This window comes from Rathayibacter sp. AY1A7 (genome assembly GCF_002930845.1).
GTDB lineage: Bacteria > Actinomycetota > Actinomycetes > Actinomycetales > Microbacteriaceae > Rathayibacter.
Genome location: NZ_PSTL01000013.1, coordinates 1 through 91,175 on the forward strand (window position 1 = coordinate 1; position 91,175 = coordinate 91,175).

The window sequence follows — 91,175 nt, forward strand, 5'->3', positions numbered from 1 at the left end:
GCCGATGGTACTGCAGGGGGGACCCTGTGGGAGAGTAGGACACCGCCGGACACCATTCACGATGGCCACCCAGAAATGGGTGGCCATCGCTGTTTAACCACCACCTCGGATCCTTGCTGCTCACTGGAGCGCGGTGCGGGTTAGGGTGGTGCGACGGTTACGGCCGTCCTCCCCGCCTTCGGGTGGGTCAACTCCACAGAGCATCACCACGACAGGCGAGGAACGCATGGACGACTCAGGATCCGACCGCAACGACCGGGACTCCGGACGTCGTGACGAGCGGCCGCCTCGCGCCGGCGGCCCCGGCCGCTCCTCGAACGATCGCGGCGGCTCGGGCGATTCCCGCCCCCGCCGCGACGGTGATGCTCGTCCTCCCTATCGTGGCGGTGGCGACTCCCGTCCGCAGCGTGATGGTGACTCGCGTCCTCCGTACCGCGGTGGTGGCGATTCCCGTCCGCAGCGCGACGGGGACTCTCGTCCTCCGTACCGTGGTGGTGGGGACTCTCGTCCGCAGCGTGATGGGGACTCCCGTCCTCCTTACCGTGGCGGTGGGGATTCGCGTCCGCAGCGTGATGGTGACTCGCGTCCTCCTTACCGTGGTGGTGGCGATTCCCGTCCGCAGCGCGACGGGGACTCCCGTCCTCCTTACCGTGGCGGTGGGGACTCTCGTCCGCAGCGTGATGGTGACTCGCGTCCTCCTTACCGTGGTGGTGGCGATTCCCGTCCGCAGCGCGATGGGGACTCTCGTCCTCCTTATCGCGGTGGCGACTCTCGTCCGCAGCGAGACGGCGACTCTCGTCCTCCTTACCGTGGTGGTGGGGATTCCCGTCCACAGCGCGATGGTGAGTCTCGTTCTCCCTATCGCGGTGACGGCGACTCGCGTCCGCAGCGTGATGGTGACTCGCGTCCTCCGTACCGCGGTGGCGGCGACTCGCGTCCGCAGCGTGACAGCGGCTCTCGTCCTCCTTACCGCGGGGGTGGGGATTCCCGTCCACAGCGCGATGGGGACTCCCGTCCTCCTTACCGTGGCGGTGGGGATTCCCGTCCGCAGCGGGACGGTGACTCGCGTCCTCCCTATCGCGGTGGCGAGTCGCGTCCCCAGCGTGACGGGGACTCCCGGCCTCCTTACCGTGGAGGTGGAGACTCGCGTCCGCAGCGGGATGGTGACTCCCGCCCTTCCTACCGTGGTGGTGGCGACTCTCGTCCGCAGCGGGATGGGGACTCGCGTCCTCCGTTCCGCGGTGGATCGCGCGACGGGGGAAGCCGGCCGTGGTCGGACGATCGTCGGGGCGGCGGAGACCGCCAGGGCGGCGGACGCGGACGCGAGGGCTTCGGCGGCGGACGCGGCGGCCCCCGCGAGGAGCCGGAGCTCACCGAGGAGGAGCGCGAGCGGCGCTCCCTCCAGTCGGTGCGCCCGCGCCACGACGACCCGGACCTTCCGGACGACGTGCAGGCCAAGGACCTCGACAAGGTCGCCCGCAACGAGCTGCGCACGCTCTCGAAGGACAACGCCGAATGGGTCGCCCGTCACCTGGTGATGGCCGGCCGCCTCCTCGAGGAGGACCCCGAGCTGGCGCACCGCCACGTGCTCTCGGCGGCCCGTCGCGCGGGACGCATCGCCGTGGTCCGCGAGTCGCTGGCCATCTCGGCGTACGCGACGGGCGACTTCGCCCTGGCGCTGCGCGAGCTGCGGACCTTCCGTCGGATCTCCGGCTCGGACGAGCAGGTGCCGCTGATGGTCGACTCCGAGCGCGGCGTCGGCCGACCCGACAAGGCGCTCGAGCTGGGACGGTCGATCGACCGCACCACGCTGAGTCCCGGCGCGCAGGTGTCGCTGGCCATCGCCATGTCCGGCGCCCGCCTCGACCTCGGCCAGGCGGAGCTCGCTCTCATGGAGCTCGAGATCCCGCAGCTGGACCCGGACCGCGCGTTCTCGTACAGCCCGGATCTCTTCGCCGCCTACTCGCTCGTCCTCGAGGAGGTCGGGCGCTCCGAGGAGGCGGCCGAGTGGCAGCGTCGCGCCGACATCGCGGCGCAGGCCGTCTTCGCGGCCGAGGGCGGCGGTGACGACGAGACGATCGAGGTGATCGAGGAGGAGCACGAGTCGGCCGGCGCCGCGTCCGCTCCCGATCGCGCCGAGGAAGGGACCGCGGTCGACGACGCGGACGACTACCTGGACGACGAGGACGAGGACGACCCGACCGCCGTCGACGACGCGGACGAGCACGACGCCCGGCGGACCGGCTCCGAGGAGATCGCCGAGGAAGACGACGCGGACGCGGACGACGCCGATGCGACCGCTGACGCCGAGGCCGACGTCGTCGACACGGACGAGCCGACCTTCGCGGACGAGTCCCTCGAGTCGGACGATCTCGCCGAGACGGACCCGGATGAAGCTCTCGACTCGGCTGACCCGACCGCCGACGAGTCGGACGAATCCGCCGACACCACCGAGGAGGACGGCGATGTTCCGCAGCAGCAGGACTGAGCCCACTCCGCTCGACGGCCGCGACTCCGTCCTGGCCGACCTCGACGGGGTCGTCTACAAGGGCGCCGACGCGATCCCCTTCGCGGTGGAGAGCCTCAACCGCGCGGCCGAGACGCTGCGGGTCGGCTACATCACCAACAACGCCTCCCGCACGGACGCCTCCGTCGCCGGGCACCTCTCCGAGCTGGGGCTGAGCGTCCGGCCCGAGGACGTCGTCACCTCCCCCCAGGCGGCGGTCGTGCTGCTCGCCGACCTGGTGCCGGCCGGCTCGACGATCCTCGTCGTCGGGGCGGAGGGCCTCACCTCCGAGGTCGAGCGCGCCGGGTTCACCGTGACGCGCAGCGCGGAGGACTCGCCGGCGGCGGTCATCCAGGGCTTCGCGCCCACGGTCGGCTGGGAGCAGCTGGCCGAGGCCTCGTTCGCGCTCCACACGGGGATCCCGTGGGTCGCGACGAACACCGACTGGACGATCCCCGTCGCGCGCGGCATCGCCCCGGGCAACGGGACCCTCGTCTCGGCCGTGCACACCGCGGTCGGCCGGCTCCCGGTCGTCGCGGGCAAGCCCGAGCGGGCCATCTTCGACGCGGCGACCGCGCGCTTCGGCTCGACGAACCCGCTGTTCCTCGGCGACCGGCTCGACACCGACATCGCCGGCGCGAACGGCGCCGACATGGAGAGCGCCCACGTGCTCACCGGGATCGACCGGGCCAAGCAGCTCCTCGCCGCGGAGCCCAAGCTCCGGCCGACGTACATCCTCGGCGACCTGCGCGAGCTGCACCTGCCCTACCCGGCGACGACGGTCTCGCGGAACGGCACGCACGCCGTCCGCGGCGCCAAGGTCCGCCTCGACGGCGACTCCGTGGTGATCGTGGACGCCGGCGACGACGCGACCGATCTGCTCCGGGCCGCCTGCTCGGTGATCTGGTCGTCCGGCCGCGCGATCTACGGCCTCGACGTGCCGGAGTCGCTCTACAGCTGAGCCTGCTCGGCGGGCTCCCGGCGTCCCTCGCGGCGCAGGAGCCCGTCGAGCCGGCCGGCCAGACCGACCGCGACGATCGCGATCAGCGCGGCGTACGAGAAGGTCGCGGCGAAGACCCCGGTCCCGGCCCCGATCAGCCCGGTGACCGCCGCCGCGAGAAGGCCCGTCAGCGCGAGGGAGACCGAGGCGCCGGTCGAGTCGGCGATCTGCAGGGCCGAGCTGTTGAAGCCCTCCCGGCCCGGAGCGGAGAGCGCGAGCGTCATCGTCCCCATCCGCGGGAACATCGTGCCCATGCCGCCGCCGGCCAGGAACCAGCCCACGCCCGCGACGATCGGGCTGAGGGCGAGCACCGTGACGAGCAGCACGACTCCGATGCCGGCGAGCACGAGCGACGTGCCGAGCCGCATCGCTCCGCCGTGGCTGAGGCGGGTGCCCGGGCGTCCCTGGATGTTCGAGCCGAGAGCCCAGGAGACGGCGCCCGCGGTGAGCATGGCGCCCGAGAGCCAGGGCGGCAGGCCGTACTGCTCCGAGAGCAGCAGCGGCAGGTAGACCTCGGTGCCGAAGAACGCCGCGGCGACGAGGGCGCGGAGGAGGATCACCGACGGCAGGACGCCCCGGGCGCGCAGCGTGCCGGCGGGCAGGAGCGCGCGAACCGCCACGACCACGACCACCACGGCGGCCGCGGCCAGGAGCCCGGCGAGATCGGGCGCGAGCTCGGCGCTCGTGCTCAGCACGACGACTCCGGCCGAGACGACCACGGCGCGGGCGATGCGGCCCACTGCCCGGCGGTCGAAGGGGAGGCGCTCGCGCGGCTCGAGCGAGCGGAGCGTCGGCGCGATCGCGGCGCTCGCGAGGGCCACCAGGGCGACGACTCCGAAGAAGACCCAGTGCCAGCTCACGAGCTCGGCGACGACTCCGGCCACCAGCGGCCCCACCAGCGACGGCACGACCCAGGCCGCGGCGAAGGCGCCGAAGATCCTCGGATGCAGCTCGCTCGGGTAGACCCGCGCGACGAGCACGTAGAGGGTGACGGTGATCCCTCCGCTGCCCAGCCCCTGCAGCAGGCGGGCCGCCACGAAGACCGGCATCGACTGCGCGGCACCCGCGGCGACGAGACCCAGGGTGAAGAGCAGGATCGCGACCACGAGCGACGGCGTCGGGCCGCGGCGGTCGGCCGAGGAGCCGGCCGCGACCATCCCGACCACGGCGGCCGCGAGCGTCGCCGCGAAGGCCAGGGGGTAGAGGGCGCGGCCGTCGAGGTCGGCGCTGACGATCGGCATGATCGTCGTCACGGCGAGCGACTCGAACGCGCAGAGGAAGACGAGGCTCGTCGTTCCGATGGTCGTCAGGAGGAGGGGAGCCGAGGTGATGCCGCGGCGATCACGAGAACGCACCTGCTCAACAGTACGCCGAGCGCAGAGCCGGTCAGCGGTAGACGGCCCAGTCGTCCTTCGCGAGCACCGTCGGGGTGCCCTCGATCTCGACCAGCCAGCCGCGGTCGTCGCGCTCGAGGTAGCGCCCCTGCACGATCTCGGGGGCCCAGCCGCCGTCGCGGGAGGAGATCCAGCGGACGAAGCGGACGGTGCCTCCGCGCCGGAACAGTGTGCCGTTGTGGTCGCTCATGCGGGGATCTTCTTCACGGAGAGGTCGTCGGGCGACGAGGTTTCGGGGAGGAGATGGAGGCCGAGGCGGCCGTTCGAGGCGTTCGAGAGCTCGCGCAGCCAGTGCGGGTTCAGCTCGATCGCGGCGGTGCCGTCGTACTCGTAGCGGGTGGGGATGCCGGGGTGGAGCCACAGTTCGGACCGGCGGCCCTCGGCGTCCTCGATCGTCAGGAGGAAGCCCTCGCCGCGGCGGAACCGCGAGGTGATCACGGTCTGGAGGTGGGCCAGGGCGCGGTCCTCGAAGGAGTGCGAGCTGGCGGGTGCGCCGTAGAGCAGTCGTCCCATCGCGCGCACCTCCTCACCGTCGGCGGCGCACGGAAGGCGTGCCGCACCGTCGACACTAGGTATTGCTAAGTCGGTTGACTAACAGTCTCGGCGCCGACTGCGCTTTCGGGACACACGCCGTCCGATCGCCGGAGAAGTGGTTCGATGGGGGCAGCGAGTTCCCGTCCGGGGCGCCTGCCGCTCGGAAGGTGCACCTCGATGGACGCTCGGCCAGACCTGTTCGCTCTGCTCGCGCGATTGCGCACGGCGGAGCGCGACTACGACGGCCGCGTGGAGCGCCGCCTGGGCATCGGCGCCACGGATCTCGCGGCCCTGCGGCTGATTGGGGTCGGGGAGCGGCGCGACGAGATCGTCCGCGCCGTCGACCTGTCCGCGGCCCTGTCGATCACGACGGCGGCCGTCTCCCTCCTCGTCGACCGCCTCGCCCGCGCCGGCTACGTGGACCGCACTCCCGACCCGTCCGACGGCCGCGGCCGCATCCTCTGCCTGACGGAGCGCGCGCAGAAGGCCATCGTCGGCACCGACGACCCGACCTACGAGCAGATCCGCGCGATGGTCGCGAAGGTGCCCGAATCGGAGGCCGCGACCGTCGCGGTGCTGCTCGACGGCCTCAGCCGCATCCTCGAGGGGCAGCCGCCGCCCGAGCTCGTCGACTGATCAGCGCTGCAGCGTGGCGCTCGGCGACTCGCCGAATCGCTCCGCGTAGGCCGCGCTGAAGCGGCCCGCGTTCCCGAAGCCCCAGTGCCGGGCGACGGCGGCGACCGTCGTCCCGAGGGGCGGACTCACGGCGAGCTCCTCCCGGGTGCGGTCGAGCCGCACCAGGCGCAGGTAGGCGATCGGGCGCATCCCGAGCACCCGCTGGAACGCGGACTGCAGGCCCCGGACGGTCAGGCCCGACGCCGCCGCCATCTCGGCGGGGCCGATCGGCTCGCTGCAGTGGGCGTGCACGTACTCGACGGCCGTGCGGATCCGTGCGTTCCGGGGGGCGAGGAGCTCGGGCGGGACCGGAGCGGACTCCGGAGGGTAGAGGTCGAGCAGCGCGGAGGCCGTGGCACGGGTGAGCTCGTCCCAGAGCAGCGGCTCGACGCGCTCGCTGCGCAGCGCGCGGGCGGAGTCGGCGACGGCCGTGCGCCAGCGGCGGATCGCCGCGGCGTCGGGGCGGTGCTCGGAGTCGAAGACGAGGGACCCGACGAGGCCCCGCTCGGCGGCGACCCGGTCGACCACTCCCCGGTCGAGGTGCACCAGGCGCTGGTCGAAGTCGACGTAGTCGAAGGCGAACGGCCGGCCGACGGGGAAGAGGACGGGACGGTTCTCCTCCATCGCGATCGAGGCGCGGCCGACGTCGATCCGGCCGGAGCCGCCCACGATCCACTGCACGACGACATCGTCCGAGTCACCCACGCCGCCCGCGAGGCGCCCGGACATCCGCGAGGTGCGGAGGGTCATCCCGCCGTCGCCGATGGCGGCGTAGCGGTAGCTGAAGTCTGCAGCGGTGGTGGCGGCGCGCCACTCGTCGCCGTTGTAGAGCCGCGCGAGGCTGTGCCGCGCCTCGTCCGGATCCTCGCCGCGGGCCTCCAGCCGGACGCGAGGGTGGTGATCGTCCACAGGTCGTTCCGGTGCCTCAGTGCGTGAGGCGCTCGATGAGCTCGCGGTAGCGCGCGGCCGTGCGCTCGACGATCTCGGACGGGAGGGTCGGCGGGAGGCCCTGGCCGTCCCAGTTGTCGGAGAGCCAGTCGCGCACGATCTGCTTGTCGAACGAGCGGCCGCGGATGCCGGCGTCGTAGTCGTCGGCGTCCCAGTAGCGGGAGGAGTCGCTCGTGAGGACCTCGTCGCCGAGGGTGACGACTCCGGTCCCGCGGTCGACCCCGAACTCGAACTTCGTGTCGGCCAGCAGCACGCCGCGGGCCAGGGCGATGGTGGACGCCTCGCGGAAGACGGCGAGCGAGAGGGTGCGCAGCGCCTCCGCGGCCTCCTCCCCGACGATCTCGACCGTGCGCTCGAAGGTGATGTTCTCGTCGTGCTCGCCCTGCGGGGCCTTCCACGCGGGGGTGTAGATCGGCTCGGGGAGAGCGTCGCCGTCCTGGAGGCCCTCGGGGAGCGGGACGCCGCAGACGGAGCCCGTCTCCCGGTACTCCTTCCAGCCGCTGCCGGAGAGGTAGCCGCGCACGACGCACTCGATCGGGAACATGTCGAGCGTCTTCACCAGCATCGACCGGCCGCGGACCGCCTCGGGGATCGCGCCCGGGATCAGATGGTTGGGGACGTCGGAGAGCTGCGCGAACCACCAGAGGGAGAGCGTGGTAAGCAGCTCGCCCTTGCCGGGGATCCCGGGCTCGAGGACCGCGTCGTACGCGCTGACCCGGTCGCTGGCGACGACGAGCATGCGGTCGGCGCCGAGCACGGGGTCGGCGTCGTCGGGGGTGTAGAGGTCGCGCACCTTGCCGGAGTAGGCGTGCTGCCAGCCGGGCAGCGGCGCCGTGGTGTCGAAGGACAGGGAGTCGTCGCGGGTCACCGCACCATTCTCCCCGATCCGGGGGGCTCCGCGGCTCCTGAAGACCTCCTGTGTCCTGGCGGATCGGGGCTGTCAAGCACGCGCGGCCGTCGATCCCGCGCGCCTAGCGTCGAGACATGACCTCGCAGAACGACCAGACTCCGCAGAACGACCAGTACACGTTCCAAGACCCGACCGCGATGTTCGCCGACATCGACACGGAGGCCCAGTACCAGGAGGGCTCCGGCCTCGACTCGAAGATGGACGACCCCGCCGACCGCGGCGAGTCGACCTACCGCGGCTCCGGCCGCCTGACCGGGCGCAAGGCGCTCGTCACCGGAGGCGACTCGGGCATCGGCGCGGCCGTCGCCATCGCCTACGCCCGCGAGGGCGCCGACGTCGCGATCGTCTACCTCCCCGAGGAGGAGTCGGACGCGAAGAAGGTCGTCGCGCTGATCGAGGAGGCCGGACGCACCGCCGTCGCCATCCCCGGTGACATCACCGACCACGACTTCGCGGTGGGCGCCGTCGCGAAGGCCGTCGAGGGCCTGGGCGGACTCGACATCCTCGTCAACAACGCGGGCAAGCAGCAGCACGTCGAGGACTTCCTCGAGCTCTCGGACGAGCAGTTCGACGAGACCTTCAAGACCAACGTCTACGCGATGTTCTGGATGACGAAGGCGGCCGTGCCGCACCTCGCCCCGGGCTCCGCGATCATCAGCACCTCGTCGATCCAGGCCTACCAGCCGTCGCCGATGCTGGTCGACTACGCCAGCACGAAGGCCACGATCAACACGTTCTCGAAGGCGCTCGCGCAGCAGCTCGCGCCCAAGGGGATCCGCGTGAACGTCGTCGCCCCGGGCCCGATCTGGACGCCGCTGCAGACCGCGGGCGGCCAGCCGTCCGACAAGCTGCCCGAGGTCGGCTCGCAGACGCCGCTCGGACGCTGGGGTCAGCCGGCCGAGCTCGCTCCCGCCTACGTGTTCCTCGCCTCCCCGGAGTCGAGCTACGTCGTCGGCGAGACGCTGCACGTCAACGGCGGCATGCCCACGCCGTAACACTCGGCGCTCACGGCGGGCCCGGTCGCGGAGCGGAGGAACCTCTTCCGCGCCGTGGCGGGGCCCGCCGTTTTGGTTGTCGTAACAATCGACTGCTGTGCAGGTTCGTGCGCGAGAGTCGGTGCATGACCGATTCCCTGCCGATCCTCGACCTGTCCCGCCTCGACCGGGGGGAGGCGGAGGCCGCCGCCTTCCGCCGCGACCTCCGGGAGACCACGCACGACGTGGGCTTCTTCTACCTCATCGGCCACGGCGTGCCCCAGGACCTCCTCGACGACGTCGTCGCCGTCTCCCGCCGCTTCTTCGATCTGCCGGAGGAGGAGAAGCTCGCGATCGAGAACACCCTCAGCCCGCAGTTCCGCGGCTACACCCGCTTCGGCGCCGAGCTCACCAACGGCGACGTCGACTACCGCGAGCAGGTCGACATCGGCATCGACCGACCGGCCGTTCCCGCCGGGCCCGGCGTCGCCGACTACGAGCGCCTCGAGGGGCCGAACCTCTGGCCCGAGGCGCTGCCGGAGTTCCGCGAGGTCTTCGAGCGCTGGCACGCGGAGCTCGCCGCGGTCGCGATCCGGCTGCTGCGCACCTGGGCCGTCGCGCTCGACGCTCCGGAGGACGTGTTCGACGAGGCGTTCGCTGAGCGGCCGTTCTCGCTGGTGAAGGTCGTCCGCTACCCGGGCACCTCCGACCCGGAGCCCAAGCAGGGCGTGGGCGCGCACCGCGACGGCGGCGTGCTGACGCTGCTGCTGGTCGAGCCCGGCAAGGGCGGCCTGCAGGTCGAGCACGACGGCTCGTGGATCGAGGCACCCGCGATGGAGGGCGCGTTCGTCGTCAACATCGGCGAGATGCTGGAGCTCGCCACGGGCGGCTACCTCAAGGCCACGCTGCACCGCGTGATCTCGCCGCTGATCGGAACGGACCGGATCTCGATCCCGTTCTTCTTCAATCCCGCGCTCTCGGCCACCATGCCCTCGCTCCCGCTGCCCGAGGAGCTCAAGTCCGGCCTCTCGGTCGACCCGACGAACGCGCCGATCCTCGAGACCTACGGCGAGAACGCGCTGCGCTACCGGCTCCGGGCCCACCCGAACGTGGCGGCCGCCCACCACGCGGACCTGCTCGCTCCCACCGTCTGACCCGGGAACGACGAAGGGCCCCCTTCCGCGCGAGCGCAGGAGGGGGCCCTTCGTCGTCAGTGCGTCAGCAGCGCGCGGCGGCCACGGGGACCGTCGCGGTGAACGCGGGCTGGCCGGTCGCCGATCCGGTCACCGTCACCGTGCCGGCCGGCATCGAGGCCAGGCGGGTGGTGAAGGCGGCGGAGGCGGACGAGCCGGGAGCGACCGCGGTGAACGACTTCGAGCCGTAGGCCGAGGTGATCGTGACGTCCGCGGCAGCGGTATCGGTGTTCTTCACGGTCGCGGTGAGCACGATCTTGCCGGCGACGCAGCGCGTGGCGACCGCGGGGACGAGCTCGAGGGTGTCCAGCGGGACGACGGCCGAGACAGACGTGCGCACCAGCTTGTCCGCGTACCCGGTGTAGGAGGCCGTGACGCCGGTCACGCCCGCCGGGACCGAGACGCTCGCCGAGCCGCCGGAGAGCGGGACGGTCGAGGTCCACGAGCCGCCGGTGAAGGTGACCGAACCGACGACGTCGCCCTTGTCGGCCGCCGCGACCGTCGCCGTGACCGTGCGGCCGTCGGCGGTGAGGGTCGTGGTGGAGTCGACGGCGGTGACGCCGGTCCAGTTCTTCATGGCGGTGAGGACCGTCTGCGGGACGCTCACGAACGCACCGTGCCGCGGGCTGGCCGGGAGGCCGGCGCGGCTCTTGGGCGAGACGTTCCAGTCGGCCGACTGCGAGAGGCGGTTCGTCTGCGAGCTGCCGGCGATGGCCGCTCCGGAGGTGAGGAAGGCCTTGTAGCCGCCGTCGCCGTAGTTGTCGACGAGGAACGCGTAGCCGTCGCCCGTGCCGGTGGTGTCGTTCGGGTCGCCCGCGTTCAGCTTGATGATCTCGGGTCCCTCACCGGCCTGGCCGGTCTCGAGCGAGGTCATCCGGGTGTCGGTGAGCTGCCACGTGGTGTTCGGGTCGGCACTCCAGTTCGAGGAGGTCGTCCCGGCGGTCAGGACCTTCGACTTCTCGAGGAAGATGTCCTTCCCGGCCTCGAGGGTGCCGGCGGCGCCGCCCTCCTCGTTCTTCGTGAAGCGGTAGTAGTAGTCGCCGATCTTCGTGATCGTCGAGTCGATCCGCGCGTAGCCGGTGTCCTGCCAGGTGGCGGGAGGAGCGGTGAAGGTGCGGAAGTCGCGGGTGATCACCGAGAAGACACGGGAGTAGAGCTTGTCGCTGTTGGTCTTCGTCGCGTCGGAGTAGAGGCGCGAGGAGAAGAACACGACGTAGGACTGCAGGGCGTCGTCCCAGTACGCCTCGGGCGCCCAGGTCATTCCCGCGGCCGGCTGGTTCACCGTGATGCCGGTGTCGGCGCCGTTGGTGCGGGTCCACTGCACCAGGTCGGTCGACTCCCAGACCTCGATCTTCAGGCTGCCCTTGGACTGGGCGTCGCCCCAGCCGGTGCCGCAGGAGATGCAGAGGTCGGTGGCGACCATGTAGTACTTGTCGCCGTTGTGCGAGCGGAGGATGAACGGGTCGCGCAGGCCCTTCGTGTCGGTCGTCGAGGTGATGACCGCCTTGCCGCCGTTGACCGGCGAGAAGGTGAAGAAGTCGTTGCCCGAGGTCGCGGCCTGGTAGATCTTCTCGTCGCCGTCCGACTTGAAGTACGCCGAGGCGTAGCCCGCGGCGGGAGCGGTGCGGCCGAGCTCGGCGACCGTCAGCGTGAAGGCGCGCGTCTCGGTGACGCCGTTGAGGGTGGCCGTCGCGGTGAGGGTGACGGTCCTGTCTCCGGAGCCGTAGGCCGGCCGGGTGACGACGCCGCCGCCGCGGTAGGGGTCGGCCGTGCCGACCGCCGGAGCCGCGTAGGAGGTGTTCGTCTGCGTGACGAGGGCCGGGTCCGAGGAGGTCCAGGTGATGTCGGTGCCGTTCCGGGCGCCCTTCACCGCGAGGGGGAGGTTCTCGGTGGTGCGCGTGGCGAGCTTCAGCGCGTCGAGGTCGTCGTTGATGCTCGGGGCGAGCACGACCACCTCGAAGGCGATCGTCGCGCCCTGGGCGGTGGTCGCCGTCAGGGTGACCGGGGTGTTCTGCGCGATCGAGCGCGAGACGACGCCGGTGGCCGAGACGACCGCGCTGTTCGAGGAGGTCCAGGTGAGCGGGACGCCGCTGCTGGAGGCGGGCAGCGTCAGGTTCGAGGAGACCTGGGTCAGCGACGGGTTGCCGGCCAGCAGGACGGGCTGGATGTCCGAGCGCAGCAGGGCGGAGGTCGCGGACACCTTCGCGTCGGCGGTCGGCATGCTCGAGGCGACCTGCTCGGCGGTGAGGGAGGTGTCCCAGAACTTCACGTCGGTGACGTCGGCGGTCACCAGGGCGTCTCCGGTGTAGAGCGAGCGCCCGAGGTAGCCGAGCGTGGATCCGGTCGGGACGATGCTCGCCATCGACTTCGCCGTGTTCGCCGTCGAGATCTGCGTGCCGTCGCGGTAGAGCGTGAGGACGGTGTTCGAGCCGGTGCCGGTGCCGACGAGCGTGAGCGTCGTGAATCCGGGGTTGAGCGTGCCGCCGAACGGCATGCGGGTCTCGCCGTTGCTGGTGGGCTCCTTGACGCGGATGCCCGCGAGGACCTGTCCGCTGGGCGAGCCGTCGGGGTTGCGCGGGTTCACGAAGACGTGGTTGCCGAGCTGCGTGGTGTTCCACGGGCCGACGCCGTCGCCGATGACCCAGCCGAACTGGTTGGCGGTGGTCTGCGTCTTCACCGTGTACTCGACGGCGAAGGCGTTGTCGGCTCCGGTGACCAGGCCCTGGGGGAGGCTCGCGTAGCCGTCGTTCTTGAACCGGGCGACCTGGTCGCCGCCGGCGTTCGCGAAGGACGCGTCGGTGAGGCCGGTCAGGGTGGCGTTGCGTCCGTTGCCCGAGATGTCGAGCAGGGCCGAGCCGGCGTGCGACATGTCGTAGTGCGCGGTGGGCGCCGGGACGTCGACGGCCTGCGCCGAGACGGGGACGAGAGCGCCGGTGAGGGCGACGCTCGTGCAGGCGAGAGCGGAGAGGAAGAGGGATCGCACGCGGCGCCGAGGCGCGGCGGCAGGGGGCTCCGGGGAGCGTCGTCTCATCGTCGAGACCTTTCCTTCGGGGGAGGGATGCGTCGAGCCGAGGGGACCGACGCGTGTGTTCACGTTAACATGTGAGCCGCCTCAGAGCCATGGCGGAATTGCTCCGGCGTCGGGAGCGAACCATGCGACAGGGGCGCGCCTCGGCGCAAGACCTGCACCCGCGAGCGCCCGGGGCGTAGCGTGAGCGCACCGCATCCTGGCCCCCGGTGACGGAACCATGCCCATCCGCCTGCCCTGCGAGGACTTGACCATGACGACGCTCTTCCACACCGGTGGCTCCCTCTCCCTCGACGACGCGACCGCCGACGCCGTCGTCCGCTACTCGCTCGCGCTCGCGCAGCAGCATCGGATGAGCACGGTCAGCGTCGCCGACGACTCGGCCCCCTCCTCCGTCGTGACGCTCACCGTCGGGCTCGGCGTCCCCCTGGTGGTCGCGGGCAGCGGCAGCGCAGCGGCGGAGTCGAGCGACGAGATCCTCGAGCGCCTCGACGCGCTCGACGGCGCCGGCGGTCCGGTGCCCGCCTCGGATGTCGACCCCCGCGCGACGTGGGAGCTCGAGAACGAGTACTGAGCTCCGAGCCGCGGCGCCGCCGGCGCGGATCCGCCTCGCTCCTGCTCCGCTGGCGCGGAGCGTCAGCGCCGGTAGTCGCGGATGATCTCCTGGGCGAGCGTCGTGATCGGGGTCGACGTCGCTCGCGCGCGGACCCGCAGCACCTCGAAGGCCTGCTCGACCGTGGTGCGGTGGGCGTAGGCGAGGATCCCCTTCGCCTGCTCGATCAGCACCCGGCTGTCGAGGGCGTGCTGCAGCTGCTCCTGGGTGACCGTGCTCTGCTGGAGCGCGCGCTGGTGCAGGATCCCGATCGTCGCGACGTCGGCGAACGCCTGCACGACCGCGATGTCGTCAGGATCGAGCCGCCCCGGCCGGGCCTGGAAGAGGTTGAGGGAGCCGATCGTCGTCCCCGCCGACCGCATCGGCACGCAGTGCGCCGAGAGCACGTCGAGCTCGACCGCCAGCGTCCGGAACTCCGCCCACTCCTCGCCCACGGCGCGGGCGTCCTCGACGATCACCGGCCGCCCGGTCTCGAAGCACTGGATGCACGGGCCCGACCCGCTGTCGAGCTGAAGCAGCTCGATCAGCCGGGTGTCCTCGTCCGTGGAGGCGAGCACCTCGAGGGAGCCGGTGGAGTCGGCGAGGACGAGCCCCGCCGAGACGGCGTCGAAGAGGGTCGCGCTGCTCTCCACGAGGGTCTGGGTGAAGTCGACGACGTCGTAGTCGTCGACCAGTGTGTCGGAGAGGGCGACGAACGTCTGGATGACGCTGCGCTCGCGGGAGTTCGTCACCATGTGTCGTCCTGGGCGGTGAGAGGGCGGTCGGGGAACCCGTCGTGCCGGGCCACGATGCCGGAGGCGACATCGACGACGGAGCGCTGCTGGGCGAAGGCGTGGGCGCGCAGCAGCAGCTGCGCCTCCTCGGCCGTGCTGCCGTAGCGCGCGATGATCATGCCGGTCGCCTGGTGCACCACGCGTCGCGAGCGCGGATTCGTGCTCTCCTCGACCTCGTTGTCGCGCAGCACCGCGGCCAGCACCAGCAGCGCCGTCGCGGTGGTCGAGGCGCTGATCCGGCCGAGGAGGGAGTCGCTGAGCGACGTGGGGCGGCGGGAGAAGAGGTCGACCGCGCCGATCGAGAGCCCCGCGATCGAGAGCGGGAAGGCGAAGACCGCGCGCACCGCCGTGGGGCCGATCGCCTCGGTGAAGAGCGGCCAGCGCTCCTCCGCGCCGGTGTCCGGCACCGAGACGGGGCCGGCAGCGCGGATCGCCTCCCAGCACGGGCCCTCGCCGAGGTCGATCTGGATCTCGTCCAGCCGGCTCGCGGTGCTGTCGCTCGCGGCGACGGTCTCGCCGCCGAAGGGGCTGCCGAGCGTGGAGATCGCGACGCCGTCGATCGGATACCCGCGCAGATACGGGTCGCAGAGAGCGTCGGAGTCGGTCACCGCGCCCATTTCAGCCGTCGGCTCCGCTCGGAGCGACGCTCCGCCCGACCGGCGGGGACCACGACGCGGCGACGCGCGGGGGCCCGCCTGGCTGCGCTGCCCGGGCGCACGAGGCGACGGCCCGTGAAGCGGCTCGTCGGGCGCGGACGGTGCATGGTGCGGGGCGACGGGAGCCGGAGGACGGCGGCCTGCACGGCGACGGAGCGGCTCAGGCCGGGGTCGATCGAGCCGGGACGCTCGAGGGCGGCGATGAGGTCGTCGAGGACGGCGAAGGCGGGATCTGTCATCACGGCTCCTGGCCGGGTGTCCGCGGCCGTTGTTCTGCGCGCCGGGGCGCGGGCGGTGTCGATCGGGTGTCGCCGTGCGGGGTCCGCGCACGACGTCGACGAGGTCCTGCCCGACGGTACGGGGCGCGGATCGACCGGACGACGTGGTCGACCTCTCGGAGGTCCGCCGCTACTCGTACTCTGCGTTGAGCTCGTCGAAGTCGTTCGTGATGATCGACAGCGGGGTGTACGGCGTGATGAGGAGGAGCGCCGGGTTCGCGCGACCCTCGCCGTAGTTGACGGTCAGCCACTGCGGGGTCGGGGAGGCCAGGGCGGCCTCGACCTCGGCGCGAAACTCGTCGAGGCTCCTGTTGTTGACGGTGTAGGCGGTGCCGTTGTAGATCAGGTCGATGCGCTTCACAGCTGGTCGCCCTTCGCCGGGGGACGCACCGGTTCGGCGGGTTCCGAGATCACGTACAGCCCGCCCGCGGAGTTCGCGAGGTCGGTGAGCGCGGAGATCCAGGCGGGGTTGATGCGGGGCATCCGGCCGCCGAAGTACTTGTAGCGGAGCGCGTGGGAGGGGTGGATCCAGATCGCGCTGCGGCCGTCGCCCATGCTGTGGTCGTCGCGCCAGCTGAGCAGGAACGACTCGTTGCGGCGCAGCTTCGCGGTGATGACGATCTGCAGGTGCGCGAGCACGCGGTCCTCGAAGTCGATCTCGACGGTCCCGTCGTAGTGCAGCTTCCCCATCGGCGTCTCCAGCCCCTGATCTCCGGCCGGCAGGCGCCCGCCGTTGCCACCACCCTTCCGCAGACCGGAGGGATCCGACAACCCGGCCTGCCATTCTCTGCTCGATCTGTCCAGGTCTTCCGTCAGCGGCGGTCCTCTGTTAAGTTCCTCCCTCCACGCAGCCGGCGCTGCCGAGCATGGACGGCATGAAGCACATCCTCTTCGCCGACAAGACGATCCTCGTGGGGGACGAGGCGGCCGACGCGCTCGTCGAGTACGCCGTCGCCCTCGCCGCGAAAGGCGCGGCCGACACCGTCGAGTACACGGGGATCGGCGCGGACGGCGGGACGGTCGACGCCACCTTCCTCGTGAACGCCGCGGCCGCCCTCATCGTCGAGACCACGCCGAGCGACCTGCCCGAGCCGGACAACGCGGCGGAGGTGGTACGGCTGCGCGAGCGGATCGACGCGCTCACCGGCGAGCATCCCGTGCAGCCCGGCGACGGCGAGCTGACCAGTGGTGCCGACTACGAGGACTCCTACGAGCAGTGAGTGGTTCCCCGTGGTGCGGACCCGGATGCGACCGGCGTCCGCTACCACTGCGAGGCTCCGCAGTGAACCCCCTGATCGGCTGAGGGGAGGCGGACGTACCGTGGCCCTGCGGGTCGCCGACGACACGATCACCGGTCGACCGCTACGGGCACGGCCGCGGGTCGGCCGGGGAGGACGGACACCATGACCGGAGACCATCCCTTCTGGGTGCGCCTCGCGCGCAAGGAGCCGCAGTGCGCCATCGTGCGCGGCCGGGTCTTCGAGATCGGCGCCCCCGACGAGCGGGACGGCGCCTTCCTCCTCACGGTCTGGGAGAAGGGGCGGCCCGTCGGGCACGTCCTGAACGTGGATCCGCCCGCCTACAAGCCGTGCGGACCCGGGCACCCGGTCGAGCCGCAGCGGGTCGACGGGGTCGAGGAGCTGCTCGAGCTCCTGGTGCCCCAGCGCACCCGGCTCGCGGCGCACGGCTGACGCCGCTCCCGTCCGCGGGGGCCGCCCGAGTCCTGTGCACCGGGAGCGGGGCGAGCGCTGAGCACCCGCCGGCGGACGCCCGGGACGGGGGAGTCGTGCGGCCGGGCGGCGGCTGGCATCCTGACCTCGGTGCGACGAGCGCGCCCGCGAGGGGGAGCCCGATGAGCACCACCGAGGACGTCGACGACGGGACCGCCGAGTTCGGGTACCGCCCCTCCCTCACCCGCGGGATCGGCCGCTTCGGCAGCTTCGCCGCGGGCGTGAGCTACATCTCGATCCTGACCGGCACGTTCCAGCTCTTCTCCTTCGGCTTCGCGCTCGGCGGTCCCGCCTACTGGTGGTCCTGGCCGATCGTGTTCACCGGGCAGCTCATGGTCGCGCTGTGCTTCGCCGAGCTCGCCGCCCGCTACCCGGTCGCCGGCTCCGTCTACAACTGGAGCAAGCGCCTCGCCGGGCCGACGGTGAGCTGGATGGCGGGCTGGCTGATGGCCACCGCGTCCGTGGTCACGCTCGCGGCCGTCGTGCTGGCGTACCAGGCGACGCTCCCGCAGATCTGGAGCGGATTCCAGCTCGGCGGCTCCGCGGGGGTGAGCGCGGTGGTCTGGGGAGCGCTGCTGATCGCGTTCACCACCGCGGTCAACGCGCGCGGCGTGCGGCTGATGGCCCGGATCAACAGCGTCGGCGTGCTGATCGAGCTCGTCGCGGCGGTGCTGCTGGTGGCGGTGCTCGCGGTGAACGTGGTGCATCCGCCGACCGTGCTGCTCGACACCAGCGGCTACGGCGGGAGCACGCCGGGCGGGTACGCCGGCGCGTTCCTCATCGCCGCGATCGCGTCGGCGTACGTGATGTACGGGTTCGACACCGCGGGTTCGCTCGGCGAGGAGACGGTCGATCCGCGCCGGACCGCGCCGACGGCGATCCTGCGGGCGGTGACCGCCTCCTTCGTCCTCGGCGGCCTCATCCTGCTGCTGGGGATCCTCTCGGCGCCCGACCTCGCCGACCCGGCGCTCGGGCAGGCGTCGGGCGGGCTGCAGCGGATCGTGCTGCAGGTGCTCGGCGGCCCCCTCGGATCGGTCCTCCTGCTCTGCGTGGTCGTCGCGATCACGGTGTGCGCGCTGGCGGTGCACACGGCGGCCATCCGACTGATCTTCGCGATGGCCCGCGACAACGCCCTGCCCGGCAGCCGCGTGCTCGCCCGCGTCGACCCGCGGCGCGGGACACCGGTGGCGCCGGCGCTGGTCGTCGGGGTGCTCGCGGTGCTGATCCTGGTTGTGAACATCGGGACGCCGGCGATCTTCACGGCCGTGACGAGCGTGGCGGTCATCCTTATCTACCTCGCCTACCTGCTGGTGACGGTGCCGCTGCTGATCGCCCGGCTCCGCGGCCGGTGGCCCGCAGCCGCGCCCGGGCGCTTCTCGCTCGGCCGCGCGGGCCTGCCGGTGAACGTCGTCGCGGTGCTCTGGGGCGCGGCGATGACGATCGACCTCGCGTGGCCGCGCGTCGAGGTCTACGGGGAGGAGCTGCGCTGGAGCGCGGTCGTCGTGATCGCCGCGGTCGTCGGGATCGGCCTGGCCTGGTTCCTCCTCCGCGGCCGGCACCGCCTCGGCACCCTTCCCGCGCACGCGCTCCCCTCGACGCCGCCGCAGGGCTGAGTCGCACGAGAAGGCCCGTTCTCGAGGGGGCAGGACGATCCTTTCCGGGCGACTCGGCGGCGGCACCGGGAGGAGGATGGGGGAGCGGGTGCTCGGCCGAGCGCCGCGGGAAGGAGCGCGCGTGCGGAACCGCCTGGCGACTCCGTCCCTGCTCGCGCACGCCGTGCTCATCCAGGCCGTCGCGTTCCTGCTCCGGCCGACCGCCGTCTACCAGGCGATCCGGCTCGACGTGCCGGCCTGGGCGCTCGGGGCGCTCGGCGCCTCGTTCGCGCTGGTGCCGCTGCTGATCGCGCTGCCGGTGGGCGGGCTGGTCGACCGGGTCGGCGCCCGGGCCGTGATGGCCGTCGGCTCGCTCGTCGCAGTGGGAGCGGCCGCGGTGCTGCTCCTGGCGGGCGGGAGCGTCGCGGGGCTGCTCCTCGGCATCGCCCTGCTCGGCGCGGGGCACCTGGGCTGCGTGGTCGGGCAGCAGACCGTCGTCGCGGGCGGCAGCGGAGGCACGCGGCTCGACAGCCGCTTCGGCTACTACACGTTCGCCGCGTCGCTCGGGCAGGCGATCGGGCCCGCGTTCATCCCGGTGCTCGCGGGCGGCTCGGTGCGGCCCGACCCGGCGCCGCTGTTCCTCGTGGGCGGGATCCTCGCGGTGCTGCTGCTGATCTCGACGGCGGGGATCCGCAGCCCGTCCCCGCGCGGACCCGCGGCGGAGGGGGCGGCGGGTCCGGGCTCGACGCTCGGTCTCCTCCGGGTGCCGGGCCTCGCGCGCGCCCTGCTGACCAGTGCGACCGTCGTCGCCGCCGTCGACCTGACCGTCGTCTACCTCCCCGCCCTCGGCGCCGAGCGCGGGCTCCCGGCCGGCGTCGTCGGAGCCCTGCTCACCGTGCGCGCGCTCGCGTCGATGGCCTCGCGGCTCCTCCTCGGCGCGGCCACCGCCCGGCTCGGGCGCACCCGGGTGATGGTGGGCGGCATCCTGATCTCGGCGCTCTGCCTGGTGCTCGTCGCCCTGCCCGCGCCGACCGTGCTCCTCTTCGTCGCGGTCGCCGCCCTCGGCCTGGGCCTCGGGATCGGCCAGCCCATCACGATGTCGTGGCTGATCGAGCGGACCCCCGCCGACCGCCACGGCCGCGCCCTCGCGCTGCGCCTAGCCGGGAACCGCCTCGGGCTGATCGCCCTGCCCAGCCTCCTCGGCGTCCTCGCGGCGGCGGCCGGAGCGGGCGGTGTCCTCATCGGCACCGGTGCCGCGGTCGGCGCGACCCTCCTCCTGCTGCGCGGGGTGCGCCTGGACTGAGGTGCCCGGGGGCGCAGCGGATCGCCGGCGCGCGCCGCGTTCCCGGGCATCTCCGTGGGAAGACCGGAGGATCAGCTGCCCGGCTCCTCCACGCGGACGTCCTCGGCGGCCTTGTCGGCGCGCCAGCCGCGCCAGACCGGCTGGCGGAGGGTGCCGGAGGCGGTGCGCTCGCGGTAGCGGACCTCGCCGACCAGGACGGGCGACACCCAGTGCACGCCGCGCGACTCGAGCGGAGGGACGGAGACGGCGGGCTCCTCGGTGGCGTGCTCGGCCAGGCGGTCGACCAGTCCGCGGCGCTCGCGGTCACTGAAGCCGGTGCCCACACGGCCCGAGTACGCGAGCCCGTCCTCGCCGGGGATCGCGGTCAGCAGCGCCCCGACCGACCCCTGCAGGCCGCCCTCGCCCTCGCGCCAGCCCACGATCACGACCTCCTGCAGCCGGTGGTGGGTGAGCTTGATCCAGTCGCGCGAGCGGCTGCCCTCCTGGTAGCGCGAGTCGCGGCGCTTGGCGACCACGCCCTCGAGGCCGAGGGTGCGGCTGGTGGCCATCGCCTCCTCCAGGTCGCCGTCGAACACGGACGGGACGTGCACGCGCTCGTTCTCGGCGACGAGCTCGACCAGTGCCGAGCGACGGGTGTCGTAATCGCACCCGGTCAGGTCCTCTCCTGCGCGCTCGAGCAGGTCGAAGACCATCAGGTGCACCGGAGTGGACCGGGCGGCCGCCTCGATCTCGCGCGGCTTCGTCAGCCCGCCGCGGGTCTGCAGGGCGCCGAAGTCGGGGCGCCCGCGAGCGTCGAGGGCGACGATCTCGCCGTCGAGCACGGCGTCGGCGGCGGCCTCGGCGAGCGGGGCGAGCAGGTCGGGGAACGCCGCGGTCAGGTCGTTGCCGTTGCGGCTCGTGAGGGTCGCGGTGCCGCCCTGCACCCGCACGAGAGCGCGGTAGCCGTCCCACTTCATCTCGATCGCGGCCCCGGGGTCCACGTCGCCGCGGCGTCCGGCCGTGGCGAGCATGGGGCGGTGGCGGCGCGGAGCGGAGTCCTCGGCCGGGCGGTCGGCGGAGGGTGCGGGGCGGGGAGCGGGCGACGCGGCGGACGCGGCCGCCCGGCCCCGTCGCTGCGTCCCGTGCCCGTGAGCGGGACCCGGCGCCATCAGGTGCAGGAGCCAGTTCTTCTCGGCGCCCTCCCTCGAGCCCGTGTGCAGCAGGGCGTAGCGACGGGGCTCGCCGCCGAGCCCGCCGTCGGGGCGGCCGGTCAGCACCGCGATCACCTCCTTCCCCTCGCGCCACTTCTCGAGCGCGTAGGTGCCCTCGTCCCAGATGCGCACCTCGCCGCCGCCGTACTCGCCGACCGGGATCGTGCCCTCGAAGGTCGCGTACTCGAGGGGGTGGTCCTCGGTCTGCACCGCGAGCCGGTTCGGGTCACCCTCCAGCGGCGGGCCCTTCGGCACCGCCCAGCTGACCAGGACGCCGTCGTGCTCGAGCCGGAAGTCGTAGTGCAGGCGCCGCGCGTGGTGCTCCTGGATGACGAAGGAGTCGCCCGAGGAGGTGCCCGCGGACGCCGCCTCAGGCACCGGCTCCGGCGTCTTCGACGCGTCGCGCATGCTGCGGTAGGTCGCCAAGCGGTCGGAGGAGGCGTCCGTCGCGGCGAAGCCCGCCATCCGCTCCGGGGTCGGCTCGAGCCCGGCACCCCGGGCGGCGAGCAGCGGGCGGAGGAGGTCGCCGTCGCTCCGCAGCCGCTCCACCACCTCGTCGGGCGACAAATGGCGCAGGTTGTCGGCACCCAGCTCCTCCCACGTGCGGGGCGCGGCAGCGGCCGGCCGGAGGCGCCCCCGGAGGGAGTAGGGGGCGATGGTCGTCTTCGCCGCGCTGTTCTGGCTCCAGTCGACGAGGACCTTGCCCTCGCGCAGGGTCTTCTTCATGTCCGAGACGACGAGGTCGCGGTGGTCCGACTCGAGAGCGCGCGCCAGCTCGTGCGCGACCGCCGAGATCTGGTCGCTGGAGGCGGAGGCGTCCAGCGGGCAGTAGAGGTGGATCCCCTTGCTCCCGCTGGTCACCGGCAGCGGAGCCAGCCCCATCCCCTCCAGCAGGTCGCGGGCGAGGAACGCGACCTCGGCGCACTCGGCGAGGCCCGCCCCCTCGCCCGGGTCGAGGTCGAGCACGAGACGGTCGGGCGGACGGCGCTCGCCGTCGGAGCCCACCCGCCACTGCGGGACGTGCAGCTCGAGCGCCGCCTGCTGCGCCAGCCAGGTGAGCCCGGCGACGTCGTCGACCAGCGGGTACTCGACGTCGCGCGACGAGTGCGCGAGCCGGGTCCGGCTCAGCCAGTAGGGGGCGGAGGAGGGGAGATTCTTCTCGAAGAAGACCTCGCCCGGATGCTCGGCGGTGCCCACTCCGTCGACCCAGCGCTTCCGGGTGACCGGGCGGCGCGCGAGATGGGGCAGCATCGCGGAGGCGACGGAGGCGTAGTAGGAGAGCACGTCGGCCTTGGTGAAGCCCGTCTCCGGGTAGACGACCTTGTCGAGGTTCGTCAGCCGCAGCCTCCGCCCGCCGACCGAGACGATCTGCTGCGAGGCGGCCATCCCCCCATGGTGGAGGCAGGTGCGCGCCGAGGGAACCCCGGACCGTCGCGGGAACCCGCAGCGAGCCGCCTCCACGACTCGGGGTTCCCTCGGCGGCGGGGAGTAGCGTCGACGCACCACGTCCGAAGGAGCCCTCCGTGCCCGACACGATCGCCGACATCCCCCTCACCACGATCGACGGCACCACGTCGACCCTCGCCGACTACCCGCCCGTGCGGCTGATCGTCAACGTCGCCTCCCGCTGCGGCCTCGCCCCGCAGTACGAGAAGCTCGAGGCCCTTCAGAAGAGCTACGGGGAGCGCGGATTCACGGTCCTCGGCTTCCCGAGCAACCAGTTCCTCCAGGAGCTGAGCGACGAGGACAAGATCAAGGCGTACTGCTCGACGACCTGGGGGGGTCACCTTCCCGATGTTCGAGAAGGTCCGGGTCAACGGCCGCTCGGCGCACCCGCTCTACGCGGAGCTCACCAAGGCGGAGGACGAGAACGGCAAGGCCGGCCGGGTGAAGTGGAACTTCGAGAAGTTCCTGATCACGGCCGACGGCACGGTCCACCGGTTCCGCCCGACGGTCGAGCCCGACGACCCGCGGATCGTCGACCTGATCGAGGCGTCGCTCCCCGCCTGATCCCGCTCAGCGGCGGGCGCGGGGCGGAGCACGCCGCCCGTCGCGGCTCAGCGGTCGCGGAGCCCCAGGGCCGAGCGGGCGTCCGCGGGCTCGACGCCCTCGGGGCAGACGATGTCCGAGACGTCGAACGGCGTCGCGCGCGAGAACGGGATCATCTCGATCCCGTCGACGTGGCGCAGCAGCACGAGGCCGCCCTCGCCCTCGCGCAGGCTCCGGCGCACCTGGCGCAGGAAGATGCCGGCCATGTCGAGCTCGACGACGAAGGAGCGGCCGCTCACGTCGATCCGGCAGCCGATGACCGGCTGGGAGCCGACGGAGACGGAGTCCGGCACGCGGCGCGGCTCGATCGGCTGCTCCTTGCGGAGCGTCCGCACCGGGGTGAGGGTGGGCAGGCCGGTCGCTCGCGCGGTGTCCGTCATGGTCGTCTCCGTCCGTCGACGTCCGCCGATGGTTCCGGGGACGTCTTCTCGACGGTACTTCGCGTCCCCCGCAGAGGGGACGGGGTTGACGGCCGTGCGATCAGGGGGCAGCGGGGCCCAGGAGCGGCGGAGCTCAGGAGCCCTGGCGCTGCTCCTCGGGCTCCGGCAGGACCGAGAGCTCGCCGTGCATGCTGGCGACGCTGAGCATCTGCTCGATCCACGCGCGGTTGAGCTTGGGCTGGTGCGCCTCGGTGAAGCGGAAGTGCAGCGGCACCGACGGGTGCAGCCAGACGGAGCTCCGGCCGTGTCCGGTGGAGGCGTCCTCCATCCACGAGAGCGAGAAGGCTTCGTTGCGGCGCAGCTTCGAGAGGACGGCGACCTTCAGGTGCGCGAGGACGCGCTCCTCGAATTCGATCTCGAGGTTCTGCGGTCCGTAGATGAGCGTGGCCACGGGCCCCCTTCGTTCATCGGGCCGGCCCTGGCGGACGGCTCCTCGGGGGACGGTATCCGCTCGGACCCCGGTGCGGGGAATCGGGCAGGAGACACGCCGGACCCCCATTGACAGTCCCGCGGACGGGACGTAGCACTGCCGGGCGTGCTGGGCGCCACGTTAGCCGACGCATGTAGCGAGAGTCGATGCTCCGTCGCGGATCTCCCGTCGGCCGGGGCCGGCCCGGGAGCGAGCGCGGGCACCTCCAGCTGCCGGCCGCGCCGCTCAGGATCCCGTCACGGCCCGGCCGGCGCGTCCCACCCCTCCTGCGGAGTCGCGCAGGTGCCGCGGAAGACGTACTGCGACGGAAGCTTCCGCTGGTGCGAGGACCAGTCGATCGCCGGCCGCCGCTGCTCCGGAGGCAGGTAGCCGAGCCGGTACACCGCCATCAGCTCCAGCTCGTCGGGCACGGCGAGCAGCGACTCGATCCGCGCCCACGCTCCCGGCACCTCCATCGGGAACGACACGAACTGGATCCCCATCCCCAGCTCGACCGTGCTCAGCCAGACGTTCTCCATCGCGGCGCCCATGCTGAACACCGAGTAGAAGGAGGAGAGCTCGCCCGGCCGGTACTCGGAGCGGTCGAGCATCACCCCGAGCAGCAGCGGCGATCCCGCGACGAGCCGGCGGTTCTCCTCACCGAGCGTCTGCGGGACGCGGAGGGAGTTCATCAGGAACTGCCCGCGCTTCGTGAAGACCTGCTTCGTGAAGGGGCGGAGCGGAGCCGGCAGCTTGTCGAACAGCATCCCGTCGCGCCGCTGCTCCATCTCCTCGCTGCTGAAGCGGAAGTAGGGCTTGTAGCGCTCGAAGAACGTGCCGTTCGACATCGCGGTGGTCATGCTCTCGCCGCTGATCGCGGCGATCCGGTCGATCGTCTCGCGCTCCTCGACGAGCACGAACCGCCACGGCTGGCTGTTGAGCTGCGAGGGCGCCCGGCCGGCCACCTCCATCAGGAGCCGCTGGTGCTCCTCGGAGACGGGGTCGGGCAGGAACGCGCCGTTGGTGGTCTTCCGGCGCCGGACGACATCGAGGAACTCCATGCCTCGATCCTGCCCCGATCGATCGCGCAGAGGGGGGAGCGGCGGCGGCCCGGGGCGCGCGCGGTAGCATCGAGGGTCCTGTGCAGGCTCGAGGGAAGCGGTGGAACGGTGAAGACGAGGGTCATCTTCTACCTTCTCGGAGGTGTGTTCGTGCTCGGCGCGGGCATCAACTCGGTCGTGGGCAGCGGCTTCTCGGTGCCGAACCTGCTGACGATGCTCTGCGGCGCGCTGATCCTCGCGATCGCCGGCTGGCAGGCGCTGCGCTCGTACCGCTCCGACCCCGACCGCGACGTCGAGCCCCCGCGCTAGAAGCCGGGGCGCGTCAGCGCAGGGCTGACCCGGCCCTGAGACGCTGGAGCACGCCTCGGCGGCGCGCCGGCCGCCGCGTCCGCCCGAGAGCGGCGAGCACGAACGGAGCCGCCGCCAGCGCGATCGCCGGGTGCCGGCGTCCGTGCGTCCCCGCGAAGGGGATCACCGCCAGCGGGACGGCGGCGGGAGCCAGCGCGGACGCGGCGCGGGTGTCCGACCGTCGCAGCGTCGCCCAGGCCAGAGCGGTGAGCGTCGACGTGCAGATGTAGAGCGCGTGATGGATCCAGTGCCAGCGGCCCGTGCGGAGAGCGCCGGTGGCGACGGCGGTGCCGAGGGCGCAGTTGGCGGAGTAGCTGACAGCGGCGGCGCCCAGCCAGAGCGGACCGGAAGCGCTCGCCCTCCGCCGCGTCCTCACACCTCGCCCCGCGCGAGCAGCAGCCGGTAGGGCGCCGCGCGCTCGACCCGCCACCCCTCGGGCGCCACAGCCCGCAGCTCGGCGGCGGTGAAGCTGCGCCGCACCGACAGCGACCCGTCGTAGTGGAGGAACGAGCCGGCCGCGATCGGTCGTGTGGCCAGCAGGTAGGCCGTGTAGGCCAGCCGCGAGCGCTCGATGTCGTTGTGGAGGGCGCGCGGGGCCAGGCGCTCGCTGTCGGCGAGCAGGTCGGCGAGCGACTCCGGCGACAGGTGGTGCAGCACGTGGTTGGAGGTCACCAGGTCGAAGTGCTCGCCCTCGGCGACCAGGTCGGCGCTGCTCGCGCGGCGGAACTCGACTCCGGGCGGCGCGGGCGTCGACGTGGCGAAGGCGGAGGCGCGCTCGTCCGGATCGACGGCGGTGATCGCCAGGCGGAGGCCGTCCTCGTGGGCCCAGCCGGCGAGGGAGCGGGCGACGTCGCCGCCTCCCGATCCGATGTCGAGCAGGCGGAACGGCTCGTCGGGCCGCAGCAGCGGACGCAGGCGCGAGCGGTAGAGGACGCGCCACCCCGAGACCAGCCGGTTCACGGTGCCGAAGCGGGCGTAGGTGGCGTCGAGCAGGGTCTGGTCGCAGTCCGGGTCGTCCATCAGCTCCTGCTCGGAGACCTCGCGGTGGCGCAGATCCGGCGCGAGAGGGGCGCGCGGAGTCACTCCCCGCCCCGCTTGGTGAGCAGCGCGAGCTCGACGGTGAGGCCGGGCCCGAACGCCATCGCGCCGATCCGCTCGCCGTCGGCCGCCTCGCCGTGCAGCAGGCGCCGCAGGATGAAGAGGACGGTCGCGCTCGACATGTTGCCGTTGGTCCGCAGCACCTCGCGCGACGGGGCCAGCTGCTCGTCGCTGAGGGCGAGCGAGGCCTGCACCTTGTCGAGGATGCTGCGGCCGCCGGGGTGGATCGCCCAGCGCCGCACGTCGCTCCGCTCGACCTCGGCGCCGGCCAGCAGCGGGGCAACGGCCGCCTCGATGTTCGCTCCGATGATCGAGGGCACGTAGGTGCTCAGCCGCATCGAGAAGCCGTGGTCGCCGATCGTCCACGCCATCTCGGTCTCGCCCTCGTCGGTGAGCGTCGTGGCGAGCGCGTCGAGCTCGAGCACCGGGGTGCCGGGCGCGGCCTCGCGGGCGGTGACGACGGCCGCCGCTCCGCCGTCGGCGAAGACGGAGGTCGCGACGATCTGCTCCGGGTCGTTGGAGCTGGTGAGGTGGATGGTGCACAGCTCGACCGCGACGACGAGGACGACCGCCTCCGGGTCGGCCTCGCAGAACTGGCGGGCGGCGCGCAGGCCGGGGAAGGCGCCGTAGCAGCCCATGAAGCCGAGGTGGAAGCGCTGCGTCGAGGGCGCGAGGCCGAGGCGGCGGACCAGCTGGTAGTCGGGCCCCGGAGCGTAGAAGCCGGTGCAGGAGACGGTCACCACGTGGGTGACGTCCTCGGCCGTCATCGACGCGGATGCGAGGGCGCGGCGGGCCGCCTCTGTGAAGAGCTCGGGAGCGCGCTCGGTGTAGACGGCGTTGCGCGCGGCGGTCCCCGGATCGAGCACCAGGCCGCTCCCCGCGTCGTAGAAGACGCTCGCGCCCTCCCGCTCGACCCGGTCGAGCTCGTCGACCACCGTGCTGCGGGTGTCGATGCCGGACGCGTCGAAGGCCGCGCCGATCAGGCGGGACCCGAGCCGGGTCATCGCGGGCTGGGACGCGAAGAGGTCGCGCACCTCGGACTGGCGCAGGACCGTGGTCGGCACCGCCGTCTCGATGCTGCGGATGTGCACACTCACCCGCAGGAACCTATCGCGGAATCCTGCGGGTGAGCGGTGCCCTGGAGCGTGATCAGAGGATCGGCTTCCCGCCGGTGACGGCGATCGTCGACCCGCTGATGTAGCTCGCCTCGTCGGAGGCGAGGAGGACGTAGGCGGGGGCCACCTCGGCCGGCTGCCCGGGGCGGCCCAGCGGGACCTGCTCGCCGAACTCGGCGACGGCCTCCTCCGGCATGGTCGAGGGGATGAGCGGCGTCCAGATCGGGCCGGGCGCGACGGAATTGGCGCGGATGCCCTTCTCGCCGAGCGCCTGCGCGAACGAGGCGGTGAGGCTGAGGATCGCCGACTTCGTGGCGGCGTAGGGGAGCAGCTGGTACGACGGCTGGTCGGACTGCACCGAGCTCGTCGCGATGATCGATGCGCCCTCCTTCAGGTGGGGCAGCGCCGACTTCACGAGGTGGAAGTAGGCGCTGATGTTCGTCGCGATCGTGCGGTCCCACTCCTCGTCCGGGATGTCGGTGACGCTCTCGCGGCTCATCTGGAAGGCGGCGTTGCTGACGAGCACCTCGAGGTGGCCGAAGCGCTCGACGGTCTCGGTGACGACGGCGCGGCAGTGCGCCGGGTCCTGCAGGTCGCCGGGGAGGAGCAGCGCCTCGCGGCCGGCCTCCCGGACCCACTTGGCGGTGTCCTCGGCGTCGTCGTGCTCGTCGAGGTACGAGATCGCCACGTCGGCGCCCTCGCGCGCGAACGCGATCGCGACGGCCTTGCCGATGCCGCTGTCGCCGCCCGTGATGAGGGCGACCTTGCCGCTGAGGCGGCCGGTGCCGCGGTAGGTGGTCTCGCCGTGGTCGGCCTTCGGCGTCAGCTCGGCCTCGGTGCCGGGCGGTGTCTGCTCGGGGGATTCCGGAGTCATGACTCTCCCTCTCGTGTCGTCGGTCGGTCCCTCCATGCAAGCGGGTGGGAGGGAGGGGGCGCAGGGGGTTGACGCCCGGACCGCTCCGTCGTGTCGTCAAGCCCGCGACACCGAGGGCTCCCTGGGTCTTGACTGAGCGTGTCGCCCTTCTTCGGGGCGCTCGGCCAGGAGGTTCGACATGAGCACGACAGACAGGGATCCGGCTGACGGCGGACTGCCGCGACGGGCAGAGGGCTCGGCGGCGGGCGGCACGGCGCGCATCGACTCCGCGGGGGATACGGGAGCGGCTGCGGCGACGGACCGCTCCGCGACTCCGGACCGTTCCGCCTCCTCGGACCGTTCCGCCTCGACGGACCGCTCCGACTCCGCGCATTCGGCTCCCGAGCACCCCGCGCCCGTCGACCCCGACTCCGCCGAGGCGAAGCAGGCCCGTGCGGCCGCGCGCAAGGACATCCACCAGCGCGAGCGCGACCGCTTCGGCGGCTTCAAGATCGGCTGCGCCTTCTTCGGCTGGCTCGCCGCCACCGGACTCGCCGTCCTCCTGACCGCCCTCGTCACCGCGATCGGGGCCGCCGTCATCGGCACCCAGGACGTCACCGGCGACCTCGCGGCCGACCCCGCCGCGTTCGGCTGGGCGGGCGCGATCGCCCTGCTGGTCATCCTCCTCGTCGCCTACTACTGCGGCGGCTACGTGGCAGGCCGCATGGCCCGCTTCAGCGGAGCGAAGCAGGGCGTCGGAGTGTGGGCCTGGGCGGTCGTCGTCGCGATCGTCGTGGGCATCGTCTCGGCGATCACCGGCGGCAGCCAGGCGCTCTCCGCGGTGAGCGGCTTCCCGACGATCCCCCTGGACGCCGGCGACGCCACGGCCGCGGCGGTCGTGACGGCGCTCGCCGCCCTGGTCGTCGCGCTGGTCGGCGCCGTGCTCGGCGGTCTCGCCGGCATGCGCTTCCACCGCCGCGTCGACCGCGAGGGCCTCTCCGGCCTCTCCGTCTGACGCTCCCGTCCCTCCTCCCTCCGCGAGACGCCGCTCCGGTACGCCACGCACGCCGTGCCGCGCACCGGAGTGGCAGCTCGCGGAGGGGAGGTAGGGTCCTTCGCGTGACGGGGGAGCGAGGGACGCGGCTGGCGGGCGAGCTGCGGGAGTGGGACGCGGGCGCGCTCGCGGACCTGCGGGACGAGTACCTGGCGTTCCTCGAGCAGCGCGGCGAGTCGGCGCTCGAGCGCGACGGCGGATCCGAGCACGTCACGGCGAGCTGCTTCGTGCTCTCGCCGAATCTGGCGCAGGTGCTGCTCTGCTTCCACCGCAAGGGCCGGTTCTGGGTGCAGCTCGGCGGTCATGTCGAGCCCGGCGACGACTCCACGGCCGACGCGGCCCTCCGCGAGGCGCGGGAGGAGAGCGGAGCTGCACGGCTGCAGCCGCTCGGCGTCCTGCCCCTCGACCTCGACCGGCACGCGCTCGGCGACGGCTTCGGCCGCTGCTCCCGACACTGGGACGTGGGCTACGGCGCGATCGCCGACCCGGACGCTCCCGTGACGGTCAGCGACGAGAGCGACGACGTGGCCTGGTGGCCGGTCGACGCGCTGCCCGCCGAGGTGCCGCCGGGGTTCGCCGAGCGGCTGGCCGGGGCGCTCGCCGCGGCGCGGCTGCTCCGCGGTGCGGGGTCGCTCGGCGGCTGATCGAGACCCGCCTCCACTCACCTCGCATACCGGCAGCGCGCCTGCGACGAGTCCTCCCCGTGACTCCGGCGCCGTGCGGCACGATGGGGCGATGAGCAGCACCGCTGACCCCGTCGTCGTCCTCGCCGGTGCGAGCGGATTCCTCGGGACGGACCTCACCCGCCGCTTCACGGCAGACGGCTGGACGGTGCGGAGGATCGGCCGCTCCGGGCCGGACGCGCGCTGGGGCGACACCGCCGGCATCACCCGGGTCCTCGACGGTGCGCGCCTCCTGGTGAACCTGGCCGGCAAGAGCGTCGACTGCCGGTACACCGCGGCGAACCGCGCCGAGATCCTCCGCTCGCGCGTGGCGACCACCGCGGAGCTGCACCGCGCGGTCGCGGCGGCCGCGACTCCTCCGCCGGTCTGGATGAACGCGAGCACGGCCACGATCTACCGGCACGAGGAGGAGCGGGCGAACACCGAGGACGAGGGCGTGCTCGGCGAGGGCTTCTCGGTCGACGTGGCGCGGGCGTGGGAGTCGGAGTTCTTCGCCGGGGAGACGCCCGGCGTGCGGCGCGTGGCGCTGCGGATGTCCATCGTGCTCGGAGACGGTCCGGCGACGGCGATCCTGCTGCGGCTGGCGCGGCTCGGCCTCGGCGGTCCGCAGTTCGACGGGCCGTGGCCCTCGACGCGCGCGCGCCGCGAGGCCGGTGTGCACCACGAGCACCGGCGCACCCGCGGCCGTCAGCACTTCAGCTGGATCCACGTGGAGGACGTCCACCGGTCGATCCGCTTCCTCGAGGAGTCGACCCTCGACGGGCCGGTGAACCTCGCGTCGCCGAATCCGAGCGACAACACCGAGCTCTCCCGGCTGCTCCGCGCCGCCGTCGGCCGCCGGATCGGCGTGCCGGCTCCGCGCTTCGTCCTCGAGCCCGCGACGCTCCTGCTCCGCACCGAGTCCGAGCTCCTGCTCAAGTCCCGCTGGGTCGTGCCCGCCCGCCTCGAGGACGCCGGCTTCACCTTCGCGCACCCCCACCTCGCCGAGGCCCTCCGCACCCTGGCCTGACCCGCCCCCCGCGAGGCGACCGACCTCCGCCGCGAGCCCGTGTCGCGGAGGTCCGAGTCCGAGTGCGGATCCACCCCACCCCGGCCACCCTCGAGGCGTCGACCGGAACGCGTGCCGAGCGTTCTGGACGCGCCGACCGCGCCCCGCTCTCCGAGTACCCGGCCGGTCTCTGAGTCGACCGCGCCACGCCGCGCGGGGAGCGGCGTGGCCGACATCACGCTGAGGTCGCTCTACTTCGCGACCTTCGCCGCGATGTCGCTCCGATACAGCCCGCCGTCGAGGTGGATCAGGTCGAGCGCGCGGTACGCCCGCTCCCGCGCCTCGGCGAAGTCGGCACCGCGTGCGACGACGTTGAGCACGCGGCCGCCGGTGGCGACGAAGCTCCCGTCGACCAGCTGGGTCGCCGCGTGGGCGATGGTGACGCCGGGGACGTCCGCCGCCGCGTCGAGTCCGGTGATGGTCCGTCCGGTGACGGCGTTCTCGGGGTAGCCCTCGCTCGCGAGGACGACGGTGACGGCGACCTCGTCCGTGAACGCGGGCCACGGGACGGAGGCGAGCGCGCCGGTGGCCGCCGCGTGCAGCAGCGCGGACAGCGGGGAGGCGAGGCGGGGGAGGACGACCTGGGTCTCGGGGTCTCCGAAGCGGGCGTTGAACTCGATCACGCGCAGGCCCGCGTCGGTCACGATGAGGCCGCAGTAGAGGAGTCCGACGAAGGGGGTGCGCTCGCGCTCGAGCTGGCGGATGGTCGGGATGGCGACCGTGTCGATCACCTCGTCGACGAAGGCGCGCTCGCTCTCCCAGCGGTCGGCGAGCCAGGGGAGCGGGGAGTAGGCGCCCATGCCGCCGGTGTTCGGCCCCTCGTCGCCGTCGCTCAGGCGCTTGAAGTCCTGCGCGGGGGAGAGGGGGACGACGTCGTGGCCGTCGGAGAGGAGGAAGAGGGAGACCTCCTGGCCGGCGAGGAACTCCTCGATGAGGACGTCGCCGGACTGCAGCCAGAACTCGGCGTGCGCGATCGCGGCGCTGCGCGACTCCGTCACCAGGACGCCCTTGCCCGCGGCGAGGCCGTCGGCCTTGACGACCGAGGGGAGTCCGTACTCGTCGATGGCGCGGGTGGCGTCGACAAGGGTGGAGACGCGGGTCGCGCGGCCGGTGGGCACGCGGGCCATGTCCATCACGCGCTTCGCGAAGGTCTTCGAGCCCTCGAGTGCGGCGGCGGCCCGGTCGGGGCCGAAGGTGGGGATGCGGCGCTTGCGGAGCGCGTCGGCGACTCCGGCGACCAGGGGCGCCTCGGGGCCGATGACGACGAGCTCGATGCCCTGCTCCACCGCGAAGTCGCTGACCAGCCGGGGGCTGTTCGTGTCGAAGTGGATGACCTCGACGTCGCGCGCGATGCCGGCGTTGCCGGGCGCCGCGATGATCTCGTGGTGCTCCTCCTCCGCGAGGAGAGCCGTGATGATGGCGTGCTCACGGGCACCCGAACCGAGGACGAGGATCTTCACCCTGACAGGATAGGGCGCCCCGCGCCGGGGCTGGTCCCTGTGACGTCCTCCTCCGCAGGGCGGCGCTGCGGACGCCGACACGCCGGGAGGAGCCCCGCGGAGGCCTCCGGGAGCGAGCGGCGGCGGCAGGATGGGTGGATGGCCAAGGGCAGGATCGACGAGGCGAGCGGGCAGTCCGCGGTGCGGGCGGCGCTCGCCGGAGGAGCGGACCGGAACACGACGGCGACGGCGGTGCGGTTCCTCCTGCAGATCATCGAGACGAACGTCCCCGGGCGCAGCGTCGAGGTGCGCGTTCCGCCGTTCGGCGCGGCCCAGTGCGTCGAGGGCCCGGGCCACACCCGCGGGACTCCGCCGAACGTGATCGAGATGGACGCGGCGACCTGGCTGCCGCTCGCGACCGGCTCGCTGCCGTGGAGCGAGGGTCTCGCGAGCGGGCGGATCCACGCCTCCGGAGTGCGCGCGGACCTCACGCCGTTCCTCCCCATCCTGCGCGTCGGCTGAGCGTCGCCGAGTTAACTTCTCGTAAACGCGGCGGCGAGCCGTCGTCAGAACGTTTGACCTGGGCTCCGCCGTCGGGTTGTCTGGGAATAACCCCCTCACGCGGCACGAATCCTCTCCGGATCCACCGCTCGATGCTTGGAGTCCCCTTCACGATGCGCAGTACTTCCCCGGGCCGACGCGGCCTCACCCGACTCCTCTCCGCGACCGCCGTCGGCGCCGTCGCCGGAGCGGCCCTCCTCGGCGCCACGCCCGCCGCGGCGGCCGAGGGCGATGTCGCCATCGACATCCTCTCGATCAACGACTTCCACGGGCGGCTCGCCGCCGACCGCGCCGTCGCCGGAGCCGCCGTGCTCGCCGGTGCCGTCGACTCCTACCGCGCCGCCAACCCGAACACGCTGTTCGTCTCGGCCGGCGACAACATCGGCGCCTCGACCTTCGTGTCGAAGGTGCAGGGCGACATCCCCACGCTCGACTCGCTCAACGCGATGGGCCTCGACGTCAGCACCCTGGGCAACCACGAGTTCGACCAGGGCCGCGCCGACGTCGACGGCCGCGTCGTGGACGCCTCGGCGTTCCCCTACGTGAACGCGAACCTCTACGACACCGCGACCGGCGAGCGCGCCTACTCCCCGTACGTGATCACCGAGCAGGACGGCGTCTCCGTCGCCTTCATCGGCGCGATCACCGAGGACCTCGGCAAGCTCGTCAGCCCCGCCACGATCTCGACGCTCTCCATCGAGCCGATCGCCGAGAACGTCAACGAGGTCGCCGCGCAGCTCCAGGACGGCGACGCCGCCAACGACGAGGCCGACGTGGTCGTCCTGCTCCTGCACGAGGGAGCCGACGCCGACGCGGCCGAGCTGAACACTCCGGAGGCGGACCCCAAGTTCGGCGCGATCGTCAACGCGGTCGCCCCGAACGTCGACGCGATCGTCTCGGGCCACAGCCACCAGGAGTACGACGCGGGCATCGACGCGGGCCGGGCCTTCCCGACCGTCGTGTCGCAGACCGGCAGCTACGCCGAGAACATCGGCCGCATGTCCCTGACCGTCGACCCGGCGACCAAGCAGCTCACCTCGCTCACCAGCGAGGTCGTGCCGCTGACGAAGGTCGTCGACGACCCGACCTCCGACGACCCGGCCAAGACGATCGTCGTCGGCGCCTTCGAGCCCGACCCCGAGGTCGAGACCATCGTCGCCGACGCCCAGGCCGTCGCCGTCCGCGAGGGCAGCGTGAAGGTCGGCACCATCACCGAGGACATCTCGCGCGCCTACCGCCCGGACGGCACCACGACCAACCGCGGCTCGGAGTCGACCCTCGGCAACCTCGTCTCGGACGCCCAGCTGTGGGCCACCCGTGAGCTCGGCACGCAGATCGCCTTCTCGAACGCGGGCGGCCTGCGCGACGACCTGTCCTACACCGCGACTCCGGACCAGCCCGGCGACGCGGACGGCGTGGTCACCTACGCCGAGGCCTCAGACGCCCAGCCCTTCGCGAACACCCTGGTGACCCTGCAGCTGACCGGCGAGCAGATCTCCGACCTGCTCGAGGAGCAGTGGGTGGGCAGCTCCAGCCACCCGCAGCTGAACCTCTCCACCTCGAAGGACCTCACCTACGTCTTCGACGCCACGGCGCCCGAGGGCTCGCGCATCTCGCAGGTGTTCTTCCAGAACGAGCCGATCGACCCGGCCGCGACCTTCACCGTCGTGACCAGCAGCTTCCTCGCGAGCGGCGGCGACGGCTTCAGCACCTTCACCGAGGGCACCGGCACGGCCGACTCCGGCCGCATCGACCTGGACGCCTTCGTCGGCTACATCCAGGACCTCGGCACCGTCAGCCCCGACCCCGTGCAGCGCACGATCGGCCTGACCGACAACGTCCCGGACTCGGGCGAGTACGCGGTCGGCGACACGATGACCGTCGACCTCTCCTCGCTCCTGTTCAGCACCGGAGCCGCGGCCGACACCACCGTGACCGCGAGCGTCGACGGCACCGTCGTCGGCACCGCGACGATCGACCCGACCCGGGCCGTCACCGACGACTCGACCGGTCGCGCCTCGTTCTCGGTCCCGATCGACGAGAGTCTGGCGGGCGGCGCGCACACCGCGACGTTCGTGCTCGACACCACCGGCACCGAGATCAGCGTCGGCTTCGCCGTCGCGGCCGGCGCCGGAGCGGGCACCCCGACTCCCGGACCGACCACGGAGCCGACGCCCGCGCCGACCACGCCGCCCACCACGGGCCCCGCGCCGACGCCGACCACTGCTCCGGTCGCCGGCTCGCACCACCTCGCCGAGACCGGAGTGGACGCGACCCCCGCGTTCGCCGCCGGGATCGCCGCTCTGCTGCTCGGTCTGGGCATGACGGTCGCGCGCCTGCGCCGCCGCACCGCCGCGAAGTAGCCGCACCGCGCGCACGACGGGCCCTCGACTCCGGTCGGGGGCCCGTCGTCGTGTGCGGGGCGAGCCGATGGTCGACCGCCGGGAGCCGCGGCGGGGAGGCGCTCCCCGAGGAGCGGCAGCAGCCCCCGTAGCTGCGAGAACGCCGCCTCCCGATCGGGAGACGGCGTCGGAACGCGATGAGGTGCTGTCGCGGAGCGGCGGGGCTCAGTGCTGCGCGGGGACCTGACGGTAGCCGTCGCGGCTGGCGACGAGCACCGTCGACACCGTGCCCCATGCGGCGAGGCCACAGAGGACGACGAGGATTGCGATGCTCATGAGTGTTCTGCCTTTCGTTGCGGCGGCTTCTGATCGATCCGCCGGGATGCTGTGTACAACGTCCAGTGTCCGGCCCCGTGTTCCGTAGGACAATCGAACTGTTCTTGCCCTGACGTGTAGTTTCTCTACATGGACGTGCGACGGCTGGAACTGCTCCGCGAGCTCTCGATGCGCCGCTCGATCACGGCCGTGGCGGAGGCGACGCACCGCACGCCCTCCGCGGTCTCGCAGCAGCTCAAGGTGCTCGAGCGCGAGGCCGGCGTGCCGCTGATCGAGCGCTCCGGCCGCGGTGTGGTGCTCACGGCGGCGGGACGCGAGCTCGCCCGGAGCGCCACCGAGATCGCGATCGCGCTCGAGCGGGCCGACGCCGTCTGGCAGACGTTCAAGAACAACCCGATCGGCGAGGTCACCATCGCGACCTTCCCCACCGCGGGCCAGATGCTCCTCCCGAACGCGCTGGTCGCGCTCCGGAGCGTCGAGGGGCTCGTCGTGCAGTGCGAGGACGCGGACCCCGGCACCGACGAGTTCGCCGACCTGACCGCCGACTTCGACATCGTGCTCGCCCACTCGCCCACCGGCAGAAGCGCCTGGGCCGGCCGCGGCCTCGCGATGGCGGAGCTGATGGTCGAGCCCCTCGACATCGGCCTGCCGGTCGGGCACCGCCTGGCGGACCGGGCGACGGTCTCGGCGGCGGACCTGGTCGGCGAGACCTGGATCGGCGTCCCGGACGGGTTCCCGTTCGAGCGCGTGATGCAGGACATCGAGACCGCGTCCGGCGAGGCGGTGCGGGTGGAGCAGCGCTTCGCGTCGACCCGCGTGACCGAGGCGTTCGTCGCGGCGGGCCTGGGCATCGCGGTGCTCCCGCGCTACACGGCGGGCGGCGCGGGAGTGGTGGTGAAGCCGCTCCGCGGGGTGAACTCCGTGCGGCACATCGTCGCGCTGATGCGGCCGGACCGGGCGGAGCGGCTCTCGGTCCGCACCGTCGTCCGCGAGCTGCGCGCGCAGGCGGGCCGGCTCGTGCACGCGCTCTGAGCGATCACGGTGCCGTGCCCTCGCCCGCGCGGGGGAGAATGGAGGCATGAGCGATCCCGCCCGCCCCGAGGTCACCCGCGAAGAGGTCGACGTCCGCCGCTCCCCGCGCGTCTGGCGCATCCTGACCCTCGGCGTCGGGCTCGGAGCGATCGCGGCCTTCGTGCTGACCTTCGCGCTGCCCGAGACTCAGGGCTTCTCCCGCGGGCAGGTCTTCGGCTTCAGCCTGCTGCTCTTCGTGACGCTGTTCGGCGCTCTCGCGGGGCTCGTCGTGGTGCTGCTCGACCGGGTCGTCGGCCGGAAGGTCGTCCGGACCACCGCCGAGCGGATCGTCGAGCGCGAGGACGCGGCCGAGGAGCCCGTGGCCGAGGAGGCCCTGCCCGACGCGCGCACGACGTCCGACGAGGACGACCCGCAGACGGGGTCCGACCGGGTCTAGCCGGCGGAGGCGGGCCGCCCTGCGGCCGCGGCACTCCGCCCTGCGCTGAAGGTCCCGCCCGCGGCTCGCGCTCGCGGACGGGACCGCGGCGTCAGCGTCCCCGGCGCGACGAGGAGCGGCGGCTGCTGCTCGCGCTGGACGTCGGGCGCTTGGCGGCGGCGCGCTTGGCCTTCTGCGACTTCGAGATCTTCTTGGCCACGAAGGTGAGCAGGAACGGCAGGATTCGGTAGATCACGGGGGACTCCTCGGGTGCATGCGCGCGGGGCCGCGCACCCTCCGATCATGGAGCGGCGCACGGATCCGCGGCACCCGTTGCGCCGCGCCCGGCGCTGTGCAGAGCTCAGCTCAGCTGCGTGCGCTCCACCCAGTCGAGGTACTCCGGGGTGACGGTGCCCGTGACGTACTCGCCGGTGAAGCAGCTGGTCTCGAGGTCGGTGACGTCCGAGCCCTCGAGGATCGCCGCCTTCATGTCGGCGACCTCCTGATAGATCAGCTGGTCGGAGCCGATCGCCTCCGAGATCTCGGGGATGCGGCGGTTGTGGGCCACGAGCTCCTGGCGCGAGGGCATGTTGATCCCGTACACGTGCGGGTAGCGCACGGGAGGCGCGGCGGATGCGAAAGTGACCGTGTTCGCACCGGCCGCGCGGGCCATGTCGACGATCTCCTTGGAGGTGGTGCCGCGGACGATCGAGTCGTCGACGATCAGGACGTTCTTGCCCTTGAACTCGCTCGACATCGCGTTGAGCTTCTGCCGCACCGACTTCTTGCGGACCGCCTGCCCGGGCATGATGAACGTCCGGCCGACGTAGCGGTTCTTGTAGAAGCCCTCGCGGTACTCGATCCCGAGCTTCTGCGCGACCTGCATCGCGGCGGGGCGGGAGGAGTCGGGGATCGGCATGACGACGTCGATCGCTCCGCCCGGGGTGTACTGCGCGATGGTGTCGGCGAGGCGGTCGCCCAGGCGCAGGCGCGCCTCGTAGACCGAGATGCCCGACATCACGGAGTCGGGGCGGGCGAGGTAGACGTACTCGAACGAGCACGGGATGAGTCGCGGATCCTTCGCGCACTGGCGGCTGGCCATCCGGCCGTCGGGGGTGATGAAGACCGCCTCGCCGGGAGCGACGTCGCGGACGATCTCGAAGCCCTGCGCCTCGAGCACGAGCGACTCGGAGGCGACGACCCAGTCGTCCGGCGCCCCGGTGTTGCTGCGGCGGCCGACGATGAGCGGGCGGATCCCGAAGGGGTCGCGGAACGCCAGCAGCCCGACGCCGGCGATCAGCGCGATGGTGGCGTAGGAGCCCTCGACGCGCTCGTGCACGCGGGCGACGGCGTCGAACACCTCGTCGGCGTCGAGGTCGCGGCCCGACATCGAGGCCTGCAGCTCGTTCGCCAGCACGTTGACCAGCAGCTCCGTGTCGGAGGTGGTGTTGAGGTGGCGGCGGTCGATGCGGAAGAGCTCCTCGGTGAGCTCGCGCGTGTTCGTGAGGTTGCCGTTGTGGACGAGGATGATGCCGTACGGCGCGTTCACGTAGAACGGCTGGGCCTCCTCCTCGCGCTCGGCGTTGCCCTTCGTCGCGTAGCGCACGTGGCCGAGGCCCATGGATCCGAGCAGCGAGCGCATGTCGCGGGTGCGGAACGCCTCGCGGACCTGTCCCGCGGCCTTCTTGATGTGCAGGGTGCTGCCGTCGGCGGTCGCGATGCCGGTCGAGTCCTGGCCGCGGTGCTGCAGGAGGGAGAGGCTGTCGTAGATGGACTGGTTGACCGGTCCGGAGGACACGATCCCAACGATTCCGCACATGCCGGAGGGGCTCCCAAGGGGATAGCAGGGGGGTTTGACGGTCCATCCTGGCACGCGGGGGACTCATCCCCTAATGGTTCGCCGTGGGCGGATCCGTGGTCGCGGGGGTACTCAGGGCGGCGTCGACCGGCGGATCGGCCGGGCCGTCGTCGCCATCCGACCGGAGCGCGCGCGACCAGGCGACCTCGCGGCCGAGCTGCCCCGACTCGGTGAACAGCCGCACCTGATGGGTGCCGGCCAGGGCGGCCGCGAGCTCGTCGCGATCGGCGGGCTCGAATCCGAGCGACCGCCAGAAGGGGCCGGATCTGCGGGAGAAGAGCCAGGCGCGTCGGGCACCGCTCCGAGCGGCGTCGGCGAGAGCGTGGCGGGCGAGGCGGCTCCCCGCGCCGGACGCTCGGCGGTCCGAGGCCACCGCCACGCTGCGGATCAGAGCGTGGCGTCCGTCGGTACTCGGCTCCCAGCCGGTGCTGCCGACGACGCGACCGCTCCGGTCGCGCTCGAGCCAGAGGCGCACGGAGGGGGAGTCGATCCCGGCGAGCGTGAGGTCGGCGGCCGCGAGGAAGGCGCGCGCCGCGTCGACGTCCGCCGGTCCCGCACGTTGCAGCTCCACCCGTCCGATGCTGCCGCAGAGGGGCCCTCAGAGGAGTGCGCGGCTGCGGAGAGGCGGAGATCCCGGGCCGGGATCCGGATCCGCGCCGCGGCGGGGGAGGGCAGTCGGTAGGGTCGTCGCGTGAGTGATGAGACGAGCAGCTACGCCCGCGCAGGAGTCGACACGGCGGCAGGGGACCTCGCCGTCGAGCTGATGAAGTCGGCGGTGTCGGCGACGCACGACAGCCGGGTCCTCGGCGGGGTCGGCGGCTTCGCGGGCCTCTACGACGTCTCCTTCCTCCGCGACTTCCGCGCCCCCCTCCTCGCGACCTCGACCGACGGCGTCGGCACCAAGGTCGCGCTCGCCCAGGCGATCGACAAGCACGACACCATCGGGCAGGACCTCGTCGGCATGGTCGTCGACGACATCGTCGTGGTCGGCGCCCGCCCCTTCTTCATGACCGACTACATCGCGTGCGGCAAGGTCGTCCCGGCCCGCATCGCCGACATCGTCGCCGGCATCGCGCGCGCCTGCTCCGAGACGGGCACCGCGCTCGTCGGCGGCGAGACGGCCGAGCACCCGGGCCTGCTCGGACCCGACGACTACGACGTGGCGGGCGCGGCGGTCGGCGCGATCGAGGCCGACCAGGTGCGCGGCGCCGACCGCGTGCGCGACGGCGACGTCGTGGTGGCGATGGCCTCCTCCGGACTGCACTCGAACGGCTACTCGCTCGTGCGCCACATCCTCGCCGAGCGCGGCATCGGCTTCACCGACCGCTCCGAGGAGCTGGGCGGCGTGGTCGGCGAGGTGCTGCTGGAGCCGACCCGCCTCTACACCCGGCCCCTCCTCGACCTGCTCGACGACGCCGAGCTCGGCCCGGCCGTCCACTCCATCAGCCACGTCACCGGCGGCGGGATCGCGGCGAACCTCGCACGGGTGCTGCCGCGCGGCTCCTGGGTCGAGGTCGAGCGGGCGAGCTGGAGCCCGTCCGACGTGTTCCGCGCGCTCGCCGGGATGTCCGGCGCGACGCTCGAGAGCACCGAGGGCACCTGGAACCTCGGCATCGGCATGTTCGCGGTGGTCGCGGCGGAGGCGGCCGACGGCGTGATCGCGCGCCTCGAGCGCTCGGGCGTCCGGTCGTGGGTCGCTGGCCGCGTCTCGACGGCCGCGCGCGGGTTCGAGGGCTTCGAGCAGGGCGCGAAGGGCGTCGACGGCGGAGCGGTCCGCCTGGTCGGGTCCTACGCGGGCTGATCCCCGGAGGCGCCGCGGATCAGCGCGGTACGGCGTGCGCGCGCTCCCAGGAGTGCTCGTGCCGGGTCAGCAGCCACGAGCCCGCCGCGCAGAGGGCGCAGGCGGCCGCGGTGGCGAGCAGGGCGGCCGCCCAGGTCGGGGCGTCGCGGCTGACGAGCAGGTTCGCGGAGGCGACCAGCACGCCGAGGCCGGCGCCCGCGCTGGTGCCGAGCACGAACGGGCCGTCGCGGCGGCTCGCGACGCGCACCGCGACCATGCCGGCGACCGCTCCCGCGCCTCCGACGACTCCGATGCCCGCGCCGGAGGCCGCTCCCATGAGCAGGCCGAAGCTCACCAGTCCGGGCGGTCCGTCGGCGGCGAGGACGCCGGGCAGGTAGAGGACCAGGGCGACGGCGGCGCCGACCGCGCCGCCCACCAGGATCGCGCCGACCAGCAGGGCGGCGGTGACGTAGCCGACCCGCGCGACAGGCCGCGCGGATCCTCCGGGTTCGAACATTCGCGGCTCCATCGACGCGGCCCGCGGGGCAGCGGGCGGTCCTCGGACAGTACGCCCGAACGCCCCTCGGCGGAACCGCCGTCGGGGATCGGCGGGACTAGCGCCGGAGGGTCTCGCTCGGGAGCTCGCCGAACCGCGTCGCGTAGTGCTGGGCGAAGCGGCCGCCGCTGATGAACCCCCAGCGTGCGGCGACGTCGCCGACCACCAGCGAGCCGATCGATCCGGCCGAGAGCTCCTCGTGCGCGCGCTCGAGGCGGACGTCGCGCAGGTAGTGCCGCGGGGTCTCGCCGAAGGCGCGCTGGAACGCCAGCTGCACGCCGCGGACCGTGAGCCCGGCCGCGTCGGCGATGTCGGCCACTCCGAGGGGCAGATCGGCGTTGGCCTGCACGAACTCCACGGCCCGTCGGAGGCGCCGAGCGCTGACCGAGGGCGGCACGGCCGGCAGCGGGGCGATGCGGTGGGCGAAGGTCTGCAGGGCGGCGAGCGCGGCGATGCGGGCGACGCCGTCGCGCTGCAGCACGGTGGGCGTGTGCGGGGAGGCGAGGGTGTCGCGCAGGAGCCGGATCGCGGCCCACCAGGCGGTCGTGTCGCGCGCCACGGGGGCGAACCGCAGCGGGCCGGGCTCGGTGCCGTGCAGCTCGGCGGCGATCGCCTCGAGGTGGGCGGCCTCGAAGTGCACGAGCGCGTCGCGGTACTCGAGGGCCTCGAAGCCGAAGGGCCGGCCGCTCGGGAACATGGCCGGGCGTCCGACGACGAGGCGGTGCTCGTCGCGCCCCAGGTCGAGGGAGGCGCGCCCCGCGGTCAGCCAGAGGGCGACGTAGACGTCGCTCGGGGCCACCGTGCCGCGCACCCGGCCGAGGAAGGAGGCGGAGTGGAGGCTCACGGGCCCGGGCCCGGTCGTCGTGTAGCGGAACGCGAACGGCACGACCGAGCGCTCGGCCCGGAAGCCGGAGCCGTTGTACGAGCCGGCGTAGAAGTCGCGCGCCTCGTCGAGGTCGTTCCCGCGACGCTCCGACTGCCACACGGGCAGCCGTGCGGGCGGGGAAGTGCTCATCCGGTCAGTGTCCCAGGGGGCACCGACATTCTGCACTCAGTGGCGGAAAGCGGGAGAACGTGCTCAGCCGAGCGACCTGCACTCCAGGTCGGGTTCCTCACCCACCGGATCCCCGTCCGCACGCGAAACGGGGCCGCCCCGAGGGAGCGGCCCCGATTCACGGGAGGAGTCACGCACGCTTCTGGTGCGGCTCCTCGACGAGGTCCGTGTCGTCGCCGTCGTCCTCGGCGTCGATCCACTTCGAGTAGTCCGGCTCGTCCGGGTGGCTGAGCTCGCGCTCGAGCGCGCTGTAATCGACCGCCGGGCTGAACGACTTCAGCTCACGGGCGATCTTGGTGTTCTTCGCCTTCTGACGGCCGCGCCCCATGGGTGACCCCCTCACGATGACAGGCCAGACGGGCAGTGAGCCGGCTGGGGAAAAGAGCAGACAGGGAAAGTTGAAATCTACGCGGTAGTTTAGCAGACGGGGGACACGCCACCCCGGGCCTCGATCTGCCGGACGGCCGCCCATCCTCGACCGCGTCAGGAGCACCGTGGACAGCGTCGCCCCACCGCGTCCCGTCGTGGTGATCGGCGCGGGCCAGGCGGGTCTGTCCGTGGCCTACTACCTGCGCCGTCTCGGCCTCGTCCCCGGGCGCGACCTGATCGTCCTCGACCGCGGTCCGGAGCCCGGCGGGGCCTGGCAGTTCCGCTGGGAGGCCCTGCGGCTCGGCTCCGCGCACCGCGTGCACGATCTCCCGGGCATGGAGCGGATGGGGTTCTCGTTCCGCACGGCCGATCACCGGCGACCGGCACGGGACGTGGTCCGCGAGTACTACGGGCGCTACGAGGAGGAGCTCGGTCTCGAGATCCGCCGTCCGGAGTCGGTGCGGCGCGTCACGAGTGCGACGCCGCACGACACGGGGTCGCCGCTCGTCGTCGAGTCCGACCGCGCGGTCGAGCGCGCGAGTCTGCTCGTCAACGCGACCGGCACCTGGGGATCGCCCTTCGTCCCGCACTACCCCGGGCGCGACCGCTTCCGCGGCGTGCAGATCGACCCGACCGAGTACGTCCGCGCCGAGGACTTCGCCGGGAAGCAGGTGCTCGTGGTCGGCGGCGGCACCTCGGCGATCGGCTTCCTGCTGGAGCTCGAGCGGGTGGCGCGCTCGCTGATGTGGGCGACGCGGCGACCGGTGGTCTACCACGACGGCGAGCAGCTGGCGATGGAGTCGGCGGTGGAGGCGGTGGCCGAGCAGGACCGCGCCGCCCGCGCCGGGCTGCCCCTCCCGAGCATCGTCGGCGGCACGGGCGTGCAGCGCACCCGCCGGGTGGTCGCCGGGGTCGAGCGCGGGCTCCTGCACGAGCGGGGGATGTTCTCGTCGATCGAGGAGGAGGGCGTGCGCTGGACGGACGGCTCCTTCACGCGCGCCGACGCGATCATCTGGGCGACGGGCTTCCGGCCGGAGCTGCGCCACCTCGCTCCGCTCGGGCTGCGCGAGCGCGAGGGCGGCATCGCGGTCGCCGACGGAGCCTCGCTGACGGATCCGCGCGTCTTCTTCGCCGGCTACGGCCCGACGGCCTCGACCATCGGGGCGAACCGCTCGGGCCGGCGCATCGCGCGCGCGGTCGTGGCGCGCCTGCCCTGAGCGCGCCTGCCCTGAGCCGGCCTGATCTGAGCCGGTCCGCCCTGAGCGGCGCGGCGCCTCAGATCCTGCCGTCCCAGTCCACCGGCACCACGGAGCCGCGGTAGCGGATCCCGTCCACGCGGATCGGCCCGGCGAGCGCGGGCGAGAGCGGCGCGACGACCGGGGTGTCGCCTCGGGGAGCGAGCCCCAGCGCCGCCGACAGCACGGCGACGGAGGCGGCCGCCGACCAGGCCTGCGGTCGGCAGGCCGCCGGGTACGGCACCGGCGCGTGCACCTCGGCGGCGGGGTCGCCCGAGTGCAGCTCGGGCATCCGGTAGCCGAAGCCCTCGGCCGCGGCGATCAGTCCGCGCGAGAGGGTCGTCGCCTCCGCCCCGAAGCCCTCCCGGGCGAGCCCGGTGACGGCGATCGCGGTGTCGTGGGCCCAGACGGAGCCGCCGTGGTACGACAGCGGCCAGTAGCCGCCCGAGCCGGTGTCCAGGGTTCGCAGGCCGAAGCCCGAGTCGAGCCCGGGGGAGACCAGCAGCTCGGCGACCCGAGCGGCGTGCTCGGGGGAGAGGATGCCGGTGCCGAGGAGGTGGCCGAGGTTGCTGGTGATCGTGTCGACCGGGCGCCCGGCCGCGTCGAGCGCGATCGCCGGGTAGCCGCCGTCGGCGTCGTCGATCCAGAACGCCTCCGCGAAGCGCGCCTTCAGCGTCGACGCCGCCTCGCGCCACTCCGAGCCGTCACGGCCGAGGTGCTCGAGCAGCGTCGCTCCGCCGACCATGGCCTCGTGGGCGTAGGCCTGCACCTCGCAGAGCGCGATCGGACCCTCCGCGAGCGTGCCGTCGCGCCACTGGATCGAGTCGCCCGAGTCCTTCCAGCCCTGGTTGGCGAGGCCGTGCCCCGTGGTGTCGACGTACTCGAGGAACCCGTCGCCGTCGGAGTCGCCGTCGTCGCGGAGCCAGCGCACCGCCGCCTCCAGAGCGGGCAGCAGCTGGGCACCGGCAACCAGTACCCGCTGCAGCTCGCGGCCGCGGTGCTGATGTCGATCCCGGTGGCCGTGCTGTTCTTCGTCTTCCAGCGGCGGATCATGAACACGACCGGGGGCGCGGAGAAGGGCTGACGCGGGGGCTCCGGCTCCTGCTGAGCGAGCATCACGCGTGGGTGACCGGTTCCTGCTGATCGAGCAGCGCACAGGGCGCGTATCGAGATCCGTGTCCGTGCGACGGGTCTCGATACGCCCCTGCGGGGCTGCTCGACCAGCATGCGGGAGTGCCGCCCCTACTTCGCGAGGAACTCCAGGACGACGCGGTTCCACTCCTCCGGGTGGCTCACGGTCACTCCGTGCGGGGCGCCGTGGACGACGTGCAGCTCGGAGCCGGGGATCGCCGCGTGGGTGCGGGCGCCGGAGCCCTCGAACGGAACCGTGCCGTCGCCGTCGCCGTGGATGACGAGCGCGGGCACCGACACGTTGGGCAGGTCCTCGCGGAAGTCGGTGGTCGCGAACGCCGTCATGCAGGCGAGGGCGGCGTGCTTGGCCGACTGCTTCGCCAGAGCGATCGCCTCCTGGCGCTGCTCCTCCGTCACCTTCAGCACGCCGTCGACCGAGAAGAAGTCGGTGGTGAACTGGTCGTAGAAGTCGTCCTCGCTCTTCGTGAGGCCCGCGGTCATCTGCGCGGCCTGCGCCTTCTCGAGCGGGCCGTCCGGGTTGTCGTCCGTCTTCATCAGGTACGGCGGGACGGCCGAGGCGAAGACGACGCTGTGCAGGCGATCGGCGCCGTACTTCGTGAAGTAGCGGGCGACCTCGCCGCCGCCCATCGAGAAGCCGACCAGGGTGACGTCCTGCAGGTCGAGCTCGGTGAGGAGGGTGTGCAGGTCCTCGGTGAGCGTGTCGTAGCTGTAGCCGGTGAGCGGCTTGTCGCTGCGCCCGAAGCCGCGGCGGTCGTAGGTGACGACGCGGTAGCCGGCCTCGGCGAACGCGGGGACCTGCTCCTTCCACGACTCGCCCGAGAGGGGCCAGCCGTGGATGAGGACCACGGGGCGGCCCGATCCGCCGGTGTCGTCGACGTGCAGGTCCGTGTCCTTGAAGAGTCCGTGGTGGGCGGTGATCTCGGCCATGGCGAGTGCTCCTTCCGGCGCCGACGATCGGCGTCACTCGATGTTCGAGGACGTCCCTGCGAGCGGATGGCCGGGGCGGGGAGGGTTGACAGCTCCCGTCAGTCCGCAACGACGGCCGCGGCGAGCCCCTGCAGCGCCGCGTGCAGCCCGGGGCTCATGGGCAGCCCGGCGTCGAGCACCGCGTTCGCGGCGGCGACCAGCACCGGTGCCGCGGGGGAGGAGACCACGGTGAGGCCGGCGGGCGGATCCGCGTCGCCCGAGGGCCGCACGACCAGGACGAGCCGGGAGCTGGGAGCGCTCGTGCTGATCGTCGCTCCCGATCGGGCGGGCAGCACCGCGAGGGTGCCGCGGCCGACGAACTCGCGTTCCTCCCGGCTGGCGACGGTGAACGCGCCCTCGAGCGGGAGCAGGAGCACCACCGACCCCGGGTCGGCGCGGGGGCTCGGGCGGAAGTCGATCGTGCCGGCCGTGTGCCAGATCCGCCGGAGGAGCACGCCCTCGGCGGCCGCCTCCTGACCGGTGACGGCGAAAGCGGGGTCGGGCCCGGCCTCGGCGTGGCGGGCCCGCAGCCAGTGCCGGGCGGAGTCGCCGCGGAGGGGCATCGGGCGGATCAGCGGATCGGACACGGCGGCTCCCGAGGAACGCGGACCTGAATCGGCCGAGACAGTGAGGAACCATCATCCTAGGAGCGGCGGGAGGCGTGGTCTCCGGAGTGGCGCGTCCTCACATGCCGATGCCGCCCCGGCCGCGCTGAGCGCGACGCCGGAGCGGCATCCGAAGGGTGGTGCGGACTACTGGAAGCCGCCGCCACGGTCCTCCGGGTCCTCGATCGGGTCGGAGTCGGGCGTGTCGATCGAGTAGGTCACGTGGACCGCCTCGCCGACCTCCTTCGCGGAGACGGCGTTGTAGACGAGGTGCGTCTCCTGGCCGTCGACGGCGGCGTAGACGTCGACCTCCTTCTCGTAGCCCCCCTCGGTGCTGACGCGGTTCTCGGTCTGGCCGTCGAACGGCCCGCCCTGGAAGAAGGCGAGGTAGCTCTCGCCCTCGGCGAGTGCGCGGATGTCGTTGCTCATGCCCCCAGGTCTACCACTCGGCGCCTCCCCGCCGCTCGGCCTTGCGCTCGGCGGGCGGAGGAGGGCCGGGAGCGGCGGCGGCCGTGCCGCGAGGTGGCACTGCTCGACGGGATCTCTCCGCACGCGCCGTCAGGGCACGAGCCGCTGCGTGATCGAGGCGGTCGGCCCGCTCAGCGCGATCTCTGCGAGCGCGCCGTTGACCAGGGGCATCTGCGGCGGCTGGTGCCCGGTGTCGACGTCGAGGATCACCGGCACGCCGAGGTCGCCGAGCGCCCGCCGCACCGCGTCCTCCTGGCTCAGCTCGGGCAGCCAGGCGCCCTCGGTCCGGCCGATCAGGACGCCGGCCGTCTGCTCGAACCAGCCCGCGAGCCGGAGCGAGGTGAGCATCCGGAGCACCGAGACGGAGTCGGACCCGGCCGCCTCCAGGTAGACGACGGTGCCCTCCGGCGCGTGCCGGCGAGCGAAGCCCGGCACGTCGCCGTAGGGCGTGCCCGCGAGCAGGGACACCGTCTCGAGGCATCCGCCGATCAAGCGGCCGGACATCGCCGCGTCCGCGGACCCGTCGAGCGAGCGCCAGCGGGTCGGCTCCTCGTAGGCCCGATCGCGGTCGAGCGGCTCGTCCGCGCACGCACCCCACGGACGGCTCCGGCGTCGCGGCGCGGCGTGCTGCGTGAACGCGGCTCCGGGCTCGAGGCCGGCGACCTCCGTCCAGCGGTGGAACCCGACCGGCAGCTCCCACGGCTCGTCCATCAGATTGGCGCCGTGGATCGTCGCGAGCCCGGTCGTCGTCGTCAGGGGCAGGAGCAGCGTCGAGACGTCCGACCAGCCGACGAACCAGGGCCGGGCCTCCGCGAGGGCGTGCCAGTCGAGCCTCTCCAGCAGCTCGACGGCGAGCTCGCCGCCCCATGGAGGAAGGACCGCGTCCCCGCTCCGGAAGGCGTCGTGCAGGTCGGCCGCCCGATCCGCGGCGGACGCCGGAGCGAGTCCGCCGAGGAGGGCGTGCGGCCGGACCCGGACGTCGTATCCCGCCGAGCCGAGTCGGCGCGCGGCGTCCTGCAGCCGGTCGTGCAGGTGCGCGGGGACTCCCATCGAGGGCGCGGGCACCTCCACCCGGCCTCCGACGCGGAGGGGCGCGGGGTACGTGATGCTCGCCATCCGACGACGCTAACGCCCCTCGCGGCGACCGGCTTCGGATGCCCGGTCCGGCGAGTACCTCCGCGCCCTTCCTGCCCCGACTCGCCAGCCGAGCGCGATCGCGAGAGGGGTCGGCGCGAGTGCCGCGCCGCCCACCCACCCACTCGTGCGCAGCGCCGGCCGCCGGGAAGAAGGATGGCCAGGAGGCGCACCGGAACGAGACGTCGCGGTCTCGCACAGGCTTCTCGGCTCCGCTGCTGCCGGCGGCGACCCGCGCCACGCGGCGCCTTCAGCTCGTGAGGCGGCCGATCTCGTCCTCGGAGAGGAGGCGGTCGGAGTAGAGCACGATGCGAGCCGCGGGGTCGGGGCTGTGCGCGTCAGGGCCCTCCCACCTCCGGTCGAGACCGAGTCGAGCGACCGTGCGGTGCGATCGCTCGTTGTGTTCCGCGACGACCGCGGTCACGGGGAGCTCCGGCCGGAGCCGCCGCGCCCGCGCGATGCCTGCGGAGGCGACCTCCTGGGCGTACCCCCTGCCCCAGTGGTCCGGATGGAAGGTGAACGCGACGTTCCAGGCCGTGTCGGCGAGGAGGCTGCATCCGCCGATCCCGATCGCGCCGTCCGCGCCGCCCTCGGGACTCCGCAGCCGAACGACCCAGCTGCTGAGGTCGTCCCGTGCCCACTGCGCCGTCCGGCGGGCGAGCACCGCCCGGGTCTGCTCGACGGAGTCGTGCCGGAGGAGGGGGTCGCCCGCCGCGATCCGCTCGTCGGAGTACAGCCGCCACAGCTCGTCCAGATCGCTCTCGGCGGGACGGAACAGCCGGAGCCGCTCGGTCGTCTCGTCGGGGCGATCACCGGCGCCGATGGTGCCGCCGCTCGCTCGAGGGGGGACTCGCGACCACCGGCGCGGTCGCTGAGGGGTGAGGCGAGCGCGGTGACCGCGCCTGGACGTCCACCTGCTCAGCCCGTGATCAGGCCGGTGAGGTGGTCGGCGGCGGCTCCGACGGTCGAGACCGCGCTGACCGTGACGAGGCAGGCGATTCCCCAGAACCAGGTGCGACCGGGTGCCCCGGCGCTGCGCCGCTCGAAGGCGAGCCACCAGGCGCCGACCACCGAGACGCACGCCGCGACCACCGAGCCGAGCGCCATGCGGACGTACTCCTCGGGACCGGGGGAGGACCAGGCCGTGGTCGCGAGGACGGTGAGCAGCGGGACCACGATCATGCCCAGCGCGCTGAGCAGCACCGCGTGGAGGTGACTGCGGGGAGGGGCCCCGGCCGTCGTCGTCGCGGTCCGCGTCCGTGTCGTGTCCATGCCGCGTCCCCCGTCGCCGCGGTCCGGTCCGTGCTGCCCCGACGCTATCCGCTTGCCGTCCCGCCGTCACCCAGCACCTCGAAGTGGGCTGCGTGCCCGGGTGGGTCAGCACCGCGCCGCCCCGGCCGAACGCCGAGAACGTAGGATGTCCGGGATGACGATCGGACGCCGCCTCTTCCTCTCGGGAGCCGCCACGGGAGTCGGGCTCCTGGCCCTCGCGGGCTGCACGCCGTCGCGTCCGACGCCGACCCGCTCGGTCACGAAGGCCCCCGTGCCCACGCCGAGCACCACCGCCGTCCCCGCGCCGGCCGCCTTCGTGCGCTCCGCCTGGGCCGAGGATCCGTACGCGCTCGGCTCCGTCTCCTACCTGCCCGTCGGCGCGACGCCGCAGCACCGCACCGACCTGGGCACCGCGGTCCTCGACCGCGTCTTCCTCGCGGGCGAGGCCACCGACACGGAGGCGCCCGGCACGCTCCAGGGCGCCTGGAGCTCCGGGGTCCGCGCGGCCGCCGAGATCAGCGCCGTCGCCGACGAGGGCGAGCGGATCGCGATCGTCGGGGCCGGTCTCGCCGGAGCGGTCGCCGCGCGGCGCCTGTCCGACGCGGGCTTCGACGTCACCGTGGTCGAGGCGCGCGAGCGCACCGGCGGCCGCATCGCCACCGCGACTCCGGACGGCTGGCCGATCGCCGTCGAGACCGGAGCCTGGGCCCTCACCGGCGCGGGAGCCGCCCTGCGCGAGAGCATCGCGGACGCGGGCGTGGTCACGACCGCGGTCGACCTCGCCGACGTCCGCTCGAGCGACGCCGACGGCGCGGCTCTCGACACCGGCACCACGGGTGCCGACGCCCTGACCCGTGCTCTCGAGTGGGGAGCGGAGCAGCCGGAGGATCTGGCGCTCGCCGAGTCGTTCGCCGGCTCCGGAGCGCCCGATCCCGCCGAGGCCGAGCCGGGCTCCGGCGACGGCGACGTCGCCCGCGTGGCGGCGCACCTCGCCGGGACGACCGCGCTGCGCACCGGCGCCGCTCCCGAGGAGCTCTCCTCCTGGTACGGACTGGGCGACGCCTCCGCCGCCACGACCGCGGAGGAGCTGAGCGACGACTCCGGCGACGCGCTGCTGACCGACGGGCTCGCGCCCCTGGTCGACACCTTGCTCGCTGACGTCGAGGTCTCGCTGCGCGCCGTGGTGAGCGGCATCGGCTACACGGAGACCGGCGTCAGCATCCGCCTGGGCACCGGCGAGTCGTTCACAGCCGACCGGGTGCTGGTCACCGTGCCGATCGGGGTGCTCCAGACGGACGCGATCGCCTTCGACCCGCCGCTCCCGTTCGCGCAGCGCGCGGCCGTCGCGGCCCTCGGCTCCGGTGTCGTCGAGACGCTGTGGCTGCGCTTCGACGAGGCGTTCTGGGAGGCCGACGCCCCCGCGCGCTGGTCGCTCGTCGGCTCCGAGGCGGGCATCACCGAGTGGCTCAATCTTCAGCCGTCGACCGGCGAGGCGGTGCTCGTCGGGCTGGTCGGAGCGGATCAGGCCCTCTCGCTGCAGGACCTCAGCGACGACGATCTGGTCACCCTCGCGCAGACGGCGCTCGAGCCGTTCGCCGTCGTCCCCGGCTGACGAGCTCGCGGAGCCGCGCCAGCGGGCCCCTCCACTCCGACGCGTGCGCCGCCCCGAGCGGCCGCACCCGGCTGAGCGCGAGGACGAACGCGGCGATGCCGGAGATCAGGCTCAGCACGATCACGTCGTAGAGCACGAACATCACGGGGCCGTCGACCTGGCCGGGGTCGAGGAAGAAGTACGGGTACCAGCCGATGAGGGCCCCGCGGACCAGGGTGATGACGCCCCAGACGATCGGGAAGCCGAGCACGGTCAGCGCCCCGCGCCAGGCGACCGGGCGGCGGCCGGGTCCGAGGATCCAGTCGAGGATCGCGAGCGTCGGGATCACGAAGTGCAGGAGCGCGCTCGACCAGGGCACGTCGACCCGCACGCCGCGGTTGTTGGCCTCCACCGCGATCAGCCCGAAGACGATCCCCGACACGACCATGTAGGTGAGCACGAGCGCCCGCACGGTGCTGAGCCAGCGCGGCTCCCGCTCGCGCGCGAGGGCGACCAGGCCGGACAGGCCCAGCACCACGACCCCGGCCATGTTCGACTGCGTCGTGAAGTAGGCGAAGAAGTTGTCGATCTGGAACGCGCGGAAGCCCAGGGTGTAGAAGAAGTCGCCGACGAGTCCGACCGCGCCCAGCCCGGCGAGGGCCAGGCGGAGGATCGCGAACGCCTTCCGCACACCCGCTCCGATCCGTCGCCGCTGGGCCCGGAGGGCCGGACTTCCGGACGATTCTACGGTCGCCGCGCTCGGAGCTCCCCGAGCGCGCGGCTCCGCCGGACGGGGGAGGCGGGCCCCGCGGAGGCGATCTAGCGTGGAGGGATGGCGCGCGCACAGGACGGGAAGGGTTCGGGTCGGATGTCGTCGGAGGAGGCGTCCCGGCGCTGGAACGCGGTCACGGGTCCGCTGTTCCTCGCGGCGGGAGCGGTCTTCGCGGTCCTCGGGAATCCGGTCTGGCCGGTGTTCCTCGTCCTGGGGATCACGTTCCTCGGGCTGACCGCCGGCCCCGGGAGGCCGACGAGCCGGAGCGGAGCGCAGGAGCCGGACCGCGATCGGTGACGCGCGCTTCGCGACGCGGACACTCGCCGGTCGCGTTGCCGGGATAGCGTGCGTGTCATGCCCTTCACGCCGAGCCACGCCGTCGTCGCGCTCGCGTTCTCGTACGGCCGGATCCCCGCCGCGGCCGTGGCCATCGGCGCGATGGTCCCGGACATCGGCATGTACCTCCCGATCGCCGTCGCCCGCGAGTCCACCCACTCCCTCCTCGGCGTCGTCACCGTCGACCTGCTGCTCGGAATGCTCGGCCTCGTGCTGTGGAGCGCGGTCGTCGCTCCGGCCTGGCGCGACCTCGCGCCCGCGCTGGTCCGCTCGCGCCTGCGTCCCCGGCGCTCGCCGCCCCGCGGGGCCGCCGAGTGGATCCGCGTGCTCGTCTTCGCGGCCGCCGGCATCGCCATCGGAGCCGCCAGCCACGTGATGTGGGACGGCTTCACCCACAGGGGCGGCCTCTTCGTCTCGGCGATCCCGCTGCTGCAGCAGGAGCTCGGGCCCTTCCCCGGCTTCCGATGGGCGCAGTACGCGAGCGGCGTGCTCGGGCTGCTCGGGCTCGGGATCGGCGCGGTGGTCTGGTACGTCGGTCGCCGTCCCCGGAAGCTCCGCTCCGACGGCCGGCAGCCGGTGCGCATCGCGGCCGCGGCCGTGGTGCTCGCGGCCGCGGTGGTTCCCGCCGGGATCGTGCTGGCGGGGGCGGGCATCGATCCGCTCGACGCCGCCTACCGGGCGCACGTGGTGCGGGCGGCGATCCTGCTCGTGGGAGGCGGTGCGGCGGCCGCGATCGCCGTCGCGGCGGTCTGGTGGCTCACCGGCCGAGGGGTGCGCGGGGCCGTCGTCTGAGACGACGGAGGACGAGCCTGTCGTCTGAAGGGAGCACGGGCATCCGTCGCGAGGAGGATGCGCCGGTGCATAGCCCACCGATAGCGTCGGACACGGCCCGTTGGGGCGGGCCGCCTTCGGGGGAAGGCACTAAGGGGAAATCGGGGGCTCGCGGCACACGCCGCGGGCCCTCTACCCGTTTCCGGGCCCCCGCCGGCTCGGAGCTCCCGCCGCCTCAGCGCCGCTTCGAGCGCGGCCGGTTCTGCGAGGCCGGGCGCTGCGGGATGCGCGGAGCGCCCTCGCCGGCGGCACCCTGGGGGAGCGAGGACGCGGGCGGGATCGGGCGGCGGGTCACCGGGCGCACCGGCTCGCCGCGGCGCGTCTGGCCGGGGATCGGCCGGGAGCGGCGTCCGTAGATCAGCTCGGACGAGTCCAGCAGCCACGGCACCAGCGCCACCGTCACTCCGTGCACCAGCAGGAGCTTCTGGCGGATCCGCCGCGACTTGTGGTTGTGGAGGAACGCCTCCCACCAGTGCCCGACGATGTACTGCGGCATGTAGACCGTGGTGATCTCGGAGCCGTGCTCGAGGCGGTGGGCCTTGATGTACTTGATCAGCGGGTACGAGATGTCGCGGTAGGGCGAGGCCACGCAGCGCAGCGGCACCTCGATGTCCATCTGCGCCCAGTCGGCCTTGAGCTGGGCGGTCTGCGCGTCGTCGATGGAGGAGTGCACCGCCTCCAGCGTCTCGTGCCGCGCCGCGATGGCGTAGTCGAGCGCCTTCAGCGTGGGCTTGTTCATCCGGCCCACCAGCACGATCGCGTGGTCGCCGTTGGCGCCGAAGGTCGTGGTCGGGTCGACCTCGATCTCCTTCTCCACGTCGCGGTAGTAGCGGTAGACGCCGGCCATCAGGACACCGAGGATCGGCATCACCAGGTAGACGAGCCAGGCGCCGTGGGTGAACTTCGTGATCGTGACGACGACGAGCACCGCGAACGTCAGCGTCGCGCCGAACAGGTTGATGGCCAGGCTCGTGTAGACGGTGCGCGAGTCCTCGCCGTTGCGGATCATCCGCACCCAGTGCTTGACCATGCCCGACTGCCCGAGCGTGAACGAGACGAAGACGCCGATGATGTACAGCTGCACGAGGCTCGTGAGCGAGGCCTGGTAGACGAGCAGGATGATCGCGGCGACGAGCGCCAGGATGATCACTCCGTTGGAGTAGATGAGGCGGTCGCCGCGGGTGTTCAGCGACTTGGGCGCGTAGCCGTCGCGAGCCAGCACGGAGCCCAGCAGCGGGAAGCCGTTGAACGCGGTGTTCGCCGCGAGGAGAAGGACGGCGGCGGTCGCGGCCTGGATGATGAAGAACAGGATCGTGTTGTTGCCGAACGTGGCGGCGGCGACCTGCGCGATCACGGAGCGCTGCGGGGTCGTGGCGCAGTCGGCGAAGCCCACCAGATGGCAGGCGTTCTCGGCGTAGTGCACGTTCGAGAGCAGGGCGAGGGCGGTCAGGCCGACGAAGAGCACGATCGCGATCGTGCCCATCGCGACGAGGGTGCGCTGGGCGTTCTTGACCTTCGGGGCGCGGAACGCGGGCACGCCGTTCGAGATGGCCTCGACGCCCGTGAGCGCCGCGCAGCCGCTCGCGAAGGAGCGCAGCAGCAGGAGGACGACGGCCGCCTGCGTGAGCTGCTCGCCCTGCACGGTGAAGCCCGCCGACTCCGCGACCGGGGTGTCGCCGAAGGCGGTGCGGACCAGGCCGACGACGACCATGACGAAGACGCTCGCGACGAAGAGGTACGTCGGGACGGCGAAGGCGCGGCTCGACTCCGAGACGCCGCGGAGGTTCACGGCCGCCAGCAGCACGACGAAGAGGATGGCCAGCTCGACCCGCAGCGGCGCCAGCTCGGGCACCGCGGAGATGATGTTGTCGACTCCGGAGGCGACCGACACGGCCACGGTGAGCACGTAGTCCACGAGGAGGGCGGCGGCGACCGTGAGGCCCGCCGTCTCGCCCAGGTTGGTGCGGGCGACCTCGTAGTCGCCGCCGCCGGACGGGTAGGCCCGGATCAGCTGGCGGTAGCTCAGCACCACCACGACGAGGAGGACGACCACGCATGCGGCCACCCAGGGGGCGAAGGTGAGGAAGGAGAGCCCGCCGAGCAGCAGGATCATCAGCAGCTCCTGCGGCGCGTAGGCCACGGAGGAGAGCGGGTCGCTGGCGAAGATGGGGAGCGCGAGCCGCTTCTGCAGCAGCTGTCCCTCGAGCTTGTCGCTGGGGAGCGGCTCGCCGATGAAGAAGTGCTTGGCGGTGCGCAGCTCGGTCGCGTCGGCCGATGATCCGTCCGCGGCGGACGGGGGGCCCTCGTGTGTCACGAGCGATGACACTACTCCGTGCGAGGGGGCAGTCAAGACGGCCGGGAGCGGGCCGAGCGGAGGCTGATCTCGCGCTGTGACCGGGAGTTTCCCGGTGCGGCGGGGAGCGACGGCCGGCGTCCTCGCGGCCGGCGCCCCGAGCGGGGGGTCAGCGGCCGTCGCGGGTCGCGGCTCCGATCAGGCCGGTGAGGCTGTCGCGGAGCGCGGTGAGCTCCTCGAGGGGGACGTCGAGCCGCTCCACGATCTGCGGAGGAACCTGCAGGGCCTGCTCGCGGAGGGCCGCTCCGGAGGGGGTCAGCGCGACGTCGAGGCGGCGCTCGTCGTCGCTGCTCCGGGCCCGCGTGACGTGGCCGCTCGCCTCCAGGCGCTTCACGAGCGGGCTGAGCGTGGCCGGCTCGAGGCGGAGGGCGGAGCCGAGGTCGGCGAGCGAGCGGGGGCTGCGCTCCCAGAGCGCGAGCATCACGAGGTACTGCGGGTGCGTGAGTCCGAGCGGTTCGAGCACGGGGCGGTACAGCCCGATGACGGTGCGCGCCGCGACGGCGAGGGAGAAGCAGACCTGGTTCTGGAGGGCGAGCGGGTCGGTTTCCACGGCGTCATCCTCTCATCGTGCCCTGATGGTTAGTACACTAAGGATATGACGCGGAAGAAGACCGGCTCCCTCTACCAGCGCTTCAACGCGCGGCTGTTCCCCTGGATCGGCCCGCCGCCGCTCGGCCCGTACGACCAGCCCGAGCAGGAGGCGCCCGCGGGGCAGGCGTGCCCGCTCTGCGGTCGGCCGATGTCCGAGCACGTCATCGACCGCTCCGGTCCGCGCACCCAGCTGTACTGCCCGAGCGACCCCTCCTGAGTCGCACGCCCCCGTTCGGGGGTCGGGGGCTTCGGGCGGCGGGGGCGGATGATGAGCGCATGTCCCGTCTGAGCCCCACCGCCGCCCGCGTCGTCCAGTACAGCCGATTCGGCGACGCGGACGTCCTCGAGATCGCCGAGGTCGAGCGGCCGAAGCCCGGGGTGGGCGAGGTGCTGGTCGAGGTGCTCTCCGCCGGGGTGAACCACATGGAGGCGTTCATCCGGCAGGGCCAGTTCGACTCCGACCACTCCGCGGCCTTCCCGATGCGCCAGGGGACCGACTTCTCGGGCGTCGTCGTCGCCCTCGGCGAGGGCGTCACCGACATCAATCTCCGCAGCGACGTGGTCGGCCACGCGCTCGTCGGCTCGCACGCGACCCACGTCGTGGTGCCGCGCCGCAACCTCGTCGCCAAGCCCGCCTCCGTGAGCTGGGAGGTCGGCGGCGCGCTGTTCCTCGCCGGAGTGACTGCGTGGCGCGCGCTGGAGGCCACGCATGTGGGACCCGACGACACCGTCCTCGTCTCCGCGGCGGCCGGAGGAGTCGGCAGTCTCGAGATCCAGCTGGCGAAGCTCCGCGGCGCGACGGTGATCGGCACCTGCGGCGAGCGCAACTTCGACTACCTCCGCCAGATCGGCGTGAAGCCGGTGGTCTACGGCGACGGGATCGCCGACCGCATCCGGGCCGCGGCGCCCGGCGGGGTCACGGTGTTCCTCGACAACTTCGGCGGGGAGAACGAGGCCCTCGCCGACGAGCTCGGCATCGCGGCGGGCCGCTTCCACTCCAGCGACGACCGCAAGGAGATCGAGCTGCGCGCCGTCTGGCCCGACGCCGAGACCGCCCAGCGCGACACCGAGATCCTCGGCGAGCTGGTCGGCCTCGTCGGCGAGCAGAAGCTGCGGGTGCTCGTCTCGGGCTTCTACCCCTTCGACCAGGTGCAGGACGCCTTCGACGACCTCGAGAAGCGGCACTCGCGCGGCAAGATCGTCCTCGGCATGAACCCGGTGGACCCGGCGAAGGTCACCAAGGCGCGCGACATCCACGAGGCCGGCCGCTAGCTGCACCCTCCCGGCGGCTGTCCGGGCTGCTCTCCGGGCGGCCACAATGGGGCCGTGGCGCGCGGACGCCCGGGAGGAGTGACGCGATGGAGGAGCCCGTCGTCGCGATCGTCTGGATCGTCTCGTTCGTGGTGGTGACCGTCCTGGTCACCGGGCTGTCGGGGCGGGTGAACTGGTCCGCTCCCGTGGCGCTCGTCGCCGTCGGAGCCCTCGCTTCCTTCGTGCCCGGGATCCCGGAGGTGGTGGTCGAGCCGGACGTGGTGCTGTTCGGGATCCTGCCGCCGCTGCTCTACGCGGCCGCGATCCGCACCTCCGTCCTCGACGTCCGCGCTCGTGGCGACAGCATCCTCCTGCTGTCGGTCGGGCTCGTCGTCTTCACGGTCGCGGTGGTCGGCGCGGTGGCCTGGATGGTCGTCCCGGCGATCACGGTCGCCGCGGCCCTCGCGTTCGGCGCGATCGTGGCGCCCACGGACGCGGTGGCGGTCACGGCCATCGCGGGGCGGCTCCGCCTGCCGCGGCGCATGCTCACGGTGCTCGAGGGCGAGAGCCTCCTCAACGACGCGACCGCGCTGGTGGCGCTGAACGCCTCCCTCCTGGCGATCGTCAGCACGGTCACTCCCGGGCGCATCGCGCTCGACTTCGTGCTGGCCGTGGCGGTGGGCGGCGGGGTCGGGATCGGCATCGCCGTGCTGCTCGGGTTCGTGCGCAAGCAGGTGCAGTCGTCCGTCCTGGACACGAGCCTCTCGCTGGTGACGCCCTACGTCGCGTTCATCCCGGCGCAGCTGCTGCACGGCTCCGGGGTGCTGGCGGTCGTGGTCGCGGGTCTCTACCTGGGCTACCGGGCGCCGGTCATCCAGTCGGCGCAGGCGCGGATCGCGGAGTCGCTCAACTGGCGGACGATCCAGTTCCTGCTCGAGAACGCGGTGTTCCTCTTCATCGGGCTGAGCCTCTCGTCGGTGGTGGAGGCGACGGCCGACTCGGGCATCGGGGTCTGGCAGACGGTCGGCATCGGCGCGGCCGTGCTCGCGGCGCTGGTCGGGAGCCGCGTGGCCTGGATGTGCATGACGACGCTGCTGTTCCGGCACGGTCCGCGCCGGCTGCAGCAGCGCGGGTGGACCTGGCCGACCGCGATCGGGGTGTCGTTCGCGGGCATCCGCGGCGTGGTCACCCTCGCCGCCGCGTTCCTCCTGCCCGCGGAGACGCCGCAGCGCGCGTTCCTGCAGTTCCTCGCCTTCATCGTGGTGGCGGGGACGCTCGTCGAGGGGCTCGCGCTCCCGCGGCTCGTCCGAGCCCTGAAGCTCCCGGCCCCGAACGAGATGCAGGAGCACGTCGAGAAGCAGATGCTGCTCGCCGAGGCGCAGGCCGCCGGGCTCGCCCGGCTCGACGCGGAGCCGCAGGACGGAGTGGAGGACCGCGTGCTCGATCGGCTGCGGCGGAACGCGATGTTCCTCGCCGACGCCCTGGAGAACCCGCCGGAGGGCGAGGGCGTGGAGCCGCTCCCGCAGGCCTACAACCGGCTCCGGCGCGTGATGATCGCGGCCGAGCGGGAGGCGGTGCTCCGCGCGCGCTCCGAGGGGCGGTACCAGGAGCCGGCGGTGGTGAGCGCTCTGGCGTTCCTCGACGTGGAGGAGGAGGCGCTGGCGGTCGGGCGGCAGTAGCGCCGAGAGGGCGGGGACCCCGGGCGGGATCCCCGCCCTCTCGGCGGTGCGGTGTCCGGGCTCAGCCCAGGGTGGAGCGGACCGAGGCGCGGGCCTCGTCGAGCGCGGCGCGCAGGGCGTCGACGCTCGCGGTCGTCACGGATCCCGAGGAGGCGGCGGTGCGCAGCTCCGCGCGCAGCTCGTCGCGGAACTCGGTGAGCAGCACCTCGGCGTCGCGCAGGGCGATCCGCGAGGCGGTACGCGCGTCGGGCGAGGCGGGCGCGGCCTGCTCCGGCGCGGGCTGCTCGGAGGGGGTGCCGGACGTGTCCTGCGGGCGCGGCTCCTCGGCGGAGTGCTCCGGTCGGCGTCCGGGCTCCCGCGAGTCGCGCGCGGCGCTGGCCAGGTCGGCGCGGAGGCTCTTCATCGCCTCCGCGACGCCGAGGCGGACCTCGTCGGCGAGCCGGCGGACGGAGTCGGTGAGCTCCTCCTCGATGTCGCCCAGGTCGGTCGCGCGGTTCGCGAGCTCGGCGCGGCCGGCGTCGGTGATGGAGTAGACGGTCTTGCGGCCGTCGGCCTCCTTCGTGACGAGTCCCTCCTCCTCGAGCTTCGCGAGGCGCGGGTAGACCGTGCCGGCGCTGGGCGCGTAGGTGCCGCCGAAGCGCTCGCTGAGCGCCTGGATCAGCTCGTAGCCGTGGCGCGGCGACTCGGCGAGGAGGTTGAGCAGGTAGAGGCGCAGGCGGCCGTGCGCGAAGACGGGGCTCACAGCGAGCTCCCGTCCATCGGGCGGCGGTCGTCGGCGGGGCCGGTGCCGGGAGAGCCCCAGCCCTCGCCCACCGAGGCGGAGGAGGCGGCGACGGTCCGGCGGACGACGACCACGTCTCCCGAGACGGAGTTGGCGGCGACGTCGACCCACTTCGAGTCGAGCGAGCCCGTGGTCGAGGTGAAGCCCCGGCCGAAGGTGCCCTTGACGACGGAGCCGTCGAGCTGGAGCGTGCCCGAGACGGTGTTGATGCGGTAGCGGGCGCCGAGGCCCTCGTCGACGCGGATCGTGAGGTCGCCGCTGACGGTGTTGGCCTGGATCCGGTCGGGGGTGCCCTCGGCGTCGACGAACACGCTGCCCGAGACGCCGTCGACGGTGAAGCGGGTGAGCTCGCCGGTCGCGGTGACGTCGCCGGAGACGGTGCGCGCGGTGACGCGGCCGGTGTGGCTGCGGACCGAGAGCTCGCCGTGGACGGTGTTCACCTCGATGTCGCCGTGCAGGCCGTCGACGACGATGTCGCCGCCGACCGTCGAGACGCGGGCGTCGCTGTGGAGGCCCGAGACCAGGCCGTCGGCCGAGACGGTGTCGAACTTCAGGTCGACGCCGCGGGGGACGAGGAGGCTGATGTCGGCGCGGTCGCCGCGGCGGCCGAGGCCCTTCACGACGTCGACGATGGTGTCCCAGCGGAGCTGGACGTGGTCGATCTCGAGGCGGTCGCCGTCCATCGAGACCTTGAGCGGGCGGCCGTCGACGCTGTGGACCTCCACGCGAGCGGTCGGCTCGTCGTGGGCGATGACGTCGATCTGGCCGCCGACGAGGGCGACCTTGACCGAGCGGACGACGTCGAGGTCGATGACCTTCGTCTCGCCGGCCTGTACGAGCCATTTCTCGAGGGACATGAGTTCCTCCTCCTGCACCGGGGTGCCTTTCTGAAACGCGATACATCGCGAGCGGATGAGAGTCACGATATATCTCGATCACTGCGGCCGGCAACGGGGCTCGGCCGGTTCCCAGCGTCGAGGGGCCGGGACCGGGGCGGGGCCGAGGCGGGATGAGGCCGGGGGCCGGAGCCGAGGCCGCCGTCGAGGGGGTGAGGCCGCGGCGGGCGCCGTGGTAGACCGGGCGCATGGACCCGATCGCGGCACTCGAGGAGATCGCAGCACTGCTCGAGCGGGAGCGGGCCTCCCGCTACCGGGCGAAGGCGTTCCGCCGGGCGGCCGCGGTGCTGGAGGGGATGGCGTCCGCCGAGCGGGACGACCTCGCCCTCGTGCGGCGGGCCTCCGGGATCGGCGACACGACCTTCACGGTGATCGAGCAGGCGCGGTCGGGCCGGGTGCCCGACTACCTCGCGGAGCTGCGCGGCTCGGCTCCTCCGCCCGCGAGCACCTTGCGGGGACGGCTGCGCGGCGATCTCCACAGCCACAGCGAGTGGTCCGACGGGGCGACGCCCGTCCTCGCGATGGCGGACGCGGCCCGCGCGCTCGGCCACGAGTACCTGGCGCTCACCGACCACTCGCCGCGGCTCCGGGTCGCCCACGGTCTCAGCGCGGAGCGGCTGGAGGAGCAGCTCGCCCATCTCGCGGGCCTCGACACCGTGCCCCTGCGGCTGCTCAGCGGGATCGAGGTGGACGTCCTCGAGGACGGCGCGCTCGACCAGACGGACGAGCTGCTGGACCGCCTCGACGTGGTCGTCGCGAGCGCCCACTCGAAGCTGCGGCTGCCCTCCCGCGAGATGACGGCCCGGCTGGTCGCGGCGGCCTCGGATCCGCGGACCGACGTCCTCGGCCATGTCACGGGGCGGCTGGTGTCGGGCGAGCGCGGCACCCGCCCGCCGTCGACCTTCGACGCCCGGGCCGTGTTCCGCGCGTGCGCCGACCACTCCACCGCGGTCGAGATCAACGCCCGCCCCGAGCGCGAGGACCCGCCGGACGAGCTGATCGCGGTCGCGCTCGAGGAGGGCTGCCTGTTCTCGATCGACAGCGACGCGCACGCTCCGGGCCAGCTGGGCCTGCTCGACTACGGGGCCGAGCGGGCGGAGCGGCTCGGCGTCCCGGAGGAGCGGATCGTGACCACCTGGCCGGTCGAGCGGCTCCTGGAGTGGACCCGCGGTTGAGGATCCTCGCGCGTTGCGCAAACGAACTGCGGCCATCACCCCCTTGACAGGAGGCCGTACCGCGGGAGGAGATCCGACGCAAGTGGCGAAATCCCAGCCGCCCACGCGGCATGCTCGGTACCGGTCCGCTCCTCCTGGGCCGCTCCAGCGGTCGGGAGTCGCGCTCCGTCGCACTCTCCGCTCCGACAGACCAGGTGAACCATGGCCACGCAGACCGCTCTCGACGCCGTGCGCGCCGCTCCCACTCTGCTCGAGGCCGTCCGGATGGCGGACGAGCTGACGGTCGCCGCGGTGAGCGACGGTGGTGGCCGCGCGGTGCGCCTGCTCACCCGCGCAGCCCTGGACCCCTCGGACCAGCTGACTGCGATCGCGGCCGTGCACTCGCTCGCGCAGGTCTTCGACGAGGAGGCCGACCTCGCGCTGCTGATGCTGCTCGAGGACGAGCGCCCGTACCTCCGCGAGCACGCCGCCTGGGCCTTCGGCGGGCGCCTGCCCCGCCCCGCCGCGCTCGGACCGCTGCTGCGCCTGGTCCGCGACGGCGGCTTCTCCGGCATGCTCGCGCAGCGCACCGTCCTGCTCTGGGCATCCTCGACCCCCGACCTCGTCGCCGTCGCGCTCGAGGGCGCGCTGCTCGGCGAGCGCGAAGCGGCGGCCCGGGCACGGCTCGTCGAGACCCTGGGCCTCGTGCCCGGTGCGATCGCCGAGCGCACCCTCCTGCACGTGGCCGCCGATCGCGCGGAGGGGCTGGAGGCGCGGGCCGCCGCGACGGACGCGCTCGGCGAGCGCGGCTCCGACGACGCCGAGCTCCTGCTCACCGGCCTGGCCGAGGAGGCGGCGCCCATCGGGCCCCTCGCCCGGCTCGCCCTCCGCGACCTCGCCCCCGCACCGGCCGTGGAGGCAGGGCCGACGGTCGCGCAGCTCTTCGTCCACGCCGACATCGACGGCACCCTGACGCGGGTGGGCGCCGGCGACAACGGCGGCATCGCGACCCTGCTGGTGCGCCTGGGCGACTCGCTCGTCGAACAGGAGGGCATCGACCGGGTGCTCACGCTCTCGCGCGGGACTCCGGCCGAGGCCGAGCGCGCGCTCGGCGAGCTGCCCGACTCCGGCCACGGCTTCGCTCCGGTCCCGTTCGTGGGGCCGCCCGTGGCCATGCCCCAGGCGTGGAGCCGCCGCATCGCCGCCGAGCGCGGCATCCGCCGGATCCTGCGCGCGGCCGGCCGGGTCGACGTGCTGCACCTGCGGATGGCGGACGTCGGATCCCTCGCGGCGGCCGCGGTCGCCCGGGAGCTCGAGATCCCCGTCGTGTTCACCCTCGCCCCGGACCCGCACGCCCTGATCGCGGGCCTGGACGCGTCCGGCGCCCTCACCCGCGCGGACTTCGGCGAGCGCGACGCCGCCGAGCACTTCTGGTTCCGCGTGCGCCTGGTGCAGCGCCTGGCCGCCGACGCCGCGCACACCGTCCTGTTCCCGCGGGAGGAGCTGGCGGCGACCATCCGCGAGCTGATCGGCGTCGACATCACCGCGCACCCGGAGCGGCACACGATCGTCCCGGAGGGGATCGACGTCGGCCTGGTCGAGCGCGGCGAGTCGGCCGCACGGGCCTCCGCCGCCGGTGAGCCGGTCGCGCTGGACGAGGGCGGCGACCTGGCCTCGCTCGACCTCCTGCTGGAGGAGCTGCCCGAGCACCGCCGCGGCCTCCCGCTGCTGCTCAGCGTGGGCCGCCTGCACCGGGTGAAGGGGATGGCGGCGCTCGCCGAGGCCTGGGCGTCCGACCCCTCGCTCCGGGAGCGCGCCAACCTGCTCCTGGTCGGCGGCGACCTCGCCGACCCCAGCCCCGACGAGCGCGAGCAGCTCGACCGCATCCGCGCCGTCGCGTCCGACGGGCTGCTCCTGGCCGGCCACCGCCCGAACGGGACCGTGGCCCGCTGGCTCGGCGCGATCCGGCACGGCCGACCGGGGCTCTCTGCTCCGGGAGGCGCCTACGTCTGCGCGAGCGTCAAGGAGGAGTTCGGCATCGCCCTCCTCGAGGCGCTCTCCGCAGGACTGGTCGTCGTCGCTCCGGCGACAGGCGGGCCCGCGACCTACGTCGAGGAGGGTGAGACCGGCTTCCTGGTCGACACCGCCGACCCCGCGGCGCTCGCCGCCGGTGCCGCCGCCGCACTGGATCTCGCAGGCGGGCCTCTCGGCGAGCACGCCGCGGCCCGCGGGCGCGCGATGGTCGCCGAGCGCTACACGGTGCAGGCCATGGCTCATGCCCTCTCGGGCGTCTACGCGCACGCGACCGCGGACCAGGAGCGTCCTCTCCGCTCGCCGCTCGTGCTGGGGGCCTCGTGACCCTGCTGATCATCAGCCCCGACTACGCGTCGCACCTGCTGCCGCTGGCGACCCTCGGCACGGCGTGGCAGGAGGCGGGCGAGCGCGTCGTCGTGGCCACCGGCGACGCGACGCGCTCCATCGTGGACGGCTTCGGATTCGAGCACATCGCGCTCCGGCTGGGGCGCGGCTCCAACCCGGGCACGATCCGCGCGGAGGAGCAGGCGCCCGACGAGGGCGCGTCCCTCCGCGGCTTCTTCGACGCCACCCGGCGCGGGATGGTCCCGACCCTCGCCTACCAGGCGCGGGAACGGCTCACCGACCTGCTCTGGGATCCGTCCGGCGTCGCCGCGCGCCTGCGCGTGATCCTCGACGAGGTGCAGCCCGACGCGATCGTGGTCGACCACCTCGCCTTCACCGCGCGCGTGGCGCTGAAGGCACTCCGCGTGCCCTACGGCGACGTCGTGCTCGGCCACCCCAGCGCGCTCACGGTGCCCGGCGAGGTCTACGGCTTCCCCCCGGTCTGGCCGGACGCCTTCGCTCCGGAGCCGGACGACCTCGATGCGCTCCGCGCCCTCTGCGAGCGTGTGCGCGACTCCTTCACCGCGGAGTGGAACGCCGCCCTCACCACCCTCGACCCCGGGGCGGCGCCCAGCGCCGACGCCTTCGCCGAGAGCGGCGACGTCCTGCTGCTCAACTACCCAGGCGAGCTCCACGACTCGGCCCGCACCGCTCAGCTGCCGCCGCACGCGTTCCTCGGCTCCGCCGTCCGCGAGGAGCCCGACGACGCGGAGGTCGAGGAGTGGCTCGCCGCGTCCGAGGATCCGGTCGTCTACGTGAGCTTCGGCAGCTTCCTCTCGGTGCGCGACGACGTGCTCGCCCGGGTCGTCGAGGCCCTGGCCGGTATCGAGGTCGGGGGCAGGCCCGTCCGCGTGGCTCTCGCCTCCGGCGCGACCGAGCGCTCGGCCCTGGGCGAGGTCCCCGAGGGCTGGCTGGTCCGCGGCTTCCTGCCGCAGGTCGCGCTCCTGCGCCGGGCCGCGCTCGCGGTCAGCCACGGCGGCAACAACAGCGTCACGGAGGCGATGACCGCGGGCGTGCCGCTCGTCGTCCTGCCGTTCTCGACGGACCAGTTCGCGGGGGCGGCCGCGCTCGAGGACGCCGGGTTCGCCGCCGTGCTCGACCCCAATGCGGCCTCCGGGGGAGAGCTCGCGGAGGCTGCGCGGCGGATGCTCGCACTCGACGCTCCCGCCCGGGAACGGCTGACGGCGCTCGCCGAGGCCCTCGCCCGCGAGACGGGACCGCAGCGGGCCCTCTCCGCCCTGAGCGGAGCGACCGTCCAGCGCTAGCCTGGGCCGATGGTCGAGCCGACACCCCGGGACGCGCCCCTGCGCGCCGAGCGGGACGCCGCGCGGGCGGACCCGATGCTGCGCGCTCTCGGACCGTTCGGGCGCTTCGAGGGGATCGTCCCTCCGCTGTTCGAGGCGGTTGTGCGGATCCTGCACCCCTCCGACGACCCGCCCCGGCGGTGGCGCGAGGTCGCCGAGCGGGAGGGGACGCTCCTGCATCCGCTCGCGCAGTGGGACTCGCTCACCGGCGAGCATCCCGACGAGTACGCGGAGCCCCGCCTCGGAGTGCTCCCGCTCGACGAGCTCGCGGCCGTCGCCGCCGTGCTCGCGGAGCACACGAGCGCTCCCGAGGACTGCCTGGCCGTGTTCTGGGAGGGGTTCGGCGTGCTGAGCGGCGGGTCGCGAGTCCTGATCTCCCGCTCGGACGCCTCGGACGAGCTGCCCGAGTGGATGAGCGACACCCGGCCGACCGGCTGGGAGCACCCCGAGACCGCCGCCGCGGCGACGGTGGAGCTGCCGGGGCGGGAGGGGCCTCTGCTCTCGCTCGACGTCAGGGTGCTCGAGGACACCGCGTGGGCGCGCTCGGCGGGCTTCGCCGACGCCTCCGGGCTCGTCGTGCAGACTCCGCTCGCGCTCTGGCCGGAGGACCGGGCCTGGTACCTCGCGAGCGAGGTCGACTTCGACTCGACGCTGATCGGCGGCTCGCGCGCCCTCGTCGACGACCTGCTGCGGCTCTCCGCCGCGGGGCGGATCGAGGCGCTCCTCCTGCCGGATCAGGTGGACCTCACGAGCACCGGTGACCGGCTCAACCCGAGGCGGCGGTGACGGAGTGAGCGACGAGGACGACGAGCGCTGGCTCGTGGTGAAGGGCCGCCGATGGCGGCGCACCGACCCCTCTCTGCCGGAGGACGTGGTCGCCGGCCTCACCTCGCACCTCGGGCGCGGGCGCTCGGGAGTGCGCTCCGCCAGGATGCACGAGGACGCGGAGGCGGAGGCGCTGGCGCGCAGGAGGGTCGGGCTCGCCAAGCACGGGTTGGGCGAGCGCGGACCGGCATGGTGGGACGAGCCCGAGGCCGATCGGCTCGAGCGCGCCCGCGAGGCGCTGCGGGCGCTCGAGGAGCTCGACGCTCCGGAGGACTGACTCGGCTTCTGCATCCCCCGAGCGTGCTCGTCGGGCGAGGCGGGCGGGGAACGCCCGAGCGGATCCGGGGAGAGCGCGCGGAACCGCGGCCTGTGGAGGAGGACCGCCCCCGCCGAGGCCGCCCGCCGAGCCCGCCCGCCGAGGCCGCGAGCCGAGCCCGCCCGCCCCTAGCGGAACCTCACCACGAAGCCGTCCTCCGGCCCGGTCGGGAAGCTCTGCAGGCTCACGCGCAGATCCTGCCCGTCCTCGACGTCGTACGGGTGCCCCGCGGCCAGGAGCTCCAGCGCCGCGGACAGCAGGTCGACGGTCGCCGGCTCGCCCGGGCACCGGTGGTCGCCTCCGTAGTGCCCGCCGCCCTGGGCGATGAAGCCGTTGCGGTCGACCGGCGACCGGAACCGCTCCGGATCGAAGCGGCCCGGCACCTCCCAGTGCGAGCCGTGGTCCGTCGCGTAGAGGTCGAGCAGCATCCACTGCCCCGCGGGAAGCGTCTCGCCGCGGAAGTCCAGCTCCCGACGGGCCCTTCCTCCGACCATCGGGAAGAACGGGTAGAAGCGCCGCACCTCGTTCGCGAACGCGACGCGCTCCTCCTGGTCGGCGAGCCGCTCCCGCCACTCCGGATGCCGGTGCAGCGCGAGCGCCGCCAGAACCACGAAGCGCCCCACCGCGACCGTGGGCCGCAGCACGTTGATCAGCTCCACCGCGGCGATCTCGACGGGCAGGAGGCCGCCGTCCTCCTTCTCGTGCGCGATCCGGTGCAGGGGAGTCGGGGAGGGTCCGGCCGTCCGGCTCGCCTCGATCAGGCCGCGCGCCCACCGCTCGGTCGAGCGGCGGCGGAGTCGCGCGGCCCAGTTGGGCGGGCCGAAGCGCCCGGCGTTGTCGATCATCGCCCGGAGCTCGTCCGTGCGCCGCAGCACCTCCTCCTCGTCGGCCTCGATGCCGGCCCACGACAGGACCGCGCGGCCCAGGACCTCGGCGGCGACGTCCTGGATGCGGACCCGCTCGCCGGTCAGCCGGGCGGCGGCCGCCTGCCACTCCCGCGCGAAGGCCGAGACCAGCCTCGACCGCTGCTCGGGCGTCTCCACCAGATCCAGGAACATCCGCTTCCGCCTCCGGTGCGGCTCGTCCTCGAGGGTCTGCACGCTGCCCTCGTCCTGCAGGAGGTGCAGCACGGAGCCGGGCAGCGCGCCCTCGCGGTCGAAGCGCCCGCCCTCGTAGAAGAAGCGCGCCGCCTCGATGCCGCGCGCCATGATCACGGGGCGTCCGAGGATCCGGGTGCGGAACGCGTCCGCGCCCACGTCGTCGAAGCGCCGCGTCCCGAAGAGGTAGCCATCGGCGAGGACGGCCGCGCTGCTGTCGACGGCGGGGAGGACGGGGATCGAGGCGGCGATCAGCCGGCCGATCCCTCGGTGTCGTCGCCCTCGGCCTGCGAGGGCTTGTCGACGCCCGCGTCGTCGACGTGGTCGTGGTTCTGCGGGTTCTCCTGCGGCTGCTCGGTCCGGTCGGTCATGGTGCTCCTCTCGCGTCGGCGCGGTGCGCGCCTCGCGGCCACGGTAGGAAGAGCGCGGCGGAGCCGGGTACCCCGTTGACTCGCGGGGGAGGGGCGGGCAGACTCCGCCGCCCTCAGCGCCTCCGCAGGAGGACCGGCGCGGTCGCCCAGACCACGGCGAGCAGCAGCAGCACGCCTCCGCCCGCCCAGAGGCCCGCCGGCCCGCCCAGCACGACGTCGAACACGAAGCCCACGACTCCGACGAACAGCAGCGATCCCGCCGCGAGGCACACCGTGACCACCCGGTTGCCGAACCGCACCAGCTCGGCCTTCCTCCGCCGCTGGAACAGCAGCCGGTGGGCGATGACCGGCGCCAGCGCCAGGATCGTGACGCACGCGGCGAGCAGGACGAGCACGAGGTAGAGCGCCACGTCCGGCGGCGCGAGGTCGGCGAAGCGCTGCTGGAAGCACAGCGTCAGCAGGAAGCCGCCCAGGATCTGCGTGCCGGTCTGCACGACCCGCAGCTCCTGCAGGATCTCGTTCCAGTTGCGGGCGGATCGCTCCCCCACCGTCTCGTCGCGACCGGAGTCGGGGGCGGAGGGGTCGACGGGTCGGTCGCTCATGGGACGAGGGTAGAGCTCAGGCGAGCAGGGACTCCGCCAGCGAGATCGCCCCGCGCACCCCGGACTCGTCGCCGAGGGCCGGGCGCACGATGCGGATCCGCCCGCCGCCCGTTCCCGTCGCTCCGGGCGCGCCCATCAGCCGCTCGACCTCGGCCTCGACGGCGGGGACGAGTCCCGGCGTCTTCGACACGCCTCCGCCGACGACCGCGAGCCGCACGCCCGCGACGTAGGCGAGCGTCGTGACGAGCTGCGCGAGGTAGTAGGAGCTGAAGCGGAGGTTCGCGGCCGCCTCCTCGGGGCCGAGGCGGGAGCCGTCGACGCCCCAGCGCGCCGAGATCGCGGTACCGGCGACCAGGCCCTCGAGGCAGTCGCCGTGGAACGGGCAGGTGCCGGCGAAGCCGTCCTCGGGGTGGCGGCGGGGCAGAAGGTGCGCGACCTCGGGCCAGCCGCTGCCGGCGAGGAGCCGTCCGCCCGCGATCACGCCGCCGCCGACTCCGGTGCCGACGGTCAGGTAGACGAAGTCGTCGACTCCGGTTCCGGCGCCCCAGCGGGCCTCGCCCAGGGCGGCTCCGTTGACGTCGGTGACCAGCGCGAGCCGGGCGCCCGGTGCGGCCGCGCCGATCGGGCCGAGGACGTCGATGCCCTCCCAGCCGAGCTTCGGCGTGGAGGTGAGGTGCCCGTAGGTCGGCGAGCCGGGGTCGATGTCGAGCGGGCCAAAGGAGGCGACGCCGACCGCGGCGACGGTGCCGTCGACTCCGTGGCCGCTGACGAAGCCGGCCAGATCGGCGAGAGTCTCGGCGGGCCCGCGGGTCGGCAGGGTCGTCGTCGCGAGGATCCGCTCGGGATCAGCGGCGTCGGCGACCGCCGCGACGACCTTCGTGCCCCCGGTCTCGATGCCGACGAGGAGGGGACGGTCGGCGGTGGCGCTCATGGATCTCCAGGGCTCGTGCGGTGCGTCTCGGGTCTCAGCAGGCGGACAGCGAGCGCACCTGCGCCGACAGGGTCAGGGGGCTGCCGAGGAGCAGCACCTGATCGAGGTCGTGGCCCTGCATCTTCACACGGGTGCTGCGCGGCAGGCAGGTCGGCTCGCTGAGGTAGAGCGGGGCGCCCTGCTTCGCGGCGACCGGGCCGACGGCCAGCGCGTCGGCGAAGCCGGTGGCGGTGGCGAGATAGACGGTGTCGCCCAGCTCGGACGGCGGGAAGACGTCGTTGAGGTGTCGGCTGGTGTCGTGGCGGTCCGTCCCGGCGATGCGCGACACGGTGTCGGCGATCTTCGCGGCGCGGAGGTCGGCCTCCACGGCGGTCGAGATCGACGGCGCACCGCCGAGCAGCTGCACGGAGGAGGGGTCGAGTCCGGCGAGGGTGTCACGGGTCGGCTGGTCGAGGCGCGAGCGGGCGCCGTCGACGAGGAGGACGGGCTCGGCGCGGCGGCCGGCGATCGGCGCGACCGAGAGGGCGTCCGGGAAGTTGGTGCCGGTCGCGACGAAGACGTTCTCGTAGCTGCCGTCGGGGAAGGCGTCCTCGACGATCCGGCGCGAGGTGTCGTAGCGGTCGACGCCCTCGATGCGCTCGGTCGGGATCCCGAGGGCCTTCACCTGCTGGAGCACCGACTCGCTCACGGAGAGGGCGCTGCCGACCACGACGATCCGCTGCGGGGCGAGGCGGCGCAGCTCGGCCGCCACCACGGCGGGCAGGACGCTCGGGTCGGTGAGCAGGAGGGCGCCGCCCTGCTTCGCGGCGGCGGGGCCGGCGCTCAGCGCGTCCGGCCAGTTCGCTCCGCTGGCGAGGTAGACGACGGGGGCGCCGTCGGCGAATCCGGAGGCGGTCACCGCGACGGCGGTCGCGTACCGGTCGGTCCCGGCGAGGCGGGCGACGTCGGAGGAGTATGCGGACGGGAAGAAGTCGATGCCGCTGCGGCCGCCCGGCGGCACGGAGACGACCGCGCGCTCGTCGAGGCGGGCCAGGCGCGAGAAGTACTGGTCGTCGTAGGCGGGGTAGCCCGGCTCCACGAGGCGCAGGAGGTAGTCGCCGGCGGGCAGGGCGAGGTCGCTCGTGTCCCACGCGCGGGCGGCGCCGGGGGCTCCGGTGACGGGGACGGTGTCGAGCAGCGAGTACGTCCCTCCGTCGACCCACCAGGCCTGCACGTCGAAGGAGGGGGAGGAGACGCCGGGGACCGCGTCGGCGGTGACCGATCCGGACAGCTCGGCGGTGCGCAGGAGGGAGATGGCGACGGACTCGTCGGTCCCCCGGGTCGTCCTCGCGGCCTCGGCGACCGGGGTGTCGCCGAACCAGGTCGGGTACCAGTCGTCGCTGCCGATCAGGTTCGCGCGGACGGTGAGGGGCTCGCCGCCGGGAACGGGGAGGGAGAAGTCGGCGCCCGTGTTCACCTCGGCGACCACGTCCCCCTCGGCGTTCTGGACCTGGACGTAGAAGTACGGGTTCGCGGGGGCGGGGTGCTCCTCGTCGACGTCGCGGAGCGCGATGGTGCCGGAGAGGACGACCTCGGCGGCCGCCTCCTGCGCGGCGCTCGCGCCCGGGAGATCGGGGGCGGCGACGGCCGGACCGGCCGCGAGGCCGGCCAGCAGGAGAGCGGAGACGCCGATCGCGGCGAGGGAGCGTGCGGGCACGGCGGGCCTTTCGGCAGGATCCGCGGGAGGCCGCGGCGGACACGGTGTCTGAATGCTAGCCGCCGCCCGCCTCCGGGCGAGGGCGGGTGTCGGCGGGATGGGCCCCCGTCCGGGGGACGATGGTGGTGGATTCCCGGGGCCGCCGGAGGAGTCCGCGCGAGCAGGCTCCCCCGGCGACCCGGGTCGGATCCCCTACTTGACGACCGCTGCGGTGGCGGCGGAGGTGCGCGTCGCCGTCGTGTAGTCGGCCTTCTTGCCGGTGACGGTCACCGTGATCTTCTTCCCCACCGTGGCGCTGGTCGGCTTGTAGGTGGCGGAGGTCGCCCCGGAGATCGCGGTGCCGTTCGCCTTCCACTGGTAGGTGAGGGCCACCGGCGAGGGACCCCAGGTGCCCGGCTTGGCGGTCAGGGTGGAGCCGACCTTCGCGGTGCCGGTGATCGTCGGGGTCGCGGCGGAGAGGGTGCCCGCCACCACGGCGCTCGTCTTCGCGGAGGTCTTCGTCACGGCGGTGAATCCGGACTTCGACCCCGTGACCGTCACGGTGATCGTCTTCCCAAGAGTGGCGCCGGTCGGCGTGTACGTCGCGGACGTCGCCCCGCTCAGAGCGGTGCCGTTCGCCTTCCACTGGTAGGCGAGGGCGACGGGGGAGGGGCCCCAGGTGCCGGGCTTCGCGGTGAGGGTCGAGCCGACCTTCGCCGTGCCGCTGATGGTCGGCGTCGCAGCGGTGATCGCGCCGCCGGTCACGGCAGCGGTCCCGGAGGAGACGCGTGTCGTCGAGACGTAGCCCGACTTCGAGCCCGTGACGGCGACGGTGATCACCCTGCCCGCGTCGCCCGCGACCGGACGGTACGTGGTGCCGGTCGCCCCGCTGATCGCGGTGCCGTTCGCGCGCCACTGGTACGCGAGGGCCACGGGGGAGGGGCCCCAGGTGCCGGCGCTCGCCGTGAGCGTCGAGCCGACCGCGGCGGTGCCGGTGACGGTCGGGGTCGCGGCGGTGAGGGCGGTGCCGCCGATGCGCACGACCGTCGATGCCGCCCCGCTGTCGCCTCCGGCGTTGATCGCGCTGACGCTCATCGTGTAGGTGGCGCCCGCCGCCAGGTGCGTGAACGTGAAGGAGCGGGCGGTGGCGGCGACCGTCGTCGACCACGGACCGGCGCCCGCGTTGTCGACGCCGTTGCGCGAGACGCGGTAGCCGGTGATCGCCGGGTTGCCGGCCGACTCCGGAGGCGCCCAGGAGATCGTCGCGGATCGCACGCTGTCGTTCGTTGTCCCGGCGACGCGCGTGGGAACGGAGGGGGCGACGTAGGGGTCAGCGGTCTGGACGAAGGTCGTCGGGGAACTGGTGCCGAGCGCGTTGATGGCCTGGACGGTGAAGGTGTAGGACGTGTTGGGCCGGAGGTTCGTGAAGGTCTGCGAGCGGCGGTCGGCCGAGACGACGGTCGACCAGGGGCCGCTGCCGGCCGCGTCGGTGCCGTTGCGGCTGACTCTGTAGCCCGTGATGGGGCTGCCGCCGTCGTAGTACGTGGGATTCCAGGTGAGGGTGATGGAGGTGCCCGACGGGTAGGCGCGAAGCCCGCCCGGCGAATCCGGGGCCGACGGCTCGGCTCCGAACGAGGTGCAGGAGACAGGGGAGTCGGAATAGGAGCGGTATTCCGAATCGTAGGATCGCTCGTCCTGCGAAGACGCCCAGATGCAGAACTCGTACCTGTGGACAGGCAGGTAGGGGAAGTCGATGGACGCGTCCGAGACGGGGATGCTGCCGTCGAAGTAGCCGTGGTCGGACGGGTCGTCGGACGACGAGAGATCGTCGATCGTGTAGTGGTACTCGTCGAAGTTGCAGGCTTGGCCGTTCGCGGCCGGTCGCGCCCAGCGGGCGGATGCGAGATAGACGGACGGGTCCGCCGCGACGCTCACGTTGCCGGGTGCGGGAACGTTCCAGAAGTGGCGGAACGATGCCTCGATGGGCGCGCTCTGACTGGAAGATGCGGCGAGCGGTTCGCCGTCCGCGCCGCCCGTGAAGGGTGCACGGAAGTCGGACACGCTGGACACCTGGAAGTAGTAGTCGTCGTACGAACGGGGGAGATCGAGCGTCGCGTTCGTGGTCCGTCCCGTCTCGATGAGACTCAGCGAGTAAGTGCTGTAGTAGCCCTCGCCGTAGTAGTTCGTATCTCTGGCATACACGTGGATCCGATATCCGGCCGTCGCCGACGCGGACGGCGTCCAGGAAACGGTGACCGCATCGGTGCAGTCGTTGTCGGTCACGGTCACGTTCGTCGGCGCCGCCGGCGATCCCGCGGCCTGGGCCGGGGTCGCGACGAAGAGGGAGAGGAGCAGGGCGAGGAAAAGGGAGACGCTGAGGGTCTTCGTTCGCATGGAGGAGGGCATCCGGATTCGTCGGAGCGAGAAGGCCGACGACTGTCGGGCCGGAGGGATCGTCCCATGCCGCTTATCGCTGCACTAAGTCCCCCATTCAGGGCAGAATTCGGTGGATTCGACAGATGTCATCAACGCGATGACAAGCGAGGGATAAGGCTCTTCCTCCGAGAGGCGCCGCGTCATCCCTCCGGAAGCCGCCTCAAGGCGAGAGTCGCGGCGGCATAACAGCGCCCCGCGAGAGAGCCGCGGCGGTTTCCCGCGCCGCATCCACCGTTCACGCGCGTTCCGTGCGCCCCACGGCGAGAACCGCACGATCCTCGCGTGCAAGACTGGGCGCGAGCGTGCTCCATCCCGCTGCGTCATGCGCGGGGCACGGAGCCACTGGACCCGGTCCGCTCATCCGCATCCTTTCGCAGGAGGACTCGAATGACCGATACCGCCGTGCTCGCCGAGGCACCCGCCCGAACCCCCGTCGCGAAGACGATCCTGATGTGCCGTCCCGAGCACTTCACCGTCGTCTACCGCATCAATCCGTGGATGGACCCGCAGGTCCCCACCGACACCTCCCTCGCCGTCCGGCAGTGGCAGACCCTCTACGACACCTACGCCGACCTCGGCTTCACGATCGAGCTGATCGAGCCCGAGGCCGGACTGCCGGACATGGTCTACGCGGCCAACGGCGGGTTCGTGATCGACGGCATCGCCTACGGTGCCTCCTTCACCTACCCCGAGCGCCAGCCCGAGGGCCCGGCGTACATGGACTGGTTCCGCTCGGCCGGCTTCGACGTCCGCGTCCCCGAGGAGGTCAACGAGGGCGAGGGCGACTTCCTCCTCGTCGGCGAGCGGATCCTCGCCGGCACGGGCTTCCGCTCCGCCTCCGACTCGCACGCCGAGGTCGCCCGCGTCTTCGGCCGCGAGGTCGTCACGCTCGAGCTCGTGAACCCGTCGTTCTACCACCTCGACACAGCGATCGCCGTGCTCGACGACACGAACATCGCCTACCTTCCGAGCGCGTTCAGCGAGGAGGGCAACCGCACCCTCCGCGAGCTCTACCCCGACGCGATCCTCGTGTCGGAGGAGGACGCGTCCGTGCTCGGGCTGAACTCCTTCTCCGACGGCCTCAATGTCGTCATCGCGTCCCGTGCGACGGGCTTCGAGCGCCAGCTGCGCGAGCGCGGCTACAACCCGATCGGCGTCGACATGTCCGAGCTGCTGCTCGGCGGCGGCGGCGTGAAGTGCTGCACGCTCGAGCTGCGCCGCTGACCCACTCCCCGTGGTCGGCGACCAGCAGCGCCGACCCACCCTCCACTGTCCACGATCCGTCGCACTCGACGCCGAGTGCGACGACTCCTGGAGAGTCGATCGTCCCCTCAGGAGGAACGACATGAGCATCACCGACACCGACACCGCCCGCTCCGCCGCCCTCATCGCCGCGGAGGAGGAGCACGCCGCCCACAACTACCACCCGCTGCCCGTCGTCGCGGCCACCGGCGACGGCGCCTGGATCACCGACGTCGAGGGCGTCCGCTACCTCGACTGCCTCGCCGCCTACTCCGCTGTGAACTTCGGCCACTCGCACCCGGTGCTGCTGGAGGCGGCCCGCGAGCAGCTCGGCCGCGTCACCCTGACCAGCCGCGCGTTCCACAACGACCGCCTCGGCCCGTTCGTCACGGCGCTCGCCGCGCTCGCCGGCAAGGACATGGTCCTGCCGATGAACACGGGCGCGGAGGCGGTCGAGTCGGGCATCAAGGTCGCCCGCGCCTGGGGCTACCGGGTCAAGGGCGTCGCTCCGGGCCGGGCGAACATCGTCGTCGCGGCGGGCAACTTCCACGGCCGCACGACCACGATCATCTCGTTCAGCGACGACGCGGAGGCGCGCGACGGCTTCGCTCCGTTCACGCCCGGATTCCGCACGGTCCCGTTCGGCGACGCGGAAGCCCTCGAGGCCGCGATCGACGACGACACCGTGGCGGTGCTGATCGAGCCGATCCAGGGCGAGGCGGGCATCGTCGTGCCGCCGGCCGACTACCTCCCGGCCGTCCGCGAGATCACCGCGCGCCGCAACGTCCTCTTCATCGCCGACGAGATCCAGTCCGGCCTCGGCCGCACCGGCGCCACCTTCGCCTGCGACCTGGTCGGAGTCGTCCCCGACGTCTACCTGCTCGGCAAGGCGCTCGGCGGCGGCATCGTCCCCGTCTCGGCCGTGGTCGCGGACGCCGATGTGCTCGGCGTTCTGCAGCCGGGCCAGCACGGCTCCACCTTCGGCGGCAACCCGCTCGCCGCGGCCGTCGGCCTCGCGGTCGTCGAGATGCTCGCGACCGGCGAGTACCAGGCCCTCGCCCGCGAGCGCGGCGCCCAGCTGCACGCCCGCCTCGAGGCGCTGATCGGCCGCGGAGTGGTCGCCGTCCGCGGCGCCGGACTCTGGGCCGGCATCGACATCGACCCGGGGCTCGCCTCGGGCCGCGCCGTCTGCGAGGCCCTGATGGCCCGCGGAGTGCTGGCCAAGGACACCCACGGCTCGACGATCCGCCTGGCGCCGCCGCTCGTGGTCACCGCCGCCGAGATCGACTTCGCCGTCGACGAGCTGGAGGCCGTGCTCGAGTCGCTGCGCTGAGGCGCACCGTCCTCCCTCCGCGAGGTGCCGCTCCGGTCCGCGACACGCCGTGTCCGGCGTGCCCGAACGGCATCCCGCGGGAGGGGGAGGGACGTGTTGAGACGGGACGTCTCGATGGCGCGGCAGGCCGTCGCCGCTCTGCGATACTCGCGCGATGAGCACACCTCTCCCGCCGGAGAACACCCCGCACTCGTCGTCGGCGTCGTCGCGTTCCTCGTCGGCCTCGTGCCGGTCTTCGGAGCACTCGTCGGGATCGCCGCCGTCGTCCTGGGCATCCTCGCCCTCCGCCGCGGTCAGTCGAAGGCGATGTCGATCACCGGCGTCGTCCTCGGCGGTCTGGCCGTCCTCGCCTCGCTCCTGACGACGATCGGCTTCGGAGCCGCCGTGAACTCCGCCTCGAGCGACCGCCCGGCGGCCGTGATCGTCGAGTCGTCCGAGCCCACGACCGCTCCCGTCGTGCCGGCCACGGAGGAGGCGGAGGTCGTCGAGACGGCGGAGCCCGCACCCGTCGAGACGGCGGAGCCCGCACCCGTCGAGACGGTCGCCCCTGCCCCGGCGCCTGTCGAGACGGCGGCTGCTGCGCAGGTCTCGCCCGAGTTCGCCTCGGCACTCATCAAGGCGCAGAGCTACTCCGAGATGCTCCACATGAGCAAGGCGGGCCTGTACGGCCAGCTCACCTCCGAGTACGGGGAGCAGTTCTCGCCCGAGGCCGCGCAGTACGCGGTGGACACCGTCTCCGCCGACTGGAACGCCAACGCGCTGGCGAAGGCCAAGGACTACCAGGCCCAGATGGCGATGGCGCCGGAGGCCATCCGCGACCAGCTGACCAGCGAGTACGGGGAGCAGTTCACGAGCGACGAGGCCGACTACGCCATCGCGCACCTGAACGACTAGTCCCACTCGGACCGTCGCGGCACTGCGCGGCCACTGAGCAGGTCCTCCCGGAGCGCGCCGCCGTCCGTCGCCCACGACCCGGGCGACGGAGGGCGGCGGACCACCGGAGCCGGTTCAGGCCAGGACGGCGAGGGTGACGGGGAGCGCCTCGCTCCACCTGCCGGTCAGCCGCTCCTCGCCCTCGAGGAACGGCGGCGCGAGGACCCGCGCGAGGACGAGAGTCAGACCGTCGGCCGAGGTCGTGGTGGTCCGTGCGTCGCTGCGGACGAGCACCGTCGACGGCGGCCCGGACGCTCCGGCGCCTGATCCGCTGCCCTGCACCGTCGCGGTCGGCGGGCGGACGATGCGCTGCCCGTCCTCCTCGAAATGCTGCTCGACCTCCCGGGCGCCGGTGCGGATCGCCGTGGCGAAGGCGGCGATCGCGACGGGGTCGCCGGCACCGTCGTAGACCCAGCGACGACCGAGGACGGTGTGCTCGACGGTCGCGAGGAGATGCGCGTCACCGCCGGCGAGAGGCGAGCCGCGGTAGGTCAGCGGCACTTGGAGCGGCGGCTGCCCGGTCGACTGGACGATCAGCGTCTCCACTCCCACCTCGCCATCGGGGTCGTCGAACCGGTAGGCGCCGAGCAGCGTGAATCCGCCGCCCTCGCACCAGGGCTGCGTCGGCGCCCATGCCTCCACGATCTCGAGCTTCCCGGGGGTGATCGTCGCACGGTGCAGAAGGGCCATGCACCGAGAGTAGAGCCGGCCGATCCGTCCGGAGGAGTGCCCGTCAGCGAGCGGCGCCCGCCGTCGCCGACTCGGGCAGGCTGCTCATCGGGAGCGTGTACTCGCCCTTGAGTGCCGAGATCCAGACGGTGGTCGGGGCGACGGCGGCGAAGTTCGAGTTGAGCAGCGCCATCAGCGTGGTGTGCAGGGAGTGCGCGTCGATGGAGCCGGCGTCGTTCGCGATCGCGATCGCGCCCGTCGCGTCCGAGAGGACCTCGGCGCGGAGCCCGTGCGTCTCGGCCTCGGCGGCCGAGGCGAGGATGCAGTTGTTGGTCATGTAGCCGACGAGGGTGATCGTGTCGACGTCGTGCTCGCGGAGCCAGTCGAGCAGGTCGGTCCCCGCGAAGACCGTGCCGAACTGCTTCGTGACGTTCTTCCAGGAATCCGAGCGGCGCTTCTCGATCTCCGGGTGCAGCGCGAAGGACGGACCCGACGGGTCGAAGATCGGCGCTCCCTCGCCCGCGCTGTGCTGGACGACGGCGATCGGGAGGCCCGCGGCGGCGGCGGAGTCCAGAGCGGCGGCGATCCTCGGCAGCGACTGCGCGTGCGGCGGGTACTGGATCTCGAGCGGACCGCTGAAGTACTCCTGCTGCACGTCGACGAGGATCAGTGCGCGGCGCGGTGTGGTCATGAGGGGCTCCCATCGGTGGCGGACGTCCCCGATCCTCCCGCTCGGGGCTGGGAGCGGCGGTCAGCCACGCGGCCCGCGACCCGGTCGTGGGCGCAGGCCCACACCTCCTCGTGCTCGAGCGGAGTGAGGACGCCGGCGTCGAGCAGCAGGTCGGCCCGCCGCAGCGCGGCCGCGATCGCCGCCTGCTCGGCGACGGCGGGGGAGTCGACGTCCGCGATCACGAGCCGACGGGCGCAGGCCCGGCGGAGGCGGCGGGTCGAGCGGGCCGAGAGGAGCAGGAGCGACGCGGTCGGCAGGGCGAGCGCGGCCAGCAGGAGGAGCGGCAGCCGGTCGAGCGCGAGCGTCCCGACGGCGCCGGCGGCCGTCACGGCCACGACCAGCTGCGGACCGGCCGCGTGCAGGTGGAGGCGCCTCCGCTCCTCGACGGAGGTGCCGGGCGCGAAGACGACGAGCTCGCTCCGGACGACGCCGTACCGGCTCGCGCCGACGGTGTGGCGGCCCCAGCGGGGGCCGGCGTCGAAGAGGCGGAGGAGCAGGTGCACGAGCGCCATCGTCGCCCCGCGACGGCGGGTGGGAGGGGATCCTGACGGAACGCGGACGCGTACCGGGCCGATCCGCACGGTCCGCTCGCGCGACGCTCACGACCCCCTCACGACGCGGGATCGCGCGTCGACGTCCCTCCCCAGCCGATTACCCGTGAGGAAAGCGTGAGGATCCGCTCATTCCGGGCGGGCGCGCTCCTCACGGCGAGTAGAAACATCCAGTGACCTCTTCCGTCGTCCGTGGCGACCCCGACGCCCTCGAACCCTCCCCCCTCTCCTCCGCGCGCGCGGGCGGGGTGAAGGCGTGGCTCCTCGAGGGCCTCCGCGACGACTCCGGAGCGCACCCCGGCCCCCACGCGGCCACCGGCAGGACGCACTCGTGGTGGCGCGTCATGTGCCTCACCGGCGTCGACTACTTCTCGACCCTCGGCTACCAGCCGGCCATCGCGGCGCTCGCCGCGGGCCTCGTCTCTCCGCTCGCGACGATCGTCCTGGTGGTGCTGACCCTCCTCGGCGCGCTCCCCGTCTACCGCCGCGTGGCCCGCGAGAGCTTCCGCGGCGAGGGGTCGATCGCGATGCTCGAGCGCCTGCTGCCCTGGTGGGGCGGCAAGCTCTTCGTGCTCGTGCTGCTGGGGTTCGCGGCCACCGACTTCATGATCACGATCACCCTCTCGGCGGCCGACGCGACGGCGCACGCGGTCGAGAACCCGTTCGCCCCCGCCTGGTTCCACGGGGCGGAGGTGCCGCTCACGCTGGGGCTGATCGCCCTGCTGGGGATCGTGTTCCTGCGCGGGTTCCGCGAGGCCATCTCGATCGCGGTCGTGCTCGTGGCCGTGTTCCTCCTGCTCAACGCGATCGTGATCGCCGTGGCGATCGGGCACGTGGCCGAGAACCCCGTCGTCATCGGCGACTGGTGGTCGGCGCTCACGACCCAGCACGGGAATCCGCTGATCATGGTCGGCATCGCGCTCATCGTGTTCCCCAAGCTCGCGCTCGGGCTCTCCGGCTTCGAGACCGGGGTCGCGGTCATGCCGCAGATCCGCGGCGACGCGGGCGACACCGAGGACGCCCCCGTCGGCCGCATCCGCGGGGCGAAGCGGCTGCTCATCACCGCCGCCGTCACGATGTCGGCGTTCCTCATCACCTCGAGCTTCGTCACCACGCTGCTCATCCCGCAGGCGCAGTTCCAGCCGGGCGGCGAGGCCAACGGCCGCGCGCTGGCCTACCTCGCGCACGAGTACCTCGGCGAGGGCTTCGGCACGGTCTACGACGTCGCGACGATCTGCATCCTCTGGTTCGCGGGCGCCTCCGCGCTGGCCGGCCTGCTCAACATCGTCCCGCGCTACCTGCCCCGCTACGGCATGGCTCCGCAGTGGGCCGGCGCCGTCCGTCCGCTCGTGCTGGTCTTCACCGTCGTCGCCTTCGTCATCACGATCCTCTTCCGCGCCGACGTCGACGCGCAGGGCGGGGCCTACGCGACCGGCGTGCTGGTGCTGATCACCTCCGCGTCCGTCGCCGTGTTCCTCTCGGCGAAGCGCAGGAAGCAGCGCAAGCGCGCCGTGGGCTTCGCGGTCATCGCGCTGGTCTTCGTCTACACGACGGTCGTGAACGTGGTCGAGAGGCCCGACGGCGTGAGGATCGCGGCGGTCTTCATCGTCGGCATCCTCGCGGTCTCGCTCGTCTCGCGGGTGCACCGCTCGTTCCAGCTGCGCGCCACCTCCGTGGTGTTCGACGCCGCCGCGATCGACTTCCTCACCACGGACGCCGACGACTACGGCGTGATCCGCATCCTCGCGAACGAGCCCGACGACGGTTCCGAGGCGGAGTACCGGGACAAGCTGGCGGAGGAGCAGCGCGACAGCAACCTGCCGATGCGCGGCCCGGTGCTCTTCCTCGAGGTGCACACCACCGACTCCTCCGACTTCGAGGAGGACCTGGTCGTGCAGGGCCGCGTCTGCCACGGCTTCCGCGTGCTGACGGTGACCAGCGGCAACATCCCGAACACCATCGCCACGGTGCTGCTCGAGATCCGCGACTTCACCGGCGTGATCCCGGACGTCTACTTCGAGTGGACCGAGGGCGGCCCCATCTCGAACATGTTCCGCTTCCTCATCACCGGCACCGGCGAGGTCGCCCCCGTCACCCGCGAGGTCCTCCGCCGCGCGGAGTCCCGCCGCGACCGCCGGCCGGGCGTGCACGTGGGCTGACGCCTGCTGCGCGGCCGGGGCGTGGCGGCGCCGAGGTGCCGCTCCTGCTGCGGGATGCCGCCGAGACGCCGCTCCGTCATCGAGACACCGCTGCAGGAGCGGTGCGTCGGCGGAGGAGGCGGCGTCCCGGCGCGCGGCGGCCCCGTAGCGTGGGCGCGGGCACCCGTCGGGGCGCCGACACCGACGAACGGACGACGATGACCCTCGAGGACCAGCGCGCGCACATCCTGACCGGCGCCGTGTACGACGACATGACCCCCGAGCTGGTCGCCGCGCGCGAGCGGGCGGTCCTCGCCTCGAACGCGTACAACGCGAGCTTCGGGCGTCCCCCGGTCGAGCGGGAGGCTCTGCTCCGCGAGCTCGTCGCCTCGGTGGGCGCGGACGCGCACCTCGAGCCGACGTTCCGGTGCGAGTTCGGGTTCAACATCACGATCGGCGACCGCTTCTACGCGAACTTCGACTGCATCCTGCTCGACGGCGCCCCCATCACGATCGGCGACGACGTGCTGTTCGGCCCGCGCGTCTCGATCTACACGTCGAACCACGCCCTCGACCCGGCCGAGCGCGCCGCCGGCGCCTGCACCGCGAAGCCGGTCGTCGTCGGCGACGGCGTCTGGATCGGCGGCGGCGTCACGATCAACCAGGGCGTCACCATCGGCGACGGGGCCGTGATCGGCTCGGGCAGCGTCGTCACCCGCGACGTTCCTCCGCTCACCATCGCGGCCGGCGTCCCCGCCCGCGTCCTCCGCTCGATCACCCCCGACGACCGGACCGGCTACCGCCCGGCCCACTGACGGCGGCCCACGCCGGCCCCGAGACGCCGGCTCCGAGACGCCTCGGAACGGCTCCCGGCCTCGCGGCGATCCGCCCTCAGGACTTCACGGTCGACAGAGGCTCGGTGATGCTCTCGAGGCTGCGGCGCTCGGCGTCGACGCCGAAGATCAGGGCGATCACGCCGCCGAGGATCATCACGGCGGCGCCGACGAAGTAGCCGATCGTCAGCGGGCCGCGGTCGCTGCCGTCGCCGATCAGGGCGCCGTAGAGGGCGGGGGCGACCGCTCCGGCGATCTGGCCGAGGGTGAAGAAGTACGAGATCGCCTGGCTGCGCAGCTCGAGGGGGAAGATCTCGCTCACGGTGAGGTAGGCGCTCGAGGCTCCGGCGGAGGCGAAGAAGAACGACACGCACCAGAGGATCGTCTGCGTGGTCGCGGTCAGGACGTCCATGCTGAAGAGGACCGCCGAGACGGCCAGGACCGCTCCCGAGACGCCGTAGGTGAGGAAGATCATCTTCCGCCGGCCCCACACGTCGAACAGGTGGCCGAGCACCAGCGGCCCGACGAGGTTGCCGATCGCGAACGGGAAGAAGAAGTACGAGATCGCGCTCTGCTCGACTCCGTAGAAGTTCTCGAGCACCAGCGCGTAGGTGAAGAAGATCGCGTTGTAGAGGAACGACTGGGTGATCATCATCGTCGCGCCCACCAGCGTCCGCTTCGGGTACTGCCGCAGCAGCACCCGGGCGATGGTGCGGAAGGGGATGCTCTCCGTCGCCTTCACGGTGATCGCCTTCGCGTCGTCGACCGGCTCGAGCACGCCGCCCTCCGCCTCCACTCGGCGCTCGATCTCGTCGACGGTGCGCTCCGCCTCCTCCTCGCGGCCGTGCGTCATCAGCCAGCGGGGGCTCTCGGGGATGTGGCGGCGGAGGTAGATGATCGCCAGGCCGAGGATCGGGCCGAGGAAGAAGCCGAGGCGCCAGCCGACGTTCTCGGCGAAGAGCGCGTCGTTCAGGAAGAACAGGTTGGCCGCGGAGCCCAGAGCCGCGCCGCCCCAGTACGTGCCGTTGATCGCGATGTCGACGCGGCCGCGGTACTTGGAGGGGATGAGCTCGTCGATCGCGGAGTTGATCGCCGCGTACTCGCCGCCGATCCCCATGCCCGCGAAGAAGCGGAACACGGCGAGGAAGACGTAGTTCGGCGCGAGCCCCGCCAGGCCGCTGGCGACCAGGTAGATGACGAGCGTCAGGATGAACAGCTTGCGCCGCCCGAGCTTGTCGCTCAGCCGCCCGAAGATCAGGGCGCCCGCGATCTGGCCGCACAGGTAGATCGTGCCGAGCAGGCCGACCTCGAAGGCCGAGAGCCCGAACTCCTTCGCGAAGCCGGCGGAGGCGACGATCTGGATCTCGAGTCCGTCCAGCACCCACGAGAAGCCGAGGCCGACGACGATCGACCAGTGGAAGCGGGTCCAGGGGAGCCTGTCGATGCGGGCGGGCACGAGGCTCCGGACCGGGCCGCGCGGACTGGTGGATGTCGACATGGCGAGCGCCTTCCTGTCGCCCCGGCGTCGTTGCGGAGGAACGCTGTCCCGAGCGCGGCGAGACGACACTAGACCCGCCGGCGGCTCCATATCGCCGGGCTATTCACCCCTTGTCAGGGACCGCCGAGCGGGTGTATCCCGGGGATCGGTGCCCGCCGGAGGCGGAGCGCGGCGCGGAGCTCATCGGCCCGGATCCGGAGCGAGGCGCGGTGGACGCGAGCCCGGATCCGTCCCGCGAGGCCTGACACCGCCCGCCTCCTCGGCCTAGCGTGGAGGCATGATCGACGCGACGCCCGCGGGCACCCCCACCTACGTCCTCAGCGAGGGGCCCGTCTGGGATCCGGACACCGCCCGACTCACCTGGGTCGACATCGAGGCCGGCGCGGTCCTGTCCGCCCCCGTCACCGCGGAGGGGATCGGAGCGATCTCGCGCACCGACGTCGGCGAGCAGGTCGGCGCCGCGCTGCCCCTGGGCGACGGGCGGACGCTCGTCGCGCTGACCCGGCGGCTCGCGATCCTGGAGGTCGACGGCTCCCTCACGCGCGGCTCCGAGCTGCTGCCGGAGGGGCACCGCTTCAACGACGGCACGATCGACCCGCAGGGGCGCCTCCTGGTCGGCTCGCTGACCCTCGGCGAGTCGGCCGGCGACGACGTCCTGCTGCGCATCGAGCACGACGGATCCGTCACCGTGCTCGACGACGACCTGCGGCTCTCGAACGGACTCGGCTTCTCGCCGGACGGCTCTGTGCTGTACTCGGCCGACACCGAGTCGGGCGTGATCCACCGCCGCTCCTACGCGGACGCCGAGCACGGCCCGCGCGAGCCGTTCGTCGAGCTCGAGGAGGGCGTGTTCGCCGACGGACTGACCGTGGACGCCGACGGCCGCGTGTGGGTCGCGGTCTGGGGCGGGAGCGGCGTCCGGGTGTTCGAGGCCGACGGCAGCCCGGTCGAGGGCGAGGGCATCAGGATCGACGCCCCGCACTCCTCCAGCATCGCCTTCGCGGGCGAGGACCTGGACATCGCGGTCGTCACCTCCGCCTCGCGCGACCTCTCGGCGGACGAGCGGGCGCGTCATCCGCACGGCGGCGGACTGTGGATCGCGCAGCCCGGAGCCCGCGGCCGCGCCGCCACGCGCTGGGTGGAGGGCCCTCTGCCCTAGCCGCGGCCGGTCGCCCGTCAGGCGGCGGGCGCCGTCGGCGGGCTCGACTCCGACGCGGGCTGCGGCACGAGGGTCAGCCGCGAGATGCGGTAGCGGTCCGTCTCGGCCACGCGGAGCAGGTGGTCGCCGACGAGGACGGAGTCGCCCACCACGGCCACACGGCCGATCCGGTCGAGGACGAATCCGCCGACCGTCTCGTACGGGCCCTCGGGCAGCTCGATGCCCAGCTGCTCCGCCAGGTCCTCGAGGATCATCCCGCCGTCGACGTCGTGCAGCTGCTCGGCCGCCTTCGCGTCGACCGCCTGGCGGGCGCCGTCGTACTCGTCGTAGATCTCGCCGACGAGCTCCTCGAGCAGGTCCTCCAGCGTGATGATGCCGTCGGTTCCCCCGTACTCGTCGATGACGACGGCGATCTGGTGGCCGTCCTGGCGCATGGTGCGCAGGGCCGCGAGCACCTTCGTCGTGCCGGGGACCGCGAGGATCGGGCGGGTGATGTCTGCGACGCTGCTCGCGGTGCCGGCGCGGCCCGCCTCCGGGAACGCGGACATCAGGTCGCGCACGTGGACGAAGCCGAGCACGTCGTCGAAGTCGTCGCCGACCACCGGGTAGCGCGAGTGCGGCTGGTCGAGGACCGCCGCGTAGCCCTCGGCCACGCTGAGCGCGCCGCGGAGGAAGTCGACGTCCGGGCGCGGGCGCATCACCTCGGCGACGCGGCGGTCGTCCGCGCGGAAGATGTCGGTGAGCAGCCGGCGGCTGTCCTCGTGGATCTCGGTGTTGCTGGAGATCATGTCGCGCACCTCGTCGGCCGAGACGCTCTCGCCCTTCTCGCGCGGGTCGGCGCCGAGGAGGCGGACGACGGCGTCGGTCGAGACGGACAGCAGCCAGATCACGGGGCGCATCAGGCGCGCGAGGGCGTTGAGCGGGGGCGCGAGGGCCTTGGTGAACGCGACGGACTTCTGCATCGCCAGGCGCTTGGGGACCAGCTCGCCCAGCACCAGGGAGAGGTACGCGATGACGAGGGTCATCAGGATCAGGGCGACGGTCGAGGCGGCGGAGGCCGAGAGGCCGAGCGACTGCAGCGGCGGCACGAGGTCGGGCGCGATGGTCGAGGCGCCGTACGCCGAGGAGAAGAAGCCGGCGAGCGTGACGCCGATCTGGACCGCGGAGAGGAACGTGTTGGGGTTGCGGACGAGCTCGGCGATGCGCCGGCCGCGCTCGCTTCCGGCCTCGATCGCGCGGACCTGGCTCTCGCGGAGGCTGACGATGGCCATCTCGGTGCCCGCGAAGACGCCTCCGAGGAGGACGAACAGCACGACGAGGCCGATGTTGAGGAGGGTGTCGAGATCCACGCCGACCAGAGTAGGGATGCCGGCCGTGAGAACGCCTCGTGGACTCTCAGGGAGCGGGTCGGGCGGAACGACGCCCCCGCCCGCCCGCTCAGGACGCGTCGGCCGGGCGCACGCCGATCGTGAGGATGAGGTTCGCGTAGATGCGGCGGTCGCCCGAGGCGATGGTGAGCGCGACGTCGGGGGTGCGCGCCTCGGCGTAGAAGGCGTGCCGCTCGAGCGAGGTGAAGGGGACGCCGTCGAGGGACCGGCGGAAGGAGTCCTGCGCGGGGACGTCGATGCCGGGCGCGGGGGTCATGACCGTCGCCTCCTCGACGACGATCGCCGAGAGCAGGGCGTCGAGGATCTCGTCGACGGTCAGCCTGTCGGGCCGGAGGTTCAGGTGCACCAGGGCGGAGTTCGGTCCGAGCGTGGTGCCGACGGGGTAGTTGCCGTCGGCGATGAGGACGCGGGAGCCGTGGCCGGCGCGGGCGAGCGCGTGCAGGATCTCGGGGTGGAGGAGGGTCGTGGTCAGCAAGAGGAGCTCCTAGAGGTCGTGGAGGTGGGCGACGGACGAGCCGGCGAGCAGGCGGCCGGGGAGCCTCCGCTCCTGGGGACCGGGCTGCTCCGCCCCGGAGTCGAGGCGGAGGCGGACGAGGGCGGCGGCCTCGGCGGCGATCGCCGCCGTCGGCTGAGCGATCGTGGTCAGGTGCGGGCGGACCACGCGGGCCAGCTCGACGTTGTCGAAGCCGACGACGGAGAGGTCCGTCGGCACGCGCAGTCCGGAGTCGCCGAGGGCGATCAGGGCGCCGACCGTCAGCTCGCGGTTGCTTGCGAACAGGGCGGTCGGCCGGGGGCTCAGAGCGAGGACCCGCTCGACGGCGGCGACCCCGCTCTCGACCGTCAGCGGGCCGCGCACCACGGCGTCGGCGGCGGGGTGGACGCCGCGCTCGGCCAGGGCGGCGAGGAAGCCGGCCGTCCGCTCCCGGGTGGAGGACACTCCGTCCTCCCCGCCGAGCACCGCGATCGAGCGGTGACCGTGGTCGAGGAGGTGGCGGGCGGCGGAGGCGCCGGCGCCCGCGTTGTCGAGCGCGACGCGATCGGTGACCAGTGCGTCGTCGATCCAGTCGACGGCCACCACGGGGGTGCCCTGCTCGGAGGCGCGGCGCAGCGCGTCGACGTCGCCCGCGGACGGCACCGCCACGATCCCGTCGACCATCTTCTCGAGCAGCAGGTCGACCGCGGCTCCCGGCTCGGGGCGGCTCACGCCGACCAGCACGCCGATGCCCTCCTCGCGCAGGGCCCGCTCGAGGCCCGCGATGATCGAGAGGTGGAACTCGTTGTCGAGGGCGGGCAGCAGCACCCCGACCGTGCGGGAGCGCCGCGAGCGCAGGCCTCGAGCGAAGCCGTTGACCCGGAAGCCGACCTCGGCGGCCGCCGCCTCGATCGCCGCCCGGTTCTCGGGGCGCACGGGGAGCCTGTTGTAGTGCTTCGAGATGGTCGAGAGCGAGAGGCCGGTCAGCCGCTGCAGGTCCTTGTAGGTGGCCACGTCACAGGGTGGCGCGGGGCGAGCCGTAGCCGCTCCAGCCCGGGATCGTGCCGTCGGCGTCCCACAGGTCGAGCCAGCCGGAGCTGCCGGGCCAGAGGAAGACCTGGCCCTTGATCAGCCGGTTGTTGCGCTCGGCGCCGCGCAGCGCCTCCTGCTCCTCGGCCGTGAGCACCAGGGAGGCGGCGGCCAGGTTCGCCTCGATCTGCTCCGGCTTCACCGCGAACGGGATCGGGATCTGGCCGCGGTTCACCGCCCAGGCGAGGCACACGACGGCCGGATGCACGCCCCGCTCCTCGGCGATCGCCCGCACCGCGGGGTGCTCGATGTCGACGATGTCGCCCTCCACCCGATCGCGCTTCGGCCGCGACGGCGAGCCCAGCGGCGAGTAGCCGATCGGCTGGATGCGGTGGTCGAGGCAGAAGCGGAACAGCTCCGGCTGCTGGAAGCAGGGGTGCAGCTCCATCTCGTTCAGCTGCGGAGCGACGCGGACGTCGGCGAGGATCCGCTCGAGCTTGGGGATCGTGACGTTGGAGGTGCCGAGGTGCCGGACGAGGCCCCGGTCGACCATGCTCTCGAGCGCGCGCCAGGTCTCGAGGAACGCCTCGTGGACGTAGGGGCGGGCGTGCGGATCGCGCGCGTCGGTCTCGGCGTGCGGCGGGTGGTGGTTCGGGAAGGGCCAGTGCACGAAGACGGCGTCGAGCACGTCGAGGCCGAGGTCGGCGAGCGAGCGCTCGACGGAGGCGACGGCCGCCGCGGGCTCGTGCGCGTCGTTCCAGATCTTCGACATGACGAAGAGCTCGTCGCGGTCGACTCCGGAGTCGGCGATCGCCCGGCCGACGCGCGGCTCGTTGCCGTAGACGGTGGCGCAGTCGAGGAGGCGGAAACCGGCGCGGAGGGAGTGCTCGACCGCGAGGCCGACGGTCTCGGCGTCGTAGCGGTCGGAGCCGAACGTCCCGGCGCCGATCGCGGGGATGCGGCTGCCGCTCGCGAGGACGCGGTGGCTCGGCGGAGTGGGGGCCATGCGGATACTCCTGGTGCGGCGGCGGGGGCGAAACGTTGCGCTTCACGGTAGGTGGGGGAGGGTAGCGGCGTCAACGATGCGGTGGATCGATGTGCGTAACGTTTCGTGCGGTGGGTGCTTTCATCCTCCGTTCCTGCCCCGCCCCCCTCGAGAGTCCAGTAGTTGTCGCACTCGTGCGCGACTGCGACGACTCCTGGACTGTCGAGAAGAGCCCCGCCCCTCCGCTCAGACCAGCCGGCGCGACTCCTCCGTGACCACGCGGAACCAGCGCGCGCCGTAGCCGTCGAGGGGCACCGACACGGCGCCGTCCTCGCCGAGCGGGAGCGACTCGCCGCCGAGGGAGTCGACCAGCCGCGCCCCGGCGGGGGTGTCGGGGAGCGTCAGGTGCGCCGTGCGCGGGTTCGACGCCAGGTTGTGCACCGCGACGGTCGTGCCGGTCGACGCGGACATCCGGTGCGCGAGCACGCTCGGCTCGTCGCAGGGGAGGTGCGTGTACTCGCCCCAGCCGATCTCCGGCGACCGCCGGTACAGCCAGGCGAGGCCCTTCACGTGGGACAGGAGGGAGTCCGGATCCTGGAGCTGCGCGGCCGCGTTCACGTGCTCGGGTCCGAAGCCGCCGCCGGGAGGGGCGGCGATCAGGTCGGAGGCGTCGGCGCGCGAGAAACCGCCGTTGGCGGCGCTGCTCCACTGCATCGGGGTCCGCACGGCGCTCCGGCCCGGGATGTCGGCGTTCTCGCCCATCCCGATCTCCTCGCCGTAGTAGAGCACCGGGGTCCCGGGCAGCGAGAACACCAGGCTGTGGACCAGGCGGACGCGGCGCGGGTCGCCGTCGACCATCGGCGGGAGGCGGCGGACGATGCCGCGCCCGTGGATCCGCTGCGACTGCTCCGGAGCGAACGCCGCGAAGACCTCGTCGCGCTCGTCGTCGCTCAGCTGGTCGAGGGTGAGCTCGTCGTGGTTGCGCGCGAAGTTCGCCCACTGGCTGCCGACGGAGATCTCGGGGCGGCTCGCGAGCGCCTCGACGAGCGGCGCCGCCTCCTCCCGGGCCAGCGCGAGGTAGAGGCGCTGGTTGCCGATGAAGTCGAACTGCATCGACAGCTCGTCCGCGTCCTCGCCGCCGAAGAAGCCGAGCTGCTCCTCGCGGGTCACGTTGACCTCGCCCAGCAGCATCGCCTCGCCGGAGCGCCGCGAGACGAAGCGGCGAAGCAGGCGCAGCCACTCGTGCTCGTCGCGTTCGCCGGGCTCGATCAGGTAGGGCACCGCGTCGACCCGGAAGCCGTCGACGCCCAGCTGCAGCCAGAACCCGATGAGCTTCGCGATCTCGTCGCGCACGGCCGGGTTCTCGGTGTTGAGGTCGGGCTGGTGCCGGTAGAAGTGGTGCAGGTAGTACTGGCCCGCCTCCTCGTCGCGGAACCAGACGCCGTCCTCCGCGTCCGGGAACACGTTCGCGGGCTGATCGGCGGGCGGCTCGTCGCGCCAGACGTAGTAGTCGCGGTACGGGCTGTCGGGGGAGGAGCGGGCGGCCTGGAACCAGGGGTGCTGGTCCGAGGTGTGGTTGACGACGAGGTCGACGATCACGCGCATCCCGCGGTCGTGGGCGGTCCGGATCACCTCGACGACGTCGCCGTGATGCCCGAAGCGCTCGTCCACTCCGTAGAAGTCGCTGATGTCGTAGCCGTTGTCGCGGCCGGGGGACCGGTAGAACGGCGCGAGCCAGAGGCAGCTGACGCCGAGCTCGGCCAGGTAGTCGATCCGGTGGACGAGGCCCTCGAGGTCGCCGACGCCGTCGTCGTCCCAGTCCATGAACGTCTTCACGTCGAGGTTGTAGAAGACGGCGGTGCGCCACCACAGGTCGCTCGTGTCGGTGACCCTCATGCGCGGGGCTCCGGGCGGGAGGAGGCGGAGGGTGCGGGGGTGAGTGGCGCACCGCCGACTTCTACAACCTCGACGTGAAG

General features: G+C 73.1%; 89 protein-coding genes and 3 pseudogenes. 39 read left to right on the forward strand and 53 right to left on the reverse strand.

Annotated features, from left to right (window positions below; all coding sequences use genetic code 11):
• Positions 1-235: 235 nt before the first annotated feature.
• Positions 236-1,423 carry a hypothetical protein gene (locus C5B95_RS17195; protein WP_146076572.1) on the reverse strand — a complete coding sequence of 396 codons (1,188 nt, stop codon included), beginning with the start codon at positions 1,421-1,423 and terminating at the stop codon, positions 236-238.
• On the opposite strand from C5B95_RS17195, the gene C5B95_RS11055 reads away from it, so the two are divergent.
• Positions 1,409-2,488 carry a hypothetical protein gene (locus C5B95_RS11055; protein ID WP_104349179.1) on the forward strand — a complete coding sequence of 360 codons (1,080 nt, stop codon included), beginning with the start codon at positions 1,409-1,411 and terminating at the stop codon, positions 2,486-2,488. The genes C5B95_RS17195 and C5B95_RS11055 overlap by 15 nt on opposite strands.
• Positions 2,466-3,467 carry an HAD-IIA family hydrolase gene (locus C5B95_RS11060; protein WP_104226795.1) on the forward strand — a complete coding sequence of 334 codons (1,002 nt, stop codon included), beginning with the start codon at positions 2,466-2,468 and terminating at the stop codon, positions 3,465-3,467. Before C5B95_RS11055 ends, C5B95_RS11060 begins: the two co-directional genes overlap by 23 nt.
• Here the strand turns inward: C5B95_RS11060 and C5B95_RS11065 are convergent.
• The 3 genes from C5B95_RS11065 to C5B95_RS11075 are packed head-to-tail and all read right to left on the reverse strand — an operon-like array spanning position 3,458 to position 5,413.
• Positions 3,458-4,861, reverse strand: coding sequence for an MFS transporter (locus C5B95_RS11065; protein WP_104349180.1), 1,404 nt, complete (start codon positions 4,859-4,861; stop codon positions 3,458-3,460). The two genes, C5B95_RS11060 and C5B95_RS11065, sit on opposite strands and share 10 nt — an antisense overlap.
• A gap of 31 nt (positions 4,862-4,892) precedes the next feature.
• Positions 4,893-5,090, reverse strand: a complete 198-nt coding sequence (locus C5B95_RS11070; RefSeq protein ID WP_068256013.1) for a hypothetical protein — start codon at positions 5,088-5,090, stop codon at positions 4,893-4,895.
• Entirely contained in the window at positions 5,087-5,413 is a 327-nt protein-coding gene (locus C5B95_RS11075) for a hypothetical protein (RefSeq protein ID WP_104223794.1), read from the reverse strand. Before C5B95_RS11075 ends, C5B95_RS11070 begins: the two co-directional genes overlap by 4 nt.
• 198 nt (positions 5,414-5,611) lie before the next feature.
• Between C5B95_RS11075 and C5B95_RS11080 the strand changes: the two genes are divergently transcribed.
• Positions 5,612-6,070 (forward strand): MarR family winged helix-turn-helix transcriptional regulator, encoded by a 459-nt coding sequence (locus C5B95_RS11080; protein ID WP_104326055.1) that lies wholly within the window; start codon positions 5,612-5,614, stop codon positions 6,068-6,070.
• Here C5B95_RS11080 and C5B95_RS11085 read toward each other — a convergent pair whose 3' ends face one another.
• Both C5B95_RS11085 and C5B95_RS11090 read right to left on the reverse strand, forming a co-directional pair.
• The gene (locus C5B95_RS11085; RefSeq protein WP_104349181.1) at positions 6,071-7,018 is read right to left on the reverse strand and encodes a helix-turn-helix domain-containing protein; all 948 of its coding nucleotides are present in this window, start codon (positions 7,016-7,018) and stop codon (positions 6,071-6,073) included.
• A gap of 16 nt (positions 7,019-7,034) precedes the next feature.
• Positions 7,035-7,925, reverse strand: coding sequence for a phosphoribosylaminoimidazolesuccinocarboxamide synthase (locus tag C5B95_RS11090; protein ID WP_258059951.1), 891 nt, complete (start codon positions 7,923-7,925; stop codon positions 7,035-7,037).
• 116 nt (positions 7,926-8,041) lie between these two features.
• Between C5B95_RS11090 and C5B95_RS11095 the strand changes: the two genes are divergently transcribed.
• Positions 8,042-8,962 (forward strand): glucose 1-dehydrogenase, encoded by a 921-nt coding sequence (locus C5B95_RS11095; RefSeq protein ID WP_104223791.1) that lies wholly within the window; start codon positions 8,042-8,044, stop codon positions 8,960-8,962.
• Between the two features lie 125 nt (positions 8,963-9,087).
• Positions 9,088-10,095 carry an isopenicillin N synthase family oxygenase gene (locus C5B95_RS11100; RefSeq protein WP_104347864.1) on the forward strand — a complete coding sequence of 336 codons (1,008 nt, stop codon included), beginning with the start codon at positions 9,088-9,090 and terminating at the stop codon, positions 10,093-10,095.
• A 64-nt stretch (positions 10,096-10,159) separates the two neighbouring features.
• On the opposite strand, the gene C5B95_RS11105 is transcribed toward C5B95_RS11100, so the two are convergent.
• On the reverse strand, positions 10,160-13,117 hold the full coding sequence (locus C5B95_RS11105) for a glycoside hydrolase family 43 protein (protein WP_258059952.1): 2,958 nt from the start codon (positions 13,115-13,117) through the stop codon (positions 10,160-10,162).
• Positions 13,118-13,415: 298 nt separating this feature from the next.
• On the opposite strand from C5B95_RS11105, the gene C5B95_RS11110 reads away from it, so the two are divergent.
• Positions 13,416-13,736, forward strand: coding sequence for a hypothetical protein (locus tag C5B95_RS11110; RefSeq protein ID WP_104282669.1), 321 nt, complete (start codon positions 13,416-13,418; stop codon positions 13,734-13,736).
• A 62-nt stretch (positions 13,737-13,798) separates the two neighbouring features.
• On the opposite strand, the gene C5B95_RS11115 is transcribed toward C5B95_RS11110, so the two are convergent.
• The 5 genes from C5B95_RS11115 to C5B95_RS11135 all read right to left on the reverse strand — a co-directional run bounded on the left by C5B95_RS11115 (position 13,799) and on the right by C5B95_RS11135 (position 16,172).
• Positions 13,799-14,509, reverse strand: coding sequence for a GAF and ANTAR domain-containing protein (locus C5B95_RS11115; protein ID WP_104239019.1), 711 nt, complete (start codon positions 14,507-14,509; stop codon positions 13,799-13,801).
• Entirely contained in the window at positions 14,503-15,156 is a 654-nt protein-coding gene (locus C5B95_RS11120; protein ID WP_181068057.1) for a GAF and ANTAR domain-containing protein, read from the reverse strand. The genes C5B95_RS11115 and C5B95_RS11120 overlap by 7 nt, the downstream gene beginning before the upstream one ends.
• Entirely contained in the window at positions 15,153-15,443 is a 291-nt protein-coding gene (locus C5B95_RS11125) for a hypothetical protein (protein ID WP_104349183.1), read from the reverse strand. The genes C5B95_RS11120 and C5B95_RS11125 overlap by 4 nt, the downstream gene beginning before the upstream one ends.
• 169 nt (positions 15,444-15,612) lie before the next feature.
• Entirely contained in the window at positions 15,613-15,843 is a 231-nt protein-coding gene (locus C5B95_RS11130; protein WP_104247371.1) for a hypothetical protein, read from the reverse strand.
• Positions 15,840-16,172 carry an ATP-dependent DNA ligase gene (locus tag C5B95_RS11135; RefSeq protein WP_104223784.1) on the reverse strand — a complete coding sequence of 111 codons (333 nt, stop codon included), beginning with the start codon at positions 16,170-16,172 and terminating at the stop codon, positions 15,840-15,842. The genes C5B95_RS11130 and C5B95_RS11135 overlap by 4 nt, the downstream gene beginning before the upstream one ends.
• Positions 16,173-16,357: 185 nt before the next feature.
• Here C5B95_RS11135 and C5B95_RS11140 point away from each other — a divergent pair, with 185 nt between their 5' ends.
• The 4 genes from C5B95_RS11140 to C5B95_RS11155 all read left to right on the forward strand — a co-directional run bounded on the left by C5B95_RS11140 (position 16,358) and on the right by C5B95_RS11155 (position 20,107).
• Positions 16,358-16,702 (forward strand): hypothetical protein, encoded by a 345-nt coding sequence (locus tag C5B95_RS11140; protein WP_146076573.1) that lies wholly within the window; start codon positions 16,358-16,360, stop codon positions 16,700-16,702.
• Between the two features lie 183 nt (positions 16,703-16,885).
• Complete coding sequence (locus C5B95_RS11145; protein ID WP_104223782.1) at positions 16,886-17,173, forward strand: hypothetical protein; 288 nt, start codon at positions 16,886-16,888, stop codon at positions 17,171-17,173.
• Between the two features lie 161 nt (positions 17,174-17,334).
• Positions 17,335-18,825 carry an APC family permease gene (locus C5B95_RS11150; protein WP_104349185.1) on the forward strand — a complete coding sequence of 497 codons (1,491 nt, stop codon included), beginning with the start codon at positions 17,335-17,337 and terminating at the stop codon, positions 18,823-18,825.
• 121 nt (positions 18,826-18,946) lie between these two features.
• Positions 18,947-20,107: an MFS transporter gene (locus C5B95_RS11155; RefSeq protein ID WP_258059953.1), complete on the forward strand. Its 1,161-nt coding sequence runs from the start codon at positions 18,947-18,949 to the stop codon at positions 20,105-20,107.
• A gap of 71 nt (positions 20,108-20,178) precedes the next feature.
• On the opposite strand, the gene C5B95_RS11160 is transcribed toward C5B95_RS11155, so the two are convergent.
• Positions 20,179-22,683: an ATP-dependent DNA ligase gene (locus C5B95_RS11160; protein WP_104349187.1), complete on the reverse strand. Its 2,505-nt coding sequence runs from the start codon at positions 22,681-22,683 to the stop codon at positions 20,179-20,181.
• A gap of 137 nt (positions 22,684-22,820) precedes the next feature.
• Here C5B95_RS11160 and C5B95_RS11165 point away from each other — a divergent pair.
• Positions 22,821-23,307 (forward strand): annotated as a pseudogene (locus C5B95_RS11165) (glutathione peroxidase).
• Between the two features lie 47 nt (positions 23,308-23,354).
• On the opposite strand, the gene C5B95_RS11170 reads toward C5B95_RS11165, so the two are convergent.
• The 3 genes from C5B95_RS11170 to C5B95_RS11180 form a co-directional block, all read right to left on the reverse strand.
• Positions 23,355-23,726 (reverse strand): hypothetical protein, encoded by a 372-nt coding sequence (locus C5B95_RS11170; RefSeq protein WP_104223778.1) that lies wholly within the window; start codon positions 23,724-23,726, stop codon positions 23,355-23,357.
• A 133-nt stretch (positions 23,727-23,859) separates the two neighbouring features.
• The gene (locus tag C5B95_RS11175) at positions 23,860-24,177 is read right to left on the reverse strand and encodes a hypothetical protein (RefSeq protein WP_244229547.1); all 318 of its coding nucleotides are present in this window, start codon (positions 24,175-24,177) and stop codon (positions 23,860-23,862) included.
• Between the two features lie 275 nt (positions 24,178-24,452).
• Complete coding sequence (locus C5B95_RS11180) at positions 24,453-25,256, reverse strand: nitroreductase family protein (RefSeq protein WP_104256039.1); 804 nt, start codon at positions 25,254-25,256, stop codon at positions 24,453-24,455.
• 108 nt (positions 25,257-25,364) lie between these two features.
• Between C5B95_RS11180 and C5B95_RS11185 the strand changes: the two genes are divergently transcribed.
• Positions 25,365-25,565 carry a hypothetical protein gene (locus C5B95_RS11185; RefSeq protein WP_104223776.1) on the forward strand — a complete coding sequence of 67 codons (201 nt, stop codon included), beginning with the start codon at positions 25,365-25,367 and terminating at the stop codon, positions 25,563-25,565.
• Between the two features lie 13 nt (positions 25,566-25,578).
• Here C5B95_RS11185 and C5B95_RS11190 read toward each other — a convergent pair whose 3' ends face one another.
• From C5B95_RS11190 to C5B95_RS11205, 4 genes are read right to left on the reverse strand one after another with little or no spacing between them, the layout of a single operon-like run.
• Positions 25,579-25,980, reverse strand: coding sequence for a hypothetical protein (locus C5B95_RS11190; protein WP_104223775.1), 402 nt, complete (start codon positions 25,978-25,980; stop codon positions 25,579-25,581).
• Positions 25,977-26,687, reverse strand: coding sequence for a class I SAM-dependent methyltransferase (locus C5B95_RS11195; protein ID WP_258059955.1), 711 nt, complete (start codon positions 26,685-26,687; stop codon positions 25,977-25,979). Before C5B95_RS11195 ends, C5B95_RS11190 begins: the two co-directional genes overlap by 4 nt.
• The gene (locus C5B95_RS11200) at positions 26,684-27,799 is read right to left on the reverse strand and encodes a type III polyketide synthase (RefSeq protein WP_104326065.1); all 1,116 of its coding nucleotides are present in this window, start codon (positions 27,797-27,799) and stop codon (positions 26,684-26,686) included. Before C5B95_RS11200 ends, C5B95_RS11195 begins: the two co-directional genes overlap by 4 nt.
• A 52-nt stretch (positions 27,800-27,851) precedes the next feature.
• Complete coding sequence (locus C5B95_RS11205) at positions 27,852-28,691, reverse strand: SDR family oxidoreductase (RefSeq protein ID WP_104233826.1); 840 nt, start codon at positions 28,689-28,691, stop codon at positions 27,852-27,854.
• Positions 28,692-28,869: 178 nt separating this feature from the next.
• Between C5B95_RS11205 and C5B95_RS11210 the strand changes: the two genes are divergently transcribed.
• The 3 genes from C5B95_RS11210 to C5B95_RS11220 all read left to right on the forward strand — a co-directional run bounded on the left by C5B95_RS11210 (position 28,870) and on the right by C5B95_RS11220 (position 31,416).
• Positions 28,870-29,685 (forward strand): hypothetical protein, encoded by an 816-nt coding sequence (locus C5B95_RS11210; protein ID WP_258059956.1) that lies wholly within the window; start codon positions 28,870-28,872, stop codon positions 29,683-29,685.
• A 104-nt stretch (positions 29,686-29,789) separates the two neighbouring features.
• Complete coding sequence (locus tag C5B95_RS11215) at positions 29,790-30,368, forward strand: NUDIX hydrolase (protein WP_258059957.1); 579 nt, start codon at positions 29,790-29,792, stop codon at positions 30,366-30,368.
• 91 nt (positions 30,369-30,459) lie between these two features.
• Positions 30,460-31,416, forward strand: coding sequence for an epimerase (locus C5B95_RS11220; RefSeq protein ID WP_104269334.1), 957 nt, complete (start codon positions 30,460-30,462; stop codon positions 31,414-31,416).
• A gap of 230 nt (positions 31,417-31,646) precedes the next feature.
• Here C5B95_RS11220 and purD read toward each other — a convergent pair whose 3' ends face one another.
• The gene (purD, locus tag C5B95_RS11225; protein WP_104233829.1) at positions 31,647-32,915 is read right to left on the reverse strand and encodes a phosphoribosylamine--glycine ligase; all 1,269 of its coding nucleotides are present in this window, start codon (positions 32,913-32,915) and stop codon (positions 31,647-31,649) included.
• A 138-nt stretch (positions 32,916-33,053) separates the two neighbouring features.
• Here purD and C5B95_RS11230 point away from each other — a divergent pair, with 138 nt between their 5' ends.
• The 4 genes from C5B95_RS11230 to C5B95_RS11245 all read left to right on the forward strand — a co-directional run bounded on the left by C5B95_RS11230 (position 33,054) and on the right by C5B95_RS11245 (position 37,601).
• Positions 33,054-33,416: a sterol carrier family protein gene (locus C5B95_RS11230; protein WP_104223770.1), complete on the forward strand. Its 363-nt coding sequence runs from the start codon at positions 33,054-33,056 to the stop codon at positions 33,414-33,416.
• 152 nt (positions 33,417-33,568) lie between these two features.
• A complete protein-coding gene (locus C5B95_RS11235) occupies positions 33,569-35,818 on the forward strand; it encodes a bifunctional UDP-sugar hydrolase/5'-nucleotidase (RefSeq protein ID WP_181065537.1) in 2,250 nt (749 codons plus the stop codon).
• A 444-nt stretch (positions 35,819-36,262) separates the two neighbouring features.
• A complete protein-coding gene (locus tag C5B95_RS11240) occupies positions 36,263-37,165 on the forward strand; it encodes a LysR family transcriptional regulator (protein ID WP_104257884.1) in 903 nt (300 codons plus the stop codon).
• Between the two features lie 46 nt (positions 37,166-37,211).
• On the forward strand, positions 37,212-37,601 hold the full coding sequence (locus tag C5B95_RS11245) for a hypothetical protein (RefSeq protein WP_104250788.1): 390 nt from the start codon (positions 37,212-37,214) through the stop codon (positions 37,599-37,601).
• A gap of 91 nt (positions 37,602-37,692) precedes the next feature.
• On the opposite strand, the gene C5B95_RS17515 is transcribed toward C5B95_RS11245, so the two are convergent.
• The 3 genes from C5B95_RS17515 to C5B95_RS11255 form a co-directional block, all read right to left on the reverse strand.
• Positions 37,693-37,836 carry a hypothetical protein gene (locus C5B95_RS17515; RefSeq protein ID WP_181028791.1) on the reverse strand — a complete coding sequence of 48 codons (144 nt, stop codon included), beginning with the start codon at positions 37,834-37,836 and terminating at the stop codon, positions 37,693-37,695.
• A 105-nt stretch (positions 37,837-37,941) separates the two neighbouring features.
• Positions 37,942-39,399: an amidophosphoribosyltransferase gene (gene purF / locus C5B95_RS11250; RefSeq protein ID WP_104349188.1), complete on the reverse strand. Its 1,458-nt coding sequence runs from the start codon at positions 39,397-39,399 to the stop codon at positions 37,942-37,944.
• Between the two features lie 70 nt (positions 39,400-39,469).
• Entirely contained in the window at positions 39,470-40,009 is a 540-nt protein-coding gene (locus C5B95_RS11255; RefSeq protein ID WP_104349189.1) for a GNAT family N-acetyltransferase, read from the reverse strand.
• A 120-nt stretch (positions 40,010-40,129) separates the two neighbouring features.
• Between C5B95_RS11255 and purM the strand changes: the two genes are divergently transcribed.
• Positions 40,130-41,239 carry a phosphoribosylformylglycinamidine cyclo-ligase gene (gene purM / locus C5B95_RS11260; RefSeq protein ID WP_104349190.1) on the forward strand — a complete coding sequence of 370 codons (1,110 nt, stop codon included), beginning with the start codon at positions 40,130-40,132 and terminating at the stop codon, positions 41,237-41,239.
• 19 nt (positions 41,240-41,258) lie between these two features.
• On the opposite strand, the gene C5B95_RS11265 is transcribed toward purM, so the two are convergent.
• The 3 genes from C5B95_RS11265 to C5B95_RS11275 all read right to left on the reverse strand — a co-directional run bounded on the left by C5B95_RS11265 (position 41,259) and on the right by C5B95_RS11275 (position 43,156).
• Entirely contained in the window at positions 41,259-41,735 is a 477-nt protein-coding gene (locus C5B95_RS11265) for a hypothetical protein (protein ID WP_104349191.1), read from the reverse strand.
• Positions 41,736-41,832: 97 nt separating this feature from the next.
• On the reverse strand, positions 41,833-42,789 hold the full coding sequence (locus C5B95_RS11270) for an AraC family transcriptional regulator (protein WP_104328995.1): 957 nt from the start codon (positions 42,787-42,789) through the stop codon (positions 41,833-41,835).
• A 169-nt stretch (positions 42,790-42,958) separates the two neighbouring features.
• Positions 42,959-43,156 carry a DUF3073 domain-containing protein gene (locus C5B95_RS11275; RefSeq protein WP_097167615.1) on the reverse strand — a complete coding sequence of 66 codons (198 nt, stop codon included), beginning with the start codon at positions 43,154-43,156 and terminating at the stop codon, positions 42,959-42,961.
• Between the two features lie 166 nt (positions 43,157-43,322).
• Here C5B95_RS11275 and C5B95_RS11280 point away from each other — a divergent pair, with 166 nt between their 5' ends.
• Positions 43,323-44,414, forward strand: a complete 1,092-nt coding sequence (locus C5B95_RS11280) for an FAD-dependent oxidoreductase (protein ID WP_104349192.1) — start codon at positions 43,323-43,325, stop codon at positions 44,412-44,414.
• A 58-nt stretch (positions 44,415-44,472) separates the two neighbouring features.
• Here the strand turns inward: C5B95_RS11280 and C5B95_RS11285 are convergent.
• A pseudogene (locus tag C5B95_RS11285) lies at positions 44,473-45,387 on the reverse strand (amylo-alpha-1,6-glucosidase); the annotation flags it as partial.
• On the opposite strand from C5B95_RS11285, the pseudogene C5B95_RS17920 reads away from it, so the two are divergent.
• Positions 45,370-45,516, forward strand: a pseudogene (locus tag C5B95_RS17920) (carbohydrate ABC transporter permease); the annotation flags it as partial. The pseudogenes C5B95_RS11285 and C5B95_RS17920 overlap by 18 nt on opposite strands.
• Positions 45,517-45,674: 158 nt before the next feature.
• Here the strand turns inward: C5B95_RS17920 and C5B95_RS11295 are convergent.
• The 6 genes from C5B95_RS11295 to C5B95_RS17925 form a co-directional block, all read right to left on the reverse strand.
• Positions 45,675-46,511: an alpha/beta fold hydrolase gene (locus C5B95_RS11295; RefSeq protein WP_104223760.1), complete on the reverse strand. Its 837-nt coding sequence runs from the start codon at positions 46,509-46,511 to the stop codon at positions 45,675-45,677.
• 98 nt (positions 46,512-46,609) lie between these two features.
• A complete protein-coding gene (locus C5B95_RS11300; RefSeq protein WP_104349193.1) occupies positions 46,610-47,137 on the reverse strand; it encodes a hypothetical protein in 528 nt (175 codons plus the stop codon).
• Between the two features lie 165 nt (positions 47,138-47,302).
• Positions 47,303-47,584 carry an oligoribonuclease gene (locus C5B95_RS11305; RefSeq protein WP_104223758.1) on the reverse strand — a complete coding sequence of 94 codons (282 nt, stop codon included), beginning with the start codon at positions 47,582-47,584 and terminating at the stop codon, positions 47,303-47,305.
• Positions 47,585-47,713: 129 nt separating this feature from the next.
• A complete protein-coding gene (locus C5B95_RS11310) occupies positions 47,714-48,739 on the reverse strand; it encodes an LD-carboxypeptidase (protein WP_104349194.1) in 1,026 nt (341 codons plus the stop codon).
• 268 nt (positions 48,740-49,007) lie between these two features.
• Complete coding sequence (locus C5B95_RS11315; protein WP_258059965.1) at positions 49,008-49,769, reverse strand: GNAT family N-acetyltransferase; 762 nt, start codon at positions 49,767-49,769, stop codon at positions 49,008-49,010.
• Positions 49,676-50,029 (reverse strand): hypothetical protein, encoded by a 354-nt coding sequence (locus C5B95_RS17925; RefSeq protein WP_258059961.1) that lies wholly within the window; start codon positions 50,027-50,029, stop codon positions 49,676-49,678. Before C5B95_RS17925 ends, C5B95_RS11315 begins: the two co-directional genes overlap by 94 nt.
• A 154-nt stretch (positions 50,030-50,183) precedes the next feature.
• Between C5B95_RS17925 and C5B95_RS11320 the strand changes: the two genes are divergently transcribed.
• Entirely contained in the window at positions 50,184-51,641 is a 1,458-nt protein-coding gene (locus C5B95_RS11320) for an NAD(P)/FAD-dependent oxidoreductase (protein WP_181068059.1), read from the forward strand.
• Here C5B95_RS11320 and C5B95_RS11325 read toward each other — a convergent pair.
• The gene (locus C5B95_RS11325) at positions 51,592-52,311 is read right to left on the reverse strand and encodes a Pr6Pr family membrane protein (RefSeq protein WP_104233845.1); all 720 of its coding nucleotides are present in this window, start codon (positions 52,309-52,311) and stop codon (positions 51,592-51,594) included. The two genes, C5B95_RS11320 and C5B95_RS11325, sit on opposite strands and share 50 nt — an antisense overlap.
• Positions 52,312-52,452: 141 nt before the next feature.
• Between C5B95_RS11325 and C5B95_RS11330 the strand changes: the two genes are divergently transcribed.
• Together C5B95_RS11330 and C5B95_RS11335 are read left to right on the forward strand one after the other, a co-directional pair.
• Positions 52,453-52,689: a hypothetical protein gene (locus C5B95_RS11330; protein WP_146076574.1), complete on the forward strand. Its 237-nt coding sequence runs from the start codon at positions 52,453-52,455 to the stop codon at positions 52,687-52,689.
• A 57-nt stretch (positions 52,690-52,746) separates the two neighbouring features.
• Entirely contained in the window at positions 52,747-53,520 is a 774-nt protein-coding gene (locus C5B95_RS11335) for a DUF4184 family protein (RefSeq protein WP_104349197.1), read from the forward strand.
• Positions 53,521-53,734: 214 nt separating this feature from the next.
• Here C5B95_RS11335 and C5B95_RS11340 read toward each other — a convergent pair whose 3' ends face one another.
• Together C5B95_RS11340 and C5B95_RS11345 are read right to left on the reverse strand one after the other, a co-directional pair.
• Complete coding sequence (locus C5B95_RS11340; protein ID WP_104349219.1) at positions 53,735-55,816, reverse strand: APC family permease; 2,082 nt, start codon at positions 55,814-55,816, stop codon at positions 53,735-53,737.
• Positions 55,817-56,021: 205 nt separating this feature from the next.
• A complete protein-coding gene (locus C5B95_RS11345; RefSeq protein ID WP_104223751.1) occupies positions 56,022-56,462 on the reverse strand; it encodes a MarR family winged helix-turn-helix transcriptional regulator in 441 nt (146 codons plus the stop codon).
• A gap of 45 nt (positions 56,463-56,507) precedes the next feature.
• On the opposite strand from C5B95_RS11345, the gene C5B95_RS11350 reads away from it, so the two are divergent.
• From C5B95_RS11350 to C5B95_RS11360, 3 genes are all read left to right on the forward strand, one after another.
• The gene (locus C5B95_RS11350) at positions 56,508-56,720 is read left to right on the forward strand and encodes a hypothetical protein (RefSeq protein WP_104223750.1); all 213 of its coding nucleotides are present in this window, start codon (positions 56,508-56,510) and stop codon (positions 56,718-56,720) included.
• Between the two features lie 59 nt (positions 56,721-56,779).
• Positions 56,780-57,775 (forward strand): NADP-dependent oxidoreductase, encoded by a 996-nt coding sequence (locus C5B95_RS11355; RefSeq protein WP_104349198.1) that lies wholly within the window; start codon positions 56,780-56,782, stop codon positions 57,773-57,775.
• An 86-nt stretch (positions 57,776-57,861) separates the two neighbouring features.
• Positions 57,862-59,433, forward strand: a complete 1,572-nt coding sequence (locus C5B95_RS11360; RefSeq protein WP_104349199.1) for a sodium:proton antiporter — start codon at positions 57,862-57,864, stop codon at positions 59,431-59,433.
• A gap of 61 nt (positions 59,434-59,494) precedes the next feature.
• Here C5B95_RS11360 and C5B95_RS11365 read toward each other — a convergent pair whose 3' ends face one another.
• Together C5B95_RS11365 and C5B95_RS11370 are read right to left on the reverse strand one after the other, a co-directional pair.
• Positions 59,495-60,175: a PadR family transcriptional regulator gene (locus C5B95_RS11365; RefSeq protein WP_104267862.1), complete on the reverse strand. Its 681-nt coding sequence runs from the start codon at positions 60,173-60,175 to the stop codon at positions 59,495-59,497.
• Positions 60,172-61,071 carry a DUF4097 family beta strand repeat-containing protein gene (locus C5B95_RS11370; RefSeq protein WP_258059963.1) on the reverse strand — a complete coding sequence of 300 codons (900 nt, stop codon included), beginning with the start codon at positions 61,069-61,071 and terminating at the stop codon, positions 60,172-60,174. The genes C5B95_RS11365 and C5B95_RS11370 overlap by 4 nt, the downstream gene beginning before the upstream one ends.
• A gap of 227 nt (positions 61,072-61,298) precedes the next feature.
• Here C5B95_RS11370 and C5B95_RS11375 point away from each other — a divergent pair, with 227 nt between their 5' ends.
• From C5B95_RS11375 to C5B95_RS11395, 5 genes are all read left to right on the forward strand, one after another.
• The gene (locus C5B95_RS11375) at positions 61,299-62,285 is read left to right on the forward strand and encodes a PHP domain-containing protein (protein ID WP_104349200.1); all 987 of its coding nucleotides are present in this window, start codon (positions 61,299-61,301) and stop codon (positions 62,283-62,285) included.
• A gap of 201 nt (positions 62,286-62,486) precedes the next feature.
• A complete protein-coding gene (locus C5B95_RS11380) occupies positions 62,487-64,622 on the forward strand; it encodes a glycosyltransferase (RefSeq protein WP_104349201.1) in 2,136 nt (711 codons plus the stop codon).
• Positions 64,619-65,947, forward strand: coding sequence for a glycosyltransferase (locus C5B95_RS11385; RefSeq protein WP_104349202.1), 1,329 nt, complete (start codon positions 64,619-64,621; stop codon positions 65,945-65,947). The genes C5B95_RS11380 and C5B95_RS11385 overlap by 4 nt, the downstream gene beginning before the upstream one ends.
• Before the next feature lie 9 nt (positions 65,948-65,956).
• On the forward strand, positions 65,957-66,772 hold the full coding sequence (locus C5B95_RS11390; protein ID WP_104349203.1) for a hypothetical protein: 816 nt from the start codon (positions 65,957-65,959) through the stop codon (positions 66,770-66,772).
• Between the two features lie 4 nt (positions 66,773-66,776).
• Positions 66,777-67,088: a biopolymer transporter Tol gene (locus tag C5B95_RS11395; protein ID WP_104256066.1), complete on the forward strand. Its 312-nt coding sequence runs from the start codon at positions 66,777-66,779 to the stop codon at positions 67,086-67,088.
• 167 nt (positions 67,089-67,255) lie between these two features.
• Here the strand turns inward: C5B95_RS11395 and C5B95_RS11400 are convergent, their stop codons facing one another.
• The 5 genes from C5B95_RS11400 to C5B95_RS11420 all read right to left on the reverse strand — a co-directional run bounded on the left by C5B95_RS11400 (position 67,256) and on the right by C5B95_RS11420 (position 74,197).
• Positions 67,256-68,383, reverse strand: a complete 1,128-nt coding sequence (locus tag C5B95_RS11400; RefSeq protein ID WP_104349204.1) for a cytochrome P450 — start codon at positions 68,381-68,383, stop codon at positions 67,256-67,258.
• Positions 68,384-68,708: 325 nt separating this feature from the next.
• Positions 68,709-69,197, reverse strand: a complete 489-nt coding sequence (locus C5B95_RS11405) for a DUF6328 family protein (protein WP_104349205.1) — start codon at positions 69,195-69,197, stop codon at positions 68,709-68,711.
• A gap of 16 nt (positions 69,198-69,213) precedes the next feature.
• Positions 69,214-70,128: an ROK family protein gene (locus tag C5B95_RS11410; protein WP_104349206.1), complete on the reverse strand. Its 915-nt coding sequence runs from the start codon at positions 70,126-70,128 to the stop codon at positions 69,214-69,216.
• A 34-nt stretch (positions 70,129-70,162) separates the two neighbouring features.
• The gene (locus C5B95_RS11415) at positions 70,163-71,824 is read right to left on the reverse strand and encodes a cell wall-binding repeat-containing protein (protein ID WP_104349207.1); all 1,662 of its coding nucleotides are present in this window, start codon (positions 71,822-71,824) and stop codon (positions 70,163-70,165) included.
• A 192-nt stretch (positions 71,825-72,016) separates the two neighbouring features.
• Positions 72,017-74,197, reverse strand: a complete 2,181-nt coding sequence (locus C5B95_RS11420; RefSeq protein WP_181068060.1) for a fibronectin type III domain-containing protein — start codon at positions 74,195-74,197, stop codon at positions 72,017-72,019.
• A 429-nt stretch (positions 74,198-74,626) separates the two neighbouring features.
• Between C5B95_RS11420 and ddaH the strand changes: the two genes are divergently transcribed.
• The 3 genes from ddaH to C5B95_RS11435 all read left to right on the forward strand — a co-directional run bounded on the left by ddaH (position 74,627) and on the right by C5B95_RS11435 (position 77,708).
• Positions 74,627-75,463: a dimethylargininase gene (ddaH, locus tag C5B95_RS11425; protein WP_104233858.1), complete on the forward strand. Its 837-nt coding sequence runs from the start codon at positions 74,627-74,629 to the stop codon at positions 75,461-75,463.
• A gap of 121 nt (positions 75,464-75,584) precedes the next feature.
• A complete protein-coding gene (gene rocD / locus C5B95_RS11430; protein ID WP_181067838.1) occupies positions 75,585-76,814 on the forward strand; it encodes an ornithine--oxo-acid transaminase in 1,230 nt (409 codons plus the stop codon).
• A gap of 93 nt (positions 76,815-76,907) precedes the next feature.
• Entirely contained in the window at positions 76,908-77,708 is an 801-nt protein-coding gene (locus tag C5B95_RS11435; RefSeq protein WP_258059964.1) for an Ltp family lipoprotein, read from the forward strand.
• 114 nt (positions 77,709-77,822) lie between these two features.
• Here C5B95_RS11435 and C5B95_RS11440 read toward each other — a convergent pair whose 3' ends face one another.
• From C5B95_RS11440 to C5B95_RS11450, 3 genes are read right to left on the reverse strand one after another with little or no spacing between them, the layout of a single operon-like run.
• A complete protein-coding gene (locus C5B95_RS11440) occupies positions 77,823-78,437 on the reverse strand; it encodes a hypothetical protein (protein ID WP_104248269.1) in 615 nt (204 codons plus the stop codon).
• Positions 78,438-78,480: 43 nt separating this feature from the next.
• Positions 78,481-79,107 carry an isochorismatase family protein gene (locus C5B95_RS11445; protein ID WP_104233860.1) on the reverse strand — a complete coding sequence of 209 codons (627 nt, stop codon included), beginning with the start codon at positions 79,105-79,107 and terminating at the stop codon, positions 78,481-78,483.
• The gene (locus C5B95_RS11450; RefSeq protein WP_104349209.1) at positions 79,104-79,658 is read right to left on the reverse strand and encodes a DUF6611 family protein; all 555 of its coding nucleotides are present in this window, start codon (positions 79,656-79,658) and stop codon (positions 79,104-79,106) included. The genes C5B95_RS11445 and C5B95_RS11450 overlap by 4 nt, the downstream gene beginning before the upstream one ends.
• Positions 79,659-79,870: 212 nt before the next feature.
• On the opposite strand from C5B95_RS11450, the gene C5B95_RS11455 reads away from it, so the two are divergent.
• A complete protein-coding gene (locus C5B95_RS11455; protein ID WP_374954257.1) occupies positions 79,871-81,856 on the forward strand; it encodes an amino acid permease in 1,986 nt (661 codons plus the stop codon).
• A 197-nt stretch (positions 81,857-82,053) separates the two neighbouring features.
• Positions 82,054-82,650, forward strand: coding sequence for a sugar O-acetyltransferase (locus tag C5B95_RS11460; protein ID WP_104248278.1), 597 nt, complete (start codon positions 82,054-82,056; stop codon positions 82,648-82,650).
• Positions 82,651-82,726: 76 nt separating this feature from the next.
• On the opposite strand, the gene C5B95_RS11465 is transcribed toward C5B95_RS11460, so the two are convergent.
• Entirely contained in the window at positions 82,727-84,166 is a 1,440-nt protein-coding gene (locus C5B95_RS11465) for an MFS transporter (RefSeq protein WP_104225083.1), read from the reverse strand.
• A 277-nt stretch (positions 84,167-84,443) separates the two neighbouring features.
• Here C5B95_RS11465 and C5B95_RS11470 point away from each other — a divergent pair, with 277 nt between their 5' ends.
• The gene (locus C5B95_RS11470; protein WP_104349210.1) at positions 84,444-85,325 is read left to right on the forward strand and encodes an SMP-30/gluconolactonase/LRE family protein; all 882 of its coding nucleotides are present in this window, start codon (positions 84,444-84,446) and stop codon (positions 85,323-85,325) included.
• A 17-nt stretch (positions 85,326-85,342) separates the two neighbouring features.
• Here C5B95_RS11470 and C5B95_RS11475 read toward each other — a convergent pair whose 3' ends face one another.
• The 5 genes from C5B95_RS11475 to C5B95_RS11495 all read right to left on the reverse strand — a co-directional run bounded on the left by C5B95_RS11475 (position 85,343) and on the right by C5B95_RS11495 (position 91,095).
• Positions 85,343-86,674: a hemolysin family protein gene (locus C5B95_RS11475; protein WP_104349211.1), complete on the reverse strand. Its 1,332-nt coding sequence runs from the start codon at positions 86,672-86,674 to the stop codon at positions 85,343-85,345.
• 88 nt (positions 86,675-86,762) lie between these two features.
• The gene (locus C5B95_RS11480; protein WP_104349212.1) at positions 86,763-87,188 is read right to left on the reverse strand and encodes an RbsD/FucU family protein; all 426 of its coding nucleotides are present in this window, start codon (positions 87,186-87,188) and stop codon (positions 86,763-86,765) included.
• 9 nt (positions 87,189-87,197) lie between these two features.
• Positions 87,198-88,199, reverse strand: a complete 1,002-nt coding sequence (locus C5B95_RS11485) for a LacI family DNA-binding transcriptional regulator (RefSeq protein WP_104349213.1) — start codon at positions 88,197-88,199, stop codon at positions 87,198-87,200.
• A gap of 1 nt (position 88,200) precedes the next feature.
• A complete protein-coding gene (locus C5B95_RS11490; protein WP_104349214.1) occupies positions 88,201-89,220 on the reverse strand; it encodes an aldo/keto reductase in 1,020 nt (339 codons plus the stop codon).
• Between the two features lie 225 nt (positions 89,221-89,445).
• Positions 89,446-91,095 (reverse strand): alpha-amylase family protein, encoded by a 1,650-nt coding sequence (locus tag C5B95_RS11495; RefSeq protein WP_104349215.1) that lies wholly within the window; start codon positions 91,093-91,095, stop codon positions 89,446-89,448.
• Between the last annotated feature and the right edge of the window lie 80 nt (positions 91,096-91,175).

What these genes read in the sequence shown, in the direction of transcription:
- C5B95_RS11060 (WP_104226795.1), top strand. Translation starts at nt 2,466, where the DNA reads ATGTTCCGCAGCAGCAGGACTGAGCCCACTCCGCTCGACGGCCGCGAC.
- C5B95_RS11070 (WP_068256013.1), bottom strand. Translation starts at nt 5,090, where the DNA reads ATGAGCGACCACAACGGCACACTGTTCCGGCGCGGAGGCACCGTCCGC.
- C5B95_RS11075 (WP_104223794.1), bottom strand. Translation starts at nt 5,413, where the DNA reads ATGGGACGACTGCTCTACGGCGCACCCGCCAGCTCGCACTCCTTCGAG.
- C5B95_RS11080 (WP_104326055.1), top strand. Translation starts at nt 5,612, where the DNA reads ATGGACGCTCGGCCAGACCTGTTCGCTCTGCTCGCGCGATTGCGCACG.
- C5B95_RS11095 (WP_104223791.1), top strand. Translation starts at nt 8,042, where the DNA reads ATGACCTCGCAGAACGACCAGACTCCGCAGAACGACCAGTACACGTTC.
- C5B95_RS11100 (WP_104347864.1), top strand. Translation starts at nt 9,088, where the DNA reads ATGACCGATTCCCTGCCGATCCTCGACCTGTCCCGCCTCGACCGGGGG.
- C5B95_RS11110 (WP_104282669.1), top strand. Translation starts at nt 13,416, where the DNA reads ATGACGACGCTCTTCCACACCGGTGGCTCCCTCTCCCTCGACGACGCG.
- C5B95_RS11115 (WP_104239019.1), bottom strand. Translation starts at nt 14,509, where the DNA reads ATGGTGACGAACTCCCGCGAGCGCAGCGTCATCCAGACGTTCGTCGCC.
- C5B95_RS11125 (WP_104349183.1), bottom strand. Translation starts at nt 15,443, where the DNA reads ATGACAGATCCCGCCTTCGCCGTCCTCGACGACCTCATCGCCGCCCTC.
- C5B95_RS11135 (WP_104223784.1), bottom strand. Translation starts at nt 16,172, where the DNA reads ATGGGGAAGCTGCACTACGACGGGACCGTCGAGATCGACTTCGAGGAC.
- C5B95_RS11140 (WP_146076573.1), top strand. Translation starts at nt 16,358, where the DNA reads ATGAAGCACATCCTCTTCGCCGACAAGACGATCCTCGTGGGGGACGAG.
- C5B95_RS11145 (WP_104223782.1), top strand. Translation starts at nt 16,886, where the DNA reads ATGACCGGAGACCATCCCTTCTGGGTGCGCCTCGCGCGCAAGGAGCCG.
- C5B95_RS11150 (WP_104349185.1), top strand. Translation starts at nt 17,335, where the DNA reads ATGAGCACCACCGAGGACGTCGACGACGGGACCGCCGAGTTCGGGTAC.
- C5B95_RS11160 (WP_104349187.1), bottom strand. Translation starts at nt 22,683, where the DNA reads ATGGCCGCCTCGCAGCAGATCGTCTCGGTCGGCGGGCGGAGGCTGCGG.
- C5B95_RS11170 (WP_104223778.1), bottom strand. Translation starts at nt 23,726, where the DNA reads ATGACGGACACCGCGCGAGCGACCGGCCTGCCCACCCTCACCCCGGTG.
- C5B95_RS11180 (WP_104256039.1), bottom strand. Translation starts at nt 25,256, where the DNA reads ATGGAGTTCCTCGATGTCGTCCGGCGCCGGAAGACCACCAACGGCGCG.
- C5B95_RS11205 (WP_104233826.1), bottom strand. Translation starts at nt 28,691, where the DNA reads ATGACTCCGGAATCCCCCGAGCAGACACCGCCCGGCACCGAGGCCGAG.
- C5B95_RS11210 (WP_258059956.1), top strand. Translation starts at nt 28,870, where the DNA reads ATGAGCACGACAGACAGGGATCCGGCTGACGGCGGACTGCCGCGACGG.
- C5B95_RS11220 (WP_104269334.1), top strand. Translation starts at nt 30,460, where the DNA reads ATGAGCAGCACCGCTGACCCCGTCGTCGTCCTCGCCGGTGCGAGCGGA.
- C5B95_RS11230 (WP_104223770.1), top strand. Translation starts at nt 33,054, where the DNA reads ATGGCCAAGGGCAGGATCGACGAGGCGAGCGGGCAGTCCGCGGTGCGG.
- C5B95_RS11235 (WP_181065537.1), top strand. Translation starts at nt 33,569, where the DNA reads ATGCGCAGTACTTCCCCGGGCCGACGCGGCCTCACCCGACTCCTCTCC.
- C5B95_RS11240 (WP_104257884.1), top strand. Translation starts at nt 36,263, where the DNA reads ATGGACGTGCGACGGCTGGAACTGCTCCGCGAGCTCTCGATGCGCCGC.
- C5B95_RS11245 (WP_104250788.1), top strand. Translation starts at nt 37,212, where the DNA reads ATGAGCGATCCCGCCCGCCCCGAGGTCACCCGCGAAGAGGTCGACGTC.
- purF (WP_104349188.1), bottom strand. Translation starts at nt 39,399, where the DNA reads ATGTGCGGAATCGTTGGGATCGTGTCCTCCGGACCGGTCAACCAGTCC.
- C5B95_RS11265 (WP_104349191.1), bottom strand. Translation starts at nt 41,735, where the DNA reads ATGTTCGAACCCGGAGGATCCGCGCGGCCTGTCGCGCGGGTCGGCTAC.
- C5B95_RS11270 (WP_104328995.1), bottom strand. Translation starts at nt 42,789, where the DNA reads ATGAGCACTTCCCCGCCCGCACGGCTGCCCGTGTGGCAGTCGGAGCGT.
- C5B95_RS11275 (WP_097167615.1), bottom strand. Translation starts at nt 43,156, where the DNA reads ATGGGGCGCGGCCGTCAGAAGGCGAAGAACACCAAGATCGCCCGTGAG.
- C5B95_RS11295 (WP_104223760.1), bottom strand. Translation starts at nt 46,511, where the DNA reads ATGGCCGAGATCACCGCCCACCACGGACTCTTCAAGGACACGGACCTG.
- C5B95_RS11305 (WP_104223758.1), bottom strand. Translation starts at nt 47,584, where the DNA reads ATGAGCAACGACATCCGCGCACTCGCCGAGGGCGAGAGCTACCTCGCC.
- C5B95_RS11310 (WP_104349194.1), bottom strand. Translation starts at nt 48,739, where the DNA reads ATGGCGAGCATCACGTACCCCGCGCCCCTCCGCGTCGGAGGCCGGGTG.
- C5B95_RS17925 (WP_258059961.1), bottom strand. Translation starts at nt 50,029, where the DNA reads ATGGACACGACACGGACGCGGACCGCGACGACGACGGCCGGGGCCCCT.
- C5B95_RS11320 (WP_181068059.1), top strand. Translation starts at nt 50,184, where the DNA reads ATGACGATCGGACGCCGCCTCTTCCTCTCGGGAGCCGCCACGGGAGTC.
- C5B95_RS11330 (WP_146076574.1), top strand. Translation starts at nt 52,453, where the DNA reads ATGGCGCGCGCACAGGACGGGAAGGGTTCGGGTCGGATGTCGTCGGAG.
- C5B95_RS11335 (WP_104349197.1), top strand. Translation starts at nt 52,747, where the DNA reads ATGCCCTTCACGCCGAGCCACGCCGTCGTCGCGCTCGCGTTCTCGTAC.
- C5B95_RS11350 (WP_104223750.1), top strand. Translation starts at nt 56,508, where the DNA reads ATGACGCGGAAGAAGACCGGCTCCCTCTACCAGCGCTTCAACGCGCGG.
- C5B95_RS11355 (WP_104349198.1), top strand. Translation starts at nt 56,780, where the DNA reads ATGTCCCGTCTGAGCCCCACCGCCGCCCGCGTCGTCCAGTACAGCCGA.
- C5B95_RS11360 (WP_104349199.1), top strand. Translation starts at nt 57,862, where the DNA reads ATGGAGGAGCCCGTCGTCGCGATCGTCTGGATCGTCTCGTTCGTGGTG.
- C5B95_RS11370 (WP_258059963.1), bottom strand. Translation starts at nt 61,071, where the DNA reads ATGTCCCTCGAGAAATGGCTCGTACAGGCCGGCGAGACGAAGGTCATC.
- C5B95_RS11375 (WP_104349200.1), top strand. Translation starts at nt 61,299, where the DNA reads ATGGACCCGATCGCGGCACTCGAGGAGATCGCAGCACTGCTCGAGCGG.
- C5B95_RS11380 (WP_104349201.1), top strand. Translation starts at nt 62,487, where the DNA reads ATGGCCACGCAGACCGCTCTCGACGCCGTGCGCGCCGCTCCCACTCTG.
- C5B95_RS11390 (WP_104349203.1), top strand. Translation starts at nt 65,957, where the DNA reads ATGGTCGAGCCGACACCCCGGGACGCGCCCCTGCGCGCCGAGCGGGAC.
- C5B95_RS11405 (WP_104349205.1), bottom strand. Translation starts at nt 69,197, where the DNA reads ATGAGCGACCGACCCGTCGACCCCTCCGCCCCCGACTCCGGTCGCGAC.
- C5B95_RS11410 (WP_104349206.1), bottom strand. Translation starts at nt 70,128, where the DNA reads ATGAGCGCCACCGCCGACCGTCCCCTCCTCGTCGGCATCGAGACCGGG.
- C5B95_RS11420 (WP_181068060.1), bottom strand. Translation starts at nt 74,197, where the DNA reads ATGCGAACGAAGACCCTCAGCGTCTCCCTTTTCCTCGCCCTGCTCCTC.
- ddaH (WP_104233858.1), top strand. Translation starts at nt 74,627, where the DNA reads ATGACCGATACCGCCGTGCTCGCCGAGGCACCCGCCCGAACCCCCGTC.
- rocD (WP_181067838.1), top strand. Translation starts at nt 75,585, where the DNA reads ATGAGCATCACCGACACCGACACCGCCCGCTCCGCCGCCCTCATCGCC.
- C5B95_RS11440 (WP_104248269.1), bottom strand. Translation starts at nt 78,437, where the DNA reads ATGGCCCTTCTGCACCGTGCGACGATCACCCCCGGGAAGCTCGAGATC.
- C5B95_RS11445 (WP_104233860.1), bottom strand. Translation starts at nt 79,107, where the DNA reads ATGACCACACCGCGCCGCGCACTGATCCTCGTCGACGTGCAGCAGGAG.
- C5B95_RS11450 (WP_104349209.1), bottom strand. Translation starts at nt 79,658, where the DNA reads ATGGCGCTCGTGCACCTGCTCCTCCGCCTCTTCGACGCCGGCCCCCGC.
- C5B95_RS11460 (WP_104248278.1), top strand. Translation starts at nt 82,054, where the DNA reads ATGACCCTCGAGGACCAGCGCGCGCACATCCTGACCGGCGCCGTGTAC.
- C5B95_RS11465 (WP_104225083.1), bottom strand. Translation starts at nt 84,166, where the DNA reads ATGTCGACATCCACCAGTCCGCGCGGCCCGGTCCGGAGCCTCGTGCCC.
- C5B95_RS11470 (WP_104349210.1), top strand. Translation starts at nt 84,444, where the DNA reads ATGATCGACGCGACGCCCGCGGGCACCCCCACCTACGTCCTCAGCGAG.
- C5B95_RS11490 (WP_104349214.1), bottom strand. Translation starts at nt 89,220, where the DNA reads ATGGCCCCCACTCCGCCGAGCCACCGCGTCCTCGCGAGCGGCAGCCGC.
- C5B95_RS11495 (WP_104349215.1), bottom strand. Translation starts at nt 91,095, where the DNA reads ATGAGGGTCACCGACACGAGCGACCTGTGGTGGCGCACCGCCGTCTTC.